Here is a 114872-nt window from a genome sequence, read left to right as displayed (position 1 = left end):
CTCGGCGAAGTCGGTGCCCGGCATCGAGCCGATCCCGGTGGCGGTGCCCATGTGATTCCTTCGTCTGACGTTGGAGCGGTGACTTAGGGCCCAGTCGCGTTGCGGAGCGGTGAGTGAGGGCCCAAGATGATGCGCGCGGTGGGCCCCAAGTCACCGCCCCCGCGAGAGGGTGGACGCTAGCTCACCGCCACGCGGGCTGTACGACTGATGGTGGCCGAGCCGACGACGCGGGTGCCGTCGTAGATGACGCACGCCTGGCCCGGCGCGATGCCACTCGCAGCGTCGTGGAGCTCGACCCGTACGTCTGAGCCCGACACGTGCACCGTCGCGCGGTGCTCGTCACCGTGGGCCCGCAGCTGCACCGTGCAGTCGAGCGAGCCGACAGGAGGCGCCCCGCACCACAGCGGCTTGATGCACTCCAGCGCGTCGACCGCGAGCGACTCCCGCGAACCGACCGTGACGGTACCGCTGACCGGCTCGATGTCGAGCACGAACCGTGGCTTGCCGTCGTCGGCCGGGATGCCGAGCCGCAGCCCGCGTCGCTGGCCGATCGTGAACGCGTACGCCCCGTCGTGCTCCCGCAGCACCGTGCCGTCCTCGTCGACGATCGTGCCCGGCTTGGGGCCGAGCTTCTCGCCGAGCCAGCCCGCGTTGTCGCCGTCGGGGATGAAACAGATGTCGTGGCTGTCGGGCTTGGTCGCGACCTGGATGCCGCGGCGTGCGGCCTCGGCGCGGACGACGTCCTTGGTCGTGTTGCCGAGCGGGAACAGCGAGTGCGCCAGCTGCTGCTGCGTGAGCACGCCCAGCACGTACGACTGGTCCTTGCCCATGTCGATCGCCCGGTGCATTTGAACTTGTCCATCGGCCGAGGTCTCGAGCTGCGCGTAGTGCCCGGTCGCGACCGCGTCGAACCCGAGCGCGAGAGCCCGGTCGAGCACGGCGGCGAACTTGATCTTCTCGTTGCAGCGCAGGCACGGGTTGGGCGTACGTCCGGCGGTGTACTCGGCGATGAAGTCGTCGACGACGTTGTCGGCGAACTCCTCGCTCATGTCCCAGACGTAGAACGGGATGCCCAGCTGGTCGGCGGCGCGGCGGGCGTCGCCGGCGTCCTCGATCGAGCAGCAGCCGCGAGCGCCCGAACGGTAGGACCGCGGGTTGCGGCTGAGGGCGAGGTGTACACCGGTGACGTCGTGACCGGCGTCAACGGCTCGCGCGGCGGCGACGGCGGAGTCGACGCCGCCGGACATGGCGGCGATGACCCTCACGACGCGCCCCTGACGAGCGAGGCCTTCTGGGCGCGCTGGTGCACCGCCGGGAGGGCCTCGAGGAGACGATCGACATCGGCCTCGGTCGACGTGTGGCCGAGGCTGAACCGCAGCGAACCGCGGGCCGCGACGTCGTCATAGCCCATCGCGAGCAGCACGTGGCTGGGCTGGGGTACGCCCGCGGCGCAGGCCGATCCCGTCGAGCACTCGATGCCCTGGGCGTCGAGCAGCATCAGCATCGCGTCGCCCTCGCAGCCGGGGAAGGTCACGTGCGCGATGTTGGGCAGCCGGTGGTCGGGTCCGGGCTCGGGGTCGCCGTTGATGATCGCGTCAGGGATGACCCGGACGATGCCCTCGACGAGCCGGCGGCGCAGTCCTTCGATGCGCTCGACCGTCTCGGCCTGCCGGGCGACCGTGACGTCGACCGCAGCGGCGAACGCGGCGATCAGCGGGACGCTGAGCGTGCCGGAGCGCAGGTCGCGCTCCTGGCCGCCGCCGTGCAGCAGCGGGGTCGCCTCGAGCTCGCGGCGGATCAGCAGCGCGCCGACCCCCACCGGGCCGCCGAGCTTGTGCGCCGTGATCGTCATGGCGTCGAGCTGGCTCGCACCGAAGTCGAGAGGTACGTAGCCGGCGGCCTGCACGGCGTCGCTGTGCACGGGGATGTCGTGCTCACGGGCGATCCGTACGACGTCGGCGACGGGCTGGATCGTGCCCATCTCGTTGTTGGCCCACATCGTCGTGACGACCGAGACCGTCGTCGGGTCACGCTCGACACCGGCCCGCAGCTCGTCGACGAGGATGCGGCCCGTGGCGTCGACCGGCGTCATGTCGATCTCGGCGCCCTCGTGCTTGGCCAGCCAGGTCACCGGGTCGAGCAGCGCGTGGTGCTCGATCGAGCTGAAGACGATGCGGTTGCGGGCCGGGTCCTGCGCACGGCGCGCCCAGTAGAGCCCCTTGATCGCGAGGTTGTTGGCCTCGGTGCCGCCGGACGTGAACACGACCTCGCTGGGCCGCGCGCCGAACCTCTCGGCGATCAGCTCGCGCGCCTCCTCGACAGTGCGGCGGGCGCCGCGGCCGGAGGCATGCAGCGACGACGCATTGCCCGTGCGGGCGAGCTCCTCGGCCATCACCGCGATCGCCTCAGGGACCATCGGCGTCGTCGCCGCATGGTCGAAGTAGGCCACCTGCTCAGAGTTGTTCATCGCTCAACCAGCGTAGCCCTGCGACACAGGACACACCGTGTCCGTACGGACGAGGACCGGCGCCACCCCAGAGGGTGACGCCGGTCCCGTGCCGCTCGTGCGGGCTAGTTGCCGCCCTCCTTGAGCGTCACGTCGATCGGCTTGTAGCCCTTCCCGTCGACGTCGACGCCGTCGGCCTTGAGCTCCTTGAGCGCTGCCTCGACGTACGTGTTGGAGTACGCCGACGCCGGCGGCGGCTTGGAGATGATCGTCGCGCCGGTCTCGTTCTTGGTGCCGAGCGCGATGTCGACGGTCTGCTTCCAGGCCGCCTCGTCGACCATGCCGACACCGTGCGTCGACGGCCAGATCAGCTTGTTGACCTCGTTGGTCATCCACAGCTGGTGGCTCTCGCCGAGCTGCGAACCGGCGGCCGTCACGATCTTGGCCGCTTCCTCCGGGTTGTCCCGTGCGTAGACCCAGCCCTTGATCGAGGCCTTGATGAACTTGGTCGTCTGGTCCGCGTACGCCTTCTCCTTCAGCTTGTCCGTCTGCGCCCAGATCGCGTCCTGCAGCATCGCCGTGCCGACGTCGTTCCAGTCGATGACGTTGAGGTCCTCCGGCGTGTAGAGCTTGCCGGTCTTGGGGTTCTTGGTCTCCAGCACCTGGGCGTACTCGTTGTACGTCATGGCCTGGGCCGCGTCGATGTCGCCGGCGAGGAAGCCGTTCATGTCGAACGCCTGCTGGACGAGCTTGACGTCCTTGACCCCCACGCTGTCCTTCTGCATGCCGGCGAACAGCTCCCACTCGTTGCCGAAGCCCCAGCTGCCGACCTTCTTGTCCTTGAGGTCGGCCGGGCTCGTGATGCCCTTGTCCTTGAACGAGATCTGTGTCGTCGCGCTGCGCTCGAAGATCTGGGCGACGTCGGTGATCTTGGCGCCCTTCTCGATCGAGCCGAGGACCTTGGGGACCCACGAGATCGCGTAGTCCACGTCGCCGGCCGACAGCACGTCCTGCGGGACGATGTCGGCACCGCCCTCGACGATCTCGACGTCGAGTCCCTCGTCCTTGTAGTAGCCCTGGTCGACCGCCGCGTAGTAGCCGGCGAACTGTGCCTGGGGCACCCATTGCAGCTGCAGCTTGACCTTCGTCAGGTCACCGCTCGCTGAGTCGCCGTCACTGTCGCTCCCGCCCCCGCAGGCGCTCAGGACCAGCGATGCCGCAGCCACCATGGCGGCGACCCTTGCCCACTTCCGCATGTTGCGCTTCATCGATTCTCCTTGTTGGTGGTGGTGCTGCAGGCCGCCCGTGGGTCACGGGCGGACGATCAGGGGGTGGAACGGTGCCGGGTGAAGAACATCTCGACCGCGAGGGCGGCGCAGTAGAACACCAGGCCCAGCACGATCGCGCCGAACACGTACGCCCAGGCCAGCGCGTAGTTGCTGCTGGCGGCCGACGACGTGATCGACTTGCCGAGGCCGCCGATCGGGCCGCCGAAGTACTCCGCGATGAGGGCGGAGATGACGGCTAGCGACGAGGCGACGCGCAGGCCCGTGAAGACGTACGGGGCCGCGGTCGGCAGGGTCACAGCGAGCTGTTGCTGGCGCGCCGAGGCGGCATAGACGCGCATGAGGTCGCGGTGCACGGGGCGTACCTGGCGCAGGCCGCGCAGGGTGTTGATGTAGACCGGCACGATCACGGCGACCGCGGCCACGATCTGGCGGGCGGTCTCCTTGTCGGCGCCGTACATCGTGTAGAGCACCGGCGCGAGCGCGACGATGGGCATGACCGCGAGGGCCGCGACGAGGGGCGCCACGATCGTGTCGAAGATGCGCCAGACCCCCGCGACGATCGCGCCAAGGATGCCCACCAGCGCACCGACAACGAGTCCGACCAGGGCGTTGAGACCCGTGCTCGCCGAGCCGTCGACGATCGAGCCGGCGTTGCCGCTGATCTCGTGCCAGATGTCGCTCGGTGTCGGCACGATGTACTGCTCGATTCCGAATCCGTCGACGGCGCCCTGCCACAGCGCGAGCATGGCCGCACCGAGCAGGATCGGCGCGAGGATCGTGCGGTACGCCGATCCGCGTGCGAGCGCCCGCTCCGGAATTGTGGCGGTCGTCGTGCTCATCGGCTGTCGACCCCTCGCGCTCCGGTGACGGGTACGCCGTGCAGCGCCTCGCGCACCTTGGCGACCGCCCGGAAGAACGCCTCGTCCTCACGCAGCGAGTCGTCGCGCTCGGCCGGTCCGCCGAGGCTGACGTCGATGACGTCGGTGATCCGGCCGGGGCGGGGCGACATGACGACCACACGGTCGGACAGGAAGACCGCCTCGGGGATCGAGTGCGTCACGAACACGACCGCGGCCTGCGTCTCGGCGCAGATGCGGACGAGCTCGTTCTGCATGCGCTCCCGGGTCATCTCGTCGAGCGCGCCGAACGGCTCGTCCATCAGCAGCAGCTTGGGGCTCTCGGCCAGGGCACGAGCGATCGCGACGCGCTGCTGCATGCCGCCGGAGAGCTGGTCGGGGTAGTGCCCGGCGAAGTCGGCCAGCCCGATCAGCTCGAGCAGCTCCTTGACCCGGCCCTTGCGCTCCGACCGGCCGGCGCCGTGGAGTGCGAGGGGCAGCTCGATGTTGCCCGTGACGGTCTTCCACGGCAGCAGTCCGGCCTGCTGGAACGCGATGCCGTAGTCCTGGTCGACGCGCGCCTGACGGGCCGGCTTGCCGAAGACACTGAGCTCGCCCGAGGTCGGGGTGTCGAGGTCGGCGATGAGTCGCAGCAGCGTGCTCTTGCCGCATCCACTCGGGCCGATCAGCGACACGAACTCCCCCGGAGCGACGGTCAGGTCGACCGACTCGAGCGCGGTGACCGACGCGCCCTTGCGACCGCCGAACGTACGGCTGACGCCGCTGACTTGCACTGCTTGGCTGCTGGTCACGCTGGGATCTCCGAACGTCGATAGGGCTTGAGGGCGAGGCCGAGCAGGCCGACGAAGGCGGCGGCGACGAGGCCGACCGCGATCGCGGCGAAGATCGGCGCCCAGGGCTTGGCCGGGTCACTGCTGGCCGACTGGGCGTACTCGATGATCAGGCGGCCCACGCCGCCGCGCAGGCCGATCGACACCTCGGCGACGACCGTGCCGATGACGGCCGAGGCGGCGGCGAGCCGCAGGGCGGGGATGAGGAACGGCACGCTCGCCGGCAGCCGCAGGCTGAACAGGGTGCGCCACCAGCCGATGCCGTACGTGTGCATGAGGTCGACGTGCGTGGCGTCGGGCGCCTTGAGCCCGCGCAGCACGCCGACGGCGACCGGGAAGAACGCGAGGTAGGCCGCGATGACCGCGACCGAGTGCTCGCTCTGCCACTCGAACCCGCCGATGGTGATCTGCGAGCCCCAACGGCGTACGAGCGGGGCGATCGCGATGAGCGGCACGGTCTGGCTCAGCACGATCCACGGCAGGACCGCCGCCTCCGCGATCGTGAAGCGCTGCATGACGAGCGCGAGGACGAACCCCACGACGACCCCGATGATCCAGCCGAACGCGGCGATCTTGAGGGTGAACAGCCCGGCGTCGAGGACGGTCTGCCACATCGTGTCGCCGCCGACCGTGCCGATGACCGGGTCGGAGAGTCGCGAGACCATGTCCCACACGTGCGGCATCGCGGTCTCGGTCGACCGCGGCAGCACCGTCGTGCCGCCGATCACGACGCCGGTGTCGGGTGCGAGCGCCTTGTAGCCCTCCCACACCGCCACGACCGCGGCGATGCCGAGAGCACCGAGAGCCAGCCGCCCCAGCGGCGCGGAACGTCGGGTCATCAGGCCTTGGCCGTCACGTGCTCGCGGATCTCCGGGATGATCGACTCGCCGTAGACCCGCAGCGTCTCCTCCTTGTTGTCGTGCTGGAGGTAGCCCGCGAACTGAGTCACACCGATGTCCTTGAGCGCCTTGAGCTTCGCGATGTGGTCGTCCACAGTGCCGAGGACGCAGAAGCGGTCGACGATCTCGTCGGGCACGAACTCGGTGTGCGTGTTGCCGGCCCGGCCGTGCTCGTTGTAGTCGTAGCCCTCGCGACCCTTGATGTAGTCGGTGAGCGCCTGCGGGACCTGGGCATCCTCGCCGTACTTGGCCACGATGTCGGCCACGTGGTTGCCGACCATGCCGCCGAACCAGCGGCACTGCTCGCGCATATGCTCCCAGTCGTCGCCGACGTACATCGGCCCCGCGATGCAGAACGACAGGGACTCGGGATCGCGCCCCACGTTGGCGGCGGCTTCCTTGACCGTCTTGATCATCCAGGACGCGATGTCGACGTCGGCGAGCTGCAGGATGAAGCCGTCGCCGACCTCACCGGCGGCCTTGAGGGCCATCGGTCCGTATGCCGCGATCCACACCTCGAGCGACGTGTTGGTCGTCCATGGGAACCGCAGTGTCGAGCCCTTGTAGTCGACCGCCCGACCGTTGCCGAGCTCGCGGATCACATGCGTCGCGTCGCGCACTTCCTTGAGCGTCGACGGCTTGCCGTTGGTCACGCGGACGGCCGAGTCGCCGCGACCGATGCCGCAGACGGTGCGGTTGCCGTACATCTCGTTGAGCGTCGCGAACACCGACGCCGTGACGGTCCAGTCGCGCGTCGCCGGGTTGGTGACCATCGGGCCGACAATGATCCGCTTGGTCTCGGCGAGGATCGCGCTGTAGATGACGTACGGCTCCTGCCACAGCAGGTGGCTGTCGAACGTCCACACGTAGTCGAAGCCGTGCGCCTCGGAGAGCTTGGCGAGCTGCACCGTGCGCCACGCGGGCGGGTTGGTCTGGAGGACGACACCGAAATCCATGATCAGCCTTCTTCTAGATGAGGTACTGCGAGAGATCGCGCTTGACGAATTGACCATGACCCTTGGTGCCGACGTACGTGTTGTCGTCCACGACGACCGTGCCCCGCGACATGACGGTGTCGACGTGCCCGTCGATCTCGAAGCCCTCCCACGCGGAGTAGTCCATGTTCATGTGGTGGGTCTTCTCGTAGCCGATCGACGTGTGGCCGTTGGGGTCGTAGATGACGATGTCGGCGTCGGCGCCCGGGGCGATGACGCCCTTCTTGCCGTAGAGGCCGAACATCCGCGCCGGCGTGGTCGAGGTGATCTCGACCCAGCGCTCGAGCGTGATCTGCCCGCTGACGACGCCCTGGTACATCAGGTCCATGCGGTGCTCGACCGAGCCGATGCCGTTGGGGATCTTGGAGAAGTCACCGAGGCCGAGGTCCTTCTGGTCCTTCATGCAGAACGGGCAGTGATCCGTCGAGACCATCTGGATGTCGTTGGTCCGCAGGCTCTGCCACATGTGGTCCTGATGACCCTCTGCCCGTGAGCGCAGCGGCGTCGAGCAGACCCATTTCGCGCCCTCGAAGCTGCCCCACGTGTCGCCCTGCGCGCCGAGCTGCTCCTCGAGCGACAGGTAGAGGTACTGCGGGCAGGTCTCGCCGAACACGTTCTGCCCGTTGTCGCGGGCGGCGGCAAGCTGCTCGACGGCCTGCTTGGCGCTGACGTGCACGACGTACAGGGGCGCGCCGGTGAGGTTGGCGAGCATGATCGCGCGGTGCGTCGCCTCCTCCTCCATCTGCCACGCGCGGGCGACGCCGTGGTAGTACGGGTCGGTCTTGCCCTGCGCCAGCAGTTGCTCGACGAGGACGTCGATCGCCGGTCCGTTCTCGGCGTGCATCATCGTCATGAGGCCGGTCTCGGCCGACGTCTGCATCGCGCGCAGGATCTGCGCGTCGTCGGAGTAGAACACCCCGGGATAGGCCATGAACAGCTTGAAGCTCGTGATGCCCTCGTCGACCAGGCCGTCCATCGCCTTGAGCGAGTCGGCGTTGACGCCGCCGATGATCTGGTGGAAGCCGTAGTCGATCGCGCAGTTGCCGCGCGCCTTGTCGTGCCACGTCGCGAGTCCGTCCATGACCTGCTGCCCGTATGTCTGCACGGCGAAGTCGATGATCATCGTCGTGCCGCCCCAGGCCGCGGCCCGGGTGCCGGTCTCGAACGTGTCGGAGGCCGCGGTGCCGCCGAAGGGCAGCTCCATGTGTGTGTGCGCATCGATCCCGCCGGGGATCACGTACTTGCCGGTCGCGTCGATCACGGTGTCGACGGTGCTCGCGAGGTCGCTGCCCAGCAGCGTCGATCCGGGCGCCAGCACGCCGACGATGACCTCGCCGTCGACCAGGACGTCAGCCGCCGAGCGCCCGGTCGCCGTGACGACCGTCCCTCCGGTGATGAGTGTCGTTGCCATCGTTCCTCCTCAGGGCTTGGGGATCGACGTGTAGGAGTCGGGACGGCGGTCGCGATAGAACTGCCAGTCGTCGCGCATCTCCTGCACCATGTCCATCTCGAGGTCGCGGACGAGGATCTCCTCGTCGGTGCCCGAGCCGCGCTCGCCGACGAAGTTGCCGCGGGGGTCGATGACCTGGCTCGTGCCGTAGAAGTCGACGGCGAGCTCGCCGTACTCGTTGTCCTCACGGCCCACGCGGTTGGGCTGGAGCACGAAGTAGCCGTTGGCGACCGCCGCGCACGGACCCTCGACCTCCCACAGGCGGTTGGACAGCCCGGGCTTGGTGGCGTTGGGGTTGAAGACCATGTGGGCGCCGTTGAGGCCCAGCTCGCGCCAGCCCTCCGGGAAGTGCCGGTCGTAACAGATGTACATGCCGATCTTGCCGACCGACGTGTCGAAGACCGGGTAGCCCAGGTTGCCTGGACGGAAGTAGAACTTCTCATAGAACCGGTCGAGGTGCGGGAGGTGGTGCTTGCGGTACTTGCCGAGGATCGTGCCGTCAGCCTCGACGATCACCGAGGTGTTGTAGTAGACGCCGGTGATGTCCTCCTCGTAGATCGGCAGGATCATGACCATCGACAGCTCCTTGGCGAGCGCCGCGAAGCGCTGCACGATGGGGCCGTCCGCGGGCTCGGCGTAGCGGTAGTACTTCTTGTCCTCGGTGATGCCGAAGTAGGGACCGTAGAACAGCTCCTGGAAGCAGATGACCTGCGCGCCGTCCGCCTTGGCGTCGCGCGCGAACTGCTCGTGCTTGTCGAGCATCGACTCCTTGTCGCCCGTCCACGTCGTCTGCGTGATCGCGGCTCTGATGACCGTCACTTGGCTCCCTCTCGCTTGTGGTCCAGATCACAGACCGTCGTAAGTCGCTCACTCTAAGCAGGGTGAACGTGGCCCGTCCAGAGATTCAATGGCACAAACGTTTCATTGGAGTGATTATTTGTAACGTTCGTATGAACGCGGTCCGGGCGTCAGCGAGCGTGGTCGTGAGCCAGCATCGCGACGCCCAGCGACAGCTGCGACGAGGGATCGTCGAGGCGTACGCCGAGGACCTTCTCGATCTGCGCGAGCTTGGCGTAGAGGGCCGGCCGGCTGCGGTGCGACGTGCGGGCGAGCCGCGACTTGTTGCCCCCTGCGGCGAGGAACTGGCGGAGCAGCTCGAGCAGTCCCCCGCCGTGCCTGGCCTCGTACGCCAATAGGGGGTCGAGCTCGGCCTCGACGAACGACTGCACGCGCGGGTCGTCGTGGAGCTGGGCTATGAGCCCGTGCAGCCGGATGTCGGCCTGACGGAAGTAGGCCGGTCCCGGCACCAGTGCCTCGTGGGCGACCCGGGCGACGTGCTGCGCGGTGCGCAGCGAGCGGCTGGCCGACAGCAGGTCCGCCTCGGCGGAGCCGACACCGATCGTGACCCGTGCCAGGCCGGGGTCGAGACGCATGGCGTCGGCGAATGCGGTGAGCACCGCATCCGCGGTCGACCGCCCGGGCACGGCCAGCAGCAGGACCATCTGGTCGTCGCCGACCACACCGGCGATCGCCGACTGCCGCGAGACCGTCAGGGCCCTCGCCACCCGCTCACCCAGGCGGCGCTGCGCTCGGTGTGCGCCCGCAGCCTCGTCGGCCGGCACGTCGGCCTGGACGGCTGCACCGACGTACGAGCTGCCGGGTCCGAGCCCGAGTGCCCGCGCGCGGGTGACAGCGGTCGCCTCGTCGCCCAGTCGCCCGTCGAGCAGCTCGCTGAGGAAGCCGCCCTGGGCCTGGAGCTGCACGGACTGCTGGTCGCGCTCGATCATCCGGGAGAGCTCGACGGCCTGGGCCACGCGCTCCACGAGCATCCCGAGGCGCTGCTGGTCCGCCGCTGGATTGGGGACGACCAGGCGACCCCACTCGTGGCCATGCGTGCCCACGACGGTGGTCAGCCAGCCCTCGAGCCCGCCGAGTCCGGTGCCCTCGCGCCGCGGGCACAGGCGCGAGCGCCGCTCCCAGTCGGCGAGCAGGCCTTCGGCCGGCCGGCCGATGGCGTGGAAGGCCACGACGCGACGGTTGAGGTCCTCCAGCACCATCGACGAGCCGGCCATCTCGGCCCCGGCGCGTACGAGCTCCTCGATGCCCGCACCCTCGAGGCTCAACGCCGTGAACGTCTCGTGCACGTCCTGCGCGAAGCGTACGAAGTCGAAGCGGTCCGCGACGATGCCGCGGTGCACCTCCTCGGTGATCAGCACGAACCGCGCCTGGCGGTGCAGGACCACGAGGGGAAAGTCCGCGGACCGGGCGAGCTCGAGTGCGGCGGCCGGCACCGACGGGAGCTGGTCGCCGAGCTCGACGATGAGGCCCGCGGCGCCTGCCGCCATGAGCGCCGCCACATAGTCGGCGGCCTCGGCCTCGGTGCCACGCATCGCGAGGCCGGTCGACAGCAGCAGCTCGTCACCCTCGAGCAGGTCGGCGACCTCGCGCACCTCGCTGACGTGGACCCATCTGACCGGCCGGTCCAGGCGACCGGATCCGCTCAGCACCTCGGGCTGGCCGGCCTGGACAGCGGGCCCGGCGAGAATCGAGCGGATCGTGGGGATCATGCACCGAGTCTAGTTTGACACTGTGTAAAGGATCCAATGAATTCGGCGACAGGTTGCCGGTTGTGGCGAGGCCCCTGACGGCGGAGGATCGACGGCATGAGCGAAAAGAACGTCATCGGCCACTGGCTCGACAACAGCATCCACATCGGCAACTCCGGGCGCTTCGGCGACGTGACCAACCCCGCGACCGGCGAGGTCACCTCGCAGGTCGCCTTCGCCGACGAGACGGATGCCGCGCGCGTCATCGCCTCGGCCAAGGCCGCTGCGCCGGGCTGGGCGTCCGCATCCATCACGACCCGCACCAAGGTGCTGTTCCGCTTCCGCGAGCTGCTCAACGAGCGCAAGGAAGAGCTCGCCGCGATCATCACGTCCGAGCACGGCAAGGTGCTCTCCGATGCCCTCGGCGAGGTCTCGCGTGGCCTCGAGGTCGTCGAGTTCGCCTGCGGGATGCCTCACCTGCTCAAGGGCTCGCACTCCGAGAGCGTCTCGACCGGCGTCGACCTGCACTCCAAGCGCCAGCCGCTCGGCGTCGTGGGCATCATCAGCCCGTTCAACTTCCCGGCCATGGTGCCGATGTGGTTCTACCCGATCGCGATCGGCGCCGGCAACACCGTCGTCGTCAAGCCCAGCGAGAAGGACCCGACCGCCGTGCTGTGGACGGCCGAGCTGTGGAAGGAGGCAGGTCTGCCCGACGGCGTCTTCAACGTGCTGCAGGGCGACAAGGTCGCGGTCGACGCGCTCCTGGACTCCCCCGACGTCAAGTCGATCAGCTTCGTCGGCTCCACCCCGATCGCCCGCTACGTCTACGAGCGCGCGAGCCAGGCCGGCAAGCGCGTGCAGGCCCTGGGTGGCGCCAAGAACCACATGGTGGTCCTGCCCGACGCCGACCTCGACCTGGCCGCAGATGCCGCGGTCAACGCCGGATACGGCTCGGCCGGCGAGCGCTGCATGGCAATCAGCGTCGTCGTCGCCGTCGGCGGGGTCGCCGACGACCTCGTCGACCGGATCGCCTCGCGCACCAAGACCCTGCGCATCGGTGACGGCACCCGCGGCACCGACATGGGACCGCTCGTCACGCTGGCACACCGCGACAAGGTCGCCTCGTTCATCGAGGCCGGCGACGTGGCCGGCGCCAAGCTCGTCATCGACGGCCGCGAGTCCCCGGTCGACGGCGAGGACAACGGCTTCTGGCTCGGCCCCACGCTGTTCGACCACGTCACGTCCGAGATGAGCATCTACACCGAGGAGATCTTCGGCCCGGTGCTCAGCGTCGTGCGCGCCGAGACGTACGACGAGGCGGTCGAGCTGATCAACGCCAACCCGTACGGCAACGGCGTCGCGATCTTCACCAAGAACGGCGGCGCCGCCCGCAAGTTCGAGGTCGAGGTCGAGGTCGGCATGATCGGCGTCAACGTCCCGATCCCCGTGCCGATGGCCTACTACTCGTTCGGCGGCTGGAAGAACTCGCTGTTCGGCGACACGCACGCGCACGGCGTCGAGGGCATCCACTTCTTCACGCGTGGCAAGGTGATCACGAGCCGCTGGGCCGACCCCGCGGTGTCACCGTCGGGCGGCCTCGAGCTCGCCTTCCCCACGCACGACTGAGTGACCGCCATCGCCGGTTGAGGTGCGAAGGCCGCCCGCGGCCGTAGCCTCGAAACCTCGCAAGCCGACAACGCAACGATCCAAGGAGTGCCCCGCATGAGCCGCACGTACGACCTCGACCGCGCCCACGTGTTCCACTCCTGGTCCGCACAGGCCGAGATCTCACCCATGGTCATCGCCGGTGCATCCGGCAGCGAGGTGTGGGACGAGGACGGCACGCGCTACCTCGACTTCTCGAGCCAGCTCGTGTTCACCAACATCGGGCACCAGCACCCCAAGGTCGTCGCGGCGATCCAGGAGCAGGCCGCCAAGCTGTGCACGATCGGCCCGCCGTTCGCCAACGACGCCCGGTCCGAGGCGGCGCGGCTCATCGCGGAGCGTACGCCCGACGGTCTCGAGCGGGTCTTCTTCACCAACGGCGGCGCCGACGCCAACGAGCACGCGATCCGCATGGCCCGCCTGCACACCGGGCGGCCCAAGGTCCTGTCGACGTACCGGTCCTACCACGGTGGCACGCAGACCGCGATCAACGTGACGGGCGACCCGCGGCGCTGGGCCAACGACTCGGCGTCGACCGGCACGGTGCACTTCTTCGGTCCGTTCCTCTATCGCTCGGAGTTCCACGCCACGACCGAGGCCGAGGAGTGCGAGCGCGCGCTCCAGCACCTCGACCACGTGATCCGCAACGAGGGTCCGTCGACGATCGCGGCGATCATCCTCGAGACGATCCCCGGCACCGCCGGCATCATGCTGCCGCCGCCGGGCTATCTCGCCGGCGTACGCCGACTGTGCGACGAGCACGGCATCATGCTGATCGCCGACGAGGTCATGAGCGGCTTCGGCCGCACGGGCGCCTGGTTCGCGATCGACCACTTCGACGTCGTGCCGGACCTCATCACGTTCGCCAAGGGGGTCAACTCCGGCTACGTCCCGCTCGGCGGTGTCGTCGTCAGCGACGCGATCGTCGAGACGTTCGCGCATCGCGCCTATCCCGGCGGCCTGACCTACTCCGGCCACCCGCTCGCCGCCGCTGCCGCGGTCGCCACGATCAACACCATGGCCGAGGAGGGCATCGTCGAAAACGCGGCCCGGTTGGGCACCGAGGTCTTCGGGCCCGGGCTCGCCGAGATCGCCGAGCGGCACGCCTGCGTCGGCGAGGTGCGGGGCATCGGTGCGTTCTGGGCCATCGAGCTGGTCGCCGACCCGGAGACGCGTGAACCCCTCGCGCCGTACGGCGGGAGCAGCCCGGCGATGAACGACATCATCGGCGCCTGCAAGAAGGCCGGCATGCTGCCGTTCGCCAACTTCAACCGCATTCACGTCGTACCGCCGTGCATCATCAGTGACGACGAGGTCCGCCGCGGCCTCGAGATCATCGACGACGCCCTGGCATTCGGCGACGCCGTCGTCTGACGCTCAGACCTCGACCCGAACCTCTGATCGCCGCTCGAGGTGCCGTACGGCGGGTGAGCACAGCGACAGCAGCGCCGACCCGCCCATCACGGCGGCCACCACGAGGAGCCAGCGGTCGAATCCGACGACCGTGGCGATCGGGCCGGTGACGGCGAGCCCGATCGGCCGGGCGACGTACGAACCCAGGATGTCGAACGAGTAGACGCGCGCCAGCTTGTCCTCGGCGACGTTCTGCTGGATCGACAGGTCCCAGTTGACGCTGAAGATCTCGAGACCGAAGCCGTGCAGGAATGCGCCGAGCAGGAGCAACGGCAGGTGGTCCGACAACGCCATCGCCAGGGGGAATGCCGCGGTGAGCGCCAGCAGTGCGGTGCCCACGAACAGCCCGCGTCGCGGCCGCCACCTCAGGGTCACCAGGCCTCCGATGATGAAGCCGAGCATCAGTGCTCCCAGCGCCCAGCCCCAGGCCGACCGGCCCAGGCTGTCCCCCACCACGATCGGGCCGAGCACGCCCTGCGCGCCGCCGTAGAACAGGTGATAGAGCAGCGCCTGGCCGATCAGCAGCCACAGCCAGGTGTGCCGGAACACCTCCGCGAAGCCGGCGCCCAGATCGCCCAGCAGTGAGGGCGACTTCTCGATGGCGACCAGCGGGACGCGGATCAGCCCGAAGCACAATGCGGCGATCGCGAAGGTCGCGGCATCGATCGCGATGGCCCAGCCCGAACCGAACACGGCCACGAGCGTGCCGGCGCCGGAGAACCCGATGACCATCGCACCGTTCTGGAGCAGCCGACGGATGGCCACCGCCCGGGGCAGCTCCTCGGACGGGACGGTCTGCCGGGTCAGTGCCGAGGATGACGGCCCGCTGAGGGCGCCGAGGACCCCGTTGACGACTCCCCCGACGGCCAGCAGCGGAATCGTGGCCCAGCCGGCAATCAGCGCGATGGCAACGAAGGCCTGAGCCAGGGCGGCGGCCGTGGCCGAGCCCTGCAGCATCAGCTGGCGCGGCAGCCGGTCGCCGAGGACTCCGCCCGCGAGCACCGTGACCACCTCGGCTGCCGCGAACGCGGCGACGACCAGCCCCAGGTCCGTCGCGGAACCACCGAGGTCGAGCACGGCGAACGCCAGTGCCACAGGAGTGATCGCGTTGCCGAGCGCGCTGACCGCGGCACCGGCGACGAGATGGCGATACGCCGGATGGGCGAGCGGCCCCGAGCGGAGGATCTGCACGTTCATACGCCAAAAGTAATTCGCCAGCGAACTATTCGTCAACTAAGTAGATGGCGGTCGAACGGGATAGCATTCCGGCATGGCCGAGAGCGACTGGACCGACCGGCACGTGGCGCGGTGGCGCGATCACTGGGTCGACGTGCCGTTCGACGACGACGTCGAGGGTGTGGTCGTCCGCATCGGTCGACTGCAGCGCTACCTCAAGGGCACGATGCAGCGGGCGGTGACCGAGGTGGGGCTGCAGGACTTCGAGTACGAGACCCTGCACTCGCTCATGATTCGCGACACCCCCGGCACCGCCTCCCCTACCGACCTCGCCGACGAGCTCGGCGTGTCAGGTGCCGGCATGACCGGACGGCTCGACAAGCTCGAGCAGGCGGGGTGGGTGCAGCGGACCGCGGCGCCGGACGACAGGCGTCGGGTCGTCGTCGAGATCACCAAGGCAGGTGCCGACATCTGGCGCCAGGCCATGGCGCTCCGCGGCTCGCAGGAGGAGGAGATGGTGGCGGTGCTGACGCCCAACGAGCGCACCACGATCAACCGACTGCTCAAGAAGATGACGCTGCACGTGGAGTCCCTGGACACCGAGACGCCGTCCGGCAAGCCCTAACGTCTATACGAAAAACAGGGACGTCAGGCTCTCTCCAATGGCACTATCGGAGCATGGGACTATTCGGAAACAGCAAGAAGAGCCAGGAAGAACGCACAGAAGACGCGATGCAGAAGGCTGAGGGACTCGTCAGCGGCAAGGGCGTCATGGGCAAGGTCACCAAAGGGTTCATGGGCAAGGAGTTCACGGACCAGATGAGCCAGGGCCTGCAGGCCGGGCGAGACGCGCAGGCGGCCGTCGCAGCCAACGCTGCCGCCGCCGCTGCCGGCATCCCCGGGATCAAGGCGACCGTCACAGCGCTCGCCGACACCGGCACGATGATCAACAACGACCCGGTCGTCAATCTCAGCGTGACCCTTGAGGGTGGCCAAGCCCTTCAGCTGGACCAGATCATGGTCTCCAAGCTGCAGATCCCCCGGGTCGGCGACTCGGTCACGCTGATCCCCAACCCGGCCCAGCCCGGCTCGTACGTCTACGGCGGCCTGGCGGTCTAACCGAGCGCCGACACTGCGGCGACCGCTCGTGCGAGCTCGGTCGCCGCGGTGTCGAGGTCCTCGGCGGTCGTCGTACGCCCGAAGGTGAAGCGGACCGCGGTCTGCGCGACCGGGCCTTCGTAGCCCATCGCGGTCAGCACGTGGGACGGTTCGTCGCTGCCCGCGGCGCAGGCCGATCCGCTCGAGCACACGATGCCGCGCGCCTCGAGCTCGAGCAGGATCGTCTCGCCGTTGGTGCCCGGGAAGACGAACGAGGCGCTGCCCGGCAGCCGGTGGTTGCGGTGGCCTGTGAGCTCGGCTCCGGGCACGTCGGCCAGGACTCGGTCGATGAACGCGTCGCGGCGGGCGACGACCTCGTCGATCGAGCCTCCCGCCAGCTTGAGCGCGGTGGCCATGCCGACCGCGGCGGCGACGTTCTCGGTGCCGGACCGTCGACCGGACTCCTGTCCGCCGCCGTGGATCAGCGGCTCGAAACGGGTGCCGCGTCGGACGTACAGGATGCCGATGCCCTTGGGTGCGCCGAGCTTGTGACCGGAGATGCTCATGGCCTGCACGCCCAGCCGTTCGACGTCGAGGTCCAGCCAGCCGGCGGCCTGGACGGCGTCGGTGTGGAAGGGCACGCCCTTGTCGGCAGCCAGACGTGAGAGCGTCTCGATCTGCTGGATCGTGCCGACCTCGTTGTTGGCGTACTGGATGCTCACGAGCGTCGTGTCGTCACGCAGGGCTGCGTCGAGAGCGGCGCGCTGCACCATGCCGTCGTGGTCGACGTCGAGGATCGTGACGTCGTAGCCCAGACGACCCAGGAACTCCGCCGACTCCAGCACCGCGGGATGCTCGATCGACGACACGATGACGTGCTTGCCGCGTGGTGCGGCGAGCGCGATGCCCTTGATCGCGGCATTGTCGGACTCGGTGCCGCCGGAGGTGAACGTGATCTCCGCAGCTCGTGCGCCGAGCGCCTGCGCCACGTCTGCGCGGGCCTGCTCCAGCGCGCGGCTGGCGGACTCGCCGACCTCGTGGTGGCTCGATGGGTTGCCGAAGTCTGGCCCGAAGTAGGGCCACATCGCCTCGAGCACCTCCCGCTTGAGCGGAGTCGTCGCCGCCTCGTCGAGGTAGATCACTCAGGACACCGTGATGTCGAGCCCGAGGTCGAGCGCGCGGACGCTGTGGGTCAACGCGCCGACCGAGATGACATCGACGCCAGTACGCGCGACATCGGCGATCGTGTCGAGCGTGATGCCGCCGCTCGCCTCGACCAGGGCGCGCCCGGCGATCGTGGCGACGCCCGTGCGGAGGTCGTCGAGGCTGAAGTTGTCGAGCATGATCGTGCCCGCCGCTCCGGACTCGAGCACGGCGTCGAGCTGCTCGAGCCGGTCGACCTCGACCTCGATGTGCGTGGTGTGCGGCAGGTCGGCCTTGGCCCGCCGGAGCGCAGCGGTGAGGTCAGGGATCACCGCGAGGTGGTTGTCCTTGGCCATCACGGCGTCCGACAGCGAGTAGCGGTGGTTGTGGCCGCCGCCGCAGCGTACGGCGTGGCGCTCGATCGCGCGCAGGCCCGGAGTCGTCTTGCGGGTGTCGACGACACGCGCTTTGGTGCCGGCGACCGCCTCGACGTACGTCGCGGTGAGCGTCGCGATGCCGGTCATGCGCTGTACGAGGTTGAGCGCGACCCGCTCGGCCTGCAGCACGGCACGCGCGGGGCCTTCGACGTGGGCGAGCACGGCACCGCGATCGAACGAGTCACCGTCCGACGCCTCGAGGGTCACCTTGACCGCCGGGTCGAGGGTGGTCATCGCGACCTCGAACACCTCGGCGCCGGCGAACACACCGGGCTCGCGGGCCACCAGGTCGGCACGGGCCACCGCGGTCTCGGGCACCAGCGTCTGCGACGTCAGGTCGCCGAACGGCGCGTCCTCGTCGAGCGCCAGGTCGACGACGCGCTGGATCTGCCGCCGCTCAAGCATGCTGCGGCGCGATCGACGAGTGGGTGGCCTGGGCGGGATCGCTCTCGGGAAAGTCCGTCCGGTAGTGGCCACCGCGCGACTCACGTCGCGCCAGAGCGCTCGTGACGACCGCGCGCGCCACGACCAGCAGGTTGGCGTCCTCGGCCGACTTCGCGTCGGTGGCATCCGGCGCCCGCCACTGGCTGAGCGTCGCCAGAGCGCGCTCGAGGTCCTCGCCGTTGCGCGAGAGGCCGGCGGCGTCCCACATGAGCTGTTGCAGGTCGCTTCGGTTGACGTCATCGCCCTCGGGGTCGTCCGCGAGATCGACGGCGATCGGTGCCGGCCAGTCGGCGTCGAAGTCGGTGAGCGGTGCAGGGTCGCCGATGCCTTCGATGACCCGGGTGCCGTAGACCGCACCCTCGAGCAGCGAGTTGGACGCGAGCCTGTTGGCGCCGTGCAGCCCGTTGCAGGCGGCCTCGCCGACGGCGTAGAGCCCGGGGATCGAGGTGCGTCCCCACTCGTCGGTGCGGATGCCGCCCATGTAGTAGTGCGCAGCCGGTGTCACCGGGATCGGCACCTCGCCCCAGTCGAACCCCTGCGCGCGGCACGCGGCGTCGATGTTGGGGAACCGCTTGGCCAGAAACTCTGAACCTAGATGCGTAGCGTCAAGACAAACTGGACCATGATTCTTTGCCTTCATTTGGGCTGCGATGCCGCGGGCGACGACGTCGCGCGGCGCCAGCTCGCCGTCGGGGTGCACATCGAGCATGAACCGCTTGCCGTCGGCGTCGATCAGGGTCGCGCCTTCGCCGCGCACGGCCTCGGAGATCAGGAAGTTGCCCGGTGCGTCGAGTGACGTCGGGTGGAACTGGTAGAACTCCAGGTCCGCGGCGACGGCTCCGGCCCGCAACGCCATGCCGAGTCCGTCGGCGGTCGCGACCTCGGGGTTGGTCGTGTGGGAGAACAGCTGGCCTGCGCCACCGGTCGCGAGGATCACCGAGTCGGCCAGCACCTCCTCGCCGTCGAGCAGGCGTACGCCGATCGCGCGGCCGTCGGCGACGATCACGTCGACCACGGTCGTACGCTCGCGCACCGTCACGGCACTCTCGCGGATGCGGTCGATCAACGCGTACGCGATGCCGGCCCCGGTGGCGTCTCCCCCGGCGTGCAGGATGCGCGCGTAGGAGTGCGCGGCCTCGAGGCCGTGCGACAGCTCGCCGTCGTGCCGGTCGAACTGGACCCCTCGGGCGATGAGCTCGTCCATCGCAGCGGGACCCTCGGCGCAGAGGATCCGCACGGTCTCCTCGTCGCTCAGCCCAGCGCCGGCAACCAGGGTGTCGCCGACATGGGACTCGACGGTGTCACCGAGACGCGGCGCGCCGGGGTCGCTCATCGCGTCGATCACCACGGCGACGCCACCTTGGGCGTAGCGGGTGTTGCTCTGCGCGAGGTCGGCCTTGGTGAAGAGCGTGACGTCGTACGCGTCGACGGCCTCGAGTGCCGCGGTCATGCCGGCCACCCCACTGCCGACGACGATGATGCTGTTGCGCATGGCGGATCCTTACTTCGGGAGCGCCGCGAGCATGCGCTCGAGCGCGACCTTGGCGTCGGTGGCGATGTCGTCGGGAACGACGATCTCGTTGCGGAGCTCACCTTCGGCGAGCCCGTCGAGCGTCCAGGCGAGGTAGCCGGGGTGGATGCGGTACATCGTCGAGCACGGGCACACGACGGGATCGAGGCAGAAGATCGTCCGGTCGGGGAACTCGGCGGCGAGCCGGTTGACCATGTTGACCTCGGTGCCGATCGCGATGACGTCACCGGGCTCGGACGCGATGACGTACTTGCGGATCGCGTCGGTCGACCCTGCGGCGTCCGCGGCGTCGACGACCGGCATGGGGCTCTCGGGGTGCACGATGACCTTGACGCCGGGGAACTCGGCGCGCGCCTTGTCGATCTGGGCGACCGAGAAGCGCTTGTGCACCGAGCAGAACCCGTGCCACAGGATGACCTTGGCGTCGTTGAGCTCCTCGACGGTGTTGCCGCCGAGCTCCTTGCGGGGGCTCCACATCGGCATCTGCTCCAGCGGGATGCCCATCGCCTTGGCGGTGTTGCGGCCGAGGTGCTGGTCGGGGAAGAACAGGACGCGCTGGCCACGCTCGAAGGCCCACTCGAGGACCGTCGCGGCGTTGGACGACGTGCAGACGATGCCGCCGTGACGGCCGCAGAACGCCTTGAGGGCGGCTGAGGAGTTCATGTAGGTCACCGGGATGACCGGCTGCCTGCCGTCGGCGTCGGGCTCCTCGCCGTAGACCGCCATGAGGTCCTCCCAGCACGCCTCGACCGAGTCCTCGTCGGCCATGTCGGCCATCGAGCAGCCGGCGGCGAGGTTGGGCAGGATCACGTGCTGCTCGGGACGCGCCAGGATGTCGGCGGTCTCGGCCATGAAGTGCACGCCGCAGAACACGATCGTGTCGGCGTCGGGCTTGGTCAACGCCGCGTTGGCGAGCTGGAACGAGTCACCGACGAAGTCGGCGTACTGGATGACCTCGTCGCGCTGGTAGAAGTGGCCGAGGATCACGAGCCGGCTGCCGAGCTTGTCCTTGGCGGCGCGGATGCGGGCGTGCAGCTCGTTGTCGGTCATGCGCTGGTACTCGGCAGGCAGCTGCCCCGGTCGTACGACGGGCTCGGGGATGACGTCGTTCTCGGACGAGCCCGGCCCGTAGCCGGGGACGTTGTCGAACTCCCACGGTCCCTTGGCGAGCTCGACATCGCAGCTGGTGTCGGGTGCCGCGACGATCAGGTCATTGACGGAGGTGGTCATCTGCGCTCCTCAGGGGCGTTTGACGGGGGTCCTGCCTCGAAGCGGAACAGGGCCGGTGGCCGGTGGCTCGTGCCCTGCAGGCAGGTGCCCGTGGGGACGAGGGTTTTGCTGGCCAGCGCCTGACGGCGGAAGTTGGCCGGGTCGAGATGCGTACGCAGAACGGCTTCGTGCACGGCTCGTAGCTCGGCGAGGGTGAACTCGCGGGGCAGGAAGCCGTGCGCGATCGGGGTGTAGGTGATCTTGGCGCGCAGCCGGGCGAGCGCGTAGTCGACGATCTCGGTGTGGTCGAACGCCAGCGGCGGCAGCTCGTCGGCGACGAACCACTCGACGTTCTCACCGTCCACCGCGCGGGCGACCTCGTCGGGCTGCACGAGCGCCCAGTAGACGATCGACACGACCCGGTCGTCCGGGGAGCGGTCGAGGCTGCCGAAGGCGTAGAGCTGCTCGAGGTAGTTGGGGGTCAGCCCGGTCGTACGTTCGAGGGTGTGGCGAGCGCTGGCGGCGAGGTCCTCGTCGGCCTCCAGAGGTCCGCCGGGGAGGGCCCACTGGCCTTCGTACGGCTCACGGATGCGGCGCACGAGCGGCAGCCACAGCGTCATGAGTCCGCTCTCGGGGTGCGGGCGGAGCGCGAAGATCACGGTCGAGACCGCGAGCGAGACCCGCTGGTCGATCGCCGACTGCATCGTCACGCGCGTGCCTTCCTGCTCTCAGCCGTACTTAAGGTTGCTTTGACTCTAAGGTCACTGTAGTGGACCCCTTAAAGTCATGTCAACCCTAAGTCGCGCTGTCATTCGTCTTGCGATGTCGGTGGCGGCGCCGATGATGGGGGCATGCTCCTCGCCGACGTGGTCGCCACCTCCGCTGCGGTCGGCGCGACGCGCTCGCGCAAGGCGAAGGTCGCGGCGTTCGCCGACCTGCTCAGGCGTGCCGGCGACACCGAGCCGGACGCCGTCCCCGTCGTCACGTCATACCTCGCCGGCGTCCTGCGCCAGCGCCGCACCGGTCTCGGCTGGCGGTCGTTGCAAGCACTCCCCGACCCGGCGAGCGAGCCGACCCTCGAGGTGAGTGAGGTCGACGCGACGTTCGAGCGCATCGCCCAGCTGGCGGGCGCCGGCTCGCAGGTCGCTCGCGCCGACGCGACCCGGAGCCTGTTCGCCCGGGCCACGGTCGACGAGCAGCGCTGGCTGCGCGGCATCGTCACCGGCGAAGTCCGTCAGGGCGCGCTCGACTCCCTGGTCCAGGAAGGTCTCGCCGTCGCCGGTGGCATCCCCGTCGCGGTCGTACGCCGGGCCGCGATGATGGCCGGTTCCTCGGTCGCTGTCGCCACCGCGGCGTTGAGCGGCACGGAGGACGCTCTCGCCGCGTTCACGCTCGAGGTCGGCCGGCCGGTGCTGCCGATGCTCGCCTCCACAGCGCCGACGGTCGAGTCGGCGATGGCCAAGGCTGGCGGCGGCGAGGTCGCCGTCGACACCAAGCTCGACGGGGTCCGCATCCAGGTGCACCGGCGCGGCGACGAGGTCCTCGTCGTCACGCGATCGCTCGACGACGTCACCAGCCGCCACCCCGAGGTCGTCGAGATCGCCCGCGCCCTCCCCTGCCACGACATCGTGCTCGATGGCGAGGTGCTCGCGCTCGGCCCCGACGGCCGGCCCCGCCCGTTCCAGGAGACCGCGTCCCGGGCGGCGACAGTGGGCGGCACGGTCCGGCTGACTCCCGCGTTCTTCGACGTGCTCCACCTCGACGGCCGGGACCTCGTCGACGCCCCGACTGCGGAGCGCCTCGCCGCGCTCGAGACCGTCGTGCCCGAGCAGCACCGCGTACCCCGGCTCATCACCGCAGACCCGCGGGAGGCCGAGGAGTTCGCGGCGCAGGTGCTGAAGCTCGGGCATGAAGGCGTGGTCATCAAGAGCCTGACGGCGCCCTATGCCGCAGGTCGACGCGGCGCGACCTGGGTCAAGGTCAAGCCCGTGCACACCCTCGATCTCGTGGTGCTGGCGGTCGAGCGGGGCTCGGGCCGGCGCAGCGGGTGGTTGTCCAACATCCACTTGGGAGCCCGTGGCGGCGACGAATTCGTGATGCTCGGCAAGACCTTCAAGGGCATGACCGACGATATCCTCGCGTGGCAGACCGAGCGGTTCCGTGACCTGCAGACTGACGATGACGGCTACGTCGTCACGGTGCGGCCAGAGCAGGTCGTCGAGATCGCGTTCGACGGCGTCCAGCGGTCGACCCGCTATCCCGGCGGCGTCGCCTTGCGCTTCGCCCGCGTGATCCGCTATCGCGACGACAAGCCGCCCGCCGAGGCCGACACGATCGACACCGTCCGCTCATTCCTCCCCACCTGACGCAAACCCCCGCTGACGGGTCACTTTTGGCCCCCTGACGGGTCACTTGCCGTCCACTGACGGGTCAGTTCTTCTCCTCGAGAACGACCGGTTGTCGACATTCACGTGCCGAAAGTGACCCGTCAGGGGGCCAAAAGTGACCCGTCAGCGGAAGTCGCGGCCCTGGTGGCGGGCGGGGATCGCGGCGGCAGCCTCGGGGTAGACCGTCTCGATGCGTTCGAGCTTGTCGGCGACGAGGTTGGTGACGCCGTCGAAGCGCTCGAGGATGCCGCGGATGACCATGCCCGCGGAGTTGCGGGCGACCCGGCGATGGCGTTGCCACAGCGCCATCGAGCACACGACGTTGAGCATCCCGGTCTCGTCCTCGATGTTGAGGAACGTCACGCCGTCGGCCGTCGCAGGCCGCTGCCGGTGGGTGATCAGGCCAGCGACCTTGACCCGCCGGCCGGGCTCGGCGTCGGCGAGCCCGGCGACGGAGTAGATGCCCTCCGACGTCAGGAGCGGGCGGAGGAACTCGACGGGATGCTTCTCTGGCGAGATGCGGGTCGCCCACAGGTCAGCCATGGTCTCCTCGACCTCGCTCATGCCCGGCAGCATCGGTGGCGGCAGCTGCACCGAGGTGCCCTCGAGCTGGTCGGAGTTCTCGACATATCCGGCGTTCCACAACGCCTGACGACGCGACAGGCCGAACCCGTCGAACGCTCCCGCAGTGGCCAGCGACTCCATCTGGGCAACCGTCAGCCCTGCCCGCCGTGACACGTCGGCCATGTCCTTGTACGGCTGCCGGTCGCGCTCGGCCACGATGCGCCGGGCGACCTCGAGGCCAAGGCCCTGCACCTCGTCGAGCCCCAGGCGTACGGCGAAGTTGCCGTCGCGGCGGTGCGCGGGGGTCGGATCGGGGGTACCGCGGACGAACGTCTCGACCGGTGGTTGCTCGCGAGCCAGGCAGCTGTCGAGCCCGGTCGCCTCGGCATTGTCCAGGTGGGGGTCCCCCCACGAGCTCTGCGAGTAGGGGGCTTCGAGGTCAGCCTGCGCCTGCGAGTGCATGATGTCGGGCCGCAGGATCGTGACACCGTGGTGGCGGGCGTCGGTCACGAGCGACTGCGGGGAGTAGAAGCCCATCGGCTGGTTGCGCAGCAGCGCCGCGAGGAACGCCGCGGGATAGTGCAGCTTGAGCCACGAGCTGGCATAGACCAGCAGCGCGAAGCTCAGGGCATGGCTCTCGGCGAAGCCGAAGTTGGCGAACGACTGGATCTTGAGATAGATCGTGTCGGCCTCCTCCCCCGTGATGCCGTGACCGGCCATGCCCTCGTAGAGCTTGAGCCGCAGCGACTCGATGCGTTCGATGCCCCGCTTGGAGCCCATCGCCCGGCGCAGCAGGTCGGCCTCGTCGCCGGTGCAGCCGCCGAGCTTGATCGCCATCTGCATGAGCTGCTCCTGGAACAGCGGGACGCCGAGCGTACGTTGAAGCACTTCTTTGAGCACGGGGTGCGCGTACGTGACGGGCTCCCGTCCGGTGGCCCGCCGGATGTAGGGGTGCACCGCGCCGCCCTGGATGGGACCTGGGCGGATCAGGGCGATCTCGATCGCGAGGTCGTAGTAGGACCGGGGCTGCAGCCGCGGCAGCGTGCCGATCTGGGCACGACTCTCGACCTGGAACACCCCGATCGAGTCGGCCCGGCACAGCATGTCGTAGACCGCGGCCTCCTCCTTGGGCATCGACGCGAGGTCCCACTCTTCGCCCAGGTGTTCGGCGACGATCCGCATCGTGTGGTCGAGCGCGCCCAGCATGCCCAGGCCCAGCAGGTCGAACTTGACCAGTCCCATCCACTCGCACGCATCCTTGTCCCACTGCAGGACCGTGCGATCGTCCATGCGCCCGCGCTCGATGGGGCACACCTCGCCGATGGGCCGCTCGGTGAGGATCATGCCGCCGGAGTGGATGCCGAGATGACGGGGACCGCCGAGCAGCTGCTGCGCCAGCGAGATGACCTGTGGGGGCACGTCGGCCGTGTCCTCGGCCGAGATCGCGCTCCACGCATCGATCTGCTTGGACCACGCGTCCTGCTGCCCGGGTGAGTAGCCCAGCGCCTTGGCCGCATCGCGTACGGCCGAGCGTGGCCGGTAGGTGATGACGTTGGCGACCTGTGCGGCGTTGTGCCGGCCGTACGTGTCATAGACCCACTGGATGATCTCCTCGCGCCGGTCGGAGTCGAAGTCGACGTCGATGTCGGGCTCCTCCTCGCGGGTCGTGGCGAGGAAGCGCTCGAACGGCAGGTTGTAGAAGATCGAGTCGACCGCCGTGATGCCCAGGGCGTAGCAGAGCGCCGAGTTGGCCGACGAGCCCCGGCCCTGGCACAGGATCTTGCGGCGCCTGGCCTCCATGACGATGTCGCGGACGATCAGGAAGTAGCCCGGGAAGTCCTTCTCCTCGATGACCTTGAGCTCGCGGTCGATGCGTTCGCGCGCCTCGTCGAGGTTGTGGGCATAGCGTTCGCGGATGCCCTGCTCGGCCAGCTCACGCAGATAGCTCATCGCGGTGTGCCCCTCGGGGATGCCGCGGTGGGGCAGCCTCGGCGTGGCGGCGCGCAGGTCGAACGCGAGCTCGTCGGCGATCGCGACCGTACGCTCGACAGCGCCCGGGTGACGATGGAACAGGCGCTGCATCTCCGCGCCGGACCGCAGGTGTGCCGCACCAGTCGCCGGCAGCCAACCGTCCATGTCGGTGAGTCCGCGACGCGCGCGGACCGCCGACATGGCCGCAGCGAGCTGGCGGGCGCCGGGCTTGGCGAAGTGCACGTTGTTGGTCGCGACCGTGGGCAACCCGTGCATCGCGGCGAGCTCGGCGAGGGCGTCGTTGGTCGTGCTGTCGGCCGGGAAGCCGTGGTCGATCAGCTCGACGACGACGTTGTCGAGGCCGAACAGCGCGGTGAGCTGGTCGAGGGCGGTCGCCGCCTCGTCGAGCCCGCCGTTGGCGAGCCCTTGGCGTACGTGACCCTTGCGGCAGCCGGTGAGGATCAGCCAGTGGTCGCGGCCGCGCTCGGCGAGCTGCTCGAGGTCGTAGACGGGCCGGCCCTTCTCGTCGCCGCGAAAGTGCGCGTCGGTCATGGCGGCGGCGAGCCGGTGGTAGCCCTCGACCCCGCGAGCGAGCACCAGCAGGTGGCTGCCCTCGGGATCGGCGGTGCCGTTCTGGGGCCGGCTGAGCCCGAGCGAAAGCTCGGCCCCGAAGATCGTCTTGAGGCCGAGGCCCTCGTACTTGACCGCCTCCTCGGCGAACCGCGGCGCACCGTAGAAGCCGTCGTGGTCGGTCAACGCCAGCCCGTGCAGGCCCAGGCTGATCGCCTCCTCGACCAGCGTGTCGGGACCGCTGGCACCGTCGAGGAAGCTGAAGTTGCTGTGGCAGTGCAGCTCGGCGTAGGGCACGACCGGACCCTCGGGGCGGGCGATCTCCTTGGGCTGGGTCTTGGCACGCTTGCGCGACCAGCCCGGCGCATCGCCGCCGTCGGGCTCCGGCTTGCCGGACAGTCGCCGTTCGAGCTCACGCCACGAGACATCCGGGTTGTTCCACCCCATAGCTACTGGACCTCCCCATCCTCGTAACCATGACGTTGCGCAATGCGGGGAGGACACAGGCAGGAGGCAAGCTGTCGGGCCCGGACGACCACGACGTCCTGAGCACCATCGGGCGCGAGCTCACTAATCATATTTAGCCTCGATCCACCAGTGGCCGCGCTCGACGATCATGAGGTACGCGCTGCCGTCGACCCCGACGACCTGGAACCGGGCGATGCGCCGGGCCGCCGCCTCGTCCCACCACTGGTCGTCGACCGGCCACGGCCCGGCCCACGACGCGACGGGTTGCCAGTCCTGGCCGGCCGCGGCCCGGAACCGCGCGGGCTCGCCCGTGACCATGCCGCGACCCGTGACCCCGATGGCCTGCCCCTCGGCACCGACGACCATCGCCTGCTGCGGCTCGGTGTAGACCGTCGCCGGTGCCGGAGGCGGCAGGCTGCCCGGCCACGGCAGCCCGACCGCACGGGCGGCGACCGGACGCTCACCCCACGGGACGAGCAGCTGCCGCTCCCCCGGCCCGCGTCCGCCCTGCACCGAGACCGAGACGACCGCCTCGTGGCCGACGATGCTCTGCACCCGCGCCACCCCCCGCTCGACCCGCTCGTCGGGGCCACCGCCGAAGAGACTGTCGGCATGGTCGCCGAGCGGCTCGGTGACCTCAGGGATCAGGCGTACGGCATCGACCGGCGCCCGGATGGCACCGTCGACCTGCAGCTGCCAGCGCACCCGGTCGACCAGGTCGGTCGGCCCGAACCAGCGCGGATGCATCCATCGCCGGGATGTCGCCAGTGAGCCGTCGGTGTCGACCTCGATCAGGACCGTCGTGCACACCAGCCCGTGACCCGCGAGATCCGTGACGAACTTCTCGGCCGTCGTGCGTACGCTGAACGCGATCTGCTCCGCCAGGTCGAGCGGCGGCTCCAGCATCAGCGTCGCCTCGAACTCCGGCGGCACCTGCCGCCGGCTGATCGGCTGAGGATTTAGCCCGCGAGCCATGCGGTGCAGGAGCTCGCCGTGCGTGCCGAACCGGGTGTGCACGTCTGCCGGCGACAAGGCAGCGAAGTCGCCCAGGGTCAGCAGCCCCATGCGGCGCAGCAGCCCCACCATTCCCCCACTCGCAGAGCTCGCGGGAGGGGCCCCCACGAGGTCGTCGAGCGCATCGATCGGCAGGTCCCGCAGGAACTGCGCCGACCCGCCCGCAGGTACGACGAGGCTGTCCTGGGCCAGTGCCCGGCGCGCAGCCTGCTCGGCGGCGAACAACCCGTCGGCGATGCCGGCGCGGACGTCCCACACCCCCAGGCGTACGAGCCGCTCCGCGATGATCGCCGCCGCCTCGGCCTCGCCGCCGTAGAAGCGGGCCGGCACGTTGATCGCGCAGAGCCCCGGCCGCAGCGGGGCCACACCGGGGCTGAGCTCCTCGATCGCGGTCAGCACCGCTTCGAAGGCCCGCGCGTCGGCATCGGGGTTGTAGTCGTGCAGGGCCAGGCCCGGACACCTCGACTGCGCATCGCGGCGCCGCATGCCCCGGCGTACGCCCTCGGCCCGCGCGGCCTGTGAGCACGCCAGCACCTGACCCTTGTGGAGCACCGCCGCCGGCGTCGATGCCGAGCTCTCGACCGCGACGATCGGCCAGTCCGGCGCCCACAGGACCATCGTCCGACCGGTTGACACCTAGCTCACGCTCCGCAGCTGGACGGGCTGCACCTCGGCCCGGCGGATGACCTGGGCCTGATCAGGCAGCCACAGCTGTCCCGTGCGGGCCGGGCCGGCGCCGCGGCGGACCTCGACCGTCACCCGGCGCGCCTGCAGGTGCCCGTGACCCCGGCCGAGACCGACCCACTCGGCATCGCGCAACGACACCCGGGCATCGCATCGCGGCCAGTCACCGTATGCGATGAGGACGCCACCGCGCTGGCGCAGCCGGGCACTGATGCGGCTGACGTCCTTGCCGGAGATGTCTGCGGGCGCGGCCACCACGACCACGCCCAGCACGTCGATCAGCGCGGCCGTGACCTCGAGCCACGCTTCGCCCGGAGCAGGCACCAGGATCGTCCGCCGCAGCTCGACCCCGGCGGCCGCAGCGGCCTCGAGACCGAACTCCGCCGAGCCCACGACACCACACCAGGCACCATCGGCCGAAGGACCCGCCATGAGGGCCATCGCGAGGCTCGCCGAGTCGACGGCATAGCTTGATCCGGTCTGCAGTTGCAGCAGTCCGGCGAAGGCCGGATGCGTCGCGACCGGTTGCGCGGCAGGGCGGCCCTGCATCTGGTCGACGCGGGCTCGCAGCTCATCAAGGCTCGGGGCGGGCGCAACGGTCATTCACCCATCTTCGAACATGTGTTCGAAGGAGTCAATCCACCGAAAGGGCTACTTCGACACACTCACCAGGAACGATCGCGACCACGTCGCCGCCACCCGCGGATTGCCGTTGAAACGCACCTGGACCTTGTGCCGACCGGTCTTCGCGAACACCGGCAGACGCACGCGCACGGCCCCCGAGCTCAGGGTCACGAGCGCCACGCGACGACCATCAACATACGCGCTGACCGTGCCGGTCGGTGCCTGGCCCTGCGCAGCGGTCACGGTCACGTACGCATACAGTCGCGTTCTCGACACCCGCGCCCGGGTCGACGACAGCCGCAGCGTCACCGATGCCTTCGCCTTGGGCACGACCTTGGCGACCGACACCCCGGAGAAGTCCGGATAGCCCGGCGTGTGCGACGTCGAGCGCACCGTCAGGGTGCGGCCCAGGTCGGCAGCGGTCAGCTGGTACGACGTCGCGGTGGCTCCCGCGATCGCCGCCCCGTTGCGCAACCACTGGTGCGTCACCGAGTCGGGGTGGCCGTTCCACCGGTTCGGCGCGAACGACAGCGTGCTGCCGACCGTCGAGCCGCCTGCCAGCACAGGGTGGCCCACCGGGGCCGGGATCGCCGCCAGGTTGAGGATGCCGGCGCCGCAGACATTGCGCTCGGCTCCCGTCGACTTGTCGTGCGAGATGCACGTGTAGTAGTCGTTGAGCTCCGGCGGCTTCAGCGCGGATGCCTTCAGCACCTGCACGACCTGGTCGTTGGTGAAGCTGCCGAGCGATCGCACCAGCGCCGCGGCGGCGGACACCGACGGCGCCGCCATCGACGTGCCGGCCATCTGGCCGTACGTCGACCGGGTCGGCCCGCCTGTTCCGGCGTTCACGGTCGACCAGATCCCCTGCCCCTCACCGGTCTCCCCGCCCTGCGCCATGATCCCGATCGTCCGGCCGGCGTTGGTGTACGACGTGGCGCTGCCGTCGACGTCGGTGGCTCCCACGGACAGCACGCCCGCGCAGTTGGCCGGCGTACGGGTCAGGACCGACGCGCTCTGGTTACCGGCCGAGGCCACGACGACCGCACCTCGTCGACGAGCCTCGTTGATCACGTCCTGGTAGGCCGCCGGGCACGCGTAGTCAGTGACCGTGCTCGAGAGCGAGAGGTTGATGACGTCGGCGGGCGTCTTGTTGCGCGGCACCCCGGGCACGTCACCGCCGGATGCCCACCGGATGCCGGCGACGACGTCGGACAGCGAGGCGCCGCACTGACCCACGACGCGTACGGGCTGGATGCGCACCCCCGGCGCGATCCCGGAGATGCCGATCCCGTTGTTGCGCAGGGCCGCGACGATGCCGGCCACGTGGGTGCCGTGCCAGGTGCTGGCATGCGCCGCGCACAAGGTCCCGTTCGAGCTGTTGCCCGGATCGGCGGTGTTCGCGTCACGACCGGAGCCGTCCTTGGCGTTGCGGCTGTCGGCGATCATGTCGTAGCCCGGCACGGTCTGCCCGGCCAGGTCGGGGTGTGCCGCGATGCCTCCGTCGACGATCGCCACGACGACCGACTTCGACCCACGCGTGGCGTCCCACATGGTCGGCGCGTCCATGCTGTAGTCGGACCCCGGCGCGGCCGGTGCGCCCGAGTCCGTGGCCGCCTGGGTCGGCGACCACAGGTTGGTCTGCCTCGGGAAGTACGAGTCGTTGGGCGGCACTGAGTCGCTCGTGGCGACGAGGTCCGGACTGACCGCGGCCAGGCCGGGCAGGGCGTTGAGCACGGACGTCAGCAGTCGGACGGTCGCCGCCGGCAGGCCCCGGTCGAATCGCAACGAGACCAATGAGTCGCCCAGCGGCACCTGGCTCACGATGTCGCGACCCAGCAGCGAGGAGACCGTGCGAAGGACGCCGTCGGAGATCAGCCCGTTGGTGGACACGATCAGGCCCGTCGCGTCACCCGGCGCCACCGAGGGCGACGGCTGCTGCGCCTGGGCAGCGCCGGACGGCACGAGCGCAGGAAGCAGCAGACAGACCGCCACGACGTACGAAGAGAGGAGAACGCGCCTCATGCCGACCCTTTGCGCTAGCTACTCTCTCCTGGACGTCAGGGTACGGCAGCGCGCGCGGTCATGCCGGCATACGGGCAATCAGGCCCCGAGCTCGATCGTCGCGCCCGGAATCGCATCCAGCAGCTTGCGCGTGTAGTCCTTCTGCGGGTTGTCGAAGACCTCGGAGACCGGAGCAGCCTCGACGACCTTGCCGTCCTGCATCACCAGCACGTCGTCGGCGATCTGCCGGACCACCGCAAGGTCGTGCGTGATGAACAGGTAGCTCAGGCCGAGCTCGGCCTGGAGGTCGTTGAGCAGCTCGAGGATCTGCGCCTGGACCAGCACGTCGAGGGCCGAGACGGCCTCGTCGCAGATCACGACCTCGGGATCGAGGGCCAGCGCACGGGCGATCGCCACGCGCTGCCGCTGTCCACCCGACAGCTCGCCGGGATAGCGCGACATCACCGTGGTCGGCAAGGAGACCTTGTCGAGCAGGTCGCGGACCTTGGCCTCGCGCTCCTTCTTGGTCCCGACGCCGTGCAGCTGCAAGGGCTCCTCGATCGACTGGTAGATCGAGTAGAGCGGATCCAGCGAGGCGTACGGGTTCTGGAAGACCGGCTGCATCTGGCGCCGCAGCTTCAGGCGCTCCGCCTTGGACGTCAGCTCGCGAATGTTGCGACCGTCGAAGATCACGTTGCCCGAGGTCGGGGGCAACAGGTCGAGGACCATGCGGGCAACCGTCGACTTGCCCGAGCCGGACTCCCCCACGATCGCCGTGGTGGTGCCGCGGCGCAGCCGGAACGACACGTCGTCGACTGCGGCGAAGTCGACCTTCTGCCACGGCTTGGCGCCGCGCAGCGTGAAGATCTTCGTGAGGTTCTCGACGACGATGACGTCCTTGCGGCCCTCACCGAACTCGGTGTCGCTGTGCGCGATCTCCTCGGCGATCTCCGCCGCGGTCTGGACCGCCTGCTCACGCACCTCCTCGCGAGCGCGTACGGACGACAGCCGCTGCGACGCCAACGACGGCGCGTTGGACACGAGCCGCTTGGTGTAGGGGTGCTCGGGATGCTGCAGGATGTCGCGCGCGGGTCCGGACTCGACGACCCGGCCGCGGTACATCACGACGAGGTGGTCGGCACGCTCGGCCGCGAGACCGAGGTCGTGCGTGATCAGCATGACCGCGACGCCCAGGGTGTCGGTGAGCTGGTCGAGGTGGTCGAGGATCTGCTTCTGGACCGTCACGTCCAGCGCCGAAGTCGGCTCGTCGGCGATCAGCAGCTTGGGACGTGCTGCCAGGCCCATGGCGATCAGGGCTCGCTGACGCATGCCTCCGGAGAACTCGTGAGGGTACTGCCGGGCCCGACGCTCGGCGTCAGGAAGCCCAGCCTCTTCGAGCAGCTCCACGACCCGCTTGTCAGCCGCGTCGCCGGACGCGACGCCGTTGGCGACGAGCGCTTCCTTGATCTGGCGGCCGACCTTCCACAACGGGTTGAGGTTGGACATCGGGTCCTGCGGGACGAGTCCGATCGACGAGCCGCGAAGCGCGAGCACGGCCTTGCGGTCGACCTGCGAGATGTCGCGACCCTCGAACAGGATCTCCCCGCCCATGACGTGTCCTGAGCCGGGCAACAGGTCGATGACCGAGTGGGCCAGGGTCGACTTGCCCGATCCCGACTCACCGACGATGGCGATCGTCTGTCCCGGGTAGATGCTGAGGCTGGCCCCGTCGACCGCTGTGAGCACCTTCTTCTTGCCGGTGCGGAACCCGACTCGCAGGTCCTTGATCTCGAGCAGTGGCGTCTCGGTCATGACTTCCTCGCCTTCGGGTCGAGCGCTTCGCGAACGGCCTCACCCAGCAGGACGAAGCCGAGCACGGTGACGGCCAGGGCCGTCGCGGGTACCCACATCACGACCAGGTGCTGGCCGGAGCGGACGAGGTTCTGTGCGTCCGACAGGTCGTTGCCCCACGACACGATGGTCTGCGGCAGGCCGATACCGAGGAACGACAGGGCGGACTCGGCCACGATGAACACGCCGAGCGAGATCGTTGCGGAGACGATGACCGGCGACAGCGAGTTGGGGACGATGTGGCGGCGCAGGTTGGTGAGCTTGGACGCGCCGATCGCCGTGGCGGCGTCGACGAACTCCAGGTTCTTGACCTCGAGGACGGCGCCACGCATCTGACGCGTGATCTGCGGCCACGCGAAGATCGCGAGGGCCAGCACCACCACGAAGACCGAGCCCCAGAAGCCTCGGTTGGGGTAGAGGTTGTTGATCACCGAGATGACCACGATGCTGCCCAGCAGCACCGGGATCGAGAAGAAGATGTCACTGAGGCGCGAGACCAACGTGTCGGTGATGCCGCCGTAGAAGCCGGCGATGGCTCCGGTGATCACGCCCAGCACGACGGTCACCACCGTGGCGAAGACGCCCACTGCCACTGAGGCTCGCGCACCGTAGACCGTACGGGCCCAGATGTCGGCGCCTTGGAAGTTGTATCCGAACGGATGGCCTTCGCTGGGCTTGGCGAACTGCTTGCCCAGCGACGCCTGGTTGGGGTCGGCGCTGGTGAACAGCGTGGGGAAGGCCACCATGACGGCGAGCACCAGGATGATGACGGAGGCCAGCCAGAACAGGGGCGACACGCGCAGCCTCTTCCAAGCCTCTCGCCACTGGCTCTCCGGCACGGCATCGACATCGACGACGTCGATCGCGCGCAGTGGGGTCTCGTCGATGGGTGCGACGTATCGTTCCTGACCCGGTCGGGTCGCCGGTTGAATCTCAGACATAGCGGATCCTCGGGTCGAGAACGGCATAGAGGAGGTCGACGATCAGGCTCATGAACACATAGAGCATGACCATCACCGAGACGACGGACACGGTCAACGGGGTGTCACCTCTGCTGACGGCGCCAAAGGCGAGGTTGCCGATGCCCTGCACGTTGAAGATGCCCTCGGTGATGATGGCACCGGCCATCAGCGATCCGAGGTTGATGCCGATGTAGGTGACGACCGGCACGAGTGAGTTGCGCAGCACGTGATTGCGAATGACCACACCGCCGGAGAGGCCCTTGGCCCGAGCCGTGCGCACGTGGTCGGCGCTCATGTTGTTGGCGACCGAGGTGCGCGTCAGCCGAGTCGTGGTGGCGATGTTGGCGATCGCGAGAACAAACGCCGGCAGCAACAGGTCGGTCACGTTCCAGTCGACCGGGACGGTCGCGGCAAAGATGCCCCACTTCACGCCGAACAGGAACTGCAGCACGAAGCCGACCACGAAGATCGGGATCGAGAGCAGGATCAGGGAGATGACGAGCGTCACCGAGTCGAACCAGCCGTTGCGACGAAGGCCGGCGATCGTGCCGACGACGATGCCGATGACAGCATCCATCGCGAGGGCCAGGAGCGCCAGAGTGCCAGTGACAGGCAAGGCGTTGCCGATCTTCTGGAACACCGGCTGGCCGTCGAGCCCGACGAAATCGGGATTGAAGGTGACGACGTCCTTGAGGAAGTAGAGCCACTGCAGGCCGATGAAGTCGTTGAGGTGGAACTGGTCCCGCAGGGCCTCTCGGACCTCCGGCGACACCGGTTTGTTGCCGATCAGGCCAAGGATCGGGTCACCAGGGCGCAGCTTCGTCAAGAAGAAGATGATGAGCGTGGCCCCGAGAAAAACTGGGATGGCCTGGAGCAGTCGCTTGGCGACATACCACCACACGAGGCCTCCTGGAAGGTGAGAAGAATGGAAACGATGCGTTGGCACTTGATCGAAATGCCATAGTGCACCGAAATCGGACGTAGCGCGCGGGGGTAGCCCAGATAGAGGCTACCCCCGCGGCCAATGGTGCCGCTCGGACTACTTCGTCAGCGCGTAGTAGTCAGGCTTCTGCTTCCAGTTGAACACGAATCCCTTGAGATCCTTTGCGGTCACTGCGGTGGCGTTCTGGTACCACAGCGGGATCGCCGGCAGGTCCTTCATCAAGATGGCCTGCGCCTCACCGATCAGCTTGTAGCGGTCGTCGCCGGTGGCGGCGGACGCGTCCTGGATCAGCTTGTCGAAGTCCTTGTTGCTGTAGTCACCATCGTTGGATCCGGCGCCGGTGGCGTAGATCGGTCCGAGGTAGTTGAGCATCGACGGGTAGTCAGCCTGCCAACCGGTGCGGAACGGCGTCTTGATCGTGCGGTCGGTGACGACCGTACGCAGCTCGTCGAACGTGGGGTAAGCCTTCGGCTCGGCGTCGATACCCAGCGTGTTCTTGATCTGGTTGGCCATCGCCTCGGAGAACTCCTTGTTGCCAGCGCCGTCGTTGTTGTAGGCGAGCTGGAACTTGCCGCTCCACTTGCTGATCTTGTCAGCCTCGGCCCACTTGGCCTTGGCCTCTTCGGGGTTGAACTTCAGCACCTCGTTGCCGGTGACCTTGTCGGTCCAGCCGTCGAGCACCGGCGACGTGAAGTCGCTGGCCGGCGTACGAGCGTTGTTGAAGATCTTCTTGGTGATCTCGGGACGGTTGATCGCCATTGAGATCGCCGCGCGACGCAGCTCGCCCTCTTCGTTCTTGCCGAAGTGCGCGAGGCGCTCCGGGATCGTGAAGGAGGAGAAGCTCGAGCCGGGCTCGTTGTACGCCTTGACGGCGGAGTCGCTCTCGAACGTGGTGAGCGCGCTCGGCGGCACCTGGTCCAGGACGTCGAGCGTGCCCGACTGGACGGCCGTGTAGGCCGAGTCGACGGAGTTGAAGAACTTGAACGTCAGGCCGCCGTTCTTGGCCTTGTGCGGACCGTCGTAGTCCGGGTTGGGGACCAGCGAGATCTGCTTGTTCTTCTCCCAACCGGTCTTGGACAGCTTGTACGGACCGTTGCCGATCGGCTTGTTGCCGTACTCCTTGGTGATCTTGCCGGCCGAGTCGTAGGCCGAGTCCGGGACCGGGAAGTAGGCCGAGTAGCCGAGACGCAGCGGGAAGTCCGACTCCGAGGACTTCAGCGTGATCGTGAAGGACTTGTCGTCGATGACCTTGAGGCCCGAGACCGTCTTGGCGCCGCCGACCGTGTTGCCGACGTCGTCGGTGCCCTTGATCGGGTAGAAGAAGTAGTTGTTGAGCTGCTTGTTCGCCGGGTTGGCGCCGTAGTTCCACGCCTTGACGAACGAGTCAGCCGTGACGGCCGAACCGTCGGTGAACTTCTTGCCGTCCTTGAGCTTGACGGTCCAGACCGTGCTGTCCTTGTTGGGCTCGATCGACTCTGCGACGTCGTTGGTCACCGATCCGTCGGTGTTGTAGGCCACCAGGCCGGAGAAGAGGTTGTCCAGCGGGTCTCCACCGCCGACCTCGTTGGTAGCGGTCGGGATCATCGGGTTCTGGGGGTTGGTGCCATAGACCGTGATGACGGACTTGGTGCTGCCGCCGCCCTCGCTCTTGTCGTCGCTGCCGCCGCCGCAAGCCGCCAGGGTAAGGCTGCCGGCCGCGATCAACGCCACACCCGCAAGGCGGGTACGCCGAGAGAGTCGCATGGATTCCTCCTGTGATTGTCTGGTGCACGCTGGCGCGCGCCCCCTATGACTATCACCACAGCAGGCTCACGGAACAGCATTGGAGCGTTGCTTAATCAAAGTGTTACCAAAAGGTACGGGTGGCTCCGTGCAGCGAAGTCAATAGTTCGCCGGAGGGGTCCAGGGTGGCTCCCGCGGATCATGGAGAACGCTCACACGGTGCGATCGCAGGGCAAACACAGCGACGGCCGGCCCACCATGGTGAGCCGGCCGTCGTGGGGAGCTGTGATCAGCCCTTGCGCTTCTTGATCTCTTCGGTGGCGGCGGGGAGGACGGCCTTGAGGTCGCCCACGACGCCGAAGTCGACGAGCTCGAAGATCGGTGCCTCGTCGTCCTTGTTGACCGCGATGATCGTCTTGGACGTCTGCATGCCGGCGCGGTGCTGGATCGCACCGGAGATGCCGTTGGCGACATACAGCTGCGGCGACACGGTCTTGCCGGTCTGGCCGACCTGGAACGAGTGCGGGTACCAACCCGAGTCGACCGCAGCACGCGAGGCGCCGACGGCTGCGCCGAGGCTGTCGGCGAATGCCTCGACCTCGGAGAAGTCGCCACCGGTGCCACGGCCACCGGAGACCACGATCGCGGCCTCGGTCAGCTCGGGGCGACCCGAAGCCTCCTTGGGCTTGGACGAGGTGATCTTGGCGGTCTTGGCGGCATCGGAGATGTCAGCGGTGACGGCCTCAACAGCGCCGGCAGCCGGTGCGGCCTCGGGGGCGGTCGAGTTGGGCTTGACCGTGATCACGGGCGCACCCTTGGTCACGTTGGCCTTGACCGTGAAGTTGCCGGCGAACACCGACTGCGTCGTGGTGATGCTGCCGCCATCGGCCTGGACGTCGACCGCGTCGCTGATCCAACCGGACTCTGTCTTGAGCGCCACGCGGGCGCTGATCTCCTTGCCCTCGGTCGACGCACCGACCAGCACCGCGGCCGGGGACTTGTCGGCGACGAGCTGCGCGAGCGCCTCGGCCTTGGGACCGACCAGGAACTCGTCGTAGGCGGCGTCGTCGTACGTGTAGATCTTCTCCGCGCCGTACTCCTTGAGCGTGTCGTTGTCGGCGGTGCCGAACACGACCGCGGACGGCTCGCCGATGCGGCGAGCGATCGTCAACAGCTCCAGGGAGGGCTTGGTGACCTTGCCGTCAGGGGCGTCGATCAGTACGAGTACTTCAGTCATGTGTCAGTGCCCTTCTCAGACGAACTTCTTGGAGGCGAGGAACTCGACGAGCTTGGCGCCGCCGTCTCCCTCGTCCGTGACGATCTCACCGGCAGTGCGCGGCGGGCGGGGCTCGAACGACTCGACCTTGGTCCAGGCGTTGTCGAGGCCGACCGAGCCGGCGTCGAGACCCAGATCGGCCAGCGTCCACTCCTGGACGTCCTTCTTCTTCGCCGCCATGATGCCCTTGAACGACGGGTAGCGAGCTTCACCGGACTGGTCCGTCACCGAGACGACGACCTTGCCGGACGCCTCGATCTCCTGCGTGGCGACGTCGCCGTCGCGGCGGATCTTGACCGTGTCGCCATCGACGCTGACCTCCGACGCATACGTCACCGCCGGGAGGCCCAGACGCTCAGCCACGAGGGTCGGGACGACACCCAGACCACCATCGGTCGACGCCATGCCGAAGAACACCAGGTCGTAGTCGAGCTTCTTGATGGCCTCGGCCAGCACCAGCGACGTCGCGAACGCGTCGGAGCCGTGGATCGCGTCGTCCTGCACGTGCACGCCCGCGTCGGCACCCATCTGCAGCGCCTTGCGCACCGCATCCGAAGCCTGCTCGGGGCCGACGGTCAGGACCGTCACCTCACCCTCGCCGGCCTCGACGACCTGGAGCGCCTGCTCCACCGCGTACTCGTCAAGCTCGGACAACAGACCGTCCACGCCAACACGATCGACGGTGTTATCGGCGCTGAAGTTCCGGTCAGCCGTGGCATCCGGTACGTACTTCACAGCGACAACGATTTTGGTCACGAGGACCCTCCTGTGAATCTGGGGCGCAACGACCGAGCGGCCGTCACGGCAGTCTCTGGACTGTGTGAGAGCCACCATCCCACGCCATGTGGCGCCGAAACTGGCGGCCCTTCGTCATCTGAATGTTACCTAGAGGTAGCAATCGGATCGACCCATGTGTCGCATGGGTTAGGTCACACTTGCACGCTCAGTCCTCGTCGATGCGCGACCGGAGATAGGACTGCGCGAACATGCCGACGAGGACGTAGATCATCGAGCCGGCACCCCATGCCACGACGGCTTCCTTCATCTCGGCGTTCGTGCCCGAGAAGGTGAAGACATCACGGAGCGGGCCGACCAGCAGGTCGCAGACCGATGAGAGGGCGTCGTACGCCGCGTTGCTGTCGGTCGTGCCGAGCGCCGCCATGAATGCGCCGATGGCCAGCAGGAGTGAAGCGGTGAGACCCACGACGCCGACCGCGACAGCGAGGACCGCGACGGCGTTACGACCGCCCGAGCTGGCGCCGGGCTCGCGTCCATCGGCCTTCTGGCGCCGGCGTTCGAGTAACGAGACCTTGGGCTCGCGGGGAGCCTCGACGATGCGATCGTCCCGCTTCTCCGCTCGGCGCGCTGCCTTGGCCTCGCGGGCGGCAGCCTTGGAGTCCTCACGCTCGCGACGGGCCGCCTCCTTGGCTTCCTGGCGCTCGCGACGGGCTGCGTCCTTGGCGTCGCCCGCGGCCTCCTGCGCGGCGACCGCGGTGTCGACCTCGACCTCGTCGTCGACCTCGTCGGCGGTCTCGTCGGCGGTCTCGGTTTCGGCCTCGACCTCCGTCTCGGCATCGTCGACGGCGTCGTTGGCGACGTCGTCGTCGGCCGATGACTCGTCGACCTCCTCGGCCTCCGGCTCGGCCTCGGCCTCCGCTTCGACCTGGGCGGCCGCCAGCGCGGCCTGCACGGCCTCCCCGCGCTCGCGGCGATCCGCCGCCTCGGCGTCCTCACGTGCCTTCTGCTCGACCGCCTCACGCTCGCGGCGCTCGGCCTCCTCGGCGTCCTCGCGTGCCTGTCGCGCGGCGTTCTTGGCCTCAGCACGCTCGAGCCGGAGGGCTTCCTTGGCTGCGATGCGTTCGCTACGGGCCGCCTGCTTGGCCTCCTCACGGGTCTGCCGGGCGGCCTGCTTGGCGTCGGCACGCTCACGGCGCGCGGCGAGCCTGGCCTCCTTGGCCTCGACCTTGGCCTGCTGGCGATCCGGACGGTCGACCCCGACCGGCGTCTCGACGGCCTCAGTTTCCGTGGCGTCGTCCGGCGACTCCTCTGGATCCACTGTCTCGTCGACCGGTTCGGGCTGCTCCTCGGCGAGGGGCTCGGCGACCACTTCCTCGACAGCGCCGAGATCTGCACTCTGGAGCGCTGCCGCGGCAGCGACCTCCACCTCGACCTCCCCGCCTGCGGAGTCAGGTGCCGTCAGCTCCGGGGCCTCCATCGCGGCCGTACGCGTGTCGACGCGCGCGGCGGCCTTGGCAGCCGCGCGCTCGGCACGAGCCTGCACCTTGGCTGCGGCGGCCTGCTCGCGCTCCTCGTTGCGCTGCTGGCGGGCAGCCAGCTTCGCGTCCAGGCGGGCCTGCTTGGCCTGCTTGCGCTCAAGCTTCGCGTCGACGCGAGCCTGGCGGGTCGCCGACTTCGCTTCATCGCGCTCGCGGCGGGCAGCGATCTTGGCTTCGGCAGCCTCAGCCTCGGCCTTCTCGCGCTCCTGTCGCTGCTGCTCCTCGGCCTCACGCTGCTCGCGCTGCTCGGCGAGTCGTACGCGCTCGGCCTCGAGTCGCTTGGCCAGTCCTACGCTCGCTTCAGAGGGAGCCACGGGCTGCGCCTCGGGCTCCACGATCGGCTCGGCGGAGGACTCAGGAGTCTGTTCCACCTCGTCGTCGGTCGTCTCGCGCGCCTCGGCGTCAGCCGCTTCCTGGTCGCGGGCCTCCCGCTCACGAGCCTCGTTGTCACGGGCTTCCTGCTCACGGGCCTCGTTGTCACGGGCTTCCTGCTCACGGGCCTCGTTGTCACGAGCTTCCTGCTCACGGGCTTCCTGCTCACGGGCCTTCTGCTCGCGGGCTTCCTGCTCGCGGGCTTCCTGCTCGAGAGCCGCGGCGCGATCGGCGGCCTCCTGCTCACGGGCCGCGGCCGCCTGCTGCTTGGCGGTCTCGCGCTCTTCGTGAGCCTGCTGCTTGGCGTTCTCGCGCTCCTCGCGGGCCTGCTGCTTGGCGTTCTCGCGCTCCTCGCGAACCTGCTGCTTGGCCTGTGCGCGATCCTCGACGGCTTGGTGCTTCGCCTGTGCGCGAGCCTCGCGCGCCTCCCTCTTGGCATCGAGCTTCGCCTGAGCGGCCTCCTCGCGCTCCTGGCGACGCGCAGCCTTGGCCTGCGCCTTGAGCTCGCGCCGGCTGGGACCCGCAGGGGCGATCGACGCCATCGCGACGTCCTCGACCGGCTCCGGGGGGTCGGCGTCGGCGACGAGCTCGCCGTCGTCGACGACGTCTTCGTCGGTCTCGAGGACGTCAGACTCCTCGGGTGCGACAGGCTCGACCGAGTCGGGCTCGTCGTCGTCGAGATCGGCGACGATCGAGCCGGCAGTCAGGACCTCACTTGCGTCGGACGACCCTTTTTTTGATCTTGGGGGCGACCTGCCCGGAGTCGTCATTCACCTCCTCGGGCGAATGATCATCGGTGTCTGCGGCGTCCGGCGCCTCATCGACGTACTCGTCGACGAGTGGCTCGGGGGTCGTCAGCGGCGTCGACGCCGACGAGTGGTTCGCCATGACGATGTGCTCCTGCGCGACGCGCTCAGCCTCGGCCTCGGCGGCGGCGACCCATTCGAGCGCCGTGCGCTCTGCCTCCTGCAGCTTCTCTTCAGCGGCGGAGCGAGCCGCGGCGACGGCCTGGCTAAGTCGCTCCTGGGCATCACGCTTGGACTGGACGGTGACGCGTTCGGCCTCGGCCTGTGCCGCGGCGACACGTTCACGGGCATCCTGCTCGGACTTCTCCGCGAGACGGCGCGCCTCGGCCTGTGCCTGGGCGATGCGCTCGGCAGCGTCCTTCTCGGCCTGGGCGATCTTGCGCTCGGCGTCGAGGCGAGCTGCCTCGACGTCCTCGGCGAGCTTGCGCTCGGCCTTCTCGCGAGCCTCGCCGGCGAGGCGAGCGGCTTCGTTGGCCTCGGCGGCCACTCGCTCGGCCTCGGCCTGTGCGGCACGGATCTTCTCGGCGGCCATGCGCTCGGCCTCGGCCAGCTTCTCGGCGGCCTCGGCGCGTTCTGCCTCGGCCTCCTTGGCGAGCTTGTCGGCCTCTTCGTTGGCCCGCTCGACGAGTGCCTTGGCCTCGTCACGCTCACGCGCGAGCTCGGCGGCGGCCTCCGCGTGACGCTGAGCGGCTTCTGCGGCGAGTCGATCGGCCTGGACCTTGGCGGCGACGAGCTTCTCCTCCGCGGCACGCTCGGCGTCGGACACGCGTACGGCGATGGCGACGCGCTCGGCGGCGGTCTCCTGAGCGAACTTCTCCGCCTCAGCCTTGGCGGCAGCGACGTGGGATCCGGCTGACTCCTCGGCCTCGCGGACGGTGCGCTCGGCCTCGGCCTTGACCTCGGCCAGTCGGGCGTCGGCCTCCTCGCGCTCCTTGGCGAGCTGGGCCAGTGCGGCCTCACGATCGGCGGCCGCCTGCTGCGCGACCTTCTCGGCCTCGGCCTGTGCCGCGGCGACGTGGCTGGCGGACGTACGGTCAGCCTCCGCGACGATGCGCTCGGCCTCGGCCTTGACCTCGACCAGGCGGGCGTCAGCGGCTTCGCGCTCCTTGGCGAGCTGCGTCAGCGCGGCCTCGCGATCGGCGGCAGCCTGGGCGGCAACCTTCTCGGCCTCCGCACGGGCAGCCTCGATGCGGCGCTGCGCATCCTGTTCGGCTGCCTCGAGGCGCCGGGTGGCGGCCTCTTCGGCGGCCTTCTCGGACTCGGCGAGGCGGCGCTCAGCCACCCGCTTGGCCTCGGCCTCGGCCTCGTCGGCGAGACGCAACGCCTCGGCGTTGGCCTGCTGGATGCGCTGCTGGGCCTGGCGCTCGGCCTCGGCCTTGGCAGCCGCGACCCGCTCGTCGGCGGCCTTCTGGAGCTCGGCGATCTTGGCGGCCGCGGCCGCGCGCTCGCGCTCGATCTCCGCGGTGACCCGGTCGGCCTCCTGCTGGGCGGCACTGACCCGCTCGGCGGCGGCCTGCTCAGCGGCCTTGAGCTTCTGAGCCGCGATCTCGCGCTGGGCGGCCTCGTCGGACTGCAGGCGTGCGGACACCTCAGCGCGCTCGCGGGCAGCCTCCTCCATCAGGCGGGCTGCCTCGGCACGTGCCGCGGCAACACGCTGCTGCGCGGCCGCACTGGCTGCCGCCAGCTTCTCGGCGAACGTGGCCGGTGCGGGCTCGGCTGCCGGGGTCGACTGCGCGACCGGCTCGGGAGCCGGTGTCTCCTGGCGGGCCTCGACCGGAGCAGGCTCCGGCTCGGCAACGCGCTCAGGCTCAGGCTCAGGCTCGGCGACCGGGGCGGGCTCCTGCTCCGCAACCGGCACAGGCTCCGGCTCGCGCTCCGGCTCAGCGGGAGCGGGTTCCGCGGCCGGCGCTTCGTTCTCGATCGTCTCGACGACGGGCTCCTCCACGACCTCGGGCTGGAGCTCGGCGGCCTCGGGCTGCGGTGCGGACGGCTCCTCGTCGTTCGAGAACTGTCCTGCGGTCGGCGCGCTGCCCAGACGGGAGAACGGCGAGCTGCGGGGCGTGTCCTCGACCGCGGGCCACGCGGCGGTGGTCTCGCCGGGCTGCTCGGCAGCGGGGGTTTCGGGAGCCGCCTCCTCGGCAGGAGCGTGGTCGTTCACGGCATCGAATGTCTGGGTGGTCTCGGCCTCGGCCTCGACCTGATCCGGCGGGGTCGACACGGCTTCGCGAGCGGCGTCGAGCTTCTCGGCGAGGGTCTTCTCCTTGGGAGCGTCATCAGCCCCACCGCCGTCGTTGCGTACGGCGTGGCGCTTGGACGCGGCGTACGCCTTGGCGGCGGCCCGCTCGGCCTTGCGCTTGTCGGCTGCGGCCTGGCGCGCAGCACGGGCGGCAGCCCGGCGGGCGCGGGGGCTGTCGTCATCGCCCTCGTCGGACGAGTCCTCCTCGATGCTCGCAGCGGCCTGCGAGAGGGCGTCGACCGGAGTGTGGCGCGGCGAGGGGTGGTTGACCTCGGCCGACTCACGCTTCGGCGCGGGTGCGCTGTCCCCTTCGTCGCTCGCGAGCTGATCCGCTGCGACCTGCAACGGGTCGGCGCGCCGACGCTCGACCGGCTGGTTGGACTCTGAGTCGGTCATGACTCCCTTTCATCTGCCGCTGGTGGCACTTCGCTGCTCAGTATGCCCCATGCGTACCGTGTGTCACATTGGTTCTCGACACCCGGCGAATCGCGCCGGACACGCCGGATCGCGGCTCGCTGGAGTCACTTCTGGATCAACGATCGTGACCGTCGGAAAGTCATGTGCCGATGTGGCCCAAGTCACGCAGGCGCGAGCCAGAGCACGCCCGCGGGCGGCAGCTGCAGCAGTGCCGAGGCGGGCTGCCCGTGCCACGGCTCGTCGGTCGCCTCCACCGCGCCGAGATTGCCCACACCGGATCCGCCGTAGACCTCGCTGTCGGTGTTGATCACCTCGCGCCACGAGCCCGACGACGGCAGCCCGACGCGATAGTCGTGGTGTGGGCCGCCCGAGAAGTTGGCGACGCAGGCGAGCGTCGAGCCGTCGGAACCGATGCGCAGGAAGCAGATCACGTTGCCGGCGACGTCGCTGGCGTCGATCCACTGGAAGCCCTCCGGCTTGCCGTCGGCCGAGTAGAGCGCGGGCGCTTCGCGGTAGTACGCGTTGAGGTCGCTGACCAGGTGCAGGATCCCGGAGTGCAGCGGCTGGTCGAGCTCGTGCCACTCCAGTGACCGCGACTCGGCCCACTCGCTCGCCTGGCCGAACTCACCGCCCATGAACAGCATCTGCTTGCCCGGGTGGGCCCACATGAACGCCAACAGAGAACGTACGCCGGCCGCCTTGTTCCAGTCGTCGCCCGGCATCCGCTGCCACAGCGACCCCTTGCCGTGCACGACCTCGTCGTGCGACAGCGGCAGGATGAAGTTCTCGGTCCAGGCATAGTCGATCGAGAACGTCATCTCGCCGTGGTGGTAGGAGCGGTGCACCGGCTCGTGGCCGAGGAAGCTCAACGTGTCGTGCATCCAGCCCATGTTCCACTTGAAGCCGAATCCGAGCCCGCCGCTGTCGGTGGGCTTGCTGACGCCGGGCCACGCGGTCGACTCCTCCGCGATCATGACGACGCCCGGGTGGTGCTTGTAGACCGTCGCGTTGAGCTCCTGCAGCAGCTGGACGGCTTCGAGGTTCTCCCGGCCTCCGTGCTGGTTGGCGACCCACTCCCCGTCCTTGCGGGAGTAGTCGAGGTAGAGCATCGACGCCACGGCGTCGACGCGCAGGCCGTCGAGGTGGAACTCCTCGAGCCAGAACAGCGCGTTGGCCACGAGGAAGTTGCGGACCTCCGGGCGTCCGAAGTCGAAGACGTACGTGCCCCAGTCGGGCTGCTCGCCGCGGCGCGGGTCCGGGTGCTCATAGAGAGGAGTGCCGTCGAAGCGCGCCAGCGCCCACTCGTCGCGCGGGAAGTGCGCCGGCACCCAGTCGACGATGACGCCGAAACCGCGCTGGTGCAGCTCGTCGACGAACCAACGGAAGTCGTCGGGCGAGCCGAACCGCGAAGTCGGCGCATAGTAAGAGGTGACCTGGTAGCCCCACGAGCCGCCGAACGGGTGCTCGGCGATCGGCATGAGCTCGACATGCGTGAACCCGGTCTCGGTCAGGTAGTCGGCCAGCTCGTCGGCGAGCTCGCGGTAGTCGAGGCCCGGCCGCCACGACCCGAGGTGCACCTCGTAGATGCTCATCGGCGCCTCGAGCCACGCGGTCGAGTCGCGCTTGGCGACCCACGCGGCGTCGGTCCACGTGTGCTGCGGCGTCGTGACGACCGACGCCGTGGCCGGCGGCACCTCGGCGCGGAACGCCATCGGGTCGGCCTTCTCGTGCCACTGCCCGTCGGGGCCGAGGATGCGGAACTTGTAGTGCGTGCCGATGCCGATGCCCGGCACGAACAGGTCCCACACCCCGGCGTCGCCGAGGGACCGCATGGGGTGGCTGCCGCTGTCCCAGAAGTTGAAGTCGCCGGCGACCTGCACGGCCTGGGCGTTGGGTGCCCACACCGCGAACGAGGTGCCTTCGACCGGTCCGTCGGGACCGTCGTACGTACGCACGTGGGCGCCGAGCACCTCCCAGAGCCGCTCGTGGCGACCTTCGCTGATGAGGTGCAGGTCGAGCTCGCCCACCGCTGCGGGCCAGGAGTATGTCTCGTTCATGACGTCTCCTCCATGATGCGGTCGATCGAGGCCAACGGGACGGTCAGCCAGTCGGGCCGGTTGGCGTGCTCGTACGACACCTCGTAGACCGCCTTGTCGAGCTCGAGGGCACGCAAGAGGTCGGCGCTGTCGCGGGGATCGTGCTCGGCGACGTGCGCATAGCCGTCGCAGAACGCCGAACGGTTGCGCTGCGCCCACTGCATCGCCCGGGCCGTGCGCTCGGGATCCTCCGGCTGGCCGACGAGCAGCTGCTGCGCGGCGTAGTCGAACGATCGCAGCATCCCCGCGACGTCGCGCAACGGCGACCGCAGCGCGGAGCGTTCGGCGAGTGACGCGGCGGGCTCGCCCTCGAAGTCGAGCAACAGCCAGCCGTTGATCGTGCGGAGCACCTGCCCGAGGTGGAGGTCGCCGTGGACGTACTGCATCGACACGGGCTCTCGTATGTCGGTGAGCTTCGCGAACGCGGCCCGCAGGCCGGGACCGTGATCGGCCAGGCTCGGCACCTCCGCGGTGACCCGGTCGAGGCGCGCGACCATCGCGGCAACCGTGCGCTCGAGCTCGGCGCCGTCGGCCTGCTCGGTGCCCAGCGCCGTCGCGAGGTCGGCGTGGACCCGCGCGACGGCCTTGCCCAGCCGGTAGGCCTCGCCGGCGAAGTCACCACCCAGCTCCTCCGGCGGCAGTCCCCCGGAGTCGGCCATGAAGTCGCGGACGCTCGTGGTGGCCATGACCCAGCCGTCGGCGGCATCGGGCATGAACCGCTGCAGCATGCCGATCGTCAGCTCCTCGCCGTGCAGCTCACCCGAGATCGAGCCGAGCGGGTCGGCGATGTGCGGGCAGTCGACGTCGCGAAGCGCCCGGTGCAGCATGAGGTCCTTGTTGAGCCCGGGCGTGAGCTTGCGGAACAGCTTGAGGATGTACTGGTTGCCGTAGACCAGCGACGTGTTGCTCTGCTCGGACGTGATGGGGTGCGCGCGCAGGCCACCGGTGAGCTCGGCGTCGGGCTCGCGCTCGAAGCGGAGGCCGTCGACGTCCTCCCCCGCGATGATCAGCTCGAGCAGGCAGGCCGTGAGGTCGGCGTCGCCGCTGGCCTCGTAGCAGGTCAGCCCGTTCTCCAGCCCGATCGAGGCCGAGGCCGCCACATCGGGCACCTGGCTCTGGCGGCTGCCGATCAGCAGCTGATAGGGCTCGGTGCGGTCACCCTGCTCGACCTCGACCACGAGGTGGATCAGCAGCGGGTCGCCGTCGAGCAGCGTCGTCCACGACAGCGGGCGTACGGCGGTGATCTCGCGATCCTTGCCGCCGAACCAGCGCTGCGTCGGCAGCCAGGCCGGCAGCGCCGCCGCCAGGTGCTCGACCATCTCGTCGCGCGACGTCACCTCTTCACTCGCTTCAACAGGTCCACTCATGCCGTCACCGTCCTTTCGACGAGCTCTGGGACCGACAGCTCGCGCCGCGACAACACGCTCATTGAGCTTGTCGAAATGAGAACTCCGCTCATGCTTGGCTCCTCCGTTCGCCCTCGTCGCCGAGCTCGGACAGCTGGAACCAGTAGAAGCCGTGGCCCGGCAGGGTCAGCAGATAGGGCAGCTCGCCGATGCGGGGAAACCGCACGCTCCCGGTCAGCTCCACCGGGGTGAAACCCATGTGGTCGGACAGGTCGAGCTCGACGGGCTGCGGGAACCTCGAGAGGTTGTTGACGCAGAGCACGACGTCCTTCTCACCGTCGGGTCGTTCCCAGACGCGCTTGTAGGCCAGCACGCTGGGGTTGGAGCCGCCGAGGTCGACGAACTCCCCCTCGGCGAACGCGTTGTGCTGCTTGCGCACCTCGATCATCCGGCGGGTCCAGTTGAGCAGCGACATCGCATTGCCCTGCTGCGCCTCGACGTTGATCGCCTCGTAGCCGTACGTCGCGTCCATGATCGGCGGCAGGTAGACCCGGCCGGGGTCGGATCTCGAGAAGCCGGCGTTGCGGTCGGGCGACCACTGCATCGGCGTACGTACGGCGTCACGGTCGCCCAGCCAGATGTTGTCGCCCATGCCGATCTCGTCGCCGTAGTAGAGGACCGGCGATCCCGGCAGGCTGAGCAGCATCGCGGTGAACAGCTCGAGCTGGTTGCGGTCGTTGTCGAGCAGGGGCGCGAGCCGTCGCCGGATGCCGATGTTGGCCTTCATGCGCGGGTCGCTCGCGTACTCCTGGTACATGTAGTCGCGCTCGTCGTCAGTGACCATCTCGAGCGTCAGCTCGTCGTGGTTGCGCAGGAAGATGCCCCACTGGGTCCCGGTCGGGATCTCCGGGGTCTGGGCGAGGATCTCCGAGATCGGGAAGCGCGACTCCCGGCGCACGGCCATGAAGATGCGCGGCATGAGCGGGAAGTGGAACGCCATGTGGCACTCGTCGCCGCCGACCTTGGGATCGCCGAAGTACTCGACGACGTCGGAGGGCCACTGGTTGGCCTCGGCGAGCAGGATGCGGCCGGGATACTCCCGGTCGACCGTCTCGCGGCACTTGCGGAGATATTCGTGCGTACGCGGGAGGTTCTCGCAGTTGGTGCCCTCCTCCTCGAACAGGTAGGGCACGGCGTCGAGCCGGAAGCCGTCGATGCCGAGGTCGAGCCAGAAGCGCAGGACGTCGAGCATCGCCTCCTGGACCTCTTCGTTCTCGAAGTTGAGGTCGGGCTGGTGGCTGAAGAACCGGTGCCAGAAGAACTGCCCGCGCACCGGGTCGTACGTCCAGTTGGACGACTCGGTGTCGACGAAGATGATGCGCGCGTCGGAGTAGCGCTGGTCGTCGTCGCTCCAGACGTAGTAGTCGCCGTACGGCCCGTCGGGATGGTTGCGCGACTCCTGGAACCACGGGTGCGCGTCGGAGGTGTGGTTGAGCACGAGGTCGGTGATGACGCGGATGTCGCGCTTGTGCGCCTCCTCGAGGAGGTGGACGAAGTCCTCGACCGTGCCGAACTCAGGCAGCACCGCGCGGAAGTCGCTGATGTCGTAGCCGCCGTCGCGCAACGGCGAGGCGTAGAACGGCGGCAGCCACAGGCAGTCGACGCCGAGCCACTGGAGGTAGTCGAGCTTGTCGGCAAGGCCGCGCAGGTCGCCCGTGCCGTCGCCGTTGGAGTCGGAGAACGCTCGGACGAGCACCTCGTAGAACACGGCGCGCTTGAACCACTCGGGGTCGCTCGTGGCCTGCTCGGCGTGGCCGAAGTCGTCGGCTTGAGGTTCGACGAGTGTGCCGTCCTCGGCGATCGCCTCGCCTGTGTGGGGAGTCTCTTCCAACCCCACCAGGCCTGCGTCGGGGGCGGTGTCCTGCGGCATGTGGGTCACCTCTCGGTCAGGCATTCAGGGTGGTGTCGTCGGCGTCTTCGTACGTGCGTCTGGTGAGGCTCACGACGTGTGCGACGGCTCGGAGCGGGTCGAGGCGTACGTAGTTGGACTCGCCCCAGTCGTACGTCTCGCCGGTGACCTCGTCGTGCGCGATCAGGCGGTCACCGGGGTCGAAGCCGAGCGCCGGCAGATCGAGCCACATCGTGCCCTCGCGCGCCTCGTGCGGGTCGAGCGAGACGACGACCAGCACGGTGTCGCCCGTCGCCGGGTCCTGCTTGGAGTAGACCATCAGCGCGTCGTGGTCGATGTGGTGGAAGTGCAGCGTGCGCATCTGGTGCAGCGCTGGGTGGGCCCGGCGGATCTCGTTGAGCCTCGTCAGCCACGGCTGCAGCGAGCGCCCCTCGGCGAGGGCGGCGTCGTAGTCGCGGGGCCGCAGCTCGTACTTCTCGGAGTCGAGGTACTCCTCGCTGCCGGGCCTGACCGCCTCGTGCTCGTAGAGCTCGAAGCCGGAGTAGACGCCCCACGTCGGCGCGAGGGTGGCAGCGAGGGCTGCGCGGATCGCGAACATGCTCGGGCCGCCGACCTGCAGGTGCTCAGGCAGGATGTCCGGCGTGTTGACGAACAGGTTGGGCCGGCCGATGTCCCAGTTGTCGCGGTGGTCCTCACCGAACTCGGTGAGCTCCTGCTTGGTCGTGCGCCAGGTGAAGTAGGTGTAGCTCTGCGTGAAGCCGAGCCGCGCCAGGCCCCACAACCGTGCGGGGCGGGTGAACGCCTCGGCGAGGAACAACACGTCGGGATGCTCGGCCTTGACCTGCTCGATGAGCCACGCCCAGAAGTCCGGCGGCTTGGTGTGGGGGTTGTCGACCCGGAAGATGCGGATGCCGCGCTCGACCCAGTGCAGCGTCACCCGCAGCATCTCGGCATAGATCGCGTCGCTGTCGTTGTCGAAGTTGAGCGGGTAGATGTCCTGGTACTTCTTGGGCGGGTTCTCGGCGTACGCGATCGTGCCGTCGGGCAGCGTCGTGAAGAACTCGGGATGCTTCTTGACCCACGGGTGGTCGGGCGCGACCTGGAGGGCGAGGTCGAGGGCGACCTCAATGCCGAGGTCGTTGGCGCGCTGGACGAACGCCGTGAAGTCCTTGTCCTTGCCGAGCTCCGGGTGGATCGCGTCGTGGCCGCCCTCCTTGGCACCGATCGCCCACGGCGAGCCGGGGTCCGTCTTGCCCGGCGTCAGTGTGTTGTTGGGGCCCTTGCGGTTGACCCGGCCGATGGGGTGGATCGGCGGCAGGTAGACCACGTCGAAGCCCATGTCGGCGACGCGCTCGAGCTCCTTGGCGGCGGTCGCGAACGTGCCATGGACGGGCTTGCCCTTCTTGTCCGTGCCGCCGGTCGAGCGCGGGAAGAACTCGTACCAGGAGCCGTACGCCGCCCGCTCGCGGTCGACCCAGATCGAGCGGATCGGTCCCTTGGTGACGACCTGGCGCACGGGGAAGTCGTGCATGATCGTGCGGACGTCGTCCGACAGCGCGGGGCCGGTGCGGGCGCCGAGCGGCAGCTTCGTGGCCCGCAGGGCGGTGGCGGCGCCCTCGAGCGCCGGTCGCTGCGCCTTGCGCTCCTTGCGGCCCGCGACCTCGTCGAGCAGGCGGGCGGCGAGCTCGAGATCGTTGGCGAGCTCGGTGTCGGTCTGGCCGGCGGCGAGCTTGACCTCGATCGAGTGCACGACCGTGGTCCACGGATCGCCCCACGCGTCGACGCGGAACGTCCAGAGCCCGGTGGCGTCCGGGACGATCGTGGCGGTGAAGAGGTCGGTGTCCTTGCCCGTCTCGTGCATGCGGGTCTCGCGGTCGCTGCGCTCCCCCGGGCCGCGCCAGACGACAGTCGAGCCCACGGCGTCATGGCCCTCGCGCCACACCGTCGCGCTGACGGGGACGTGCTCGCCGGTGACGGCCTTGGACGGGTGGGTGCCGTCTCCGGACACTGGTCGAACGTCGTCAATTCCGAGTCGACCCGTCATGCAGTGCTCCCCCGTACGTCGAGTGCGTGCAGTCACCTTCGAACCTACTGGTTGGACCTACCCGGGCGCGATCCGAGCAAACGGGTGAAGGCCCCTAGTGAGGCCGCCCGCGGCCGAACGTGAGCGAAGCGAAGGGCGCAACGCGAGCCGAAAAGCTCACGCGATCACGCACGTTGAGCTTGTCGAAACGTCCTTTCGACAAGCTCAAGGACCGGGGGGTCAGTGTCTCTCGGCGTCGGTGCCGAAACCGTCTCGCTTCTTGCGCTCCTCGAGCGACAGCTGCTCCTGGAACAGCGTGATGTGCAGACCCCCCGGCGCGTCGAGCCTCGAGTTGAGCGACTGCCAGGGCGTCTCCGTCGGTGGCGCCACCAGCGTGGCACCGGCGTCGACGAGCTTCTGCGTACGTTCCTCGCCGTCCAGCACCTCGAACGCGACCCGCAGCCGCGGGGTCGTCGGGTGGCCCACCTCGACCTCATCGATCATGCGCCGTTGCGCCGGGTTGGCGATCTCGAGCGTGGCGTAGCCGGCGTGCAGGATCGTCACCTTGGCACCTTCACCCTCGGCCTCGAACGCCTCCTGCTCCCGCAGGCCCAGCACGTCGCGGTAGAACTGCACCGCCTGCTCGTAGTCGTCCGCCTCCACGACCAGTCGCAGCTGGACGACGGGCCCGTTCCCCTCGGTGTTGTCAGTCATGACCCGACGCTACGACGTGACGGCGGCGAGCGCTGCGGCTTCGTACGACGCCGCCAGCTCGTTGACCTCGATCGAGGCCTTCTCGGGCGACCCGGAGTCGAACGGAGGTTGCGGGTCGTACTCGGTCCACAGCTGGACGGCCTCGGCGACCTGACGGCCGGAGATGAGCTCGACAAGGCGCAGCGCCATGTCGATGCCGCTCGAGACGCCGGCGGCGGTGATGACGCGCGCATCGAGTTCCTCGACGACACGCTGATGCGTCGGCTCGGCACCGAACAGCGGGAGCTTGTCCACGTGCCGGTAGTGCGTCGTCGCCCGGAGACCCTGCAGGAGGCCGGCGGCTCCGAGCAGCAGCGACCCCGAGCAGACCGAGGTCGTCCACCGCGTGCGCTGGTGCACCTCAGCGAGCCATCGCGGCAGGTCGCCGGCCAGCGCGAGCGCCGTGCCGGGTCCACCGGGTACGACGACGATGTCCGGGCGAGGGACGTCGTCGAAGCCGACCGCGGCCAGGCTCAGCGAGCCGCACTCGTCCGTGACCTGCCCCGGCGTCGGCGCCACGAAGCTCACCGTGACGCCGGGAGTGAAGGCCAGCATCTGGTAGGGGCCGACCACGTCAAGTGCGGTGAAGCCGTCGTACAGCGGGAAGACGACGTGGGTCATGAGCAGTGCATCTCGTGCCGGCGGCGTACGAGCACGACGAGCATCGCGACCATCATCACGACGTGCGCGGTGACCATGAACGCCATCGGGCTCATGAGGTCGGCCCAGACGAGCGGCAGGAGCACCGCCGGTATGTACATCGCCGCGCACATCTCGAGCGTGCTCGCCCAGGTGTGGCGCCGAAACCGCATCCACGCCGCCATGCCGATCGACATGTCGGTGGCCATCAGGACGTACGAGGTGCCGGGACGATCGGCGAACTCGACGGTGAGTCCCGCCGTGGCGCGGAGCATGCCGAACAGGAACATGCCTGCGAACATCGCGATGACCATCTCGACGTAGTGCTTGGCCAATGGCCACCACGAGCGCAGGATGCCTGGGGTTGGGGTGAGTGAGGATGTCATGCCGCCAGCGTCCGCGGCCTGGCGCGACGGGTCCATCGAGCGTGAATAGCGTGTCCGAAAACTTGGGGAACAAGTCTGCGGGACATGCTGACCTGCGCGCGTACGACGCCTAGGTTGGGTTCATGGAGGAACCTCGCCGAGTCGTTGTCGTCGGATATCCGGCGGCTGAGCTGCTGGACATCGCCTGCATCGTCACGGCGTTGCAGCTCGCGAACTTCCTCAACGGGCACGCCCTCTATCGCCTCGAGCTGGCCTCCCCCGGCGGACTGCCGATCCACACCGGCACCGGGCTCACGATCAACGCCGACGTCGCGCTGGAACGGGTTCGCGGTCCGCTCGACACGCTGATGGTGTCCGGCGGCATCGGGTACGTCGATGCGATGGCCGACGACCGACTGGTTGCGCACGTACGACGCCTCGGCCGGGAGTCGAGGCGGGTCGCCTCGGTCTGCACGGGTGCGGGGATCCTGGCTCAGGCGGGCCTCCTGACCGGCCGCCGGGCGGCGACGCACTGGGACCACGTCGACTTCCTCGGCGAGCGGTTCCCCGACGTCGCGTTCGACCGCGACCCGATCTTCATTGCGGAGGACGACGTGTGCACCTCGGCCGGGGTGACGGCCGCGCTCGACCTCACGCTGTCTTTCATCGACGCCGACACCGGATCCGACCTCGCGCGGGACGTCTCCCGCCAGCTCGTCACCTATCTCCAGCGGCCCGGCAACCAGGCCCAGATGAGCATGTTCACCGCACCACCGGCGGTCAAGAGCTCACTCGTGCAGGACGCCGTCTCGTACGTCACGACACACCTCGACGAGGACCTCTCGGCTGCCGCCCTCGCAACACGAGTCCCGATGAGCGAGCGACACCTCGCCAGACTGTTCATCAAGGAGCTGGGCACGAGTCCGGGCCGCTTCGTCCGCAAGGCTCGCACGGAGGCGGCGGCGCACCTGCTGACTGGCAGCGACCTGAGCGTGCAGACCGTCGCGACGCGCTGCGGGTTCGGCACGGTCGAGTCGCTGCGGCAGGCGTTCTGGGCGATGTATGGCGTGTCTCCGACGCACTACCGGATGACGCAGTCCCGAAGCGTGAGTTCGGTCAGTCCTGCGGTGGCAGGTCGATCTGGTACTTGATGAAGCCCGGGTCGTCGGCCACCTTGTCGTACACCCGCCGGGCCGTGGAGTTGGACGCCTGCGTGTGCCAATAGACCCGTCCGCACCCCTGGTCGCGGCCCCAGTCCGCGACCGCAGCGATCAACGCGGCCGCGACGCCGCGCCCTCGCGCCTCAGGGGCGGTGAACAGGTCCTGCAGGTAGCAGACGTCGGCGCCCGAGGTGCTGGGGTGGACGAAGAAGTGCGTGATGCCGACAATCTCGCCGTCCAGCCGCGCGCCCAAGGCATGCAGCCGCGTGCCCTCTTGGAACTCCTGCCACGCCCGCTCGTACATCTCGGCCGGCTCGGTGCGCTCGTAGAAGTCGATGTACGCCCGGAACAGCTCCTCCCATGTCGCGCGGTCGTCCGGCGCGAGCCGACTGATGGTGATCACGGCCGCCGTCAGTCCTGCCGGGGGGCCTTGAGCAGCAACAGTGACCGGCCCGCCAGCGTCAGTGAGCTGCCGGCCGACAGCGGCTCGGTCGATGCAGGTGCACCGTCGGGGGTCGTGGTGTCCAGAGTCGGCTCGAACGTCTCGCCGAACTCGACGCCCGGCAGCACGACGTCGATCGGATCGGCACCGGCGTGCATCAGCAGCAGCCAGGAGTGATCTGTCAGCAGCTCACCTTCACGCGTACGGGACTGGCTGTTGGAGCCGTCGATCCACATGCCGAGGGTGCGGCGGTCGTCGTCCTCCCAGTCCGCCTCGTCGAGCTCGTGGCCGTCGGGGCGCAGCCAGATGAGGTCCGGCCGGCCCGTGGGTGTGGTCCGGCCGTCGAAGAACTCCGGCTGTCGCAGCGCCGGGCTGTTGGCACGCAGGTGCACGACGCGGCGGGCGAACGCCAGCATCGCGTCGGCCTCGGCGTTCTCGGTCCAGTCGACCCATGAGGTCGGGTCGTCGAGGCAGTACGCGTTGTTGTTGCCGCCCTGGGTGCGCCAGCGCTCGTCACCGGCGACGAACATCGGCGTGCCGGTCGAGAGCATCAGCGTCGCGAACAGGTTGCGGGCCTGCTGCTGCCGCAGCGAGCCGATCGCGGGATCGTCGGTCTCGCCCTCGACGCCGTGGTTCCATGAGCGGTTGTCGTTGGTGCCGTCGCGATTGTCCTCGCCGTTCGCCTCGTTGTGCTTGCCGTCGTACGACACCAGGTCGCGCAGCGTGAAGCCGTCGTGCGCGTTGATGAAGTTGATCGACTGCCACGGCCGGCGCAGCGTGTGGTCGTACAGGTCCGATGAGCCGGTCAGCCGGTAGGCGAGGTCGTCGACTCCCCCGGCGGCGCCGCGCCAGAAGTCGCGGACGGTGTCGCGATAGATGCCGTTCCACTCGGCCCACTGCGCGCCGAAGTCGCCGACCTTGTAGCCCTCGCCGGTCGCATCCCACGGCTCGGCGATCAGCTTGCAGGTCGACAGGACGGGATCGGAGGCGATTGCCGTGAGGAGGGTCGAGTCGCGGTCGAACTTGCCGCCGTTGGGCCGGCCCATCGTGCTCGCGAGGTCGAAGCGGAAGCCGTCGACGCCCAGCTCGGTGGCCCAGTAGCGCAGCGAGTCGGTGACCATGCGGACGACGGTCGGCGAGCTGGACTCGAGGGTGTTGCCGCAGCCCGTGATGTCGGCCATGTGGCCGTCCTCGTCGTGCAGGTAGTAGGCCGGCGCCTCGTAGCCGCGGAAGCTCAGCGTCGGGCCGTCGGGCCCGCCCTCGCACGTGTGGTTGTAGACGACGTCGACGATGACCTCGATGTTGGCGGCGTGTAGCGCGGCCACCATCGTGCGGAACTCCTCGACCTCGCGTCCCGGCTCGCTGGCATATCCGGCGTGCGGGGCGAAGAAGCCGAGCGGCGAGTAGCCCCAGTAGTTGTGCCGGCCGGCGTTGACGAGCGCGGGCTCGTCGCTGAACGTCTGCACGGGCAGCAGCTCGACACTCGTGACGCCGAGGCGCAGGAAGTGCTCGATGACGGCGGGATGGGCCAGGCCGAGGTAGGTCCCGCGGAGCGGCTCGGGCACGTCGGGATGCTGCTGCGTGAAGCCCTTGACGTGGAGCTCGTAGATCACGGTCTCCTCGAACGGGACCTCGGGCTTGACGCCGGTGTCGGGGCCGCCGGGGCTCGTCACGACGCTGAGCGGGACCGATCCGAGCGAGTCGACCTGGGACGGCTCGACGCCCTCGGGATCGTCGGCATAGCCGAGCGCCGCCGTCATGTCGGTCATGGTGCCGCTGATGCGCCGGGCGTACGGGTCGACGAGGAGCTTGTTGGGGTTGCAGCGCAGGCCGGTCTTGGGCTCGTACGGGCCGTCGATGCGGAAGCCGTACTTCTGGCCCGGCGTGACTCCCGGCACCAGGCCGTGCCAGACGCCGAACGTACGCTCCGTCAGCTCGATGCGGCGCTCGTTGAGGTCGTCGTCGATGAGGCACACCTCGACCCGCTCGGCGACGCTGCTGGCGACCGCGAACCGTACGCCGCCGGCCTCCGGGTGCGCCCCGAGCGGGAAGGGGCGTCCGGCGAGGACCTGCGTGTCCGAGGACGGGTGGGTTGCCATGCCCACCAGTCTTTCAGGTGGCTGGCGGGGACCGGCCCCCAGCAGGCGTGACGATCGGCACGCCGGTCAGGACGCCTGCGGTGTCTCGATGTTGGAGTAGTACGGATTCGTGAACGGGAAGTCGCTGGTGGCCCAGTGGCGGAGGGCGGCGTGCAGCGTCGCGTAGTGCCCGCTCTCGTACGCCTCGGGCGTCACCCACCAGCTCACGTCGACGTCGTGGTCGAGGAGCTCCTCGGTCAGCTTGGTCCGCCGGCCCATGGGATAGAGGTAGCAGCAGCCGAGGTACGTCCCGCCGGTGTCGTACACCGCGTATGTGTAGGAGCCGCCGTCGCGGAACTCGCACTCGTGCCAGACCAGGTCGACGTAGTTGCCGTCCTCGGTGACGGGCTCGGTGGGCCAGCCGCCGCCGCGCGTACGCCGGATGAGGTCGAGGCTCGCGTTGATGCCCGCGACGTCGTCGTGCAGGTGCCCGCGAGTGATCGCCTCGGCGCGGATGTCGCCGAGCTCGAGCAGTGTCGGGGCGGCCCACCCGTCGGGCACGGGCAGCCGCTTCATGAAGTCGCCGTAGTCCACGGTCACCTCGTCGCCCGATAGGTGAGGATCACGATGCCCGTGTCGAGCGTGATGGCGTCGACCATCTCGAACGTCCCGGACAGGCCTGGACGGTGCAGCAGGCCCTCGGTGCCGACGATGAACGGGTGCACCCACAGTCGCAGCTCGTCGAGCAGGCCGGCCTCCATGAGCGCGTGGGTCAGCTGGCCGAAGCCGAACTGGATGATGTCGGCGCCCGGCTGCTCCTTGAGCTCGCGGATGGCGTCGACTGGGTCGTGGTCGATGACGATCGTGTTGTTCCACGTCGGCTCGGTCAGCGTGCTCGAGACGACGTACTTCGGCAGGGCGTTCATGCGGTCGGCGATGGGGTCGCCGGCCATCGCCGAGAACACCGGCGCGAAGCCCTCGTACGTACGCCGGCCCATGATGATCGCGTCGCTGCGCTCGAGCCGTTCCTGCTGGATCTTGTTGCCGGCGTCGGTGAAGCCGCCGACGGTGGGCCAGTTCTGCGGGTCGTCGATGACGCCGTCGAGGGTGATGTAGGTGGAGCTGGCGATCGTACGCATGCGGTTCCTTTCGGGTCACGCGAATATTGGAGTCACTCCAACTATCGCTGAGTTCCACCATGACCAATTTTGCGCAGAAACACCACCCCTGCCGGCGACCTGCGGCCGGATTGTTGGGTTCCGCGTCCCGAAAGACGCGTTGTCGCGCGCATCGCTCTCGGACCTCCGGGTAGGTCGTACGGCATGACCCTTTCTGCGGACGACATCCGATGACCGCCAGCCTGGGAGCCGCACTGGTGCTGATCATGCTGTTCTTCGTCGGGCTCGGAGCGTTGCTGACGCTCGCGGTCCACATGGAGTCGACGCTGGAGCACCCCCGAGGCCGCCACCGCGTACGCGTCCCGGTCCATGATCGAAACCGGCGGCCGTAGCCTCGATACCGCTGCAACCCCTACGATCACTCCATGCTTTCCCTGGAGTCCGCGCTGACGTTCGCGGTCGCGTCGTTCCTGCTGATCGTGATCCCTCGCCCGAGCGTGCTGTTCGTCGTCGGGCGGTCGCTGTCACTCGGTCGTCGCGGAGGGCTGCTGAGCGTCGCGGGCAACGAGCTCGGCGGGTTGGTGCCGATCACGGCTGTGGCGCTGGGCATCGGCGCGATCGTGTCGGACTCGATCATCGCCTTCACAGTGGTCAAGATCGCCGGCGGCGCGTACGTCATCTACCTCGGCATCCAGGCGATCCGGCATCGCCGTACGCCGATAGACCAGCCGGCCGAGGCGCCGAAGTCGGGCGGGCGCCTGCTGTGGCAGGGCTTCGTGGTCGGTGCGACGAACCCCAAGACGATCGTGTTCTTCGTCGCCGTCCTGCCCCAGTTCGTCAACCACGACCGCGGCGGCATACCCGGTCAGATCCTGATCCTTGGGCTGATCTTCACGGTCATCGCGTTCGTGTGTGACTCGGTGTGGGCCGTGGTCGCCGGCGCCGCCCGCACGTGGTTCGCCCGGTCACCGCGCCGCATGTCGCAGATGAACGCGACCGGCGGCACGATGATGATCGGCCTCGGCGGCGGCCTCCTGCTCGCCGGCAACAAAGCCTGACCGCTCCGAACCGGTGGTTGAGGTGCGAAGGCCGCCAGCGGCCGTAGCCTCGAAACCACGTTCCACCGATCGCAGATCCCCTACGCTTTCCGCATGCTCACTGCCGCCCGCCGTCGTCCGTTCAGGACAGCGTTCGTCGCGGTCGTCGCAGCGCTCGGCGCATTCGCCGCGACCTACTCAGCCACCGGTCGCTCTCTGCAGCACCTCATCGGCTACCCCTGCCGATAGCGCTGAGACACTTGGGCGGTGCACCCAGGCATCGTCGTCGTCCGCTCACCTGGCCACCAGGCCGCTGACCGGGGTCTGCCCCGCTTGCTGGCCGCCTACCACCTGCGTACGGAGTCGGAGAAGGGCGCAGCGGTGGAGAGCGTCGACGAGCTGCCGGAGCGCTACCGGTCAGAGGTGCAGCACCCGTCGGCCACGTTCGCGAATGACGTCGCGCTGGTGGCAATGAACGGCGACGCCGCCGTCGGCTGCCTCGTCGTCACGGCGTCGAAGAACGGTGCGTCAGAGATCAAGCGGCTGTGGACCGACCCAGAAGTCCGCGGCCGAGGTGTCGCATCCAAGCTGATCGAGGCTGCCTTCGCGCACGCACAGGAGTCGGGCACCAACACCGTACGTCTGTCGGTGTGGGAGTGGCGCCACGACGCGATCGGGCTGTACGTGCGGCTCGGCTTCAAGGCCGTCGATTCGTGGGAGGAGCGCGAGCAGCTCTTGTGCATGGAACGCTCGACCGCACCTGACGTGCCGAGCCGCCCGGCCGCCTAGAGCAGCAGGAACGTCGCGACCCCCGCGAGCACCAGGAGACCGAGCAACGGCAGCAGCAGCTTGTAGGCCACCACCAGCGCGCGGCCACCCTGCGTGCCGAGCACGGGAGCTTCCGGCGCACCGACGACGATCCGCTGCTGGTCGGCGAGGAAGTCCATGTACGCGATGCCCCACGCGACGGTCCGGTTGTGGGTGGCGATGATCATGCGAGCCGGGTCGACGATCACCGGGAAGGCCATTGTCGAGAATCGCTTCCGCGGCTTCGCGAGCGCGGCTGCCTGCGCTGCCTGATCGGCCGACGAGCTCACGATGACCGGGATGACCGCGACGCCGGTCTGGAACCCGATGGGAAGACCACCCTTGACGCTCTTGGCCCACTTCGCGGCCAGGTCCGTGATCGCCGAGAGGTCCGCCTCGGTCGCACGTTCGACGACGACGAACACCACGAACGTGTGGAGGCGCGTCAGGAACCACCTGATTCGGAAGTCTGAGCGCCGTACGGCCCTCGCTCCTGGCAACACGGTCTGGTCGACCTCGACCGCCTTGTAGCCGGCAGCCTGCAGTCGCGTCAGTGCCGCATCGGTCCATACGTCTGGAGTCACGACGAACACTCTGACAGTCGGTTGAACCCGACGTGGCAGATTTGGCGACATGCATCCGTTCAGCCAGATCGACGTGTTCGCCTCCACCATCACCGAGGGCAATCCCCTCGCCGTCGTCCATGACGCGGACGACCTGACGGATGAGCAGATGGCCGCGTTCGCGCGGTGGACCAACCTCGCGGAGACGACGTTCCTGCTGCGTCCTTCGTCTGACGCGGACTACCGCGTACGCATCTTCAACACGCAACGCGAGCTTCCGTTTGCCGGCCATCCCACCCTCGGCTCAGCGCGTGCCTGGCTCGAGGCCGGCGGTACGCCTCGCACGCCCGGCGCGATCGTCCAGGAATGCGGCGCCGGCCTGATCCGCATCCGTCAGGACGGCGACCGGCTCGCCTTCGCCGCTCCCCCGCTCATTCGCGACGGCGCGGTCGACGACGCAGACCTGAAGCGGGTGATCGACGGACTCGGCGTCGAGCCCGCTCGCGTCGTCGATGCCAAATGGGCGGACAACGGTCCCGGCTGGGTCGCGGTGCTGCTCGACAGCGCCGAGACCGTGCTGAACCTCAAGCCCGATCAGGCCCTCTTCGGCGAGAACAACCGCGTCGGCGTCGTCGGCCCGCACCCGGAGGGCTCCGAGACCGCCGTCGAGATCCGCGCCTTCACCTCCAGCCCCGGCGGCGAGGACCCGGCGACCGGGAGCCTCAACGCTTCGATCGCCCAGTGGCTCATCGGCACCGGTCGCGCGCCCTCGTCGTACGTCGCCGCGCAGGGCACCGCCGTCCGTCGCCGCGGCCGCATCCACGTCGACCAGGTCGGCGAAGACATCTGGATCGGCGGCGAGACCGTCGTCGGCATCAGCGGGACGGTGGATCTGTAGACAGCGGTCCGGACGGTCGTCGCCACAGGCCTGGCCGTCGGACGCTGCCCTCCAGCGGCATTCCGCCGCGTCCGACTCGGGGACGGCTGAACTGACAGACAAAGAGCCCGAAGCACCGAAAGCCCGCCCGTGTACGAAGCGTCGCGACGTGAGTCCACGAGGTCAACCCGCCAAGACCTCCGCCACGACTACGCCCGCCAGTCCCAGGTAGACGGCGCCGGCCATGTAGTTCAATGCCGCACCGGCCCTACGGGAACTCCTGAAACGGGATTGGAAGGTCCCTGCCGTCACTCCGATGGTTCCGTAGAGCAGGACCTCGGTCATCACGTTGATGGCGCCCAGCATCGCCAACTGCATCTCGGTATTCAGCGCATTTCCTGTGAACTGCGGGAGGACAGGAAGGAAGAACAGCAGCAGCTTCGGGTTGGTCAGACTGACGATCACCCCACGGAGGTACGGCCGCGTGGCTGAAGCGCCACGAACATCGCCGGTCGATCTATGGGCGCCGCGGATGGTCACGTACGCGAGCCACAAGAGGTAGGCCGCGCCCAACAGCTTCACGGCGTCGAGCAACATCGGGTACGAGTGAGCCGCCCGTCCCACGCCGATCACGACTGCGGTCGCGTACACGCTCATGCCAGTCCCGATGCCCAGGATCGCGTGCACGGCGCTTCGCCGACCGGCCTCGAGACCAGCGGCAATCACGTATGCCATGTCGGGCCCGGGCGGGATGAGGAACAGCAAGATGACGGCAACGAAGCCCGGAAGAACCGCAAGGTCAACCATCGCTCCCAACCCCCCAAAATATGGAACCTTCTATGACGGTTCTACCAACGCACTCGTCGATCCGCAACCGGCTATGGTGGTTCCATGACTGCTGGCTTCCCTCAGTTCCGCACCGGGAAGGTGCTCGCGACGGCGTTCACGGGGACCCTCTCGGAACGCCATGGCACGGCGGTCGAGCGCATTCCCACGCCGCAACGACTGACCGATTGGCTGGAGATCCATGGCCTTCCAGTTGAGTCCTGCAGCAATGCTCAGCTCGAACGCGCTCGGGCGCTGCGAGAGGCGATTCATGCTGCGGCGACAGCGGCCGCCACCCAAGACGTGCTGCCGACCACTGCCGTCCGTCTGATCAACGACTGCAGCGCCCAAGGCTGGGCCGCGGCAAGCTTGACGCCTGACGGCCAGCGACATTGGCAGCTCAGCCCGACACCCTGCGTCGAGGACGCACTCAGCGTGATCGCGGCCGACGCCATCAGCACCATCGCCGGCGATCGCGACGGCAGGCTCGCCTTGTGCGCGTCGTCGACCTGCCGAGCGGTCTTCCTCGACACCAGCCAAAGCCACACCCGCAAATGGTGCGACATGAACACGTGCGGGAACCGCCAGAAGAAGGCGCGCTTCAGAGCCCACCAAACAGCAAAGGCCCGACCTGAGAGATAAGTCCTCGAGCCGCGTCTTGTCGCCGCGATCTCGTCATGGCACGCGTAGGTCGGGGTTGTAAGGTGGGCTTGAGTGGACCTTGGCCATCGTCATCGTCGTCGCCCCAGAAGTTGTTCATTTCGAGGCCCTCAAATCTCCCCACGCAATACAAGATGGCCGCAATGGCGAAGATGTTCGCTCTGGCGTATCCGCCTACTCGGAACATCGTGAGTCCGAGAAACGCGATCAGCACACCAGCTGCAATCCGCACCAGCCACTTCATCACCCGATGCTAGAAGGTTCCGAGCAGCGCCACCCCGTGGACGCCAGTCCACCGCGGCCAGGCATGCCCGCGTCACTCCGCCGCGCGCGCTGCGTCTCGGGCCGCGAGGTCACGGACCGGATCCTGCACGAGCAGGTTGACCCACATCCGGCCCAGCCAATCTGCGTACTGCTCATCGCTCCAGCCCCGCTCGACCACCAGTTGGTGCCACAGGTGCCCGTCGGTCATCGCCCAGATCAGGTCGCGGCACTCCTCCTCGGTGACCTTGAGCTGTCCGGTTGCCGCGGCCTCGCGCGCCATCACGGACAGTCCCGCCAGGCGCTGCCCCTCCATCTCGGCCGCCATCTGGGCGGCGCTGGCCTCGCTGGCGGCGGCGCCATGCACCGACCTGACGAACGGGGTCATCCGACGTGCGGTCGCCGTGGAGAACTTCGCGTGCATCATGAACCGCGTGGCCAGGTCCGGCTCGGCCCGTATCGCCACCACCTCGGGTCGCTCGTGGAAGACGACCTCCTCGTCGTCGCCGCCGATGGTCACGTCCCAGGTGCGGTGCAGCAGGGTCGCCTTGTTCTTGAACGTGGCGTAGATCGTCTCGGGCGAGACACCCGCACGCTCCGCGACCTGCGCAATGGTGGTGCGCCCATAGCCCTGCTCGACGAACAGGTCGTGCGCCGCCCGCAGGATCGCCCGCTGGGTCTCGCGGGCCTGGGCGCGACGACGGGTTGCATCGTAAGGCCTCTTGACAGACTCATTCATTGGATACACCATCACTGTATTGAACGTAGTAACACTACATCGAAAGTATAGGTGATCATGATGACTGCATCAGACTGGTCCAGCGTGGCGGCCTCTTGGGAGGCCCACTCCGCGGGCATAGAGGAGACCAGCGCGACCGTGACCGAGGCGCTGCTCGCTGCCGCCGCGATCGCGCCGGGCGAGAACGTGCTCGAGCTCAGCGCGGGCACCGGTCACCTCGCCACCCACCTGGTTGAGCTGGTCGGGCCGGACGGGTCGCTGGTCGCCAGCGATGTCGCGCCGGAATTCGTTGCGGTGCTGGAGCGACGGCTCGCGAACGCGCCCACTGCCAGCGTGGCGACGATCGATGCCGCCGCGATCGCGGGGCCGCCTGCGGCACACGACGCGGTCGTGTGCCGGATGGGCCTGATGTTCGTCCCCGAGCCGGTCGAAGCGCTCCGCGAGATCCGCCGCGTCCTGCGACCCGGCGGGCGGCTCGCCGCCACGGTCTGGGGTACGCCCGACAACAACCCGTGGATGGTCAGCGTCGGGTTCGCCACCATGATGACCGGCCTCCTCAACGGCCCCATGCCGACCGAGCCCGGCGGCCCCTTCTCACTCGGCGACCCTGACGAGCTCGAGAAGCTCGCCCGCGAGGCCGGGTTCGGCGACGTCTCGGTCGAGGTCGTCTCCTACACTCGCCGGTACGCCTCCGCGGACGAGCTGTTCGACATGGTCCGCGTGCTCGCACCCCCGATCGCGGCCGCCCTCGCGAACGCCTCGCCCCAGCAGCTCGCCGCCGCCCGTACGACGGCCGCGGACTTCATCACCCAGTACCGCTGCGACGACGGGTCGTACGACGTACCGGCCTGCGCACTGGTACTGCTGGCGTCCTGACCTCCAGCGACAGTTCGTGCCGAGTTTCCGCGCGAAGCTGGGTGACCGGCCGGCGGGCTCTTAGGCCTTCAGCGCGTAGGTGAGTTCCTCGATGCCATCGTCAGGCGCGGGCGGCTTCGCGTCCTCCGCGCGATCGCGCCGAAACCCGCACTTCTCCAGGACACGGATCGAACCCGCGTTGTGCGCGACGACATGGGCGTACAGCGGTCGGACCGACACTTCCTCGGTCAGCAGGCCGAGCGCCTGCGTCGCGACGCTGCGGCCCCAGAACTCGCGCCCGATCCAGTAGCCGAGCAGCTGCTGCCCGTCCTGCGGCCAGCTGCAGATGTAGCCCGCCACCGCGCCATCCGCAACGATCGTGCGCACCACGAGGGTGTCGTCCCCGCGGACCTTCGCCCAGTGCGCCGCGACCTGATCCCTGTCGCGAGCGGGAAACGCCGCCATCTCGACCGCCTGCGGATCCGCCTCGTGCTCGAAGAACACCTCGACGTCCTGGTCCTCGACATTCCTGAGAACCACGGCGGGTGGCACGTCGGGGACTTCACTCATATCCAGTCACTCCTCGGCTCGGCTGTCCCGACTATGTCACCGACCGCAGACAGGATGGTTGTTGCCGAGGACCTGCCACCCGGATGGTGCTCGAGATGGTTCATAATCGGAAGTTGTCAGGCTCGACAGAGGCTGGCTTCGCGGACGTGGTGTAGTTGCAGCACGCTTCCCTTCCAGGGAATGGGTCGAGGTTCAAATCCTCGCGTCCGCTCCACAAACCGAAGTCGGACCGGCCGGCCGAGACCTTCCTTCGCTCGGCTCAGGGAACCACGAGGTCGAGGGTCGCTCGCGTCCGGTCGTCGTCGTGGACGTGGGTGATGAGCCCTCGGCGGCTGTCGTATTCGCCGAAACCCGTTCGTGGAGTGGGTGAGAGTCGGCCGACAGCCGACGGATGAGAAGGGGACACGATGAGCACGAACAGGGTCTTGATTTCGGGAGCGAGCATCGCAGGTCCGGCGCTGGCGCACTGGCTGCGGCGCAGGGGCGCCGAGGTGACGGTGGTCGAGCAGTCGCCCGGGCTGCGTCCGGGCGGGCAGGCCGTGGACGCGCGCGGAGTGGCCAAGGAGGTCATCCGGCGCATGGGGCTCGACGAGGCCATACGCGCGGTGTGCACCGACACCGCTGGCGCGTACGTGGTGGACGCGGAAGGGAAGGTGCTGGACACCCATCGCGCGGAGGAGAACGACGGCGACGGATACATCTCGGAGATCGAGGTCCTGCGCGGCGACTTCGCCCAGGTGCTCTACGACGACACGCGCGACGGTGTCGAGTACGTCTTCGGCGACCGGATCGCCGATCTTACCCAGGACGCGGATGGGGTCGACGTCACCTTCGCGAGCGGAGACCAGAGGCGCTTCGAGCTGGTGATCGGCGCGGACGGGTTGCACTCGGCGTTGCGCGGGATGGTCTTCGGGCCGCGCGAGCAGTACGTCCGGCACCTCGGGCTCGTGCTGGCGTTCTACAGCGTTCCCAACGAGTTTGGTCTCGATCGCTGGCTGATCGACTACCACGAGGCGGGGCGCTCCGCGGGCCTGCGACCCATCCACGACGCAAGTCAGGCGATCGCCATGCTCTCGTTCCCGTCACCCGACTTCTACATCGACTACCGCGACGTCGAGGGCCAGAAGCGGCTGCTGCGCGAGCAGATGGCCGGCGTGGGCTGGGAGACCTCGCGCATCCTCGAGCACCTCGACGACACCCCCGACTTCTACCTCGACCAGGTCGCGCAGGTCGTGATGGACCACTGGGCCAAAGGACGGGTCGGGTTGCTCGGGGATGCCGCATTCAGCGCGTCGCCGATGTCTGGCGCAGGCACCGGACTGGCGCTGGTCGGGGCATACATGCTCGCCGGAGAGCTGGCCGCCGCCGACTGGGACCCGGTGGCCGGATTCGCCGCCTACGAGGCGCGGATGCGTACGTACGTCGAGGACAACCAGGAGATCGGCCGTATGCACGTACAGATGCTCACCGCCGACCCTGAGGCCGAGCCGGGCCCGGAGCCCGACATGGAAGCCCTCATGGCGCTGATCGAGCGAGCGGTCGGCGGTCCCGAGCTGCCCGACTACACCGGCGTACCGGATTCCGGAGCTCGCTAGCCACGCGCAGGTAGCATGTGTCGGAACGAGGATCGTGGGTAGTTCGCCCATATGAAGCAGCTCCAAATCGGCCTGGTGGCTGATCCAGCACTGCCCACACAGATCGCGCACGAGATGAGTGACCTCGATCCGCCGGACGGCGACAATCCTGGCGGCTGGGACGTCGAAGTCGTGAGTGAGCCGTTCACTGTCGACTGCGAGGACGTCGACACCGCCTTGGGCCGTCTCAGAGATGAAGCCGCGGGACACGACTGGGACCTGGTGGTCGGCCTGACGGAGCTTCCGCTCCGCGACGACGACAGCCGCTACCTGCTCGTCCAGACCGATCCGGGGTAACGGATGGCCGTGCTGTCGCTGCCCGCTTTGGGCGGTCTGCGTATGCGGTCTCGCACTCGGCACGCGATCGCTCAGCTCGTCGAAGGCCTGGCTGACTCATCCACGGACGAGCGCCGCATTCCGGTGGCACGACCGGGTGGCCGGTGGCGCCTGCTCCTCGGGATGGTGCTGGCGAACCGCCCGTGGCTGCTCGTGCCCGGACTGAAGTCAGCGCTCGTCGCGGCGCTGGCGACAGGGGCGGTCGCGACGATCAACTCCACCGTGTGGCTGCTCGCCGACTCCATGGCGTGGTGGCGACTCATCGTCGCGACGATCGCTTCGATATCCCTCGTCGTCGCCTGGCTCGTGATCGATGGCGGGCTCTGGGATCGTCCCGACAACGACTCCCACGAGGCCCGGGAGCGATCCCGTCTCTACAACGCCTCGACCCTGATCACCCTGACGACCGGCGTGGTCATCTGCTACCTCGCCCTGTATGTCGTGAACCTCGTATGGGCGATGTTCGTCCTCGATCCCTCCGTCAGGGGCGGCTACCTCAACAGGTCGTTCGGCTACCAAGAGCTGTTCGTCCTCGCCTGGTTCGTGGCCTCAGCCGCCACCGTCGGCGGCGGCCTCGGCAGCGGCCTGGAGTCGGACGAGGCCATCCGGGCGGCCACGTACTCCAAGCGCGAGGAGGAGCGGCGCAACCGGCTCGCGCGTGACAAGGACGAGTCGTCACGCGACTGGGACCGCGACTAGCCCGCTGACCCCCACGACAGCAGCACGCGGTCGTCGGACGTACGGACCTCGAACGACTCCTCGGCGAAGCTGACGACGACGCGGAGCGAACCGCGGTGCATGACGAGCCAGGAGTCGTCGTCGGCGACCTCGACAACGAAACCGTCGAGCGACGGATCGGCCAGCTCAGGCTGTGAGCGGCGCAGCGCGATCAAGGAGCGATAGACGCCGAGCATCGAGGCATGGTCCGGCGAGGACAGCTCCGACCAGTCCAGGGTCGAACGCTCGACGGTCGCCGGGTCCATCGGGTCGGGCACCTCGGACTCGCCCCAGCCGTGCCGGCCGAACTCGCGGCGGCGACCGGTGCGTACGGCCTCGGCAAGCTCGGGATCGGGGAACGACGCGAAGAACTGCCACGGCGTGCTGGCCGCCCACTCCTCCCCCATGAACAGCATCGGCGTGCAAGGGCCCAGCAGCACGATCGCCGCACCGCAGGCCTGCAAGCCGGGCGAGACGGACGCCGAGATGCGGTCGCCGGTGGCGCGGTTGCCGATCTGGTCGTGGTTCTGCAGGTACGCGAGGAACGAGGTGCCGGTCAGCTGAGAGGTGTCGACGGGACGGCCGTGCGTACGTTCGCGGAACGACGACCACGTGCCGGCGTGGAAGAACGCGCCGCGCAACGTCGTGGCCAGCGCATTGTGCGCGGCGAAGTCGGCGTAGTAGCCGTCGGTCTCCCCCGTCAGCCGTACGTGCAGCGCATGGTGCAGGTCGTCGCTCCACTGCGCGTCCATGCCGAGCCCGTTCGCCGAGCGTGGCATGACCATACGCGGGTCGTTGAGGTCGGACTCCGCGATCAAGGTCAACAGCCGGCCGAGCACGTCAGACATACGAGCGGTCTCTGCCGACAGCTCCTCGAGCAGGGTCAATGCCCGCCGATCAGCCAGCGCGTGCACGGCATCGAGCCGCAGCGCGTCGACGTGGAAGTGCTCGAACCAGCCGAGCGCGTTGTCGAGCACATAGCGCCGCACCTCGTCGGACTGCGGCCCGTCGAGGTTGAGCCCGGGCCCCCAGTCGTTCTGGCCGGCGAAGTAGGGGCCGAAGCGGTCGAGGTAGGCGCCCGACGGCCCGAGATGGTTGTAGACGACGTCGAGCACGACGCCGAGCCCGCGCGCATGGCACGCGTCGACGAAACGCTTGAACCCGTCCGGTCCCCCGTACGGCTCGTGCACCGCGCCCCACAGCACCCCGTCGTAGCCCCAGCCCGCGTCGCCGTCGAACGAGTTGACCGGCAGCACCTCGACGAGGTCGATGCCGAGGTCGACGAGGTGGTCGAGCCGCTCGATGGCGGCGTCGAACGTACGCCCGGGGGTGAACGTGCCGATGTGCAGCTCGTAGATCACCGACCCCTCAAGGGCGCGACCATGCCAGTCTGCGTCGGTCCAGGCGAAGTCGTCGTGGTCGTACGTCCGGGAGGCCGCGTGCACACCACTGGGCTGCCACCGCGAGCGCGGGTCAGGCAGCGGAGTGTCGTCGTCACCGAGCAGGAACGCGTAGTCGGTGCCGGGCTCCGCCTCGACGTCTGCGTGCCACCAGCCGCCCTCGCCGGGCTGCATCGCGTGATCGGTGCCGCCGACCTGCAGGCGTACGCGCTGGAGGTCGGGGGCCCAGACCGTGAACGTCACCTGACGACGCGGGTTTCCGGCGACTTGGTCTGCGCCGGATCGGTCTCGGGCAGGTCGCCGAGCGCCTCGTCGACGGCCTTGAGCACGTCGCCGTCGAGGGTGATGCCCGACGCCTGCGCGTTGGACTCGACCTGCTCGGGCCGTGAGGCGCCGACGATCGCCGCGGCGACGTTGTCGTTGGCGAGCACCCATGCGACGGCGAGCTGCGCCATCGTGATGTCGAGGCCATCGGCGATCGGCTGCAGTTTCTGCACGGCGGTCAGCACCTCGTCGTCGAGGAAGCGCTTGATCATGTCGGCGCCGCCCTTCTCGTCGGTGGCGCGGCTGCCCTCGGGCGGTGCTGCACCGGGCTTGTACTTGCCGGTGAGCACGCCCTGCGCGATCGGCGACCAGACGATCTGCGAGACGCCGAGCTCCTTGCTCGTGGGGATGACCTGGTCCTCGATGACCCGCCAGAGCATGGAGTACTGCGGCTGGTTGGAGATCAGGTGGATGCCGAGGTCCTGGGCGAGCGCGTGGCCGGCGCGGATCTGGTCGGCGGTCCACTCGCTGACGCCGATGTAGAGCGCCTTGCCCTGACGGACCACGTCGGCGAATGCCTGCATGGTCTCCTCGAGCGGCGTCTCCACGTCATACCGGTGCGCCTGGTAGAGGTCGACGTAGTCGGTGCCGAGCCGCTCGAGCGATCCGTTGATCGACTCCATGATGTGCTTGCGCGACAGGCCGGTGTCGTTGGGTCCGCCGGGACCGGTCGGCCAGTAGACCTTGGTGAAGATCTCCACCGACGCGCGGCGCTCGCCCTTGAGCGCCTCGCCGAGGACGGACTCGGCCTTGGTGTTGGCGTAGACGTCGGCGGTGTCGAACGTCGTGATGCCCGAGTCGAGCGCCGCCCGTACGCATGCCAGTGCCGCGTCGTTCTCGACCTGGGAACCGTGCGTGAGCCAGTTGCCGTAGATGATTTCGCTGACCTTGAGGCCGCTGTTGCCGAGGTATCTGAAGTCCATGATTCGAGCCTAGTGCGGCGCTCCAGATCGGCATGTTTGCGGGTTTCCACATGATCATCTGGAGGCCATCGACACTGTCGGTGGTGTGGTCTAGATTGGAATCAGTCGAACATACGTTCTAGTGATCGGGGGATCATGGTTGCCGAGCTTGTCCCATCGCCACCACCACTGGTGGGCTGCCTGGACGCGCTCGACTCGATCTTGAACGAGATGCCCACGGATGCGTACGACTCGTTGGATCCCGCGACCCAGCGGCACGCGGTGGAACGGTTGCGGCGGATCAAGGCCCGGCTCGCCGCCCAGGAACTTGCCGCCGTCCGCGCGTTGGATGCCGGGCTCGGTGACAAGGAGCGCACCGGTGAGGTGCTGGCACGGGGGTTCGGTCGCGACAAGTGGGAGGCCGACCGGTCCGTCCGGGTCGCCAACCAACTGTCGTCCGCGCCCAAGACCGAGGACGCGTTGGCCTCTGGTGAGCTGGCCGAGACCCAAGCCGCGGTGATCGCCGGCACCATGGCCGGACTGCCTGAGGGAGTGACGCCCGAGCAGCGCGACGTTTGCGAGACCACGCTGATCGCGGACGCGAAACGGTTCCCGATCAAGGACCTGCGCCAGAGGGCGCTGCGCATCTCGGACGCGTTCAAACCCGAGCCTGAAGCCAAGGTCGATGAGGACGAAGCACTGCGACTGCGCGAGAAGAAGGCCTGGGCCCGCACCGAGGCGTGGCTGGTGGACGACAAGGACGGCACCTGGCGATTCGGCGGCCGACTCCCCTCGCTGCACGGCGAGATGCTCAAGTCGGCACTCGACGCGATCGCCGCACCCCGACGCCGCCACCTCACCGCCGAACAGGAACGCGACCAGGACGAGCTCACCTACCCTCAACGCATGGGCCGCGCGTTCGCGCACCTCATCGAACAACTCCCCACCGACAAGCTGCCCACCACCGGAGGCACCCCCGCAGTCATCACGGTCAACATCGACCTCGAAGACCTCAAGAAGAAGATCGGCGCCGCCACACTCACGACAGGCACCCGGATCAGCTCCGGTGAGCTACGCCGCCTGGCCTGCACCCAAGGCATCCTGCCCATGGTCTTCAACGGCGGGTCCTTGCCGATCGACATGGGCCGGTCCAAGCGCTTGTTCACCCCGGCGCAGCGGATCGCGATCGCCAACCGCGACCTCGGCTGCATCACCCCCGGTTGTGAAGCACCCCCGGGCTGGTGCGAAGGGCATCACTGGAAAGACGACTGGGCCAACGGATCCACCACCAACATCGACGACGGTGCCCTCTTGTGCTCCCGGCACCACCACCAGGCCCACGACGAGAACTGGCAGTTCCGCCAAGCCACCGACGGCCACATCGAGATCAAGAAACCCCATGGCGTCTGGCAGAGAAACCACCGCTGGCGACCCTGATTTCGAGACGCCGCTCGTCCCTCGCGGCTCCTCAGTCACCGAGTCTGCGGAGGAGCGCCACCGGATAGCGAGCGAGCAGAGCGGACAGTGAGATCTGCCCGCCGCTGACGTCCGTCCCGGTGATGACGTCGGTCCACTCGCCATCCGTGAGCGTCAACGTCGTGTCGCCCCAGCCGCCCGCCGCCTCGAGGCCGACCGGAAGGCGCGTGCCGATGACGACGAGATCCTCGCTCCGGGCGTAGGCCAGGGCGTGATCGGCGGCAGGACCCTCGGCGGCCAACGGTCGATAGCCCTCGAACAGCTCCGGCCGATCGCGGCGAAGCGTGAGGGCACGCTGCACGACGAGCAGCTTGGTCGCGCCCGAGAGGTCGAGGTCCGGCATGAGACCCTCGTCGAACCGGGCCAGCATCTCACGGCGCAGGCCGTAGTCGACGGGTCGGCGGTTGTCGGGGTCGACCAGGGAGAAGTCCCACAGCTCGGTGCCCTGATAGACGTCGGGCACACCGGGCGCGGTCAGCTGGACGAGCTTCTGGGTCAGCGAGTTGGACCAGCCAGCCGCCTCGATCCGGTGGACGAAATCCTCGACCTCGTCGCCGAGCTCATCGCGTACGCGCGAGGGCCAGGCGGCGACGGACTTCTCGAACTCCTCGTCGGGCTCGGTCCAGGTCGTGCGCAGCTTGGACTCACGCGCCGCCTTGAGCAGGTAGTCGCCGAGCCGTTCGTCACTGATCGGGCAGGCGCCGACGAGCGTCTGCCACGCGAGCAGGTTGAGCGACGGGTCGTCGATGCCGCACCGCTCGGTCCACGAGGCGACGGTGTCGGCGAACTCGTGAGCGACCTCCGACAGCACGGCCATGCGGGCGCGGGTGTCCTCAGAACGCTTGGTGTCGTGGGTCGTCAACGCGGTCATGGTGGCCGGCCGATCGGCGGACCGCGCGGCGGCGAGCCGGTGGAACTCATCGAGGCTCAGGCCCCACACGTCGGGCGAGCCCCCGACCTCGTTGAGCGCAGCGAACCGGGTGAAGCGATAGAAGGTCGTGTCCTCGGTGCCCTTGGCGACGACCATGCCGGAGGTCTGCTGGATGCGGGTCGCCAGCTCGCCGGCCGGATCGGCACGCACCTGCTCGTCGAGTGCCGTGAGAGCGGCATCGAGATCGGGGCGCCGTGAGCGAGCGCGGTCGATCGCATCGGACCAGGTCGTGTCCACCTCTGGCAGGTAGGCCCGATAGACGCCGAACGCGATCATCGTCTCGGCGACCGCCGCCCGAGCCGATTCGGCATCGACACCGGTGACCAACGCGGCGATGCGGCGCACCTCGGCGACGAGGATCTTGTCGGTGACGAGACGCCGGGCCTCCTCCTCGACCGCGGCGTAGTCGGTACGAACGCCGAGTCGCTCGGCGAGCTTGGTGAACGTCGCCTCCCCCGCCGGATCGAGCAGCACACCGGACAGCTCGCGCATCGCGTCGTAGCCCGTCGTGCCCTCGACGGGCCAGCTCGCGGGCAGTTGCTCGCCGGGGTGCAGGATCTTCTCGATCACGATCCACGCGTTCGGTGCTGCCTCGCGGAGACTGCGGGCGTACGCCCCGGGGTCGGCGAGCCCGTCGGGGTGGTCGACGCGCAGGCCGGTCACCTCTTCGGCGTTGACCCAGGTGAGGATCTCGCGATGCGTGTCGTCGAAGACCTCAGGATGCTCGACGGCCACCGCTGCCAGGGTCGTGATGTCGAAGAAGCGGCGGTAGTTGAGCTCGGTGTTGCCGCGCCGCCAGTCGACGAGCTCGTAGTGCTGCCGGTCGTGGACCTCTCGAGGCGTCAATGTCCTTTCGACAAGCTCAAGGACCGTTTGCGGATTGATCGGGAAGCGGTGGCCTGCGTAGACCAGCTCGTCGCCCTCGATCGTCAGCTCGGCGAGGTCGTCGGCCGAGCCGAGCACCGGCACCAGCACGCGACCTCGCGACCAGTCGATGTCGAAGTGGTGCGCGTATGCGGACGCCTGGCCCTCGCGCAGCACGCTGTGCCACCACGGGTTGGCCGCCGGCACCTCGACGGACATGTGGTTGGGCACGATGTCGACGACCAGCCCGAGCCCGGCCTCGCGGGCGGCGGCAGCGAGCGAGCGGAAACCCTCCTCGCCGCCCAGCTCGTCGCGCATGCGCGTCGGGTCGGTGACGTCGTAGCCGTGGGTCGAGCCGGGCGTCGCCTCGAGGACCGGCGACACGTACACGGCACCGATGCCGAGGTCACGGAGGTAGCCGACGACGGCGCGAGCGTCCTCGAAGCCGAACTCCGGCCGCAGCTGCAGGCGGTAGGTGGACGAGGGAACAGTCATGAGGGCACCCGCTGCAGGACGACGAGCGAGCGCGAGCGCACGTTGACCGTGGCGCCGGACTCGAACATGTCACCGCCGGGCTGCTCGACGGCGCCGGTCGTGGTGTCGACGACGACGGTCCAGGTCTTGCCGTAGTCACCGTCGGGCAGCGTGAACTCGATGTCCTCGTCGTGCGCGTTGAACGCGAGCAGGAACGAGTCGTCGACGATGCGCATGCCGCGAACGTCGCGGTCGGCGATCGCGTCGCCGTTGAGGAACACGGCGATCGACCGGCCGAAGGCGTCGTCCCAGTTCTGCTCCTTCATCTCCTCGCCCGACGGCGTGAACCAGGCGATGTCGCGCAGCTCGTCGGCCTTGCGGATCGGCTTGCCCTGGAAGAAGCGACGCCGCCGGAACACCGGATGACGCCGCCGGAACGCCGTCAGCGCCGAGGTGAAGTCCAGCAGCTCCGCCTCGTCCTCCGCGAGGTCCCAGTCGACCCACGCGATCTCGTTGTCCTGGCAGTACGCGTTGTTGTTGCCACCCTGCGTGCGGCCGAGCTCATCGCCGTGCAGCACCATCGGGACACCCTGCGACAGCAGCATCGTGGCCATCAGGTTGCGGCGCTGTCGTCGTCGCAGCTCCAGGACGGCCGGGTCGTCGGTGGGACCCTCGACGCCGCAGTTCCACGAGCGGTTGTCGTCGGCGCCGTCGCGGCCGTCCTCGCCGTTGGCCTCGTTGTGCTTGTCGTTGTAGGACACCAGGTCGTTGAGCGTGAAGCCGTCGTGCGCCGTGACGAAGTTGATCGAGGCGTACGGGCGGCGGCCGTTGTCCTGGTAGAGGTCGGACGAGCCGGTGATGCGGGAGGCGAACTCGCCGAGCGTCGCGGGCTCGCCGCGCCAGAAGTCGCGGACCGTGTCGCGGTAGAGGCCGTTCCATTCGGTCCACAGCGGCGGGAAGTTGCCGACCTGGTAGCCGCCGGGGCCGACGTCCCACGGCTCGGCGATGAGCTTGACCTGGCTGACGACCGGGTCCTGCTGCACGAGCTCGAAGAACGTCGCGAGCTTGTCGACGTCGTAGAACTCACGCGCCAGCGTCGCGGCGAGGTCGAAGCGGAAGCCGTCGACGTGCATCTCGGTGACCCAGTAGCGCAACGAGTCCATGATCAGCTGCAGCGTCTGCGGGCTGCGGACGTTGAGCGAGTTGCCGGTGCCGGTGTAGTCCATGTAGTGCTGCTCGTCGTCCTCGACGAGGCGGTAGTAGGCGCAATTGTCGATGCCGCGCATCGAGAGCGTCGGCCCGAGGTGGTTGCCCTCGGCGGTGTGGTTGTAGACGACGTCGAGGATGACCTCGATGTCGGCCTCGTGCAGGGCACGCACCATGCCCTTGAACTCCTCGACCTGCCGGCCGGGCCGTGAGGCGTACGCGTCGTGGGGCGCGAAGAATCCGATCGTGTTGTAGCCCCAGTAGTTGGTCAGGCCCTTCTCGGCCAGGTAGTGATCGGTGATGAACTGGTGCACCGGGAGCAGCTCGATCGCGGTGACGCCGAGCGACTTGAGGTGCGCCACGATCGCCGGGTGGGCGATGCCGGCGTACGTGCCGCGCAGGCTCTCGGGGATGTCCGGGTGCGTCTGGGTCAGGCCTTTGACGTGCGCCTCGTAGATCACGGTCTCGTTGTAGGGCGTGCGGGGCAGCCGGTCGTTGGCCCAGTCGAAGAACGGGTTGACCACCAAGGAGTACGGCACGTGGCCGGCTGAGTCGTCGTCGTTGCGCTGGTCGGGCTGCTCCAGGTCGTACGCGAACAGCGCCGGGTCCCAGTCGAGGTCACCGCTGATCGCCTTGGCGTACGGGTCGATCAGCAGCTTGTTGGGGTTGCAGCGGTGGCCGTGCTCGGGCTCGTACGGCCCGTGCACGCGGAAGCCGTAGCGCTGGCCCGGGGCGATGCCGAGGAGGAAGCCGTGGTGGACGAAGCCGTCGACCTCCTCGAGTCGGATCCTCGTCTCAGTGCCGTCCTCGTCGAACAGGCACAGCTCGACGTACTCGGCCGCCTCTGAGAACAGGGCGAAGTTGGTGCCGGTGCCGTCGAACGTCGCGCCCAACGGATAGGACTTGCCGGGCCACGGTTGCACGTGCGTCCCCTCGTCTTCGATGTCGGTCATGAAGTGGCCGGCCGGGCTGCGCGCAACGGGGCCACGGCAGCGAGTACCCGTTCGTCGGCAAAGAACGCATCGAGATCGACAGGAAGTGGGATGCGCCAGTTGGGATACTCATCGACCGTGCCCGGCAGGTTGGGCTGCTGCAGCTGGCCGACAGCGTCGGCGGGCGAGCTGAGCACGAGCCGCGACGCCGCCCGCGCGATGACGGCGTGCAGCGCGACGACCGGATCGTCGGCAGGTATGCCCTCGGCGCGCAGCAGGTCGAACAGCGCCGCGCGGTCGGACTTCGCCTGCGCGTACGCCTCGTCGGCCGGCCCGTCGAGCAGGTCGAGGTCGGCCTGGACGCGGATCCGCTCGTCCTGCAGCCAGCCGGTCACGGTCGGCAGGTCGTGCGTGCTGATGCTGGCCATGGTCTCGGGCTCCCAGTCCTGCGGCGGGATGTGCGGCTGGCCGGGCGCGTCCCAGTCACGCTCGAACCACAGCACGGCGGAGCTGAGCAGCCCGCGCTCGTGCATCGTCTCGGTGACGACGTCCTCGACGGTGCCGAGGTCCTCGCCGACGACGATCGCTCCGGCGCGGTGCGCCTCCAGGGTCAGCACCGCGAGCATGACCTCGGAGTCGTAGTGCACGTACGTCCCACGGTGCGCGGGCTCGCCCGGCGGGATCCACCACAGGCGCCACAGACCGGCGACGTGATCGATGCGGATGCCGTCGCCGTGGCGCAGGACGCTGCGGATGACGTCGCGGAACGGGGCGTAGCCGGACTCGGCCAGCTTGTCGGGACGCCACGGCGGCAGCCCCCAGTCCTGGCCGAGCGGGTTGAACGCGTCGGCCGGGCAGCCCACGCGTACGTCGGAGGCGAAGACGTCCTGCAGCGCCCAGGCGTCGGCGCCGCCGGGATGCACGCCGACCGGGAGGTCGTGGACGATGCCGACCGCCATGCCGGCGTCGTGCGCGGCGGTGCGGGCCGCGTCGAGCTGGTCGCGGCAGAGCAGCTGGAGCCAGGCGTGGAACGCGATGCGGGTGCCCAACGACGTACGCGCGTCCGCGACCGCCTCACCGGCCGGATCGCGCAGCTCTTCGGGCCACTCCCGCCAGTCCGCGCCGTGCAGCTCGGCGAGGGCGGCGAAGGTGGCGAACGCCTCGAGGTCCGGATCGTCGAGGGTCACGTCGCCGGCGTGGGGCCAGAGCAGCTCGAGCGCCGCGAGCTTGGCCGCCCACACCGCGTCGTAGTCGATCAGTTCCGTGTCACCCTCCGGCGCGAGGGCCAGGACGTCTTCGCGGGTCCGATCGTCCGCGGCCGCGAACGCGTCGATGTCGCTCACGCGGAGGTAGAGCGGATTGGCGAAGCGACGGCTGGCCGGCGAGTACGGCGAGCGCTCCAGCGGGTGCGACGGCATGAACGCCTGGACCGGGTTGACCAGCAGCACGCCGGCACCCTGTTCGGCCCCGGCGCGGCCGGCCATCTCGGCCAGATCGCGGTAGTCGCCCATCCCCCACGACTCGGCGGACCTCAAGGCGTACAGCTGCAGCATCCAGCCCCACGTGCGCGGGACCTCGGGCATCCGGGCCGGCGCGACCACGAGGGTGATCTCCTGCTCATCGGTGATCAGGTGGTGCCAGCCGAGCGGGAGGTTCGCCGGCAGCTCACCGTCGACGTCGAGCGTCGAGCCGTCCTCGAGCAGCACCCGGCCGGCGACGCCCAGGTGATGGGCCGAGCCCTGCGCCACGGCGATCGTCGCAGGGAGCGGATGCCGCGCGCTCTCGGCGTCGACCCGCTCGAGCTCACGCTGGATCGACTCGGCGCTGCTCGCGTCCACGTCGAGGCGGGCCAGCACCGCCACGACGATCTCGTCGTCGACCGTGACGGTCTCGCGGTCGGATCCCTCGTACGCCAGGGCAACACCGTGTGCAGCGGCGAGGCGGCTCAGGGCATCAGCGTCGTCGGTCACTCGTCAAGCATTGTCGGTGACCGGTCACTGCGCAAAATCAGCTGCCGCTGAACGTAGCCTTGCCCGGGCCGTTCTCGATGAACGAGCTCATGCCGGCCGACTGGTCGTCGGTCGCCCAGAGCGCGGCGAACTCGGTGCGCTCGATCTCGAGCCCGGTCTGCAGGTCGACCTCGAGGCCGCGGTCGATCGCGTTCTTGGCCGCGCGCAGGGCGAGCGCCGGACCGCCGACGAACTGCGTGGCCCACTCGACGGCCTTGGCATAGACCTCGTCGGCGGGGTGAAGCTGGTCGACGAGACCGATCGCGAGCGCCTCGTGCGCGTCGACGAACCGGCCGGAGTAGATCAGCTCCTTGGCCTTGGCCGGGCCGATCAGTCGCGACAGTCGTTGCGTGCCGCCGGCGCCGGGGATGATGCCGAGCAGGATCTCGGGCTGGCCGAGCTTGGCGTTGTCGGCGGCAAAACGTACGTCGGTCGCCAACGCGACCTCGCAGCCGCCGCCGAGGGCGAAGCCCGTGATGGCCGAGACGGTAGGCTTGCCGATCGCCGCGAGCGAGCGGGTGAACGCCTGCAGGAGGTGGGCGTGGCTGGAGACCTCCTGATAGGACATCGCCGCCATCTCCTTGATGTCGGCGCCCGCAGCGAAGACGCGCTCACCGCCAAAGACCACGACCGCCGCGACATCGGCCCGCTCGTCTGCCTCGGTGCACGCGTCGATGATCTCCCGCTGCATCTGCGCATCCAGGGCGTTCATCTTCGGACGGTCGAGGCGGATCGTGCCCACCCCGTTGCTGACCTCGAGTCGTACGAACTCACCCATCGTGCCTCCAGCCGCGTCGTCGGCGGGCGCCCCGCCGTCGGGTCGAGCATAGGACAGGGCCAACGGGGGCAAGACGTGGCCCGAGACCCTTGACATGTCGACACCAACACGGTCGAATCAACACAAAGCCACAGGAACACACGCAATTTCACACCCGCGCCTCAAAGGACCCGCCCATGCCCAGCAAGAACGTCATCGTCGGCTCGGCCGTCGGCCTGCACGCCCGCCCCGCAGCACTGATCGCCCAGGCGGCGGTCGAGGCCGGCGTCCCGGTGACGATCGCAGTCCCCGGCGGCACCCCGGTCGACGCCGGTTCGGCCATGATGATCATGACGCTCGGTGCGAAGGCCGGCGCCGAGGTCGTTGTCGAGAGCGAGGACGAAGCCGTGCTCGCCAAGATCGCCGACCTCGTCGAGCAGGACCTCGACTCCTAGTAGTGACGCGCGGCTCACCGCACCCTTCGCGCCACGACCTTCGCGTCGACGGTGCCACCCTCGGCGTACGCTGCGATGCCGTCACTCGTCAGGTCGGGAAAGACCAGGTCCGTGATCGCCACCTGGCCGTCGCGGGTGAACACCTCGACCGATGACCGGTCCACGAGGATCCGCAGCCTGAGCCTGCCGTCGACCAGCGGCACCGCGACGCGATGCGTCGCTGGGAACGCGGGGCTGAACGAGTCCTCCCCCGAGCCGGTCCGGTCGACGTACAGCTGACCGCGGGACCAGCCGATCCGCGTGCCCTGGCCGGGCCCCTTGCGGACCACGACGCCGGTGTCGCTCGTCCCGTGGGGAGTGAGCGTGACCTCGAGGTCGAGAGCGGTGCCGCGTACGCGGAGCGTGCGGCTGCCCGAGACCCGCTTCACGCTCTCGACGACGGGCTTGCCGAGGTGCCGGTCGAGCTCCGCGACCGGCTGCTGCACCAACGTGGGCCGTCCGGCCACATCGGTGAGCGTGAGCTCGCGTGCGATCGACTGCGCACCGCGCCACGGCGAGGTCGGCGTGGTGTTGGCGTAGTCCCAGTTGCCGAGCCAGCCGATCTGCACCCGCCGGTCGTGGGGAAGGTTGTTGAAGCTCACGGCGGCGTAGTAGTCCGCGCCGTGATCGACCCACCGCGTCCGGGCGGCGGAGTCGAGGGCCGGCCTGTTCGACAGCATCGCCTGGTCGGCGTACAGGTGACCCCAGCCGCCGGTCGCGGTGTCGACGAACTCCAGGTGCCCGGTCCTGCCCTGCAGGTCGGCGAGATCCCACGACGTCCAGTCGAGCGACGCGGCGTTGGTGCCCGTGGCCGAGCGCACGACCTTGCCGTCGACGACGAGGTTGGCGGTCGTCTCCTGGCTCCACGGAGCGGCTGCCTCGTCCGACTGCACGATGTGGTCGACCATGAGGTGGCCCCAGTCAGCCGTGCGCTGGTCGGTCACCTCGACGTACGCGGACCGGCCTCGCCAAGCGCTGACGTCCCAGACCTTCCAGTTCAGGTTGGGCGAGTTGTCCCCCGTCGCGGTCTGCACGACCTTGCCGTCGACCACGAGCGACACCGCGGTCGGCTCCGGGCCCGACAGCGGGTGATTGCCACCGGCGACGAGCAGGTTGATGTGGTCACGATCGATCGTGAACTCCTGGGAGCGCACGGTGCCGACGGCCGCATCGCAATCCGTCCAACAGGTGTCGAGCACGCCGCGACCGACCCGGCCAGGGAGGTCGCTCGACGTGGCATTGACGAGGTTGGTGAAGTCGCCCGTGCCGGTCCACCCGGCCTGGAGCCCGTCGGCCTCGAAGTCGGCGATCAGGTCGCCCTCCGGCGGTCCGGTCGAACCGCCCTCGACGTGCGGGAGCTTGCCGCCGCCGACGAGCAGGTTGAGGTAGCGCTGGTCGATCGCGAAGTCCGGGGAGCTGAGGGTGCCGGTCTGTGAGTCCCCGGTCCCGAAGCTGTCGACGTACGTCTTGCCCATCGCGCCGATGACATCGGCCGGTGGGGTGTCCGGACCTGCTCCAAATGCCGCTCCGGTCGTGGACCACCCGGCGCCCCAGGTGTCACCCTCGAAGTCGCTGATGACCTTGCCTGCGGGAGGCGTGTAGGACGCGTCAGGGGACGTGAACGTCGAGCCGTCGAACGTACCGGTGAAGTACTGCACCTTGCCGGAGACGCTCACCGTGAGCACCCACTTCTTGGTGGTGACCCCGGCGGCGTTCTTGTATGACAGCTGGAACAGCTCCGGGCACTCCCAGACGCCACCGGCGGCTCCGGCGGGGCCGAAGTCGCTCTCGTGGCGCCAGGACTTGAGATCGGTGCTGGAGTAGATGCCGACCTTCCGCTCGGCCGACTTCGCCACGGCCATGACCCAGCGACGGGTCTGCGGGTGCCAGCTGACCTTGGGATCGCGGAAGTCCGTGGAGCCGATGTCCAGCACCGGGTTTCCGGCGTACTTCGTCCAGGTCTCGCCGTCGTCGAGGCTGTAGGCCAGCGCCTGCCGTTGGAGGTTGGTGTGCCGGTTGCGACTGGTGTAGATCGCGACGAGCGGCGGGTTGGCCGCGGTGCCGAAGCCCGACGAGTTGGCCTGGTCGACGACGACGCTGCCCGACCAGATCTCCTCGTTCTCGTCGGCGGTCAACGCGATCGGACGCTGGGTCCAGCGCACCAGGTCCGTGCTGGTGGCGTGCCCCCATGAGCCGTTGCCGGCGGTGCTTCCTGACGGGTTGTACTGGTAGAAGAGGTGGTAGACCCCCTTGTGGCGTACCAGCCCGACGGGGTCGTTCATGAAGTTGGTGGCCGGCGTGAAGTGGTACGCGGGCCGCCACTGCGTCGTCTCGTCAGCACCCGATGCGGCAGGCATGCCGAACGCCGCGACGACCGACGCAACCACCAGGCCGAGGATGAGACGCAGCCTCATGGGCGGCCGGCAATCGGCGGCAGCTCGTCTCGCGTCGGCGGCTCGGCACCGGCCCGGCCGACCGTGATCGCCGCGGAGATGTTGGCGTGATGCATGTACGAGCGCAGGTCCGACAGCGAGAGCCCGCGTACGCCTGCGGCCGGGTCGGCGCTGCCGGACGCCACCAGGCCGGTCGTCGTCATGGCATCGATGAGCCCCGACATGTAGGAGTCGCCCGCGCCGACCGTGTCGATGACGGGAGTCGTCGACGAGGCCACGTGCACCTCGCCGGCGGCATGCACCGCGAACGAGCCGCGGGCGCCTGCCGTGATGACGACCAGGCCCGCCCCGAGCTCGATCCACGTCCGCGCGACGGCGGTCGGTGCGATGCCCGGATAGAGCCAGTCGAGGTCCTCGTCGCTGACCTTGACGACGCCGCAGGACGCCATGAGCCGGGTCAGCCGGGTCAGCACCGCATCGCGGTCGTCGAGCAACCGCGGCCGGATGTTGGGGTCGAACGTCACGAGCGCCGTCTCCGACGCGCGCTTGACGAGCGCCTCCACCGCATCGGCTCCGGGGCCGAGGTAGGCCGCGATCGAGCCGGTGTGGACCAGCGGCCCGATCGGCACGGTGTCGAGGCCGGCGGGGTCCCAGGTGATGTCGAAGTCATATCGGGCAGCGCCGCGCGCGTCGAGCCACGCAGTGGCCGTCGAGGTCGGCGCAGCACTGATGCTGCCCGGTGCGATCTCGACGTGGCTGCGCTCGAGGGCCGCGCGGACGACCTTGCCGCGCTCGTCATCACCGAGGCTCGTGGCCAGCGTCACGGGATGACCGAGGCGGCCCAGCCCGACGGCGACGTTGGCCGGGCTGCCGCCCGGGTGCTCGCTGCGCCGGCCGTCGGACCTGACCACGATGTCGACGAGCGACTCCCCCACGACGAGGATCACGTGACGACCATGGCGCCGGTCATGATCGCGACGGCCTCTTGCGGCGTGTGCGTCTTGGGCGTGATGACCGCTGCGCGCCGGCCGAGCCGCTGGATCTGGATGCGGTCGGCGACCTCGAAGACCTGGGGCATGTCGTGACTGATGAGGATCACCGGCATGCCCTGGTCGCGCAGGTCGCGTACGAGCTGCAGGACCTGCGCCGACTCGCGTACGCCCAGCGCCGCCGTCGGCTCGTCGAGGATGACCACCTTGGAGCCGAATGCCGCAGCGCGTGCCACGGCAACCGCCTGGCGCTGACCGCCCGAGAGGTTCTCGACGGCCTGCGTCATGGACTGCAGCGTCGAGATGCCGAGGTCCTCGACCTGCTGCTTGGCGCGGTCGCGCATGCCCTTCTTGTCGAGCATCCGGAACACCGAGCCGCGTACGCCCGGCAGTCGCTGCTCGCGCCCGAGGAACAGGTTGCTCGCGATGTCGAGCGCCGGCGACACGGCCAGCGTCTGGTAGACCGTCTCGATGCCGGCCTTGCGGGCGTCGTCCGGGCTGTCGAAGGAGACAGGCCGACCCTCGACAAGCAGTTCGCCTGCGTCAGGGACGTAGGCGCCCGAGAGGCACTTGATGAGGGTCGACTTGCCGGCTCCGTTGTCGCCGATGATCGCCAGCACCTCGCCGGCGTGCAGCTCGAGGTCGACGCCGGCGAGGCCGACGACGTGACCGAACGTCTTGACGAGGCCCTTGGCCTGCAGGACGGGGGTGCTGGTTGCTGTGGTTGCCGTGGAGGTCATGCGCGTGCCTTCCTGATCCACTGGTCGACAGAGACCGCGATGATGACGAGCACACCGACGGCGAGGGTTTGGTAGAGCACGTCGAGTCCCGCGAGGCTGAGCCCGTTGCGGAACACACCGACGATGAGGGCGCCGATCAGGCTGCCCCACAGGGCGCCGCGGCCACCGAAGAGGCTCGTGCCGCCGATCACGACTGCCGTGATGGAGTCGAGGTTCGCGTCGACGCCCGCGTTGGGGCTGGCGGCGTTGACGCGGCCCATGAGGATCCAGCCTGCCGCGGCGAACAGCGCACCGGCGGTGACATAGACGCTGAGGATGACCCGCGTGACGTGGATGCCGCTCAGTCGTGCCGACTCCGCGTCGTCGCCGACGGCGTACACGTGGCGACCCCACGAGGTCTGGCTCAGGGCGAACGCGACCGAGATGTAGAGCAGGATCATCAGCACGACGCCGTACGTGATCTGGGCGCCGGCGACGTCGAACGACTTGCCGGTCCAGGTCAGGAGCCCCGGCATCTCGATGCCGCGGGTCGTCGCGGCGTCGGAGTAGAGCAGCGCGACCGCGGTGAACACGTTGAGGGTGCCGAGCGTGACGATGAACGGCGGCAGGTTGAGGCGGGTGACGAGCACACCGTTGATGACACCCGTGGCGACACCGATGACCAGTGCGGCGAGCAGTGCCAGCGGGCCGGGCCAGCCGTGGTCAGTGGCCACACCGGCGGCGACCAGGGTCGAGAGGATCATCGCTGCGCCGACGGACAGGTCGATGCCTGCGGTCAGCACGATCAGCGTCTGCCCGATCGCGAGCGCGCCGATGACGGCGACCTGCTGCACGACCAGCGACAGGTTCGCGGTGCTCAGGAACCGGTCGTTGAGCAGGCCGAACACGATCAACGAGATGATCAGGACGACGGCGGGGCTCAGGGCCGGATAGCGGTGGAGCAGCGTGCGTACGCGGTCGAGCGGGCTCTGGGGGCGGGTCAGACCGGCTTCGGTCAGCACCTCGAGCGGATGGTCGACGAGCGCGGTGTCTTCGGGTTCGGATGTCATGTCAGGTGGTCCTCTCGGTGGGATCGGGGCGGGGTTGCGGCGGGGCGCCCCTGGAGGAGGGCGCCCCGCCGACGACACTCAGCCCCAGCAGGTCGACTTGCCTGCAGCGGTGTCGACGCTCTCGACGCCGTCCTGAGGATCGTCCGTCACGAGCTTGACGCCGGTGTCGAAGAAGTCCAGACCGGCAGTCGTCTTGGGCTTCTCCTTGTCCTTTGCCAGCTTCGCGATCGCTTCGACGCCCTTGGCAGCCATCTCCAGCGGGTACTGCTGAGCAGTCGCGCCGATGATGCCGTCCTTGACGTAGCCGACGCCGGCGCAGCCGCCGTCGACCGAGACGATCGTGACGCCCTTCTCCTTGCCCGCGCTCTTGAGCGCCTGGTACGCGCCGTAGGCCGCGGGCTCGTTGATCGTGTAGACCACGTTGATGTCGGGGTTCTTCGACAGGCAGGTCTCCATGGCGGTCGTGCCGCCGTCCTCGGCGCCGTTGGTCGCCTCGTTGCAGACGATCTGGTAGTCACCGCCGCTGTAGCTGCCGGACTTGGCCTCGTCGCCGTTCTTCTTCTCGTCCTTGGTGGGGATGCCCATGCCCTTCAGGAAGCCTTGGTCGCGGTTGTAGTCGACCGAGACGACCTTGTCGCTGAACAGGTCGAGCATCGCGACGACGGCCTTCTTGCCGTCGAGCTTCTTGGCAGTCCACGCGCCGATCGACTCACCGGCCTTGAAGTTGTCCGTCGCGAACGTGATGTCGACGGCGTCGGCCGGGTCGGGTGCGGTGTCGAGCGCGATCACGAAGAGGCCGGCGTCGCGGGCCTTCTCGATCGCGTCCACGACGGCGGGGCCGTTGGGCGTGATGAGGATGCCCTTCTGGCCCAGCGAGATCGCGTTCTCGATGGCCTGGATCTGGGTGTCCTCGTCGCCGTCGGTCTTGCCGGCCGCGAGCTTGAGGTCGACGCCGTTCGCCTTGGCGGCCTTCTTGGCGCCGTTCTGCATCGCGACGAAGAAGGGGTTGCTGGTCGTCTTGACGATGAGCGAGACGCCGACCTTGTCCGAGCCGCCGGAGCCGGAGTCCGACCCCCCACAGGCCGACAGCATCAGCGTGGATGCCAGCACGGCGACCGCGGCGGCGGCGAAGCGCCGGTGGGCAGATGGTGTTTTCACGATGCTTTCCTCTCACAACGCCAGACCGTCTGACATCGTTGTCATAGAGTGTTCTACCTCACACAGATTCGCGCGTCAAGGGCTAGGCTGTGTCCCATGACACCGTTGTCACCCAAACCCGCGCCTCGTCAGCGGCCCACGATGAAGGACGTCGCGCGCGAGGCCGGCGTCGGCATCAAGACCGTCTCGCGGGTCGTCAACGGCGAGGGCTACGTCGGCGAAGCCACGGCCGCTCGCGTACGCGCCGCGGTCGAACGACTCTCCTATCGGCGCGACGTCAGCGCCGGCTCGCTGCGCCGCGCGGACCGCCGCACTCTGAGCATCGGCCTGCTGCTCGGGGACGTCTCGAACCCCTTCGACGCCCAGGTGCACCGGGGCGTCGAGGACGCTGCCGGAGCTGCGGGCTTCGCCGTGCTCTCGGCGAGCCTCGACGAGGACCCCGAGCGCGAGCGCGAGCTCGTGCCGACGATGGGGGCATACCAGGTCGACGGGCTCATCGTGATGCCGGCGGGCCCGGACCCGACGGCCTTGCAGCGCGAGATGGATGCCGGAATGCCGGTCGTGCTCGTCGACCGCGGGATCGAGGGCCTCGAGACCGACAGCGTCGTGGTCGACAACGAGAGTGGCGCCCGGCTCGCCACCGAGCACCTCATCTCGTACGGGCACCGGCACATCGCGTTCATGGGCGACCGCCAGTTCCTGCCCACGGCCCGCATGCGACTGGAGGGCTACCGGCAGGCCTGCTGGGCGGCCCGCGCCGCGACGCACGTCGTGATGGACCTGTCCAACGAGTACCTCGCAGAGACCGCGACGCGAGCGATGCTGCAGTCGAGCCCCGCGCCGACAGCCATCTTCGCGGCGCAGAACCTCGTGACGATCGGCGTCGTGCGCGCGCTGCGCAGCCTCGGCCTGGAGCACGAGATCGCGGTGGTCGGCTTCGACGACATCTCGCTCGGCGACCTGGTCTCCCCCGCGATCAGCGTCATCGCGCAGGACCCGCACCTGATCGGCAAGATGGCCGCCGAGCGACTGCTGTCGCGCATCGGCGGTGACGCCGGCCCGGTCGAGGAGATCGTCGTCCCGACGTCGTTCCTGCTCCGCGGCTCAGGCGAGATCCCGCCGGTCTGAAGGGTCGGGACCTGCCGCCGCGCTGACCCGCTCCCGTACGAGGAACAGTGGCGCGGCGAGCGCCAGCACGACGCCGCCGACGATGATCGCGAAACCGGTCGACACGCCGGTCGCGATGACGCCCAGCGTGATCGCGCCGATCGAGCCGGCGGGCTGCATCGCCATGGATGCCAGCGAGAGCACCGTCGCACGGTTCTCCTTGCCGACCTGCTCGTGCAGCAGCGTCTCGTAGATCGCGCCGGCGGCGGAGTGCACGGCGTACGTCGCGAAGAGGCCCAGGATCAGGCCTGCGGGACCGGCCGCGAGACCCATCGCGACGACCGTCGCGCCCTGGACGATGCGCAGGGTGACCGACACCCCGACCATGCTCCACCGGCGCAACAGAAGCGGGACCATGGCTGCCCCGAGCGCGGAGACGCCCCATGCTGCCGCGGTGACCGGACCCATGACGGCGGCGGCCTCGTCACGGTCAGACAGCAGCTCGGACAGCCGGATCGGCATGAACGACTCGAACGCGATCATGCCGAAACCCCAGAACAGCTCGACCGCGACAAGTGCGCGCAGGACCCGCGAGCGCCACAACAGCCGGGCGCCGTCGAGGATGACCCGCGGCGTGGCCCGGATCGAGTGCAGGACGCCGGCGACCCGCGCCGACCGGTCCTCGTGCATGAGCACCATCGCGACGACGATCTGCACCATCGCGAGTGCCGTGGCGATCCAGTAGGGCAGGGCCAGGGAGTCCTCCCGCCCCAGCGGCGCCCACACGATGATCAGGCCGGAGATCACCGCGCCGACCGCGATCGACGCTCCCACCACGCTGGCGTAGCCGGAGAGGCCACGCACGACCGTGGCGTTGCGGTCCGCGACTGACTCGTCCTCGTGGACCGCGTCGACGAACCAGGCGTTGAGCGGACCGCTGTCGAGCGCGCGGAACACCCCGCTCAGCGCGCTCGCGACCACGAACGCCAGCATGACCTGCGCGAGGGCCGACGTGACGTACGACGCCAGTGCGACGACGGCTGAGGCGACGAAGACCGGCTTGCGGCCGAGCGCGTCCGCGAACCCGCCGGTCGGCAGCTCGAGCAGCAGCACGACGAACCCCTGGGTCGCCGCGACCATGCCGTACTCGGCGATCGTCAGGCCACGCTCGAGCGGGAGGAGAGCGCCGACGGGGATGACGAACCCCGTGGGCAACCACCGGAGGCCGGCCAGCAGCCAGAACCGCGTTCGCAGGGTCATGCCGCGGGCCGGGGCAGGATCAGGGCGTGCAGGACGACGCGCTCGGCGCCCTGCCTGCCGGCGTAGCGCTGCACGACGGCGAAGATCTCCTGCTCCAGCGCCTCGATGTCGTCAGGATCGAGGTCGAGGGCGTAGTCGCTCATGCCGATGCCGGGCCGGTGATCGGTCCAGGCCTCGAGGCCCTCGCGGAGGTACTCCTCCTGGCGCCGGCGCACCACGTCGAGGTACTCGCGGCCGCCGTCGAGCCCGGCGAGGGTCGCGGGGTAGGTCGTCAGGTCGTACAACGACTTCCACCGCCGCTCCCGCCCGGACGACTGCTCGTCGTCGTCGCTCACGAAGCCGAACCGCTCGAGCTGGCGCAGGTGATAGGACGTCGAACCGCTGGACTCCCCCAGCTCCCTGGCCAGCTCGGAGGCCGTCGACGGGCCAAGGCGGCGCAGGGCACCCAGCAGCTGCATCCGCAGTGGGTGCGAGACCGCCTTGAGCGTGTCGAGGTCCTCGACGACCTTGTTGGTCAGGGTCATACAGCGACCCTATGACTGCAAAGACCTCTTTGCAAACAATTCTTTGCAGTCAGGCGGCGATGGCTTCGGCCCGCGCCGGCAGCAGGAGCGCGGAGTCGCCGAACTCGTGCCAGTCGTACGCGCGCTCCACGGCGGCGTCGTACGCCAGCTGGGTCAGCCGCGGACCCGCGACGGCCTCGACCAGGAGCAGGTGCGACGCCGCCGGATCGTGCCACCCCGTGATGAGTCCGTCGACGACGCGTGGTGGTGCCTCCCGTGTCACGACGCGCTCGGTCCAGCCCTCACCCGCCTCGACCTTCGCCTGTCCTGGAGCGCCCCGGACGGCCGACTCGAGCGCGCGCGTGACGGTCGTGCCGACCGCGATGATGCGCCCTCCCCCGGCCCTCGTGGCATTGACGAGCCGCGCGGTCGATCCACTGACCTCGAACCACTCGGGCTGCGGCGCCTCGCCGGCTTCCTGCGACGAGACTCCGGTGTGCAGCAGGATCGGCGCGATCGCGATGCCCTGCGACACGAGCCGGGTCACCACATCAGGGGTGAACGGCCGGGCAGCGCTCGGCATCTCGGCGCTGCCGGGGGTCGTGCCGAAGATCGTCCGGTAGTCCTCGATCGGGTACCGCCGGTCGAGATAGCCGTACGCGATGGGGCGCCCCACCCGCGCGAGCAGGTCGTGGAGCGGGGACTCCCCGGCGTACGACACCCGCCACAGCCGGTTGCCGGTGCCGGTGGGCGACGAGTGCTCCCGTGGATAGGGCTCCAGCAGGGTGAGGGCGGCCGGCTCTCCGGCTCCGGTGAGCGTCAGGGTCTGTCCGGCCGCTGCGTCGAGGACCGCCCAGGCGGCGTCGGGCGCCGTGCGGACCTCGACGACCCAGGTGCCGTCGCGCAGGTCGGTCGCCACGTGCACCACGACCTCGCCGCTCGAGGCGCCCGCGCCCGACAGCACGGCGTCGACCTCGCCGGCGATGGTCTGCGAGGCGTTGACGACCACGAGGTCGCCGGGCTCGAGATGATCGGCCAGGTCGCCGAACCGGGCGTGGGTCAGCTGGTCGCCGTGCGCCACCAGCAGGCGTACGTCGTCGCGGCGGAGCCCGCGCGCCTCGGCCGGGGACGGCGCCGTGCGGTCGCCGGGCGGAGCGAACGTGGTCAACGGCGTGATGTCGATCTGCGTCATGTCACGCCCCCGCGTTCGCCGGGACGAGCTCGGCCGCGCGGTAGCGCCCGCTCGGCGGCCGGTCGTCGAGCAGCGCCAGGAAGCCCGGCACGACGCTCTCGGGCAACGGCCGGTCCGAGATGTCCTGACCGGGGAACGCGTCCTGGTGCATCTGCGTACGCATGTCGCCGGGGTCGACGACCCACCAGCGCAGGCCGGGCTCCTCGGCCGCGAGCGTGAGCGTCAGGTGCTCGAGCGCGACCTTGCTCGCGGCGTACGCACCCCACGTCTCGTAGTGATCGACCGCGGCGTCCGACGTGAGGTTGATGACCGCTGCGCCCGGCTCGAGGTACGGCCGGAGGGTGCGGATCAGGGCGGCCGGAGCGACGACGTTGGTCTCCCACACGTCGCGCAGCACCTGGTCGTCCAGCTCCAGCACCGGCCGCAGTGGGCTCAGCCCGAGGGTGCTGGCGTTGTTGACCAGCAGGTCGAGCCCGTCCGTGATGCTCGCGGCGATCGCGGAGCGGTGTCCCGCGTCGGTCACGTCGCCGGCCAGCGGCGTGACACGTCGGCCGAGCTCGCGGGCGACGGCGGCGAGGCGGTGCTCGTCGCGACCGGTGAGGATGACGTCCCAGTCGCGCGCGACCAGGCCGGCGGCCAGTGCGCGTCCCAGGCCGGCAGAACCGCCGGTGATGAGTGCTCGGGGCATGACGTGCTCCTTGGTGGTGTCCGATGAACTGACACCAGCCAACAACCTCAACCGCAGTTGAGGTCAACCCACAGCTAACCGACCTTGCCGGCGAGCACGCAGTAGGTGAAGAAGATGACGCCGAGCAGCAGGCCCACGTGGCCCAGGATCGACAGGTACGGCCCTTCGGCCCACGTGTCGTCCACCGCCGGCGCGGCATGCTTGCCCGCGCCGGGCAGCCAGCGCGCGAGGATCAGGATCCCGACGACGACCTCCAGCCACCAGAGCACCAGCGCGACCAGTCCGAGCCCGTCACTGGGCGAGGTCAGGTAGAAGATCCAGACGGCAAGGGCAAGCACGCCGAGCACGGTGTGCGCGTTGAGGATCGTGCCGGGGATCTGTGCATGGCCCGGCTGCCGGCCGGTGGCGGACAGCCGCATACGCGTGAGGAGGACGACGACGGCGGCGAGCGCCGTCAACATCCAGAGCACGTTGTCGAGTTCCATCCGGGCATCGTGGCACAGGTCACGGCCAGCCGGATACCGCGAGTACGCGCTACTGCGGCTCGGAGACGTCCGCGACCTGCGCGTCGAGCACAAGGACCAGGTCAGCCGCATCCACGGTGAGCCCGACGCCGTGGGCGCCACCGCCCACGGAGATCGTGCCGCTCACCCGCTCATCGACCACGACGGGCCACGCTCGCAACGAACCGAACGGCGTGATCGTGCCGCGTTCGTAGCCGGTCACCTCGAGCGCGATCGCCGCGTCGGGCATCGACAACCGCGAGACACCGAGGAGCTGGCGCAGCTTGGGCCACGAGATCGTCCGGTCGCCCGGCACCAGCACGAAGAGGAAGTCGTCGTCCGCACGGCGCACGACCAGGCTCTTGACGAGCTGCGACGGTTCGATGCCACGGGCGGCGGCGGCCTCGGCGAGCGATCGAACGGGGCCGTGACGGCTCACCTCGTACGCGATCCCGGTGGCCTCGACGGCTGCGACGGCGCGTTCCTCACTCACCCCACGAGCGTACGCACGCATGCGAACTCTCAACACAAGTTGTGCCGGCTCACAGCGTTCCCACACGTATCCGGACTTGAGTCGAAGACAGGACTCAATGAGGAGCACGACATGAACGATCAGCCACCGACCCCAGAACCCGAGCGACAGCCCCAGTCGCACGTCCGTACGCGTCGGCGCCCCGGCCGGCTCGGTATCGCCGCGATGGCGGGCGCGGCGGTACTCGGCGTCTCGGGACTCGCGTACGCCGCGCAGGCGAACGACACCGCGGCGACGGCAGCGTCGACCCAGACGCTGACCCAGCTCCCGACCGAGAATCGGTCCGACCGCGACGCCACGGTCCTTCCGCTCGATCCCCAGGCGCGTTCGCTGGAGAACCTCGAAGGCACCACCGACGCCACCGCCGCGCAGGAGGCCGGACTCGTCTACATCAACTCCACCGTCGACTACGGCGCCGGACAGGCGGCCGGCACGGGGATGATCCTGACGTCGAACGGCGAGATCCTCACGAATCACCACGTCATCGAGGGCGCCACCGCGCTCACGGTGCAGGTCGTCTCGACCGGCAAGACGTACCAGGCTGCGGTCGTCGGCTACGACGCGACGCACGACGTCGCGGTGCTCCAGCTCGAGAACGCGTCGGGCCTCACCACGATCAAGCCGGACACCTCCGGAGGCGTCCAGGTCGGCGACAAGGTCACGGGCGTCGGCAACGCCAACGGCGATGGCGGCGCCGCGAGCGCGGCCGCCGGGACCGTGGCGGCGCTCAACCGGTCGATCGCGGTCCAGTCGGACATCGGTGACAGCGGCGAGCACCTCAGCGGCCTGATCCAGGTGTCGGCCGACATCATCGCCGGCGACTCCGGCGGCGCACTCTACGACGCCGATGGCGAGGTCATCGGGATGAACACCGCGGCATCGAGCGGAAAAGCCAACGTCACGGGCTACGCCATCCCGATCGGGCAGGCACTCACGATCGCCGCGCAGATCGAGAGCGGCACTGCGAGCGACAGCGTTCACATCGGGGCGACGGCATTCCTGGGCGTGCAGATGGCCCAGTCGCTCGGCGAGTCGGACGGCGCTCTGGTGGCCGGCACGGTCAGCGGGTCGGCAGCCCGCTCCGCAGGCATCACGCGCGGCAGCACGATCACCTCGTTCAACGGCTCGACGATCACCTCGGCGGCACAGCTCCCGAAGGCGGTGGCGGGCGTCGCTGCCGGGAAGTCGGTGGACGTGTCGTGGACCGACGCGTCCGGCGCGAGCCACACCGCGACCGTCACGCTCAAGGCCGGGCCCATCGGCTGAGTGCTCGTCGCGGAGGGTCGGTAGCCTGAACGGGTGACCGAGACCCTCCGCGACGGCGACCTCGTGCTCGAGCCCACGTCGGGGTCCGACGAGTTCACGGGCTTCGCCATCGTGCTCGACGGAGAGCGCGTCGGCACCATCGCGCTGCGCGGCGAGGACCGGCGTACGGCCTCGATCCGCTGGAACGCCGGCACCGACAACATCCCGGTCGCCGTCAGAGCCCTGCGACTCGCCCTGACGTACGCCTTCGACGACCTCGGCATGACACGGGTCGAGGCCCGCGTGCCGATCGAACGGCTCGGCGACGTGCGGGCCGCGTCGATCGCGGGCATGCGGCGCGAAGGCGTGCTCCGCGGCGCCGGCGACGACCCCGACCGCGCCCTCCTCGCGCGGATCGTCGACGACCCCGAGCCGTTCAGCCGCGACGGGTTCATCGCGATCCTCAACGCCGGGCTGCCGACCAAGCGGGTCATCAGCCAGGGCCTGCTGCGCGACGAGCAGGGCCGGGTCCTGCTGTGCGAGCTGACCTACAAGCAGGAGTGGGACCTGCCCGGCGGCGTCGTCGAGGTCGGTGAGGCGCCCTCGATCGGCCTCGTCCGCGAGCTGCAGGAAGAGCTCGGCATCACGGTCGAGGTCCGCGACCTCATCACGGTCAACTGGCTGCCGGCCTGGCGCGGCTGGGACGACGCGTGCATCTTCCTGTTCGACCTGGGCGTCGTCGACAGCTCGCTCACCGACGACATGACACTGCAGGCCACCGAGATCAAGTCCGTGCGTTGGTGCGATCCGCCGACCGTACGCGCGAATGCCGCCGCCGCCGCGATCGAGCTGCTGGAGGCCGTCGAGTCCGGTTCGCTGCCGACGTACCGCGAAGCCCCCAAGGCCGCCGAGTAGTCCCAGGCATGACGAAAGCCCCGGAGCAAGCTCCGGGGCTTTCGTGGGTGTTACTTCAGATCAAGAAGATCAGAGGGGACGAATGTTCGTCGCCTGCAGGCCCTTCTGGCCCTGCTCGACGTCAAACTCGACCTTCTGGTTCTCGTCCAGCGAGCGGTAGCCGCTCGTGGCGATCGCGCTGAAGTGCGCGAAAACGTCTTCGCTGCCGTCGTCGGGGGCGATGAATCCAAAGCCCTTGTCAGCGTTGAACCACTTGACGGTTCCTGTAGCCATGTTGTTTCTCCTCTTTGGCGAGTGTCGCTCACGCCTTTCGCGAGCGACTGTCGCGACACACATCCAACCTGCGAGAAGAACTAGCTACCTTGCGGAACTTGATCAGCCGTAGAATCCAACGTCGTGCAACGTGACCATGCTAGCGGGTCACACCCCTCTTTCGCATCTCACTGCGAATCTGCGCTCACGACGCCGCCGTACTGGCCGATCGCGCGGGGCTTATCGTTGCCGCCGGGGATGTAGAGCAACACCTGGTGGTAGTACCGCAGCTTGCCCGAGCTGGAGATGCCTGACGACAGGAACGCCTGCTGCGGAGTGCCCTCCGGCCAGCTGACCGTGAGGCCGTCCCTGACCTCGTACGTGTCGAGGCGCAGCAGGGTCACGAACGCCAGCGCTCCCCCGTCGCTGGTGCGCAGGACGTACTTCACAGGCTCGTTGCCCCACGACTGCGAGAACTTCACGCCCTCGAGCTTGGAGTTGTTCTCCGCTGTCGTCCGCATCTGCTTGATGAACGAGTCGTCGGCCACCGTGCCGGCCGCTGACGAGTCCGCATCGGCAAGAGTCCTGGCGTATGCCTTGGCGGCCTCGGTGGCCGACATCGACATCCCGACGCCGTCGTCGGGCTTGACGGTCAGCGCCTCGGAGCCCTCCTTGCGGATCGCGGGGATCGGCGTGTCGGCGAGCGTCTCCGGGCTGGCGACCAGCAGCCAGGGCTCGACGGCGGTCTGGCGCTCGAAGATCTGCACCCGGTTGACCCCCGCGTCGGCATCGCGCACGACCGCGAAGAACCACAGCGGGTATCTGCCGAACCGCGGGGTCTGCACGTCCGTGACCTCGACCGAGCCGGTGTCCTGCTTCTGCGTCTTGGCCAGCCGCTGCGACACCTCGAACGAACCGGTGTCGATCGCGAGCACGGGTCCGCTCTCGACGATCGACAACGGCTTGGCGTCGAGCAGCTCGATCGCGGTGTTGCGGACCTTGCGGTACTCGTTGAACACCGCGGTGACCTCCGGCATACGCGCCGCGGTCTTCTCGGGGCTGAGGTCGTCGCGCTTGTGCGGCACGGCGCACGCCGAGAGCGCGAGCGCGCAGATCAGGGCGAGCAGGACGAGGCGCTTCACGAGTCGTCCTCGTCGTCCACGATCTCGAAGTCGCCCAGCTCGTCCTCGCCCACCTCGTGCTCCACGCCGTCCTCGTCGACGAAGACGTAGACGACGCGCTCGTCGTCGGCCGGCTTCGGGGTCGGTTCGGGCTCCGGCTCCGGCTCCGGCTCCGGCTCCGGCTCCGGCTCGGGCTCGGGTTCCGGCTCCGGCTCAGGCTCAGGCTCCGGCTCCGGTTCCGGCTCGGGTTCCGGCTCCGGTTCGGGCTCAGGCTCAGGCTCGGGTCCCGGCTCCGGCAGGGAGTCGGCGGCCGCGGCGATCTCCGCAGCCGTCATGACGCCCGGGATGCGCGGCTTCTCCGGCAACGGCGCCGGCTCGGGCTCGGGCTCGGGCTCGGCGGCAACCTCGGGCTCGGGCGGGTCGACCTCGTCAACCTCCACGACCTCCACCGACTCGTCGACGATGTCGTACTCCACGGCCTCTTCAGCCGACAGCTCGTGCTCGACGCCGTCCTCGTCGACATACAGGTAGACGACTTCTTCCTCGATGATCGGGCCTTCCTCGTCATACGCGTCGGCGACCCACATCCGGGTGTCGCGGCGCATCAGCCAGCTGGACCACACGCCGGCCAGACCGAGCAGGAGCAGTGCGATGCCCTTGTAGAACCCACCCTTGATCCCGTACGCCAGCGAGACCTCGACGCCGGAGAGATTGGTCGAGCCGACCGACAGGATCACCGCGGAGACCGTCTCGTCGGGCAGCTTCGTGCTGATGCTGGCGCCGCCGAGCCCGGCCGACTGCGCGATCCACCAGTCGAGCGCGGTCGGCGCACCCGGCAGGTTGGGCCGGCCCTTGACCTCGTGCGTGCTGACGTCCCACGGCCGGTGGAAGCCGGTGACCTCCAGGCGCTGGGTCTTGCCGACGTAGTTCTCGACGTCGACGCTGTTGCCGATGCCGACGAAGATGGGCTTGCGGACCGGCACCTCCGCGAGCAGGTCGACCTGCACGTCGGCCCAGGAGATGACCCTGGGTGCCGTGACGATCGCGATCCCGTCGGTGTCGATCGGGTGCGGGCCGGTCGAGACGCGACTGTCCGGGCCGAGGTAGACCATGACGGCCAAGCCCAGGATCGCGACGAGGACGCTGAGCACGGAAAGTGCCCAGCTCAGCCTCGTCCGCATCTCCACACTCCCTCTCGGGCGTCAACGACTGACGCCGCCGTGAGCCTATCGGGGATCGCACCCCAGACCGGGCAGGCGGACGTGACCGAACGCGGCCGAATCGCTCAGAAGAGTGCCGACGCGAGCGCGCGGCGAGCCGTCGCGACCCGCGGATCGGCGACGCCGACCACGGTGAACAGGTCGAGCAACCGCTGGCGTACGAGCTCGCGGTCATCGCCGGACGTACGCTTCACGAGCTGGATCAGGCGGTCGAAGGCGTCGTCGACGTGGCCGCCACTGACGTCGAGGTCGGCCACCAGCATCTGCGCGTCCAGGTCGTCGGGTGCGTCCGCCGCGGCCTTGCGCGCGGCCTGCAGGTCAGCGCCCTGCGTACGCGCCAGCAGCCTGACGCCAGCCAGCCGCTCGGAGACCTCGCTGTCGGCGGGGTACTGCGCCTGCAGCTTCTCGTACTCGGTCACGGCGGTGTCGAAGTCACTGGCCGCGAACGCCGCATCGGCAACGGCGAACCGCGGGTCCTCAGGCTCGTCGACGTCGTCGGCGACCTCGGAGGGAGCACCGGTGGGCTGCGCGCGTCCCGTCACGCCGTTCTGGGCGGCGACGTTGACCAGCTCGTCGAAGTAGCGGCGCGCCTCGGCCTCGTCGACCGTGCCCTGGAACAGTGGGACCGGCTGACCCTTGACGAGTCCGACGACGAGCGGCACGGCCTGGGCCTGCAGGGCCTGCGCGATCGCGGGGTTGGCATCGATGTCGACCTGCGCGAGGACGAGCTGCCCGCCGTACTGCGAGATGAGGTTGCCCAGCAGCGCGTTGAAGCTCTCGCTCTGTGGCGAACGCGGCGACCAGAGGCTCAGGACGACCACGTGGTTCATGGAGGCCTGGAGAGCGTCGGACTGGAAGTTCTGCTCGGTGATGTCGACGACGTACGTACCGCCGCCGCCGGCGGCGGGCTGGCCCGGACGGGCCTGCGGCTGCTTCAGCGCGGAGAGGTCGATGGCGCCGGGGCGCGAGAAGTTCATGCGTCCAGTGTAGGAACCGGCGCGAACTGCCTGACGGGTGAGGGCGAGGTGGTGGTCAGCTCCCTTCGAGGAGACGCTGCTCGATGGTGCGGCCGCGCAGACCCGAGCGCTGTACGACTCGCTGGATGGTGAGGTCACGGGCATCGGGATCGCCGATGTAACGGATGTGGCGGAGCCCTTGGGCCTGAGCCGCCGACTCGAAGATGAAGTGGCCGTAGCCCAGGATCCGACCGAGCAGCGGCTTCTCGACGGTGATGTCGAGGATGCGGGTGATCGGCATCGTGGCGATGCGGACCGAGAACACGCCGGTCGCCCTGAACACGCGCATGTTGGTCACCACGAAGACGTCGCGCCGCTCGCGCAGTGTCAGGTAGATCGCGTGCAGGCCGAGGGCGAACCCGCCGACGATGAGGAGCCAGCCGAGCTGGATGGGGCCGATCACGGCGAGGATCCACAGCATGACCGTGCCGGCGACCTCCGCGAGGGGCTTCCAGAACACGATGTTGTGGTGGCGCACGAGGTCGATCACGACCTCGCCCTCCTCGGCGAGGAGGTGACTGTCGACCTCCTGATCAGGCAACCGGTCGAGCAGTGCCCGCAACATCAGACGCCTAGTTGGTGAGCTCGTTGAAGAACACACCGACCTGCTGGAAGGCGTCGATGATCCCGCTGAACGCGCTGCTCACGAAGTCGGCGGCGTCATCGGGCGTCGACAGCAGGTAATAGATCGCGAAGCCGATCAGCAGCAGCAGGAAGACCTTCTTGAGCACCCGACCATTGTGTCGAACGCCTCCATGCATGCCGCGAAGGCGCGCCGGGAGGGCCGAGTACGTCGAAAATTGCCGTCAGACGTGCTCAACGAGGGTGTCGGCGGCCGCGAACGGGTCGGTCTCGCCGGCCAGGACCTGCTCGGCCAGGGCGTCGAGCCGGGCATCGCCCGACAGCCCGGCGAACCGGGACTGCACCTCGGTCAGCGCGAGGGCCTCGATCTCGCGCCGCAGCCGCGCCAGTCGCCGGCGCTCAAGCTCGCCGGACTCCCCCAGGTGGAGGCGATGCGCGGCAACCTGCTCCGCGACCTCGTCGACACCCTCGCCCCGGGTCGCGACCGTCAGGACGATCGGCGGCTTCCACGCGTGGTCGTCTCGCTCCGTCATCGCCAGCACGGAGCGCAGCTCGCGCCGGGTCGACTGGGCGCCCTCACGATCGGCCTTGTTGATCACGAAGATGTCACCGATCTCGAGGATCCCGGCCTTGGCCGCCTGGATCCCGTCGCCCATGCCGGGCGCCAGCAGCACGAGGGTCGTGTCGGCGAGCCCGGCGATCTCGACCTCGGACTGCCCGACCCCGACGGTCTCGACGAGCACGACGTCGCAGCCGGCGGCATCCAGCACCCGCAACGCCTGCGGCGCGGACGCCGAGAGACCACCAAGGTGCCCCCGGCTGGCCATCGACCGAATGTAGACGCCGTCGTCGGTCGCGTGGTCCTGCATGCGTACGCGATCTCCGAGCAGCGCGCCGCCGGAGAACGGCGACGTCGGGTCAACCGCCAGCACGCCGACCCGCTTGCCCTGGGCCCGCAGCGCGGTGACGAGCGCCGAGGTCGACGTCGACTTGCCGACGCCCGGAGAGCCGGTGATCCCGACGATGTGCGCGGACCCGGTGTGCGGAGTCAGTGCCGCGCTGACCTCGCGGAGCGACGGCGAGCGGTCCTCGACCAACGAGATCAGCCGCGCCACGGCCCGTGCCTCGCCGGCTCGTGCACGTTCCACGAGCTCGGCGACGGGAATGGCGCGGCTGCCTCGGCTCACCGTCTGGGAACTACTTCTGGGGGACGCGAATGATCAGGGCGTCACCCTGGCCGCCGCCACCACACAGGGCTGCCGCGCCGATGCCGCCACCGCGACGCCCCAGCTCGAGCGCCAGGTGCAGCACGATGCGTGCGCCACTGGCGCCGATCGGGTGGCCGAGGGCGATCGCTCCGCCGTTGACGTTGACCTTGTCCTCGGAGACGCCGAGCGCGCGAGTGCTCTCGATGCCGACGGCGGCGAACGCCTCGTTGAGCTCGAACAGGTCGATGTCGCTGATCGCGATGCCTTCCTTGGCGGCGGCATTCGCGATCGCGTTGGCGGGCTGCAGCTGGAGGCTCGAGTCGGGGCCGGCCACGACGCCGGCAGCGCCGATCTCGGCGATCCACGAGAGGCCCAGCTCCTCGGCCTTGGCCTTGCTCATGACGACGACCGCGGCCGCACCGTCAGAGATCTGGCTGGCGGACCCGGCCGTGATCGTGCCTTCCTTGTTGAAGGCGGGGCGCAGCTTGCCGAGCGACTCGGTCGTCGTGTCGCCACGAACACCCTCGTCTGCGCTGACGACGATCGGGTCGCCCTTGCGCTGGGGGATCTCGACCGGGACGATCTCGTCGTCGAAGACACCGTTCTTCTGCGCCGTCGCGGCGAGCTGGTGCGAGCGGGCGCTGAACGCGTCCTGCTCCTCACGGCTCAACTGGGTGCCGTCGGCGTTGATCTGCTCGGTGAGCCCACCCATGGCCTGGTCCGTGAGCGCGTCCCACAGTCCGTCGTACGCCATGTGGTCGGTCAGCTTGGTGTCGCCGTACTTGGTGCCCTCACGCGAGCCGAGCAGCATGTGCGGGGCCTGGGTCATCGACTCCTGGCCGCCCGCGACGATGATCTCGTGCTCGCCGGCGCGGATCAGCTGGTCGGCGAGCGCGATGGCGTTGATGCCCGAGAGGCAGACCTTGTTGATCGTGATGGACGGGGTCGTCAGCGGGATGCCGCCCTTGAACGCGGCCTGGCGGGCCGGCACCTGGCCGGCTCCTGCTCCGAGAACCTGGCCCATGATGACGTAGTCGACCTGCTCGCCGGTCACACCGGCCTTGTCGAGTGCACCCTTGATGGCCAGACCACCCAGGTCCGACCCCGAGAGGGTCTTGAGGCCACCGAGGAGGCGGCCGATCGGGGTTCGCGCACCGGCGACGATCACGGACTGGGTCATGGGGCTGCTCCTTCGCAAGACACGTCTTCGAAAAGACCGTGATCTCCACTTTACTCAGAGGTAACGTCGGTATGCCGTTCTGTGCGATGGATCACGCCGCACTGCCGTCCCGGTGCCATACCCTCGTCTCCATGTCCGACAGCGCACTCGTCCCCGACCACCTGCTCCTCGCGATCGACCACGTCGGAATCGCGGTGCCCGACCTCGACGACGCCCTCGAGTTCTATGCCTCGACGTTCGGCCTGCACTCGGTGCACGAGGAGATCAACGAGGAGCAAGGGGTCCGCGAGGCGATGCTGGCCGTCGGCGACTCCGACCAGCGCATCCAGCTCCTGGCCCCGCTCAGCGACGAGTCCACGATCGCGAAGTTCCTGGCCCGCAACGGGCAGGGCATCCAGCAGCTCGCCTACCGCGTCGCCGACATCGAGGCGGTCTCCGCGATCCTCCGCGAGCGCGGTGTGCGGCTCCTCTACGACGCCCCGAAGCGCGGCACGTCCGACTCACGGGTCAACTTCGTGCACCCGAAGGACGCGGGCGGCGTTCTCGTCGAGCTGGTCGAGCCGGCCGCCTCCCACTGAGTTCGGGATCACAGTCCTCTCGCATAGCCGCAGAAGTTAACGCTTAGTAACATCGCGGAAACACCGACCGAAGGACTCCAGACGTGCAGAACATTCTTGACGCCATCCAGGCCGGCGACACCTCCTCCGAGGAGTACGCGAGCATCGCCCTCCCCGAGACGTACAAGGGGATCACGGTCCACAAGGACGAGGTCGACATGTTCGAGGGCCTCGCGAGCCGCGACAAGGACCCTCGCAAGAGCCTGCACCTCGACGACGTCCCGATCCCCGAGCTCGCGCCCGGTGAGGCACTCGTCGCGGTCATGGCGAGCGCGATCAACTACAACACCGTGTGGACCTCGATCTTCGAGCCGGTCTCGACGTTCGGCTTCCTCGAGCGCTACGGCCGCCTGTCGGAGTACTCCAAGCGCCACGACCTGCCCTACCACGTGGTCGGCTCCGACCTCGCCGGGGTCGTGCTGCGCACCGGCCCGGGCGTCACGGCGTGGAAGCCCGGCGCCGAGGTCGTCGCCCACTGCCTGTCGGTCGAGCTGGAGTCCCCCGACGGCCACGACGACACGATGATGGACCCGCAGCAGCGCATCTGGGGTTTCGAGACCAACTTCGGCGGCCTCGCCGAGCTGGCGATCGTGAAGTCCAACCAGCTGATGCCCAAGCCCGACCACCTCTCGTGGGAGGAGGCCGCCAGCCCCGGCCTGGTGAACTCCACGGCGTACCGCCAGCTCGTCAGCAAGAACGGCGCCAACATGAAGCAGGGCGACGTCGTCCTGATCTGGGGTGCGTCCGGGGGCCTCGGCTCGTACGCCACGCAGATGGCACTCAACGGCGGCGCGATCCCCGTGTGCGTCGTCTCCTCGCCCGAGAAGGCCGAGATCGTGCGCTCGCTCGGCGCCGAGCACGTCATCGATCGTTCCGCCGAGGGCTACAAGTTCTGGAAGGACGAGAACAACCAGGACCCCAAGGAGTGGAAGCGTCTCGGCTCCAAGATCCGTGAGCTGACGGGCGGCGAGGATCCCGACATCGTCTTCGAGCACCCCGGCCGCGAGACGTTCGGCGCCAGTGTCTACGTCACCCGCAAAGGCGGCACGATCATCACCTGCGCGTCGACCTCGGGCTACATGCACCAGTACGACAACCGCTACCTCTGGATGAACCTCAAGCAGATCAAGAGCTCGCACTTCGCGAACTACCGTGAGGCGTTCGAGGCCAACCGACTGATCGACAAGGGCCTGATCCACCCGACCGTCTCCAAGGTCTATCCCCTCGCCGAGACCGGCCAGGCCGCGCTCGACGTGCACCACAATCTCCACCAGGGCAAGGTCGGCGTGCTGTGCCTGGCTCCCGAGGAGGGCCTCGGCGTCCGCGACGCCGAGAAGCGCGCCGTGCACCTCGACAAGATCAACAGGTTCCGAGGGATCTGAGGGACGAAGATCCGAGGAACCCATCGGCGCAGTCGGGGCATCTGAGCCTCTGGTCCACGATCTCGGTCGCTCCGCGAGGAGCGGCCGAGATCGTCCGTGTCGGTGCACCTTGGTGACAGGTATGGTTGACCCAACCTGACAACTCCCTCTCTTTCACGAATGGGTACAGCATGTCCGACCAGTCCGGATTGTCCATCTTCGACGCCGCCGAGAAGTCCGGCGACGCCTCCTTCCCGCTCGCCCGTCGCGGCGGCTACGACAGCGACGCCGTCGACGCATGGGTCCGCACCCAGTCAGCCGAGTTCCAGAAGGCAGCCGAGAGCCTCAAGTCGGTCCAGAGCGAGAACGAGAACCTCCGCGACCTGATCGAGAAGCTCAAGGACCGCGTCGAGGCTGTCGAGAAGCCGAGCTACACCGGCCTGGGCAACCACGCCGCCCAGCTGCTCGGCCTGGCCGAGCAGGAGGCCGAGGACGTACGCAACCGGGCCGTGCGCGAGGCCGACGAGCTCGTCAAGAAGGCTGAGGAAGAGGCCGCGATCGTGCGCGCCACCGCCAATCACGAGGCCGAGGAGATGCGCGGTCGCGCCGTCGTCGAGCTCGAGGAGAAGCGCAAGCAGCTCCTCGAGGACGCCGAGGCGATGCACGCCGACGCGATCGCCCACACCGAGGACCTGCGGGCCCACGCCGAGCGTGAGGCCGCCCAGGTCAAGCTCGCCGCCGAGCAGGACGCGCAGAACATGCGTCTCGGTGCGACCCGCGAGGTCGAGCAGGCCCGCGCGGCCGCCGATCGCGAGGTCACCGAGGCCCGCCGCGTGCTCGCCGTCGAGAAGGAGCGCCTCGCGCGTGAGGCGTCCGAGAACCACGCCTCGGCCACCGATCAGACCGCCAAGCTGGTCAAGGACGCCGAGACCCGCGCCAAGGCCGCCGACGACCGTGCGCGCGACATCATGGAGCAGGCCGCCAAGGCCCGTGACGCCGCCAGCGCCGAGGCCGCACGCCTGCTCGACAACGCCAAGGCCGAAGCGAGCCAGCTCGTGTCTGGCGCCAGCGCCGAGGCCCAGCACATCCGGGTCAGCGCGACGACCGACGCCGAGCGCCAGACGCGTGTCCTGCGGGCCGAGGTCGAGGAGCTGCAGCGCAAGCGCGACGGCATCATGGCGCAGATGGGTCAGCTCCGCGACATCGTCTCGACGTTCGCGCCGACGACCGTCAAGGACGACGCCCCCAAGGCCAAGGCCGAGCAGTCCAAGGCCGACAAGCCGGCCGCCGACGAGGCCAAGGCCGAGCAGCCCAAGGCCGAGGAGCCCAAGGCTCAGCAGGCGCCCGCCAAGGCCGAGGCCGAGGAGACGGCCGAGTCCGAGGACGAGGCCGTCGAGGAGAAGACCAGCTAGCTAGCGCGGAACCCGGCTAGCGAGGAACATCCTTGAACGCTGCGACCGTGCGGTCGCGGTAGGCCGATGAGTCGGCGCGCTCCATCGGGCCGTCCCAGGTGTCCGGCAACGGCACCGGGACGGCCGGAGCCAGCTTGCGGGTGATCTCGTCGAGCACGCGCTCGGAGTCGCCGACCCACAGGTGCTTGGCGCCCTCGACGGCGATGAGCTCGGCGTGCGGGATCGCGGCGAAGCGCTCGCGCGCCTCTGGCGGCTGCAGGTAGTCGTCGTGCTCGGGGATGAGTGCCGTCACGGGCTTGCCGGAGTCGGCCCAGGCCTTGAGGTGCTCAGGGGTCGAGTAGCGCAGCGGTGGCGAGAGCAGCACGATGCCCTCGACGACGGGCTCGAGTCCGTACATCAAGGTCAGGTCCGTGCCGAACGACCAGCCAACGAGCCAGACGTGCGGCAGGTCGGCGAACTCGGCGTACTCGACCGCGGCCGCGACGTCGAAGCGCTCGGCGACGGCGTTGTCGAACTCTCCCCCGCTCGTGCCCTGCACGCTCGAGGTGCCGCGGGTGTTGAAGCGTAGGACGGCGATGCCGGCGAGGGCAGGCAACCGGTAGGACGCCTTGCGGAACAGGTGGCTGTCCATCATCCCGCCGTGCGTCGGCAGCGGGTGCAGGCAGATCATCGTCGCGACGGGATCGCCTTCGGGCGGCAGGGCCAGCTCACCCACGAGGCTCAAGCCGTCGGCCGTCTCCAGCGTGATCTGCTCACGTCGCGCAGGCAGCACGGAGTTGCCACGGATCTTCTCGCTCATCTAGGTCCTGTCCTCAGTGCTTCCTGGCCCAGCAGGCCGTGTGCCAGTGGCGGCGTTCGTCGATCGCTGCCTCGCTCAGCAGGGCCTTCTGCACCGGCCACGCGACGATGTGCGGGGTGGCTGGGCGGATCAGCTGCGCGCAGCCCGGGCAACGGTAGTCCTTGGCGGCACCCGACCCGCGCAGCTGCCGGACGTACCAGGAGCCGTCAGCCTTGTCCTCGACCTGCTCCGTCGGGGTCCGCAGCGGCGGGTGCGCGCGAGGGGCGACGCGGCGACGGGACATGTCTCAAGTCTACGGAGGTGGACTAGGCGCAGTAGCGCCTGATCCAGCCTTCACGGGCGCTCGACGCCTCGAGCGCCTGGTCGAACGTCAAGATCGTGACGCTGGCCTCGCCGTCACGCTGGAACAGCACGACGTCGGTCAGCATCGGCTTCTCGCTGCAGGTGAGCCCGGCCGACTCCTGCTTGGCAACCGCCGTCGACAACGCGGTCTGATCGCTCTTGCTGTCGAGCGCCATCGGGGTCGACGCGCCATAGCGGCTCGCGAACGAGGCGACCGCGATGTAGCCGACCAGCAGACCAGCCACACCGATCATGGCCGCGACGCGTACGGTGCGTGCAGCCACGATCACGAGCGACGTGCCGTTCATCGTTGCTCCTGTCCACATACCCCTCTGGACAGAGCAACGAGGTCAGCAACCCGGAGTTACCGGCGTCGCAGGAAAAAGAACTCTCGCCTGAAACGCGTAACTTTTGGCCCGTCAGTACGTGTGGAAGCCCGCTCCGGTCTTGCGGCCGAGCTTGCCCTCGGCGACCAGTGACTGCAGGGTCGGCGCCGGCAACCAGCCCGCGTGGCCGAACGTGCTGACCAGCGTCTCCTGGATCGCGAGCGACACGTCGTTGCCGACCACGTCGAGGAGCTCGAACGGTCCCATCGGCAGCTTGGTCGCCTTCATGGCGTCGTCGATCTCGGTCAGCGAACCACCGTCGGCCTCGTGCAGCTTGACCGCGTCATTGAGGTACGGGAACAGCAGGGCATTGACGATGAAACCGGCTCGGTCGCCGCAGGACACCGGGTGCTTGCCGGTCGACAGGCACAGCGCGCGTACGGTCTCGGCCACCTCCGGCGTGGTCTCGTCCGCGGTCACGACCTCGACGAGCTTCATGACCGGCGCGGGGTTGAAGAAGTGCATGCCGATGACGTCCTGCGGCCGTGACGTCGCGGCAGCGCACGAGGTGATCGACAGCGACGAGGTCGTGGTCGCCAGGATCGCGCCGGGCTTGGCGATGCGATCGAGGTCGCGGAACAGCTGGAGCTTGATCTCGAGGTCCTCGGCGATCGCCTCGACGATGATGTCGGCGCCGGCGAGGGCCTCGCGCTCGGTCGAGCCGCTGAGCCGGGCGAGCACGGCCGACTTGCCGTCCTCGTCGAGCTTGCCGCGCGAGATCGCCTTGTCCAGGCTCTTGGTGATGCGCGCCTGGACCCCGTCGAGCTTGTCGGCGCTGCGGCCGACGTAGACGACGTCGTAGCCGGCCTTGGCGAAGACCTCGACGATGCCGGACGCCATCGTGCCGGTGCCCACGACGCCGACCGTCTCGATCTCGTGGCGCAGCTGGGGCTCGTCGACCTCGTCCTCGCCGACCGCCTGGGCGAACGTCGTGCCGTCGGCGGCCATCTGGGTCAGGATGCTGACCGGCTGGTGCAGCTCGTCGCCGGTCTCGGCATACAGCTTCTCGAGCCCGGTCGCGACGGTCTGCGGCCCGAGCGCGTCGATCAGCGCCAGCGGGCCGATCGGGTAGCCGCAGCCGAAGCGCATCGCGGCATCGATGTCGTCGTGGGTCGCGTATCCGCTCTCGTACATCGTGGCGGCGTGGTTGAGGTAGGGCAGCAGCAAGGTGCGGGCGAGGTCAGCGGTGCGATCGCTCGCTGCCAGTCTTTCGACGATTTCCTGCATGGCTACTCCTGAGTAATAAGCGGGTCGTGTCAGACTAACCTGACCCTGCTGTTGGCTCCATGGGAGAACGATGAATCGACGTATGACGATGGTTACAGCCATCGTGGGCCTTGCTCTGCTAGTGCTTGGCGCGTGTGGCAAGAGCGATGAGCCGGCCGACAAGCCGACTGCCACCGAGTCGACCACGACCGACAGCCCGACGACGCCGGCGCCCGACCCGACCGACGACGCCGCATCCGCGCTCGTGGGCGACTGGCACGACGTCAAGGCGAAGTGGGTCGTCCACTTCCACAAGGACGGCACGTACGTCGAGGACTTCGAGGGCGTGACCGACTTCCGCGTCGGCACCTACGAGCTGGACGGCACCAAGGTCTCGCTGGTCGGGGACGACGGCAACACCGATGTCGGCACGGTCGAGGACGACGCCTTGGTGTTCAAGCTCGGCACCCTGACGAGGGTCTCTTGAGGATTGTCATCGCGCGGTGCCAGGTCGACTATGCCGGCCGGCTCGCAGCGCACCTTCCGCTTGCCACCCGGCTGATCATGGTCAAGAACGACGGATCGGTCCTGATCCACTCCGACGGTGGCTCCTACAAACCGCTCAACTGGATGAGTCCGCCCTGCACCCTGCGTGAGGGACTCGCCGACGACGGCGTCACGGAGTGGACCGTCACCGCCGGCAAGACCGACGACACGCTGCGCATCCGCATCGAGGAGGTCCTCCACGACTCGGCGCACGAGCTCGGGATCGACCCCGGACTCCAGAAGGACGGCGTCGAGAAGCACCTGCAGGAGCTCCTCGCCGAGCACACGACGGCGCTCGGGCCGGGCATGAGCCTCGTACGCCGGGAGTACATGACCGCGATCGGCCCGGTCGACCTGCTCTGCAAGGACGCCGCCAACAGCTCCGTCGCGGTCGAGATCAAGCGGCGCGGCGACATCGACGGCGTCGAGCAGCTGACGCGCTACCTCGAGCTGATGAACCGCGACCCTGCGCTGCGCCCCGTGCGCGGGATCTTCGCGGCCCAGGAGATCAAGCCCCAGGCGCGTACGCTCGCCACGGATCGCGGCATCGAGTGCGTCGTCGTCAACTACGACGAGCTCCGCGGCATCGACGACCCGTCCTTGCGACTGTTCTAGCCACGGCAGCCCTGCTCATTGCAGGGGCAGGTTGAAGAACGTCGTGCCGAGCTTCTCCCAACGGTCGGTCTCGCAGCCATCCGTACGCTTGAACGCCGCGTCCACGGCTTCGCCCTTGTAGGTGCCCTTGACCGTCGCGGTCTGCGGGCCGCCATAGACCAAGGTGCACTGCTGGTCCTTGGCGACCGGCTTGAACACGCCGGCGCCGGCCGCGTCGAGCGCCTTGCAGGCCTCCGCAGGCTGCGGGTGGTCGCCGCCGGGAGGGTCGCACGTCAGCGTGTAGGTCTCAGGATCCACGCCCTCGTCGGAGACGAGCGTGATGGTCAGCGCCGTCTTGTCGGACGGCGCTGCGCCGCTGTCGGCATCCTTGCCGCACCCCGCGAGCGTCGCCACGAGGACGACGCAGCAGACGAGAAGGGCTCTAGGCACCGGCGATGGGCGGAGCCGTCGGGTCGCCGCCGGCACTCTTCTCCTCGCGGGCGACCCAGTCCTCGATGCGCTCGTAGTCGTCCTTGGAGCGCGTGACCACGGCGAGCAGGTCGCTCATCTTGGAGACCTCTTCGACCTGCTCCTTGATGAACCACTGCATGAACTGGTCGGACGCGAAGTCGTTGTTGTCGCGCGCGATGCGGGTCAGCTCGTTGATCTGCTCGGTGACGCGCTTCTCCTGCGCGAGCGCCGCGGTGACCGGCTCCACGACGTCGGTGAAGTCGACCTTGGGAGCCTCGAGCGCAGGAATGATCGGCGTCTCGTCGGCGTCGAGGAGGTACTGCACCATCATCATCGCGTGGTCGCGCTCCTCGAGCGCCTGCTGGTAGAACAGCGTCGCCATCTGGGGCATCGTCAGCGCGTCGTAGTAGGCCGCGATGGCGACGTACTGCTGATGCGCGCCGAACTCGTAGCCGAGCTGCTCGTTGAGCTTCGCGACGAATGCTGGTGCTGCCATGTGACCATGCTCCCATTCTCTCGCCTTAGGCGAGCCTCACCTCACGCTGATATCGTAGACCTGTGCCGACACCCAAGAAGAAGTGCTGCAGCAGCAAGCCTGCATGCAAGCGGTGTCCCATCCTCATGATGAAGAAGGGCACGCTGCCCGAAGGCTTCACCGTCAAGAAGCGCAAGCTCGTCAAGGTCAAGAAGAAGAGCAAGACCAAGCACAAGATCGCTGCTTGAGCGGTGGCCCGAGCCTAGGGCCTTTCGCGGGACGTCACCACGAAGGTGTGGCTGGCCAAAGTCATCCCGTGGTCGGACGTGTGACACCGCTCGCCTCACTAGGCTGAGGCACATGCGCGAGCGACCCGACCTGTGGCGTCGCATCGACACGCTCTGGCAGGACGTCGGCCTCACCGGGGTGCTGTTGCTCATCCCCCTGCTGGTGTACGTCTTCACCGGTACGGCGCAGAGCCTTCTCGACATCGCGCTGATCCTCCCCCTGGCCATGCGGCGCCGCGCGCCGGTGGCCACGTTCACCGTGATCTGCCTGTTGCTGCTGGCCCAGGCCGTGGTGTTCGACACTCCTCACTACGGCGACATCGCCTTGCTGGTCTCGTTGCACGCCGTCGCCGCGTACGGTCCGATGTGGGCCGTGTCGGCGTCGCTCGGCACGGGGTTCCTGGGCGCTGCCGTCGCCGGCGTGCGGTGGGCGCAGTCGATGAGCGACGTCGGCGAGGCCATCTCCTACTTCGTGCCGCTGTCAGCCCTCGTGGTGGCGGCCTGGATGCTGGGCTACCTCGCCCGCACCCGTCGCGCGTACGTCGCCGGGCTCGAGGAACGCGCCGAGCAGCTGGAGCGCGACGCCGCGCAGCAGGCGCAGATCGCCACGGCGGCGGAGCGCGCCCGCATCGCGCGCGAGATGCACGATGTCGTGGCTCACAGCCTGTCGGTCATGGTCATCCAGGCCGACGGGGCCCTGTATGCCGCCCAGAAGCGGCCCGAGGTCGCGATCGAGACGCTGCGAACGATCTCGGAGACAGGTCGTTCCTCGTTGGCCGAGATGCGAGGGTTGCTTGGATTGCTCCGCGACGACGACTTTGGTCACCAACCGATGACTCCCCTTCCGCGGGGGGCCGACATTTCCGAGCTGGTCGAGCAGCTGCGCGGCAGCGGCCTGGCCGTCGAGCTCACCGTGCTGGGCGATCTCGACCGGCTCGACGCAGCCACCGGGTTGACGGTCTATCGCATCGTCCAGGAGGCGCTCACCAACACCCTCAAGCACGCCGGGCCCGACGTCACAGCAGCCGTGGACCTGCGGATCACGACCGACTCCGTACGCATCCAGGTCGACGACGACGGCCGCGGCGGCACGGCGACCGACGACGGCCAGGGTCACGGGATGCTCGGCATCCGCGAGCGCATCGCCGTGCATGCCGGCGAGGTCGAGGCGGGCCCTCGCCCGGGTGGCGGCTTCCGGGTGCACGCTGTCATCCCCATGGACCCGGCATGATCCGGGTCTTCCTGGTCGACGACCAGCAGCTCGTACGTGCCGGGTTCCGGATGCTGATCGAGTCGCAGGACGACATGGAGGTCGTCGGCGAGGCCGGGGACGGGGCAGAGGCCACCGAGCGGCTTGCCGTCACCTCGGCCGACATCGTGTTGATGGACGTCCGCATGCCGCGCATGGACGGCGTCGAGGCGACCCGGGTCCTCGCCGCGAGATCGGAACGCCCGCGGGTCGTGGTGCTGACGACGTTCGACCTCGACGAGTACGTCTACAACGCGCTGCGCGCCGGCGCCTCGGCATTCCTGCTCAAGGACGCCCAGCCGGAGATGCTGCTCAGCGCGATCCGTGACGTACACGGAGGGGACGCGGTCGTCGCGCCGAGCGTGACCCGGCGCATGCTCGAGCGGTTCCTCGACGCCGACGAGGCACCCGACCCCCGGGACGACCGGAGGCTGGCCGACCTCACGGCTCGCGAGCGGGAGGTGCTCGAGCTGATCGCCCAAGGGCAGTCGAACACCGAGATCGCGAGCGGCCTGTTCCTCGCCGAGGCAACGGTCAAGACGCACGTCGGTCGCATCTTGGCCAAGACCGGCTCCCGCGACCGTGTGCAGCTCGTCGTCCTCGGCTACGAGTCTGGGCTCGTCAGTCCCGGCGACCGCTGACGTACGACTCCGGTATGACGCGCGGCTCGCAGGCCGCGCCCCTGGACTGACGAATCCGGCGCCGCCGATTCCTAGCGTGGTGACGACACCAGATGACTCACCACAGGAGCAGGCATGACGGTCCTCGACCCACCCACCACGATCCCCGCGATCGCCGCCCGAGCGGCCGGACTCACCAAGACGTACGGCAACGGAGAGGCCCGGGTGCACGCGCTCGCCGGCGTCGACCTGACGATCGAGACCGCGAAGTTCACCGCCATCATGGGTCCGTCCGGCTCCGGCAAGTCGACGCTGATGCACTGCCTGGCCGGCCTCGACCAGGCGACCTCTGGCGAGGTGCAGGTCGGCGACCTCATGCTGACGTCGCTGTCGGACAACGAGCTCACCCGCTTCCGCCGGCGCCATGTCGGTTTCGTGTTCCAGGCGTTCAACCTGCTGCCGATGCTGACCGCCAAGCAGAACATCCTGCTGCCGCTCGACCTCGCCGGCACCGATCCCGACTGGACCTGGTTCGACGAGCTCGTCCAGGTGCTCGACATCGGCGAGCGCCTGGCACACCGGCCCAGCCAGCTCTCCGGCGGCCAGCAGCAGCGGGTGGCGATCGCCCGCGCCTTGATGAGCCGGCCGACGATCGTCTTTGCCGACGAGCCGACCGGCAACCTCGACAGCCACTCGAGCGCCGAGGTCCTCGGCTTCCTGCGCCGGTCGGTGCGCGAGCTCGGCCAGACGACCGTCATGGTCACGCACGAGCCGTCCGCCGCCGCGTACGCCGACCGGGTCGTCCTGATTGCCGACGGCCGGGTCGCGACGCAGATCGACAACCCAACGCAGGACAGCATCCTCGACGCGCTCCGCCGGATCGGTGGTTGAGCCGTGCGCAACGTCATCCTCGCGTCGATGCGGACGTACGCCCGGCGCTACGTCGCTGCGTTCGTCGCGGTGCTCATCGCCACCGGGTTCATCGTCGCCATCAACACCTTGAGTGCCGCCGCAAGGCAGGGTGCCAACGACACCGTCGGCCGGCAGTATCGCGGTGCCGATGTCGCAGCCACCGCCACCGAGGGCGTGCGCCCCTACGCCTCGCTGCGCCAGAAGGCGATCGCCGACCCTGGCGTCACCGCGTCCGCCGTCAACTGGCGCGGGTGGATCGACGCGACGCTTCCTGACGGCCCCAGGACGGTCTCGATCGGCAGCGTCGCCACCGACCGGGCCCTGCGCTGGCAGGACGTGAGTGCCGGCCGGTTGCCGACAGCGCGCGGCGAGGTCGCGGTCTCGGCGTCGCAGGCCGACCGGCGCCACATACGTACGGGCGACGAGGTGACGCTGCACGCCGGTGGCCGCGACCTCGCGCTCACCGTCACCGGCATCGTCGACGACCAGGACGGCCCCCTCCGCTCGGTCCTGTACGTCCCAGAGCGCACGTTCACCGTGCTCGGGGACGTCGCCGAGCCGGTCGACGAGATCTTCGCAGTCACGGGCGATCCAGGTGCGGTGGCCTCGCGCCTCGACCACGCCGCTGCCGGAGTGCAGGTCATGACCGCGGATACGTACGAGCGGGACCTGCGCCTGCAGGCCACGAAGGGCATCGACATCTTCCAGAAGCTGATCCTCGTGTTCGCGGCCATCTCCCTCTTCGTCGGGGCGCTGGTCATCGCCAACACGTTCACGATCCTGCTCGCCCAGCGCGCCCGCGACCTGGCCCTGCTGCGGTGCGTCGGAGCCGTGCGGGGCCAGATCGCCCGCTCGGTCGTCGCCGAAGGACTGGTGGTGGGCGCCGCGGGCGCCGCGGCGGGCGTCGCGCTCGGATACGTCATCGCGCTCGCCGGCGGGGCCGCCATCGGCCACTGGTCGCCGTCCACGCCGATGGGCACGCCCACGCTGACGCCCGGAGGAGTCCTCCTTCCGGTGCTGCTGGGAATGGGGGTGACCGTGGCGGCGTCCTGGTTCCCGGCCCGGCGAGCCGGCTCGCGGTCACCGTTGGCCGCGCTCCAGCCCCAGGAGTCGGTGCAGGTACGTACGAAGGCAGGCGCACTGCGCATCGTCTCGGCTGCCGGCCTGATCTCCGTCGGAGCGTGCGGCCTGCTGGTCGGCCTGCAAGGTACGATCGTCGCGGGCCTGCTCGGGGGCATGCTCTCGTTCGTCGGCGTGCTCCTGCTGGCCCCCGTGCTGGTGCCGGCCGTCATCCGCACAGCCCGCCCGTTGGCCCACCTCGGCGGAGCTCCCGGCCGGCTCGCGCATGCCAACTCGATGCGCAACCCCCGGCGCACCGCCGCTACGTCGACGGCACTGCTGATCGGCGTCACCCTCATCACCTCGGTGGTGGTCGGATCCGCGTCGATCTCCCACAAGGTCAACACGTCGCTCGACCGCAACCTGCCGGTCGACCTGCTCGTGAGCGCCGACAAGGGTGCCCTGCCGGACGGCATCAGCAAGCGGCTGGCCGCCGTCGACGGCGTGACCCGGGCGGTCGCGGTCCCCGGCACGACGGCTCGGCTGGGCGATCAGCAGGTCACGGTCCTGGGCGTCGACGGTGCGGCTCGCGCGACGGTGCGCGGGAACCCGCTGCGCGGACTCGGCGACAGCGAGATCGTGCTCCCTGACACGTCCGGCGACATCGAGAGCGGCAGCCGGGTCACGTTGGACGTCGGTGGTCAGTCGCGTGAGCTCACGGTGCGCCATGTGTCAGGCCTCGGCGACGACCCGATCGTCAGCCGCTCGCTCCTTGACCGGCTGGGTGCCTCCACGACCACACGGGCCACCTGGGTCCGGGCGACCGACGGTGCCGACGCCGGTGACGTCACTGCCGACGTCCACGCCATCACCAGGACGGCAGACCTCACGATCGCAGGCGGCCTGCCCGAGCGCGCGGACATCCTCAAGATCCTGGCGATCGTCCTCGCGATCACGGTGGGCTTCCTCGGCATCGCCGTGCTGATCGCCCTGATCGGCGTGGGCAACACGCTGAGCCTGTCGGTGCTCGAGCGCGTACGGGAGAACTCCCTGCTGCGGGCCATGGGGCTGGAGCGGTCCGGCCTGCGGGCGATGCTGGCGATCGAGGCACTGCTGATGGCCGGCGTCTCGGCCGTGCTGGGGATCGCGCTCGGCACGCTGTACGCGTGGTTCGGGGTCAAGACCGTCACGGACGGCCTGTTCACGACGGCACCCAGCCTGACCGTCCCGTGGGCGCAGATCGCGGTGATCTTCGCCGTCGCCGCCGCGGCCGGACTGGTGGCGTGCGTGCTGCCGGCGCGGCAGGCGGCACGGATCGCACCGGCGGCAGGTTTGGTCGCCGACTGATTCCCGCCGGAGGCGAGGAGGGACCAGGTCGTACGGTTGTCGTCATGACCGAACTCGCAAACCAGGCCCAGACCCTCCTCGCCCTGCACTCCGACCCCAAGCTCCTCAAGGTCGTCAACGTGTGGGACGCCATCAGCGCCCGCGTCGTCTCCGAGGTCGAGGGCACCACGGCCCTGGCCACCGCG

The 114872-nt window shown here is 69.0% G+C and carries 107 protein-coding genes and 1 tRNA gene (2 of these 108 running past the window's edge); 33 read left to right on the top strand and 75 right to left on the bottom strand.

Going from position 1 to position 114872, the window contains the following annotated elements; translation table 11 throughout:
* From BOSE46_RS03655 to BOSE46_RS03605, 11 genes are all read right to left on the bottom strand, one after another.
* Positions 1-51, bottom strand: the 5' end (the start) of a protein-coding gene (locus BOSE46_RS03655) for a methionine synthase (protein WP_159538349.1). The gene continues 915 nt to the left of window position 1, outside the view; only the first 51 of its 966 coding nucleotides appear in the window; its start codon is at positions 49-51; its stop codon lies beyond the left edge, outside the window.
* Between the two features lie 125 nt (positions 52-176).
* Positions 177-1265 carry a tRNA 2-thiouridine(34) synthase MnmA gene (gene mnmA / locus BOSE46_RS03650; RefSeq protein ID WP_236551605.1) on the bottom strand — a complete coding sequence of 363 codons (1089 nt, stop codon included), beginning with the start codon at positions 1263-1265 and terminating at the stop codon, positions 177-179.
* Positions 1262-2467: a cysteine desulfurase family protein gene (locus BOSE46_RS03645; RefSeq protein WP_201299508.1), complete on the bottom strand. Its 1206-nt coding sequence runs from the start codon at positions 2465-2467 to the stop codon at positions 1262-1264. Before BOSE46_RS03645 ends, mnmA begins: the two co-directional genes overlap by 4 nt.
* A 104-nt stretch (positions 2468-2571) precedes the next feature.
* On the bottom strand, positions 2572-3714 hold the full coding sequence (locus BOSE46_RS03640; protein WP_159538347.1) for an ABC transporter substrate-binding protein: 1143 nt from the start codon (positions 3712-3714) through the stop codon (positions 2572-2574).
* A gap of 56 nt (positions 3715-3770) precedes the next feature.
* On the bottom strand, positions 3771-4574 hold the full coding sequence (locus tag BOSE46_RS03635) for an ABC transporter permease (RefSeq protein ID WP_159538345.1): 804 nt from the start codon (positions 4572-4574) through the stop codon (positions 3771-3773).
* Positions 4571-5383 (bottom strand): ABC transporter ATP-binding protein, encoded by an 813-nt coding sequence (locus BOSE46_RS03630; RefSeq protein WP_159538343.1) that lies wholly within the window; start codon positions 5381-5383, stop codon positions 4571-4573. Before BOSE46_RS03630 ends, BOSE46_RS03635 begins: the two co-directional genes overlap by 4 nt.
* Positions 5380-6261 (bottom strand): ABC transporter permease, encoded by an 882-nt coding sequence (locus BOSE46_RS03625; RefSeq protein ID WP_159538341.1) that lies wholly within the window; start codon positions 6259-6261, stop codon positions 5380-5382. Before BOSE46_RS03625 ends, BOSE46_RS03630 begins: the two co-directional genes overlap by 4 nt.
* On the bottom strand, positions 6261-7277 hold the full coding sequence (locus BOSE46_RS03620) for a TIGR03842 family LLM class F420-dependent oxidoreductase (RefSeq protein WP_159538339.1): 1017 nt from the start codon (positions 7275-7277) through the stop codon (positions 6261-6263). The genes BOSE46_RS03625 and BOSE46_RS03620 overlap by 1 nt, the downstream gene beginning before the upstream one ends.
* A 13-nt stretch (positions 7278-7290) precedes the next feature.
* Positions 7291-8727, bottom strand: a complete 1437-nt coding sequence (gene hydA / locus BOSE46_RS03615; RefSeq protein ID WP_159538337.1) for a dihydropyrimidinase — start codon at positions 8725-8727, stop codon at positions 7291-7293.
* A gap of 9 nt (positions 8728-8736) precedes the next feature.
* On the bottom strand, positions 8737-9585 hold the full coding sequence (locus BOSE46_RS03610) for a nitrilase-related carbon-nitrogen hydrolase (protein WP_159538335.1): 849 nt from the start codon (positions 9583-9585) through the stop codon (positions 8737-8739).
* A gap of 149 nt (positions 9586-9734) precedes the next feature.
* Positions 9735-11333 carry a PucR family transcriptional regulator gene (locus tag BOSE46_RS03605; RefSeq protein ID WP_159538333.1) on the bottom strand — a complete coding sequence of 533 codons (1599 nt, stop codon included), beginning with the start codon at positions 11331-11333 and terminating at the stop codon, positions 9735-9737.
* A 96-nt stretch (positions 11334-11429) separates the two neighbouring features.
* On the opposite strand from BOSE46_RS03605, the gene BOSE46_RS03600 reads away from it, so the two are divergent.
* Positions 11430-12938 (top strand): CoA-acylating methylmalonate-semialdehyde dehydrogenase, encoded by a 1509-nt coding sequence (locus BOSE46_RS03600; protein ID WP_159538331.1) that lies wholly within the window; start codon positions 11430-11432, stop codon positions 12936-12938.
* A gap of 96 nt (positions 12939-13034) precedes the next feature.
* Positions 13035-14351: an aspartate aminotransferase family protein gene (locus BOSE46_RS03595; RefSeq protein WP_159538329.1), complete on the top strand. Its 1317-nt coding sequence runs from the start codon at positions 13035-13037 to the stop codon at positions 14349-14351.
* 3 nt (positions 14352-14354) lie between these two features.
* On the opposite strand, the gene BOSE46_RS03590 is transcribed toward BOSE46_RS03595, so the two are convergent.
* Positions 14355-15587 (bottom strand): MFS transporter, encoded by a 1233-nt coding sequence (locus BOSE46_RS03590; protein WP_159538327.1) that lies wholly within the window; start codon positions 15585-15587, stop codon positions 14355-14357.
* A 73-nt stretch (positions 15588-15660) separates the two neighbouring features.
* Between BOSE46_RS03590 and BOSE46_RS03585 the strand changes: the two genes are divergently transcribed.
* Together BOSE46_RS03585 and BOSE46_RS03580 are read left to right on the top strand one after the other, a co-directional pair.
* A complete protein-coding gene (locus tag BOSE46_RS03585) occupies positions 15661-16191 on the top strand; it encodes a MarR family winged helix-turn-helix transcriptional regulator (RefSeq protein ID WP_159538325.1) in 531 nt (176 codons plus the stop codon).
* 53 nt (positions 16192-16244) lie between these two features.
* On the top strand, positions 16245-16685 hold the full coding sequence (locus BOSE46_RS03580; RefSeq protein WP_159538323.1) for a hypothetical protein: 441 nt from the start codon (positions 16245-16247) through the stop codon (positions 16683-16685).
* On the opposite strand, the gene BOSE46_RS03575 is transcribed toward BOSE46_RS03580, so the two are convergent.
* From BOSE46_RS03575 to BOSE46_RS03555, 5 genes are read right to left on the bottom strand one after another with little or no spacing between them, the layout of a single operon-like run.
* Positions 16682-17806, bottom strand: a complete 1125-nt coding sequence (locus BOSE46_RS03575; RefSeq protein WP_159538321.1) for a cysteine desulfurase family protein — start codon at positions 17804-17806, stop codon at positions 16682-16684. The two genes, BOSE46_RS03580 and BOSE46_RS03575, sit on opposite strands and share 4 nt — an antisense overlap.
* Entirely contained in the window at positions 17807-18649 is an 843-nt protein-coding gene (gene nadC, locus BOSE46_RS03570) for a carboxylating nicotinate-nucleotide diphosphorylase (RefSeq protein ID WP_159538319.1), read from the bottom strand.
* Positions 18642-20180 (bottom strand): L-aspartate oxidase, encoded by a 1539-nt coding sequence (gene nadB, locus BOSE46_RS03565; RefSeq protein ID WP_159538317.1) that lies wholly within the window; start codon positions 20178-20180, stop codon positions 18642-18644. The genes nadC and nadB overlap by 8 nt, the downstream gene beginning before the upstream one ends.
* Before the next feature lie 9 nt (positions 20181-20189).
* Positions 20190-21449 (bottom strand): quinolinate synthase NadA, encoded by a 1260-nt coding sequence (nadA, locus tag BOSE46_RS03560; protein WP_159538315.1) that lies wholly within the window; start codon positions 21447-21449, stop codon positions 20190-20192.
* Positions 21446-22132: an NrtR DNA-binding winged helix domain-containing protein gene (locus BOSE46_RS03555; protein ID WP_159539357.1), complete on the bottom strand. Its 687-nt coding sequence runs from the start codon at positions 22130-22132 to the stop codon at positions 21446-21448. The genes nadA and BOSE46_RS03555 overlap by 4 nt, the downstream gene beginning before the upstream one ends.
* Positions 22133-22279: 147 nt before the next feature.
* Here BOSE46_RS03555 and BOSE46_RS03550 point away from each other — a divergent pair, with 147 nt between their 5' ends.
* Entirely contained in the window at positions 22280-23794 is a 1515-nt protein-coding gene (locus BOSE46_RS03550; RefSeq protein WP_159538313.1) for an ATP-dependent DNA ligase, read from the top strand.
* 144 nt (positions 23795-23938) lie between these two features.
* On the opposite strand, the gene BOSE46_RS03545 is transcribed toward BOSE46_RS03550, so the two are convergent.
* From BOSE46_RS03545 to BOSE46_RS03455, 19 genes are all read right to left on the bottom strand, one after another.
* Positions 23939-27367: an error-prone DNA polymerase gene (locus tag BOSE46_RS03545; RefSeq protein WP_159538311.1), complete on the bottom strand. Its 3429-nt coding sequence runs from the start codon at positions 27365-27367 to the stop codon at positions 23939-23941.
* A 123-nt stretch (positions 27368-27490) separates the two neighbouring features.
* Positions 27491-29038, bottom strand: a complete 1548-nt coding sequence (locus BOSE46_RS03540) for a DNA polymerase Y family protein (protein ID WP_371415496.1) — start codon at positions 29036-29038, stop codon at positions 27491-27493.
* Positions 29039-29689: a hypothetical protein gene (locus BOSE46_RS03535; protein ID WP_159538309.1), complete on the bottom strand. Its 651-nt coding sequence runs from the start codon at positions 29687-29689 to the stop codon at positions 29039-29041.
* A 48-nt stretch (positions 29690-29737) separates the two neighbouring features.
* Positions 29738-31732, bottom strand: coding sequence for a S8 family serine peptidase (locus tag BOSE46_RS03530; RefSeq protein WP_159538307.1), 1995 nt, complete (start codon positions 31730-31732; stop codon positions 29738-29740).
* Positions 31733-31810: 78 nt separating this feature from the next.
* A complete protein-coding gene (locus BOSE46_RS03525) occupies positions 31811-33523 on the bottom strand; it encodes an ABC transporter ATP-binding protein (protein WP_159538305.1) in 1713 nt (570 codons plus the stop codon).
* Positions 33520-34503 carry an ABC transporter permease gene (locus BOSE46_RS03520; protein WP_201299507.1) on the bottom strand — a complete coding sequence of 328 codons (984 nt, stop codon included), beginning with the start codon at positions 34501-34503 and terminating at the stop codon, positions 33520-33522. Before BOSE46_RS03520 ends, BOSE46_RS03525 begins: the two co-directional genes overlap by 4 nt.
* Positions 34496-35425, bottom strand: coding sequence for an ABC transporter permease (locus BOSE46_RS03515; protein WP_159538301.1), 930 nt, complete (start codon positions 35423-35425; stop codon positions 34496-34498). The genes BOSE46_RS03520 and BOSE46_RS03515 overlap by 8 nt, the downstream gene beginning before the upstream one ends.
* Positions 35426-35563: 138 nt before the next feature.
* On the bottom strand, positions 35564-37210 hold the full coding sequence (locus tag BOSE46_RS03510) for an ABC transporter substrate-binding protein (protein ID WP_159538299.1): 1647 nt from the start codon (positions 37208-37210) through the stop codon (positions 35564-35566).
* Between the two features lie 268 nt (positions 37211-37478).
* Positions 37479-38426, bottom strand: coding sequence for an electron transfer flavoprotein subunit alpha/FixB family protein (locus BOSE46_RS03505; protein WP_159538297.1), 948 nt, complete (start codon positions 38424-38426; stop codon positions 37479-37481).
* A gap of 15 nt (positions 38427-38441) precedes the next feature.
* Positions 38442-39221, bottom strand: a complete 780-nt coding sequence (locus BOSE46_RS03500; RefSeq protein WP_236551604.1) for an electron transfer flavoprotein subunit beta/FixA family protein — start codon at positions 39219-39221, stop codon at positions 38442-38444.
* 187 nt (positions 39222-39408) lie between these two features.
* A complete protein-coding gene (locus BOSE46_RS03495; protein WP_159538293.1) occupies positions 39409-41883 on the bottom strand; it encodes a hypothetical protein in 2475 nt (824 codons plus the stop codon).
* Positions 41825-44551 carry a hypothetical protein gene (locus BOSE46_RS03490; protein WP_159538291.1) on the bottom strand — a complete coding sequence of 909 codons (2727 nt, stop codon included), beginning with the start codon at positions 44549-44551 and terminating at the stop codon, positions 41825-41827. Before BOSE46_RS03490 ends, BOSE46_RS03495 begins: the two co-directional genes overlap by 59 nt.
* A 182-nt stretch (positions 44552-44733) precedes the next feature.
* Positions 44734-46629, bottom strand: coding sequence for a 1,4-alpha-glucan branching protein GlgB (gene glgB / locus BOSE46_RS03485; protein WP_159538289.1), 1896 nt, complete (start codon positions 46627-46629; stop codon positions 44734-44736).
* Positions 46626-48035 (bottom strand): maltokinase N-terminal cap-like domain-containing protein, encoded by a 1410-nt coding sequence (locus BOSE46_RS03480; protein WP_159538287.1) that lies wholly within the window; start codon positions 48033-48035, stop codon positions 46626-46628. The genes glgB and BOSE46_RS03480 overlap by 4 nt, the downstream gene beginning before the upstream one ends.
* An 88-nt stretch (positions 48036-48123) precedes the next feature.
* Positions 48124-49944 (bottom strand): maltose alpha-D-glucosyltransferase, encoded by a 1821-nt coding sequence (gene treS, locus BOSE46_RS03475; RefSeq protein WP_159538285.1) that lies wholly within the window; start codon positions 49942-49944, stop codon positions 48124-48126.
* Between the two features lie 16 nt (positions 49945-49960).
* Complete coding sequence (locus BOSE46_RS03470; protein WP_305782088.1) at positions 49961-52003, bottom strand: maltotransferase domain-containing protein; 2043 nt, start codon at positions 52001-52003, stop codon at positions 49961-49963.
* A 183-nt stretch (positions 52004-52186) separates the two neighbouring features.
* Entirely contained in the window at positions 52187-52660 is a 474-nt protein-coding gene (locus BOSE46_RS03465) for a VOC family protein (RefSeq protein ID WP_159538283.1), read from the bottom strand.
* Positions 52661-52669: 9 nt separating this feature from the next.
* Positions 52670-53320, bottom strand: coding sequence for a DJ-1/PfpI family protein (locus BOSE46_RS03460; RefSeq protein WP_159538281.1), 651 nt, complete (start codon positions 53318-53320; stop codon positions 52670-52672).
* Positions 53317-53724 (bottom strand): hypothetical protein, encoded by a 408-nt coding sequence (locus BOSE46_RS03455; RefSeq protein ID WP_159538279.1) that lies wholly within the window; start codon positions 53722-53724, stop codon positions 53317-53319. The genes BOSE46_RS03460 and BOSE46_RS03455 overlap by 4 nt, the downstream gene beginning before the upstream one ends.
* A gap of 122 nt (positions 53725-53846) precedes the next feature.
* On the opposite strand from BOSE46_RS03455, the gene BOSE46_RS03450 reads away from it, so the two are divergent.
* Positions 53847-54854 carry a GlxA family transcriptional regulator gene (locus BOSE46_RS03450; protein ID WP_159538277.1) on the top strand — a complete coding sequence of 336 codons (1008 nt, stop codon included), beginning with the start codon at positions 53847-53849 and terminating at the stop codon, positions 54852-54854.
* Here BOSE46_RS03450 and BOSE46_RS03445 read toward each other — a convergent pair.
* The 4 genes from BOSE46_RS03445 to BOSE46_RS03430 all read right to left on the bottom strand — a co-directional run bounded on the left by BOSE46_RS03445 (position 54820) and on the right by BOSE46_RS03430 (position 58522).
* Positions 54820-55266 (bottom strand): GNAT family N-acetyltransferase, encoded by a 447-nt coding sequence (locus BOSE46_RS03445; protein WP_236551603.1) that lies wholly within the window; start codon positions 55264-55266, stop codon positions 54820-54822. The genes BOSE46_RS03450 and BOSE46_RS03445 overlap by 35 nt on opposite strands.
* Before the next feature lie 8 nt (positions 55267-55274).
* Positions 55275-57404, bottom strand: coding sequence for a glycogen debranching protein GlgX (glgX, locus tag BOSE46_RS03440; protein WP_159538275.1), 2130 nt, complete (start codon positions 57402-57404; stop codon positions 55275-55277).
* Between the two features lie 66 nt (positions 57405-57470).
* On the bottom strand, positions 57471-57977 hold the full coding sequence (locus BOSE46_RS03435; protein ID WP_236551602.1) for a GNAT family N-acetyltransferase: 507 nt from the start codon (positions 57975-57977) through the stop codon (positions 57471-57473).
* A gap of 2 nt (positions 57978-57979) precedes the next feature.
* Positions 57980-58522, bottom strand: coding sequence for a dihydrofolate reductase family protein (locus BOSE46_RS03430; RefSeq protein ID WP_159538273.1), 543 nt, complete (start codon positions 58520-58522; stop codon positions 57980-57982).
* Between the two features lie 209 nt (positions 58523-58731).
* Between BOSE46_RS03430 and BOSE46_RS03425 the strand changes: the two genes are divergently transcribed.
* From BOSE46_RS03425 to BOSE46_RS03415, 4 genes are all read left to right on the top strand, one after another.
* Positions 58732-58893: a hypothetical protein gene (locus BOSE46_RS03425; RefSeq protein WP_159538271.1), complete on the top strand. Its 162-nt coding sequence runs from the start codon at positions 58732-58734 to the stop codon at positions 58891-58893.
* Between the two features lie 33 nt (positions 58894-58926).
* Positions 58927-59559, top strand: a complete 633-nt coding sequence (locus BOSE46_RS03420) for a LysE family translocator (RefSeq protein ID WP_159538269.1) — start codon at positions 58927-58929, stop codon at positions 59557-59559.
* 93 nt (positions 59560-59652) lie between these two features.
* The gene (locus BOSE46_RS21550) at positions 59653-59787 is read left to right on the top strand and encodes a hypothetical protein (RefSeq protein ID WP_256366692.1); all 135 of its coding nucleotides are present in this window, start codon (positions 59653-59655) and stop codon (positions 59785-59787) included.
* Between the two features lie 18 nt (positions 59788-59805).
* Positions 59806-60327 carry a GNAT family N-acetyltransferase gene (locus tag BOSE46_RS03415; protein ID WP_201299506.1) on the top strand — a complete coding sequence of 174 codons (522 nt, stop codon included), beginning with the start codon at positions 59806-59808 and terminating at the stop codon, positions 60325-60327.
* Here the strand turns inward: BOSE46_RS03415 and BOSE46_RS03410 are convergent.
* Positions 60324-60929, bottom strand: coding sequence for a hypothetical protein (locus BOSE46_RS03410; RefSeq protein WP_159538267.1), 606 nt, complete (start codon positions 60927-60929; stop codon positions 60324-60326). The genes BOSE46_RS03415 and BOSE46_RS03410 overlap by 4 nt on opposite strands.
* Positions 60930-60978: 49 nt before the next feature.
* Between BOSE46_RS03410 and BOSE46_RS03405 the strand changes: the two genes are divergently transcribed.
* A complete protein-coding gene (locus BOSE46_RS03405; protein ID WP_159538265.1) occupies positions 60979-61806 on the top strand; it encodes a PhzF family phenazine biosynthesis protein in 828 nt (275 codons plus the stop codon).
* Between the two features lie 162 nt (positions 61807-61968).
* On the opposite strand, the gene BOSE46_RS03400 is transcribed toward BOSE46_RS03405, so the two are convergent.
* Positions 61969-62592, bottom strand: a complete 624-nt coding sequence (locus BOSE46_RS03400) for a LysE family translocator (RefSeq protein WP_159538263.1) — start codon at positions 62590-62592, stop codon at positions 61969-61971.
* An 84-nt stretch (positions 62593-62676) separates the two neighbouring features.
* Between BOSE46_RS03400 and BOSE46_RS03395 the strand changes: the two genes are divergently transcribed.
* Positions 62677-63252, top strand: a complete 576-nt coding sequence (locus BOSE46_RS03395) for an ABATE domain-containing protein (RefSeq protein WP_159538261.1) — start codon at positions 62677-62679, stop codon at positions 63250-63252.
* A 334-nt stretch (positions 63253-63586) separates the two neighbouring features.
* On the opposite strand, the gene BOSE46_RS03390 is transcribed toward BOSE46_RS03395, so the two are convergent.
* Positions 63587-64270, bottom strand: coding sequence for a helix-turn-helix domain-containing protein (locus BOSE46_RS03390; RefSeq protein WP_159538259.1), 684 nt, complete (start codon positions 64268-64270; stop codon positions 63587-63589).
* A 60-nt stretch (positions 64271-64330) separates the two neighbouring features.
* Between BOSE46_RS03390 and BOSE46_RS03385 the strand changes: the two genes are divergently transcribed.
* Positions 64331-65146: a class I SAM-dependent methyltransferase gene (locus BOSE46_RS03385; RefSeq protein ID WP_159538257.1), complete on the top strand. Its 816-nt coding sequence runs from the start codon at positions 64331-64333 to the stop codon at positions 65144-65146.
* A gap of 60 nt (positions 65147-65206) precedes the next feature.
* Here the strand turns inward: BOSE46_RS03385 and BOSE46_RS03380 are convergent, their stop codons facing one another.
* A complete protein-coding gene (locus tag BOSE46_RS03380; RefSeq protein ID WP_201299505.1) occupies positions 65207-65695 on the bottom strand; it encodes a GNAT family N-acetyltransferase in 489 nt (162 codons plus the stop codon).
* A gap of 140 nt (positions 65696-65835) precedes the next feature.
* Here BOSE46_RS03380 and BOSE46_RS03375 point away from each other — a divergent pair.
* The 4 genes from BOSE46_RS03375 to BOSE46_RS03360 all read left to right on the top strand — a co-directional run bounded on the left by BOSE46_RS03375 (position 65836) and on the right by BOSE46_RS03360 (position 68364).
* Positions 65836-65909 (top strand) — tRNA-Gly (locus BOSE46_RS03375).
* Positions 65910-66102: 193 nt separating this feature from the next.
* Positions 66103-67290, top strand: a complete 1188-nt coding sequence (locus BOSE46_RS03370; RefSeq protein WP_201299504.1) for an FAD-dependent monooxygenase — start codon at positions 66103-66105, stop codon at positions 67288-67290.
* Positions 67291-67341: 51 nt separating this feature from the next.
* Positions 67342-67626 carry a hypothetical protein gene (locus BOSE46_RS03365; protein ID WP_201299503.1) on the top strand — a complete coding sequence of 95 codons (285 nt, stop codon included), beginning with the start codon at positions 67342-67344 and terminating at the stop codon, positions 67624-67626.
* A gap of 42 nt (positions 67627-67668) precedes the next feature.
* The gene (locus tag BOSE46_RS03360) at positions 67669-68364 is read left to right on the top strand and encodes a hypothetical protein (protein WP_201299502.1); all 696 of its coding nucleotides are present in this window, start codon (positions 67669-67671) and stop codon (positions 68362-68364) included.
* On the opposite strand, the gene treZ is transcribed toward BOSE46_RS03360, so the two are convergent.
* Entirely contained in the window at positions 68361-70025 is a 1665-nt protein-coding gene (gene treZ, locus BOSE46_RS03355) for a malto-oligosyltrehalose trehalohydrolase (RefSeq protein ID WP_159538255.1), read from the bottom strand. The genes BOSE46_RS03360 and treZ overlap by 4 nt on opposite strands.
* On the bottom strand, positions 70022-71029 hold the full coding sequence (locus BOSE46_RS03350; protein ID WP_159538253.1) for an aldo/keto reductase family protein: 1008 nt from the start codon (positions 71027-71029) through the stop codon (positions 70022-70024). Before BOSE46_RS03350 ends, treZ begins: the two co-directional genes overlap by 4 nt.
* A gap of 135 nt (positions 71030-71164) precedes the next feature.
* Here BOSE46_RS03350 and BOSE46_RS03345 point away from each other — a divergent pair, with 135 nt between their 5' ends.
* On the top strand, positions 71165-72445 hold the full coding sequence (locus tag BOSE46_RS03345; RefSeq protein WP_159538251.1) for an HNH endonuclease signature motif containing protein: 1281 nt from the start codon (positions 71165-71167) through the stop codon (positions 72443-72445).
* 31 nt (positions 72446-72476) lie between these two features.
* On the opposite strand, the gene treY is transcribed toward BOSE46_RS03345, so the two are convergent.
* From treY to BOSE46_RS03325, 4 genes are read right to left on the bottom strand one after another with little or no spacing between them, the layout of a single operon-like run.
* Positions 72477-74774 (bottom strand): malto-oligosyltrehalose synthase, encoded by a 2298-nt coding sequence (gene treY, locus BOSE46_RS03340; protein WP_159538249.1) that lies wholly within the window; start codon positions 74772-74774, stop codon positions 72477-72479.
* Positions 74771-76912, bottom strand: coding sequence for a glycogen debranching protein GlgX (glgX, locus tag BOSE46_RS03335; RefSeq protein WP_201299501.1), 2142 nt, complete (start codon positions 76910-76912; stop codon positions 74771-74773). The genes treY and glgX (BOSE46_RS03335) overlap by 4 nt, the downstream gene beginning before the upstream one ends.
* Positions 76909-78861 carry a 4-alpha-glucanotransferase gene (gene malQ / locus BOSE46_RS03330; protein WP_159538247.1) on the bottom strand — a complete coding sequence of 651 codons (1953 nt, stop codon included), beginning with the start codon at positions 78859-78861 and terminating at the stop codon, positions 76909-76911. The genes glgX (BOSE46_RS03335) and malQ overlap by 4 nt, the downstream gene beginning before the upstream one ends.
* A gap of 37 nt (positions 78862-78898) precedes the next feature.
* Positions 78899-79678, bottom strand: coding sequence for an enoyl-CoA hydratase/isomerase family protein (locus BOSE46_RS03325; protein WP_159539348.1), 780 nt, complete (start codon positions 79676-79678; stop codon positions 78899-78901).
* 176 nt (positions 79679-79854) lie between these two features.
* Here BOSE46_RS03325 and BOSE46_RS03320 point away from each other — a divergent pair, with 176 nt between their 5' ends.
* Entirely contained in the window at positions 79855-80112 is a 258-nt protein-coding gene (locus tag BOSE46_RS03320) for an HPr family phosphocarrier protein (RefSeq protein WP_159538245.1), read from the top strand.
* Positions 80113-80126: 14 nt separating this feature from the next.
* Here the strand turns inward: BOSE46_RS03320 and BOSE46_RS03315 are convergent, their stop codons facing one another.
* From BOSE46_RS03315 to BOSE46_RS03295, 5 genes are all read right to left on the bottom strand, one after another.
* A complete protein-coding gene (locus BOSE46_RS03315; RefSeq protein ID WP_159538243.1) occupies positions 80127-82565 on the bottom strand; it encodes a GH32 C-terminal domain-containing protein in 2439 nt (812 codons plus the stop codon).
* The gene (locus tag BOSE46_RS03310; protein ID WP_159538242.1) at positions 82562-83491 is read right to left on the bottom strand and encodes a carbohydrate kinase; all 930 of its coding nucleotides are present in this window, start codon (positions 83489-83491) and stop codon (positions 82562-82564) included. The genes BOSE46_RS03315 and BOSE46_RS03310 overlap by 4 nt, the downstream gene beginning before the upstream one ends.
* Positions 83488-84273 (bottom strand): ATP-binding cassette domain-containing protein, encoded by a 786-nt coding sequence (locus BOSE46_RS03305; RefSeq protein WP_159538240.1) that lies wholly within the window; start codon positions 84271-84273, stop codon positions 83488-83490. Before BOSE46_RS03305 ends, BOSE46_RS03310 begins: the two co-directional genes overlap by 4 nt.
* The gene (locus BOSE46_RS03300; protein WP_159538238.1) at positions 84270-85322 is read right to left on the bottom strand and encodes an ABC transporter permease; all 1053 of its coding nucleotides are present in this window, start codon (positions 85320-85322) and stop codon (positions 84270-84272) included. The genes BOSE46_RS03305 and BOSE46_RS03300 overlap by 4 nt, the downstream gene beginning before the upstream one ends.
* Positions 85323-85400: 78 nt before the next feature.
* Positions 85401-86480 carry a substrate-binding domain-containing protein gene (locus BOSE46_RS03295; RefSeq protein ID WP_236551601.1) on the bottom strand — a complete coding sequence of 360 codons (1080 nt, stop codon included), beginning with the start codon at positions 86478-86480 and terminating at the stop codon, positions 85401-85403.
* Positions 86481-86576: 96 nt separating this feature from the next.
* Between BOSE46_RS03295 and BOSE46_RS03290 the strand changes: the two genes are divergently transcribed.
* Positions 86577-87608: a LacI family DNA-binding transcriptional regulator gene (locus BOSE46_RS03290; RefSeq protein WP_201299500.1), complete on the top strand. Its 1032-nt coding sequence runs from the start codon at positions 86577-86579 to the stop codon at positions 87606-87608.
* On the opposite strand, the gene BOSE46_RS03285 is transcribed toward BOSE46_RS03290, so the two are convergent.
* The 6 genes from BOSE46_RS03285 to BOSE46_RS03260 all read right to left on the bottom strand — a co-directional run bounded on the left by BOSE46_RS03285 (position 87585) and on the right by BOSE46_RS03260 (position 92226).
* On the bottom strand, positions 87585-88847 hold the full coding sequence (locus BOSE46_RS03285; protein ID WP_159538236.1) for an MFS transporter: 1263 nt from the start codon (positions 88845-88847) through the stop codon (positions 87585-87587). The genes BOSE46_RS03290 and BOSE46_RS03285 overlap by 24 nt on opposite strands.
* Complete coding sequence (locus tag BOSE46_RS03280; RefSeq protein WP_159538235.1) at positions 88844-89371, bottom strand: helix-turn-helix domain-containing protein; 528 nt, start codon at positions 89369-89371, stop codon at positions 88844-88846. The genes BOSE46_RS03285 and BOSE46_RS03280 overlap by 4 nt, the downstream gene beginning before the upstream one ends.
* 49 nt (positions 89372-89420) lie before the next feature.
* Entirely contained in the window at positions 89421-90542 is a 1122-nt protein-coding gene (locus BOSE46_RS03275) for an S-adenosylmethionine:tRNA ribosyltransferase-isomerase (protein ID WP_159538233.1), read from the bottom strand.
* A 1-nt stretch (position 90543) separates the two neighbouring features.
* Entirely contained in the window at positions 90544-91230 is a 687-nt protein-coding gene (locus BOSE46_RS03270) for an SDR family oxidoreductase (RefSeq protein WP_159538231.1), read from the bottom strand.
* Positions 91231-91304: 74 nt separating this feature from the next.
* Positions 91305-91715, bottom strand: coding sequence for a hypothetical protein (locus tag BOSE46_RS03265; protein WP_159538229.1), 411 nt, complete (start codon positions 91713-91715; stop codon positions 91305-91307).
* 49 nt (positions 91716-91764) lie between these two features.
* Positions 91765-92226 (bottom strand): aminoacyl-tRNA deacylase, encoded by a 462-nt coding sequence (locus BOSE46_RS03260; protein WP_236551600.1) that lies wholly within the window; start codon positions 92224-92226, stop codon positions 91765-91767.
* Positions 92227-92337: 111 nt separating this feature from the next.
* Between BOSE46_RS03260 and BOSE46_RS03255 the strand changes: the two genes are divergently transcribed.
* Both BOSE46_RS03255 and BOSE46_RS03250 read left to right on the top strand, forming a co-directional pair.
* Complete coding sequence (locus BOSE46_RS03255; protein ID WP_159538225.1) at positions 92338-93531, top strand: S1C family serine protease; 1194 nt, start codon at positions 92338-92340, stop codon at positions 93529-93531.
* Between the two features lie 33 nt (positions 93532-93564).
* The gene (locus BOSE46_RS03250) at positions 93565-94425 is read left to right on the top strand and encodes an NUDIX hydrolase (protein ID WP_201299499.1); all 861 of its coding nucleotides are present in this window, start codon (positions 93565-93567) and stop codon (positions 94423-94425) included.
* 69 nt (positions 94426-94494) lie between these two features.
* Here the strand turns inward: BOSE46_RS03250 and BOSE46_RS03245 are convergent, their stop codons facing one another.
* The 8 genes from BOSE46_RS03245 to BOSE46_RS03210 form a co-directional block, all read right to left on the bottom strand.
* Positions 94495-94698 carry a cold-shock protein gene (locus BOSE46_RS03245; RefSeq protein WP_056208020.1) on the bottom strand — a complete coding sequence of 68 codons (204 nt, stop codon included), beginning with the start codon at positions 94696-94698 and terminating at the stop codon, positions 94495-94497.
* Positions 94699-94865: 167 nt separating this feature from the next.
* Positions 94866-95819, bottom strand: a complete 954-nt coding sequence (locus BOSE46_RS03240; protein WP_159538223.1) for a hypothetical protein — start codon at positions 95817-95819, stop codon at positions 94866-94868.
* Positions 95816-96979, bottom strand: coding sequence for a hypothetical protein (locus BOSE46_RS03235; RefSeq protein WP_201299558.1), 1164 nt, complete (start codon positions 96977-96979; stop codon positions 95816-95818). Before BOSE46_RS03235 ends, BOSE46_RS03240 begins: the two co-directional genes overlap by 4 nt.
* A 104-nt stretch (positions 96980-97083) precedes the next feature.
* The gene (locus BOSE46_RS03230; RefSeq protein WP_159538221.1) at positions 97084-97995 is read right to left on the bottom strand and encodes a tetratricopeptide repeat protein; all 912 of its coding nucleotides are present in this window, start codon (positions 97993-97995) and stop codon (positions 97084-97086) included.
* Between the two features lie 55 nt (positions 97996-98050).
* Entirely contained in the window at positions 98051-98599 is a 549-nt protein-coding gene (locus BOSE46_RS03225) for a PH domain-containing protein (protein WP_201299498.1), read from the bottom strand.
* A 7-nt stretch (positions 98600-98606) separates the two neighbouring features.
* On the bottom strand, positions 98607-98765 hold the full coding sequence (locus BOSE46_RS03220; RefSeq protein ID WP_201299497.1) for a hypothetical protein: 159 nt from the start codon (positions 98763-98765) through the stop codon (positions 98607-98609).
* 75 nt (positions 98766-98840) lie between these two features.
* Complete coding sequence (gene meaB / locus BOSE46_RS03215; RefSeq protein ID WP_201299496.1) at positions 98841-99803, bottom strand: methylmalonyl Co-A mutase-associated GTPase MeaB; 963 nt, start codon at positions 99801-99803, stop codon at positions 98841-98843.
* 10 nt (positions 99804-99813) lie between these two features.
* A complete protein-coding gene (locus BOSE46_RS03210) occupies positions 99814-101004 on the bottom strand; it encodes an acetyl-CoA C-acetyltransferase (RefSeq protein ID WP_159538219.1) in 1191 nt (396 codons plus the stop codon).
* A 131-nt stretch (positions 101005-101135) separates the two neighbouring features.
* On the opposite strand from BOSE46_RS03210, the gene mce reads away from it, so the two are divergent.
* From mce to BOSE46_RS03195, 3 genes are all read left to right on the top strand, one after another.
* Positions 101136-101582 (top strand): methylmalonyl-CoA epimerase, encoded by a 447-nt coding sequence (gene mce, locus BOSE46_RS03205; protein WP_159538217.1) that lies wholly within the window; start codon positions 101136-101138, stop codon positions 101580-101582.
* An 83-nt stretch (positions 101583-101665) separates the two neighbouring features.
* Positions 101666-103003 carry a crotonyl-CoA carboxylase/reductase gene (gene ccrA / locus BOSE46_RS03200; protein WP_159538215.1) on the top strand — a complete coding sequence of 446 codons (1338 nt, stop codon included), beginning with the start codon at positions 101666-101668 and terminating at the stop codon, positions 103001-103003.
* Between the two features lie 170 nt (positions 103004-103173).
* Positions 103174-104394 (top strand): DivIVA domain-containing protein, encoded by a 1221-nt coding sequence (locus BOSE46_RS03195; RefSeq protein WP_159538213.1) that lies wholly within the window; start codon positions 103174-103176, stop codon positions 104392-104394.
* Between the two features lie 16 nt (positions 104395-104410).
* Here the strand turns inward: BOSE46_RS03195 and BOSE46_RS03190 are convergent, their stop codons facing one another.
* From BOSE46_RS03190 to BOSE46_RS03175, 4 genes are all read right to left on the bottom strand, one after another.
* Complete coding sequence (locus BOSE46_RS03190; protein ID WP_159538211.1) at positions 104411-105193, bottom strand: alpha/beta hydrolase; 783 nt, start codon at positions 105191-105193, stop codon at positions 104411-104413.
* A gap of 13 nt (positions 105194-105206) precedes the next feature.
* On the bottom strand, positions 105207-105476 hold the full coding sequence (locus BOSE46_RS03185) for a hypothetical protein (protein ID WP_159538209.1): 270 nt from the start codon (positions 105474-105476) through the stop codon (positions 105207-105209).
* Between the two features lie 22 nt (positions 105477-105498).
* On the bottom strand, positions 105499-105843 hold the full coding sequence (locus BOSE46_RS03180) for a hypothetical protein (protein ID WP_159538207.1): 345 nt from the start codon (positions 105841-105843) through the stop codon (positions 105499-105501).
* A gap of 111 nt (positions 105844-105954) precedes the next feature.
* Complete coding sequence (locus tag BOSE46_RS03175) at positions 105955-107148, bottom strand: 3-hydroxyacyl-CoA dehydrogenase family protein (RefSeq protein WP_159538205.1); 1194 nt, start codon at positions 107146-107148, stop codon at positions 105955-105957.
* An 82-nt stretch (positions 107149-107230) separates the two neighbouring features.
* Here BOSE46_RS03175 and BOSE46_RS03170 point away from each other — a divergent pair, with 82 nt between their 5' ends.
* Together BOSE46_RS03170 and nucS are read left to right on the top strand one after the other, a co-directional pair.
* Positions 107231-107614 (top strand): hypothetical protein, encoded by a 384-nt coding sequence (locus BOSE46_RS03170; protein ID WP_159538203.1) that lies wholly within the window; start codon positions 107231-107233, stop codon positions 107612-107614.
* Complete coding sequence (gene nucS / locus BOSE46_RS03165; RefSeq protein WP_159538201.1) at positions 107611-108288, top strand: endonuclease NucS; 678 nt, start codon at positions 107611-107613, stop codon at positions 108286-108288. Before BOSE46_RS03170 ends, nucS begins: the two co-directional genes overlap by 4 nt.
* Positions 108289-108303: 15 nt before the next feature.
* Here the strand turns inward: nucS and BOSE46_RS03160 are convergent, their stop codons facing one another.
* Both BOSE46_RS03160 and BOSE46_RS03155 read right to left on the bottom strand, forming a co-directional pair.
* The gene (locus tag BOSE46_RS03160; protein ID WP_201299495.1) at positions 108304-108717 is read right to left on the bottom strand and encodes an SSI family serine proteinase inhibitor; all 414 of its coding nucleotides are present in this window, start codon (positions 108715-108717) and stop codon (positions 108304-108306) included.
* Positions 108710-109234, bottom strand: a complete 525-nt coding sequence (locus BOSE46_RS03155) for a ferritin (protein WP_159538197.1) — start codon at positions 109232-109234, stop codon at positions 108710-108712. The genes BOSE46_RS03160 and BOSE46_RS03155 overlap by 8 nt, the downstream gene beginning before the upstream one ends.
* 62 nt (positions 109235-109296) lie before the next feature.
* Here BOSE46_RS03155 and BOSE46_RS03150 point away from each other — a divergent pair, with 62 nt between their 5' ends.
* The 6 genes from BOSE46_RS03150 to BOSE46_RS03125 form a co-directional block, all read left to right on the top strand.
* Positions 109297-109461: a hypothetical protein gene (locus tag BOSE46_RS03150; protein ID WP_201299494.1), complete on the top strand. Its 165-nt coding sequence runs from the start codon at positions 109297-109299 to the stop codon at positions 109459-109461.
* Between the two features lie 112 nt (positions 109462-109573).
* Positions 109574-110731 (top strand): sensor histidine kinase, encoded by a 1158-nt coding sequence (locus tag BOSE46_RS03145; RefSeq protein WP_159538195.1) that lies wholly within the window; start codon positions 109574-109576, stop codon positions 110729-110731.
* On the top strand, positions 110728-111390 hold the full coding sequence (locus tag BOSE46_RS03140) for a response regulator transcription factor (protein ID WP_159538193.1): 663 nt from the start codon (positions 110728-110730) through the stop codon (positions 111388-111390). Before BOSE46_RS03145 ends, BOSE46_RS03140 begins: the two co-directional genes overlap by 4 nt.
* 114 nt (positions 111391-111504) lie before the next feature.
* Entirely contained in the window at positions 111505-112260 is a 756-nt protein-coding gene (locus BOSE46_RS03135) for an ABC transporter ATP-binding protein (RefSeq protein ID WP_159538191.1), read from the top strand.
* A 3-nt stretch (positions 112261-112263) separates the two neighbouring features.
* Positions 112264-114687, top strand: coding sequence for an ABC transporter permease (locus tag BOSE46_RS03130; RefSeq protein WP_159538189.1), 2424 nt, complete (start codon positions 112264-112266; stop codon positions 114685-114687).
* A 44-nt stretch (positions 114688-114731) separates the two neighbouring features.
* A protein-coding gene (locus BOSE46_RS03125) for an isocitrate lyase/phosphoenolpyruvate mutase family protein (protein ID WP_159538187.1) crosses the window boundary here: on the top strand, positions 114732-114872 show its start. 636 nt of this gene lie beyond the right edge of the window; 141 of the gene's 777 nt are visible here — the first part of the coding sequence; its start codon is at positions 114732-114734; the stop codon falls past the right edge of the window.

The sequence above is a fragment of the Aeromicrobium sp. 9AM genome (genome assembly GCF_902506105.1).
GTDB lineage: Bacteria > Actinomycetota > Actinomycetes > Propionibacteriales > Nocardioidaceae > Aeromicrobium.
This window is presented reverse-complemented; position numbering and strand designations above follow the sequence as displayed.

Coding starts and splice junctions, on each gene's coding strand:
- BOSE46_RS03450 (WP_159538277.1), top strand. CDS start 53,847: ATGGAGGAACCTCGCCGAGTCGTTGTCGTCGGATATCCGGCGGCTGAG.
- BOSE46_RS03305 (WP_159538240.1), bottom strand. CDS start 84,273: ATGACCTCCACGGCAACCACAGCAACCAGCACCCCCGTCCTGCAGGCC.
- BOSE46_RS03595 (WP_159538329.1), top strand. CDS start 13,035: ATGAGCCGCACGTACGACCTCGACCGCGCCCACGTGTTCCACTCCTGG.
- BOSE46_RS03425 (WP_159538271.1), top strand. CDS start 58,732: ATGACCGCCAGCCTGGGAGCCGCACTGGTGCTGATCATGCTGTTCTTC.
- BOSE46_RS03545 (WP_159538311.1), bottom strand. CDS start 27,367: ATGGGGTGGAACAACCCGGATGTCTCGTGGCGTGAGCTCGAACGGCGA.
- BOSE46_RS03235 (WP_201299558.1), bottom strand. CDS start 96,979: ATGCGGACGAGGCTGAGCTGGGCACTTTCCGTGCTCAGCGTCCTCGTC.
- BOSE46_RS03300 (WP_159538238.1), bottom strand. CDS start 85,322: ATGACATCCGAACCCGAAGACACCGCGCTCGTCGACCATCCGCTCGAG.
- BOSE46_RS03370 (WP_201299504.1), top strand. CDS start 66,103: ATGAGCACGAACAGGGTCTTGATTTCGGGAGCGAGCATCGCAGGTCCG.
- BOSE46_RS03185 (WP_159538209.1), bottom strand. CDS start 105,476: ATGTCCCGTCGCCGCGTCGCCCCTCGCGCGCACCCGCCGCTGCGGACC.
- BOSE46_RS03155 (WP_159538197.1), bottom strand. CDS start 109,234: ATGGCAGCACCAGCATTCGTCGCGAAGCTCAACGAGCAGCTCGGCTAC.
- BOSE46_RS03480 (WP_159538287.1), bottom strand. CDS start 48,035: ATGAGTGGACCTGTTGAAGCGAGTGAAGAGGTGACGTCGCGCGACGAG.
- BOSE46_RS03265 (WP_159538229.1), bottom strand. CDS start 91,715: ATGGAACTCGACAACGTGCTCTGGATGTTGACGGCGCTCGCCGCCGTC.
- BOSE46_RS03385 (WP_159538257.1), top strand. CDS start 64,331: ATGACTGCATCAGACTGGTCCAGCGTGGCGGCCTCTTGGGAGGCCCAC.
- BOSE46_RS03285 (WP_159538236.1), bottom strand. CDS start 88,847: ATGACCCTGCGAACGCGGTTCTGGCTGCTGGCCGGCCTCCGGTGGTTG.
- BOSE46_RS03180 (WP_159538207.1), bottom strand. CDS start 105,843: ATGAACGGCACGTCGCTCGTGATCGTGGCTGCACGCACCGTACGCGTC.
- hydA (WP_159538337.1), bottom strand. CDS start 8,727: ATGGCAACGACACTCATCACCGGAGGGACGGTCGTCACGGCGACCGGG.
- BOSE46_RS03510 (WP_159538299.1), bottom strand. CDS start 37,210: ATGCGACTCTCTCGGCGTACCCGCCTTGCGGGTGTGGCGTTGATCGCG.
- glgX (WP_201299501.1), bottom strand. CDS start 76,912: ATGACCGACATCGAAGACGAGGGGACGCACGTGCAACCGTGGCCCGGC.
- BOSE46_RS03430 (WP_159538273.1), bottom strand. CDS start 58,522: ATGCGTACGATCGCCAGCTCCACCTACATCACCCTCGACGGCGTCATC.
- treS (WP_159538285.1), bottom strand. CDS start 49,944: ATGCCGCAGGACACCGCCCCCGACGCAGGCCTGGTGGGGTTGGAAGAG.
- BOSE46_RS03505 (WP_159538297.1), bottom strand. CDS start 38,426: ATGACTGAAGTACTCGTACTGATCGACGCCCCTGACGGCAAGGTCACC.
- BOSE46_RS03460 (WP_159538281.1), bottom strand. CDS start 53,320: ATGACCCACGTCGTCTTCCCGCTGTACGACGGCTTCACCGCACTTGAC.
- BOSE46_RS03555 (WP_159539357.1), bottom strand. CDS start 22,132: ATGCAGTCGGCGATCGACCAGCGGGTCTCGCTCGCGGTCTCGACCGTG.
- BOSE46_RS03365 (WP_201299503.1), top strand. CDS start 67,342: ATGAAGCAGCTCCAAATCGGCCTGGTGGCTGATCCAGCACTGCCCACA.
- BOSE46_RS03495 (WP_159538293.1), bottom strand. CDS start 41,883: ATGACGACTCCGGGCAGGTCGCCCCCAAGATCAAAAAAAGGGTCGTCC.
- BOSE46_RS03645 (WP_201299508.1), bottom strand. CDS start 2,467: ATGAACAACTCTGAGCAGGTGGCCTACTTCGACCATGCGGCGACGACG.
- BOSE46_RS03195 (WP_159538213.1), top strand. CDS start 103,174: ATGTCCGACCAGTCCGGATTGTCCATCTTCGACGCCGCCGAGAAGTCC.
- BOSE46_RS03210 (WP_159538219.1), bottom strand. CDS start 101,004: ATGACCCAGTCCGTGATCGTCGCCGGTGCGCGAACCCCGATCGGCCGC.
- BOSE46_RS03530 (WP_159538307.1), bottom strand. CDS start 31,732: ATGAGGCGCGTTCTCCTCTCTTCGTACGTCGTGGCGGTCTGTCTGCTG.
- BOSE46_RS03140 (WP_159538193.1), top strand. CDS start 110,728: ATGATCCGGGTCTTCCTGGTCGACGACCAGCAGCTCGTACGTGCCGGG.
- nadC (WP_159538319.1), bottom strand. CDS start 18,649: ATGCTTGAGCGGCGGCAGATCCAGCGCGTCGTCGACCTGGCGCTCGAC.
- BOSE46_RS03380 (WP_201299505.1), bottom strand. CDS start 65,695: ATGAGTGAAGTCCCCGACGTGCCACCCGCCGTGGTTCTCAGGAATGTC.
- BOSE46_RS03395 (WP_159538261.1), top strand. CDS start 62,677: ATGACTGCTGGCTTCCCTCAGTTCCGCACCGGGAAGGTGCTCGCGACG.
- BOSE46_RS03390 (WP_159538259.1), bottom strand. CDS start 64,270: ATGAATGAGTCTGTCAAGAGGCCTTACGATGCAACCCGTCGTCGCGCC.
- BOSE46_RS03585 (WP_159538325.1), top strand. CDS start 15,661: ATGGCCGAGAGCGACTGGACCGACCGGCACGTGGCGCGGTGGCGCGAT.
- BOSE46_RS03525 (WP_159538305.1), bottom strand. CDS start 33,523: ATGACCGAGACGCCACTGCTCGAGATCAAGGACCTGCGAGTCGGGTTC.
- BOSE46_RS03550 (WP_159538313.1), top strand. CDS start 22,280: ATGCTCCTCGCCGACGTGGTCGCCACCTCCGCTGCGGTCGGCGCGACG.
- BOSE46_RS03275 (WP_159538233.1), bottom strand. CDS start 90,542: ATGACGCAGATCGACATCACGCCGTTGACCACGTTCGCTCCGCCCGGC.
- treY (WP_159538249.1), bottom strand. CDS start 74,774: ATGACTGTTCCCTCGTCCACCTACCGCCTGCAGCTGCGGCCGGAGTTC.
- BOSE46_RS03230 (WP_159538221.1), bottom strand. CDS start 97,995: ATGAACTTCTCGCGCCCCGGCGCCATCGACCTCTCCGCGCTGAAGCAG.
- BOSE46_RS03455 (WP_159538279.1), bottom strand. CDS start 53,724: ATGACATCCTCACTCACCCCAACCCCAGGCATCCTGCGCTCGTGGTGG.
- BOSE46_RS03320 (WP_159538245.1), top strand. CDS start 79,855: ATGCCCAGCAAGAACGTCATCGTCGGCTCGGCCGTCGGCCTGCACGCC.
- BOSE46_RS03270 (WP_159538231.1), bottom strand. CDS start 91,230: ATGCCCCGAGCACTCATCACCGGCGGTTCTGCCGGCCTGGGACGCGCA.
- BOSE46_RS03225 (WP_201299498.1), bottom strand. CDS start 98,599: ATGTTGCGGGCACTGCTCGACCGGTTGCCTGATCAGGAGGTCGACAGT.
- BOSE46_RS03255 (WP_159538225.1), top strand. CDS start 92,338: ATGAACGATCAGCCACCGACCCCAGAACCCGAGCGACAGCCCCAGTCG.
- BOSE46_RS03605 (WP_159538333.1), bottom strand. CDS start 11,333: ATGATCCCCACGATCCGCTCGATTCTCGCCGGGCCCGCTGTCCAGGCC.
- nadB (WP_159538317.1), bottom strand. CDS start 20,180: ATGCGCAACAGCATCATCGTCGTCGGCAGTGGGGTGGCCGGCATGACC.
- BOSE46_RS03580 (WP_159538323.1), top strand. CDS start 16,245: ATGGGACTATTCGGAAACAGCAAGAAGAGCCAGGAAGAACGCACAGAA.
- BOSE46_RS03635 (WP_159538345.1), bottom strand. CDS start 4,574: ATGAGCACGACGACCGCCACAATTCCGGAGCGGGCGCTCGCACGCGGA.
- BOSE46_RS03280 (WP_159538235.1), bottom strand. CDS start 89,371: ATGACCCTGACCAACAAGGTCGTCGAGGACCTCGACACGCTCAAGGCG.
- BOSE46_RS21550 (WP_256366692.1), top strand. CDS start 59,653: ATGCTCACTGCCGCCCGCCGTCGTCCGTTCAGGACAGCGTTCGTCGCG.
- BOSE46_RS03290 (WP_201299500.1), top strand. CDS start 86,577: ATGACACCGTTGTCACCCAAACCCGCGCCTCGTCAGCGGCCCACGATG.
- BOSE46_RS03400 (WP_159538263.1), bottom strand. CDS start 62,592: ATGGTTGACCTTGCGGTTCTTCCGGGCTTCGTTGCCGTCATCTTGCTG.
- BOSE46_RS03520 (WP_201299507.1), bottom strand. CDS start 34,503: ATGTCTGAGATTCAACCGGCGACCCGACCGGGTCAGGAACGATACGTC.
- BOSE46_RS03345 (WP_159538251.1), top strand. CDS start 71,165: ATGGTTGCCGAGCTTGTCCCATCGCCACCACCACTGGTGGGCTGCCTG.
- BOSE46_RS03465 (WP_159538283.1), bottom strand. CDS start 52,660: ATGACTGACAACACCGAGGGGAACGGGCCCGTCGTCCAGCTGCGACTG.
- BOSE46_RS03325 (WP_159539348.1), bottom strand. CDS start 79,678: ATGGGTGAGTTCGTACGACTCGAGGTCAGCAACGGGGTGGGCACGATC.
- BOSE46_RS03405 (WP_159538265.1), top strand. CDS start 60,979: ATGCATCCGTTCAGCCAGATCGACGTGTTCGCCTCCACCATCACCGAG.
- BOSE46_RS03135 (WP_159538191.1), top strand. CDS start 111,505: ATGACGGTCCTCGACCCACCCACCACGATCCCCGCGATCGCCGCCCGA.
- BOSE46_RS03145 (WP_159538195.1), top strand. CDS start 109,574: ATGCGCGAGCGACCCGACCTGTGGCGTCGCATCGACACGCTCTGGCAG.
- BOSE46_RS03190 (WP_159538211.1), bottom strand. CDS start 105,193: ATGAGCGAGAAGATCCGTGGCAACTCCGTGCTGCCTGCGCGACGTGAG.
- nadA (WP_159538315.1), bottom strand. CDS start 21,449: ATGACCACCTCCGTCAATGACCTGATCGTCGCGGCACCCGACACCAGC.
- BOSE46_RS03620 (WP_159538339.1), bottom strand. CDS start 7,277: ATGGATTTCGGTGTCGTCCTCCAGACCAACCCGCCCGCGTGGCGCACG.
- glgX (WP_159538275.1), bottom strand. CDS start 57,404: ATGGCAACCCACCCGTCCTCGGACACGCAGGTCCTCGCCGGACGCCCC.
- BOSE46_RS03590 (WP_159538327.1), bottom strand. CDS start 15,587: ATGAACGTGCAGATCCTCCGCTCGGGGCCGCTCGCCCATCCGGCGTAT.
- BOSE46_RS03490 (WP_159538291.1), bottom strand. CDS start 44,551: ATGACCGACTCAGAGTCCAACCAGCCGGTCGAGCGTCGGCGCGCCGAC.
- BOSE46_RS03170 (WP_159538203.1), top strand. CDS start 107,231: ATGACGATGGTTACAGCCATCGTGGGCCTTGCTCTGCTAGTGCTTGGC.
- BOSE46_RS03315 (WP_159538243.1), bottom strand. CDS start 82,565: ATGAGGCTGCGTCTCATCCTCGGCCTGGTGGTTGCGTCGGTCGTCGCG.
- BOSE46_RS03625 (WP_159538341.1), bottom strand. CDS start 6,261: ATGACCCGACGTTCCGCGCCGCTGGGGCGGCTGGCTCTCGGTGCTCTC.
- glgB (WP_159538289.1), bottom strand. CDS start 46,629: ATGAACGAGACATACTCCTGGCCCGCAGCGGTGGGCGAGCTCGACCTG.
- BOSE46_RS03245 (WP_056208020.1), bottom strand. CDS start 94,698: ATGGCTACAGGAACCGTCAAGTGGTTCAACGCTGACAAGGGCTTTGGA.
- BOSE46_RS03640 (WP_159538347.1), bottom strand. CDS start 3,714: ATGAAGCGCAACATGCGGAAGTGGGCAAGGGTCGCCGCCATGGTGGCT.
- mce (WP_159538217.1), top strand. CDS start 101,136: ATGTCCGACAGCGCACTCGTCCCCGACCACCTGCTCCTCGCGATCGAC.
- BOSE46_RS03360 (WP_201299502.1), top strand. CDS start 67,669: ATGCGGTCTCGCACTCGGCACGCGATCGCTCAGCTCGTCGAAGGCCTG.
- BOSE46_RS03600 (WP_159538331.1), top strand. CDS start 11,430: ATGAGCGAAAAGAACGTCATCGGCCACTGGCTCGACAACAGCATCCAC.
- BOSE46_RS03535 (WP_159538309.1), bottom strand. CDS start 29,689: ATGACCGTTGCGCCCGCCCCGAGCCTTGATGAGCTGCGAGCCCGCGTC.
- BOSE46_RS03350 (WP_159538253.1), bottom strand. CDS start 71,029: ATGGACTTCAGATACCTCGGCAACAGCGGCCTCAAGGTCAGCGAAATC.
- BOSE46_RS03175 (WP_159538205.1), bottom strand. CDS start 107,148: ATGCAGGAAATCGTCGAAAGACTGGCAGCGAGCGATCGCACCGCTGAC.
- BOSE46_RS03420 (WP_159538269.1), top strand. CDS start 58,927: ATGCTTTCCCTGGAGTCCGCGCTGACGTTCGCGGTCGCGTCGTTCCTG.